This window comes from Pantoea sp. M_10, assembly GCF_008631515.1.
In the GTDB taxonomy this organism is placed as follows: Bacteria; Pseudomonadota; Gammaproteobacteria; order Enterobacterales; family Enterobacteriaceae; genus Pantoea; species Pantoea anthophila.
This window is the reverse complement of sequence record NZ_VWUL01000003.1, coordinates 1-115,343: the sequence shown is the minus strand read 5'-3', so window position 1 is coordinate 115,343 and position 115,343 is coordinate 1. Positions and strand designations below refer to the sequence as shown.

The window sequence follows — 115,343 nt, the reverse complement described above, 5'->3', positions numbered from 1 at the left end:
TCATGGTCGGGGTCGCCCAGTCCACGTAATGACCTAAACCGTCATACTCATTGAGCGTCAGCCAGACCTGATACGCCTCGGCCAGCAGCGGATTGTCCGCCGGCATGGTGGCCGCTTTGTTGGTGCTGGCAGGCAGGAAACCGACCTTCAGCCAGCGGTTCGCCATGGCATCAGAGACCATATAGTTGATGAACTTCGCCGCCCCCTCCTGCTGATCTTTGCCTTTGGCGGTGCTGGTGATGGAGAACGCCAGATCGGTCCCCCCCACCATCAGCGGCTGCTTCACACCTTCACCGGCAGGCATCGCCGCGAAGTGAATATCTTTGTTGTCTTTGAACTGGCCGAGGTACCAGGTGCCGCTGACCAGAAACGCCGCCTGGCCGTTCTGGAACAGCGTGGCGGCATCGTCATGGCCAATGCCCTGAAAGCCGGGGAAGAAGTAGCCTTTATCGGTCCAGCTCTTCATCATGGTGGCGGCGTTGACCAGCTTGCTGTCCCTGAAGGTGCCGCCCACATCGTAAATCAGGTTATCCAGCGTCTTGCGGTCACGGCTCTCGATCTGGGCCTGCCACAGGGTGCTGAGCAGCTGCTGGCCCATGTTGCCATCCAGCAGCCCCAGCATCATCGGCGCGGTGCCCTGCGCTTTGAGCTTCGCCATGGCGCTTTCCAGCTCTGCCAGCGTTTTCGGCACCGGAATGCCCGCTTTATCCAGCAGCGCTTTGTTGTAATAGAGTCCGACCATCTCCCCCAGGCTGGCGATGCCGTAGAGTTTGCCGCTGCCAAATTCACCGCTGTCTGACCAGCGGTTACGTTTCAGAATCGAGTCCGGAAAACGGGTCGTCCAGCCATAACTGGCTGCGTAGCTGTCGAGCGGCAGCAGCAGCTTATCTTTAACCAGCGAGCCCATATCCCCGCCGCCCTGGTTGACTTGCGCAATCTGCGGGCCGTCACCGGCGGTCAGCGCCAGCTTAAGCGGGATGCGGGTATCTTCAAAGGAGTGCACCGAGCGGTTAATAACAATGCCGGGATTCTGCTGAGAGAACTCTTTGATCCCCTCATCCACCGCGGCGGTCTGCTGCGGATAGTTGTAGATATCCCACTCATTGAGGGTCACGGCGGCGTGGGCGGCCTGCGAGACGCTGCCTGCCAGCAGGCCCGCTGCCAGCAGCCGACCCACATTGCGAATTCGGAACGAACGAACGGAGGAAACAGACATTATGCTCACCTTCTTCAGACCAGAATCGGCATCCCTGCATCTCACCGCCTGACATCCTGCAGGCTGAAGCCGCACACAAACGCACTGATTCATACTTACTTTAATAAAAAAATAAAGTCAAACAACCTGCCGCGGGAATTGCAACGCTGTGAGCGCGCGCAAATAAACAGCAATCCGGCGTGAATATCAGCACATCACGCTGGTCTGACGCCTGTTAACCGCGGCGGCAGCGTGCCCCGCGCGCTTTTCACAGCAGGAGATCGCCAGGCTATAATGACAAAATAACACCCTGATAAACCATACGAAAATCCTATCACGCTCACACTTTTCTCTTTTTACCGGCGCAGAATCTGCCGCCAGCCGCCGCCCTGCGGGCGTGCTGGCGATCACAGTTGTGCATCATGACGCCGTGAAAGATTGCTTAACCGTCAGCGTTAGTGCGATAAGGGAATTATTCTATCTTGAAAACTAAGTCCACTTTCATTAACGTAACTTTATCCTGTGGATCTGTTTACTCCCTGACCGTTTCACTCACTCATGAGACTTCACCATGGCGAATCAAGGTGTCATTCGTCCGGCCACGCCGGCGGACTTCCCGGCGCTCTACCGTATCTGCCTGGAAACAGCGGATGCCGGTGGCGATGCCCGCGCGCTCTACTCCGATCCCGACTATCCCGGCCAGCGTTTTGCCGTGCCCTACGCGCGGTTTGCGCCTGACTTCGCCTTTGTGCTGGAGCGTGACGGTGAGGTGCAGGGTTACGTTGTGGCCGTGCCTGACACCCGCGCGTTTGAGGCTCAGCTCGACGCCGAATGGTGGCCGCAGCTGCAGGAGAAATATCGCGACCGCAGCGCCAGCGCCCCGCTCGACAGTAAAGTGCTCGACGCCATCCGCCAGCCCGACCAGGCCGCGGAGACGCTGGTGACCCGCTGGCCCGCGCATCTGCATATCAACCTGCTGCCTGCCGCCCAGAAAGGGGGCTGGGGTCGCCGGATGATTGAGCATGAGCTGGCGGCGCTGCGGGCCGCCGGGGTCAGCGGTGTCCATCTTGGCGTCAGCCTGCAGAACGAGCAGGTGTGCGCCTTCTATACGCGTATGGGGTTCACCCCTATCCTGCGCAGTAATGCCATCTACATGGGCCAGTTACTCTGAGTGAGGTAGCCGATGACCAGCCTGCGCTTGCAGAATGTGAAGAAGTCCTATGAGCACGTCAATGTCATTCATGGCATCGATCTGACGATCAACAGCGGCGAATTTGTGGTGTTTGTCGGCCCTTCCGGCTGCGGCAAATCGACGCTGTTACGGATGATCGCCGGGCTGGAGGAGATCAGCAGCGGTCAGCTGCTGATTGAGGGGCAAGATATGACGCAGCAGCCCGCCACCGAGCGCGGCATCGCGATGGTATTTCAGTCCTATGCGCTCTACCCCAACATGACGGTGCGCGGCAATCTGGCCTATCCGCTGGAGGTCATGAAAAAGTCCAAAGCGGAGATCAACCAGGCTATTGCGCGGACGGCAGCTCGGCTGCACCTGACGGAACTGCTCGACCGCCTGCCGCGTGCGCTTTCTGGCGGACAGCGGCAGCGCGTGGCGATTGGCCGCGCCATCATTCGTCATCCGCGTATTTTCCTGTTCGATGAACCGCTCTCCAACCTGGATGCCGAACTGCGTCTGCAGATGCGGATCGAGATCGCCCGCCTGCACGCCTCACTCGGTAACACCATGATTTATGTCACCCACGATCAGCTGGAGGCGATGACCCTGGCTGACCGCATCGTGGTGCTGCGTCAGGGCCGGATTGAGCAGGTCGGCGCGCCGCTGACGCTCTATCACGACCCGGATAATCTGTTTGTCGCCGGGTTTATCGGATCGCCGAAGATGAACTTTCTGCGCGCCGAAATCAGCGCGACAGGTGAAGGTGAAGTGCAGCTGCGGGTGCCGGAGCTGAAGATTGAGGGGCTGGTCATGCCCCTTGCGACTGCCTGCCGCGAGGGCCAGACCGTCACGCTGGGCATCCGTCCCGAGCATTTCCAGCCTGCCGCGCAGACGCCGGACGCCCTGCGTTTTCACGGCGAGCTGGCCTATGGCGAGATGCTGGGTCACACCAACTATCTCTACCTGGATATCGGACGTGAACAGATGCTGGTGGTGGAAGAGCGCGAGGCCACCCCGCGCGATCTCGGTGCGCAGGTAGAACTGGGCATCTCTGCCGCGCACTGCCTGCTGTTTGATGAGCAGGGTCTGCGCCTGCGTTAGGAGAAGCGCGGAAACAAAAACGGGCGCTTAGCGCCCGTTTTTATTCGAGTGTTAACTCAGGTGACCGGCTCTTCGTTGGCCTGGGCTGCCAGCAGATCGAGCAAGCGGTTAACGGCAAATCCCGCCGCGCCCAGCGCCCACATCCGGTTCGATTCCGTCAGAAACTGCAGCGGCGTCATCTGTGGTGTCAGTTTCAGCCGGTAGGCCTGAAAACTCTGGGTGATGTGATCGAGCAGAATGCGTGACGCCATGTGCGGCTCCATCGCCAGATAGACCACATCCGGATCGTAGGCCACCGACAGGTTCGCCAGCGAAATGCCCAGTTCACGTCCCGCCTCTTCCAGCGCCGCCAGCACCTCTGGCGTGGGCCGCTGATCCAGCGCCTGCAGCGTCACGCCCTCCGCATCCTGCTCCGCCACCCGCTGCAGAATGGCGCGCGAGGAGGCGACATCTTCCAGCAGGCGCAGCGAACCGTCGCCCACCAGCCCGTTACCAATCTCGCCCGCCTTGCCGTGACGACCGCGATAGAGCTGACGATTAAGGATGATCCCCGCGCCAATCCCTTTGCCGTAGGTGGCGATCACCGCCGACTGCGCATTGCCGAGCTGACCAAACACCAGCGCGGCCATGGCCATGGCGTTGGCGTCGTTTTCGATAAAGACCGGCAGCGAGAAGCGCTCTTCAAGCAGGCGCGCAATCGGAACGTTATCCCAGCCCAGCACCTTGGAGCGGATGCAATAGCCGTTTTCAGCATCGACCAGCCCCGACAGCGCCAGACCAATGGCCCCCACCCGCTTCTCCTCCACGCCGCGCAGAAATTTCGCCAGCGCATCGCCAAGCTGGCGCGGCGTCAGCGTGCCTTTTGGCATCTGCTGTTCACCCAGCAGATTGCCGCTGAGATCGGTCATGACGATCAGGTTGCGTTCCGCATTGAGCTGAATCCCAATCACGCTGGCGCGGTCGGGGTTGAGCCCCAGCAGGGTTTTTGGCCGCCCCATCGACACGCGACGCAGCCCCAGCTCCTGCACAATCTCCTGTGTCAGCAGGCGGTTAGTTGCCTGTGAGACGGTCGACATGCTCAGTCCGCTGCGAACTTTCAGATCTGACTGGCTGATTGGCGCATTTTCGACAATCAACCGCAGAATGCGCGCGGTTACGTTGGGAGCGGTCATAGATTCCTCGGGTTATCGGGCTGAGGCAGCTCAGCCCGCTTGAGATCGGTAATCGGCAGGCGTCAGCTGCTGCGCCAGGGTCAGCGCCCCGCTCAGGGCATCGCCCTGCGGCATCACCAGCCGGGCCTGAATATCTTCATCCAGCCAGCGCTGAATCGGTGCGGCCACGCCGCCCATCAGCGCCACCGGCCCGCTGCTCAGGGCGATCAGGCGTCGCACCATCAGGCCGATATCGGCGGCGGTCTGTTGCAGCAGCTCCTGAGCGTGGCTGTCACCCGCGTCGGCGGCTGCAAAAATCTGTGGCACCATGCGGGCCCAGTCAGCAGGCACCGCCGTGCGCGTCCAGAGCAGCATGGTTTCCGGGCTGTCGCCGAACTGCGCCATCAGCTGGCGGGTCAGGGAGCCGTGCGGAATGATCGACTCATGCGCCAGCAGCGCCAGACGCAGCGCGCGACGGCCCAGCTCCGCCCCCGACCCCTGATCGGAGAGGGCAAAGCCCCAGCCGCCAAGCAGCGTAAAGCGTTCGCCATCCCAGGCGGCGCCCTGACTGCCGGTGCCGATGATAAAGACCGCCCCAGGCTCGCCACCGTGCGCGCCCGCGCAGGCGATCTCCACATCGCTGACCACCTGCAACGCCGCGCAGGCGGGCTGCCAGCTTGCGAGGCGCGCCTGCACTGAGGCGACGTTAGCGCCGGCCAGCCCCGCCACCAGCGCGGTCTGTGCCAGCGCCTCTGCGGTGAGTCCCGCCTGGATAAATACCTGTTCAGTCAGTTGCCCGACACAGGTCAGGGCCGCATCATAATCTGACCAGACATTGGCGGGTCCACCGGTGCTTTCTGCCAGCAGGCGGCCCTGCCGATCGGTTAAGCGCGCGCGACACTGCGTTCCGCCGCCATCGATGCCAAGAAGATAGTGTGGTTGCACGCGCTTCCTTCCCTGATTAAGGGTTATAGCCATAATGAGCGAACGATAGGATAAAAAAACTTAAATCGCAATAACAAATAAATATGGTAAAAACATCATGACTATTTTTCCTTAATTTACATAAATATAACAAAAACCCATCCCGCAAAACGTGCAGCGCGATGTTGACATTACTTTTTCTGCCGTAATAAGTTGATGGTCAGATTATCAGCAGCCGCGCCCGACCGCTGGCGGGCTTTGCATCATCCGATCTCAGGAGCAGGGGTTTACCATGAAAGTAGGCATTATCGGTCTCGGCTTTCGTCTGTCCCACGTCATGAAAGAGTTCAGCAAGGCTGACGACAGCTTTTCCGTCGTGGGCTATTACGATCCGGCCCCCGCCGGATTGCCGAATCTGCACAACTTTGGTATTGCGCCCGGCCAGGCTTTTGCGTCTGTGGACGCCCTGCTGGCTCACGGCGGAATGGATGTGGTGCTGGTGGGTTCACCCAACTTTCTGCATCTGGAGCATGTGGGTCAGGCGCTGGCGGCAGGCTATACCGTCTTTACCGAAAAGCCGGTGGTAATTAATGAAGAGCAGACCATGGCGATGGCAAAGCTGGTGCGTCAGTATGGCGAGGCGCGCATTCTGGTCGGGCTGGTGCTGCGCTATTCACCGCTTTATCACGATCTGCTGGCTGCGCGCGATGCGGGCCAGCTGGGCGAAATCACCTCGATTGAGGCAACCGAACACATCAAGCCTTATCACGGTGCTTTCTTCCAGCGCGACTGGCGACGTCTGGAGAAGTATGCCGGTCCCTATATTCTGGAGAAGTGCTGCCACGACATCGATCTCTATCAGGGCCTGCTGCAGCGGCGTCCGACTCACGTCGCCAGCTTTGGTGGCCGGAAATCCTTTACCCCGGCTCACGCCCCGCAGGGGGCGATCACCCCTGAGTCGGAGCTCTATCACGTCAAACCCAGCGGCTGGTCCAGCACAGATGCGGTCTTCGACAGCGATGCCGACATTGTCGACTACCAGACCGCGCTGATTGAGTATGAGGGGGGAGCCACCCTCGCCTTCCACGCCAACCTGAACGTGCCGGATGAGTTCCGCCGTTTCTGCGTCATGGGCACTGACGGCATGGCGGAAGGCGACTTTGTGCGTAACTACTTCCGGGTGCACAACGCCCGCAGCGGTGAGAAAGAGGTCGATACCGCCTACAGCGGCAACGCTTATGATGGCCATTACGGCGCGGATGCGCTGATGGCTGAAGAGATCGTCAAACATATTAAACAGGGAACACCGCTGAAAGTCTCAGTGGTGGACGCGCTGGAAGCGGGCCTTACCGCCATCAAAATCGATGAGGCACGCAAAACCCGCAGCGTAGTGGACATGCGTGAAAGCTGGCTGACATTTGACGCCAACCTGGGAAAATCCGGGGCCTGACGGCCCCAGCCTCAGGGGCGGCCTCCCCCGCCGTCCCCGGCTTGTTACTGGCACTCTGACTGGTACTCTGCTGAACTGGCCTTCGGGCCAGTTACTTCTCAGGTGTTACGTTCGCTCAGTAAAACTGCCTCAGCGCTGACTCAATAGCCGCACCAATATTTCTTCTCTCTCAGCAGCCTGCCAGGGAGGGCGTTTTTGCGTCTTTGCGGAGGACATATGCTCCCTGAAGCCTGCGCTCAATTTATCAGCGATAACCTTCCTGACATCACAAGCGCATATAGCTGCCCTGGGTCAGACCGCATCCCCCTCATTCTCCAGCTTCTGCCGCCGCCGCAGATGCGGAAACAACTTCATCCACAGGGCCACCACCACCAGCGTACCGATCCCGCCAATCGCCGCCGCCGGGGCTGCGCCCATCCATGCTGCCAGCATCCCCGACTCAAACTCACCCAGCTGATTCGACGTATTGATGAAAATGGCGTTCACTGCATTCACCCGCCCGCGCATCGCATCCGGCGTATCCAGCTGCACCAGCGCACCGCGAATCACCATACTGACCATATCGAAACCGCCCAGCGCACACAGCGCGAGCAGCGACAACCACAGCTGCGTCGAGAGCGCGAACACCAGCGTGGCAACACCAAAGCCCGCCACCGAACCAAACATAATCATCCCGACATGCTTATCCAGCTTATGCCGGCTCAGCCAGATGCCGACCAGCAGCGCCCCCACAGAGGGCGCGCCCCGCAGCATCCCCAATCCCCACGGCCCGGTATGCAGAATATCTTTGGCAAAAATGGGCAGCAGCGCGGTCGCGCCACCCAGCAGGACGGCAAAGAGATCGAGCGAAATCACGCCCAGCACATCTTTGCGTTCGCGGATAAAGTGAATCCCGGCAAACAGATTCTTCATGTTCATCGGCAGGCGCGGCTGCAACGGGCGCTCATAGCGCAGCAGACTCACCAGCGTCAGCGAAATCAGATAGAACAGCGCAGACACGCCATACACCACATGCGGTCCCGCGACATAAAGCAGCCCGCCCAGCGTCGGTCCGACGATAACCGCCGCCTCGCCGCCCACCGAGTTCATCGCCATCGCCCGCGCCAGAATCGCGGGCGGCACCAGCGACGGCAGCATTGAGGACATCGAAGGCCACTCCAGCGCTTTCGCCACCGCAATCATAAATACCAGACCCCAGAGCGTAACCCGATCGGCGGTAGAGAATAAGGTAAGCACCACTAATGCCAGCAGCGCAGCAAATTCCACCAGCTGACCGAACAGCACGATACGCCGCCGGTCATACTGATCCGCCAGATGCCCTGCAGGCAGCGCCAGCAACACCGACGGCAGAAACTGCATTAAGCCGATCATCCCTAACGCCATCGCGCTGTCGGTCAGCGCATAGATCTGCCAGCTGATCGCCACCGAAAACATCTGAAAACCAAACGATGAACAGGTTCGTGCCAGCCAGAAGGCGACGAATGCCCGATGTCGCCACAGCGGCTCTTCCGCTGCAGATGCCATAAATCCCATGTCTTATCCCAAATTTGATGAGCCGTCCCGCGTCGTTGCGCGGTGTTATTTGTGCGGTCGATGAGGAACGTCAGATAACAGAGCGGATGAAGTATAATCGCGATGGTTTCCCCTCTGCTGCTCCCGGCGATAAATCGCCTTCCTGTCCATGCCGGGCCTGAAAAATCTCTCCTGATTATTACCAGCCTATTGGTCCCGACTATTGAATATATTCTACGTCATCATCAGACGCCAAAGGAATTATTGCTTCTGTGTCGAAGCGTTTATTTACGCTCCGCGACAATAAAAGGATGATTTGGATTAAGCAGATGATCTATATTTATTCACGCGTTTGGAAAATGCGACCGTTTATATGATTGATTATCAATAAATCCTTTTTTATTGCACGCCAAAGAGATAATGAAAAACAGTTTATATAACCCTTATGTTACTGAACCTATCCATCACGTTACGCGTAATGTCACGGGCATTTGCTATAGCGTGCCATATCTTCAGCAAAATCAGGACAGCCGCAATATACTTAATACAAACAACATTATTTCATTACACAACCAAATCGCTACTGAAGCAGCATTAATGATTGTCCCGGTAGAAGACTTTCGGCTGCAGGGAATGATTGCAGTTCCGGATGCTTATTCTCATTTACAGGATGGGCGAATCAGAATTGGTATTAATTATACCAGTTTAGCCGCACACCACGCCTCACTGCTTGAATTAACAGAGAAATTTGATTTCTGGCTTTATGATTTTGCTCCGCCCGGTGCAGACTGGCGACTGCTGGAATCCTTTCCTTTTTCCGGGATTGTTTTAACCGAAGCGTTCTTTAATGACAATTATGAAAAGTTTACCTTTCCTTTTTTCATGGCGACATTCCGTGAGAAAGGGGCCGAGGTGATCGTGCGAAGTCATACGCCGCCTTTAAGCGCTGAACAGTTTGCTGAGATAAATATTAGCGGCTGGCAACAGCAACGCTCGGACGGCGACCTGATTAGCTGCTGAACCACAAATCCTGCCCTCCGGCGTTAAGGGCACACGGCGGTGCGCTTAACGTCCATTAATCCCCCATAAAATGTCGCATTACTTCATTTGTTAAGCGCTTTGAGCTAAAAAAATCAAACCTTGATCTAATTTTGCTATAACATTTAACACAAAGGGAGCGTCTGTCTTAGCGGAAGAGATTCTCAAGAACACCCTTAATCATTTGTACTTGATAACTGGAAACAGCCTATCTGGTTGTTTTCGTATGTTTTATGGCAACAAAACGAGGTCGATATCATGGGGAAAAACTCCTCATCGTTTAGCGTAATTCGTTTCCTGACGATACTGTTCGCAGTACTGACGGGCGCGTTTATGCTGATTGGCGGTGGCTGGTTAGCCGCTATTGGTGGTTCCTGGTATTACGTTTTCGGCGGTGTGGTTATGCTCATCACCGCTTATCTGCTTTCCCGCCGTAAAAGCACCGCGCTGGTTCTCTATGCGCTGCTGCTGATCGGCACCCTGATCTGGGGCGTGTGGGAAGTCGGGACGGACTTCTGGGCGCTGGCGCCACGCACCGATGTGCTGGTGATTTTTGGTGTCTGGCTGATCCTGCCGTTTGTCTATCGCAGCGTTAACGCCGGTAGCAAAGCAGCACTGGGTACCATGGCTGTGGCGCTGATTGCCAGTGCGGCCGTGCTGGCCTACGCGGTATTCAACGATCCGCAGGTCATTAACGGTTCTGTGCCGGAAACCGCTGACAATGCGCAGCAGGCTGCACCGCTGAGCAACATCCCGGATGCTGACTGGCCCGCTTATGCGCGCGATCAGCAGGGAACCCGTTTCTCGCCGCTGAAGCAGATTAACCACGAGAACGTGAAAGAGTTGCAGGTTGCCTGGCAGTTCCAGACCGGCGACATGAAAACCCCTAACGATCCGGGCGAAATCACCGACGAAGTGACCCCGATTAAAATCCGCGACACCCTTTACCTCTGTTCGCCACACCAGATCCTGTTTGCGCTGGATGCGGCTACAGGTAAACAGAAGTGGAAGTTTGATCCGGCCATGAAGGTGAATCCGACCTTCCAGCACGTGACCTGCCGCGGCGTCTCCTACCACGAAGTGCCGGCAGCCGCTGATGCAGCAAACAGCCAGCCTGCGCTCTGCTCACGTCGTATCTATTTACCGGTTAACGATGGTCGTCTGTTTGCACTGGACGCCGAAACCGGCGAACGCTGCCCGACATTTGGCGTTAACGGCGAGCTGGATCTGCAGCACAAACAGCCTGTCACCACGCCGGGTCAGTATGAGCCGACCTCACCGCCGATCATTACCAACACCACCATCATCATGGCGGGTGCAGTCACCGATAACTACTCAACCCGCGAGCCTTCCGGCGTGATTCGTGGCTTTGATGTGAATACCGGTAAACTGCTGTGGGTCTTTGATCCGGGTGCAAAAGATCCGAATGCCATCCCGGCTGATGAACACACCTTTACCCTGAATTCACCGAACTCATGGGCACCGGCCGTTTACGATCCAAAACTGGATACCGTTTACCTGCCAATGGGCGTGAGCACACCGGACATCTGGGGCGGTAACCGCACACCAGAGCAGGAGCGTTACGCGAGCAGCGTGCTGGCGCTGAACGCCACCACCGGTAAGCTGGTCTGGTCTTATCAGACGGTGCATCACGACCTGTGGGATATGGATCTGCCGTCGCAGCCGACCCTGGCTGACATTACCGATAAAGATGGCAACACCGTCCCGGTGATCTACGCGCCGGCTAAAACCGGTAACATCTTCGTTCTGGATCGCCGCACCGGCAAGCCAGTGGTTCCGGCGTCAGAAACGCCAGTGCCACAGGGTGCCGCGAAAGGCGACCACGTTGCCGCCACGCAGCCCTACTCTGAGCTGACCTTCCGTCCGAAACAGAACCTCACGGACAAGGATATGTGGGGCGCGACGATGTTTGACCAGCTGGTGTGTCGCGTTATCTTCAAGCGTCTGCGCTATGAAGGTCCGTTCACGCCGCCATCTGAGCAGGGTACGCTGGTGTTCCCGGGCAACCTGGGTATGTTCGAATGGGGCGGTATCGCGGTCGATCCACATCGTCAGATTGCGATTGCTAACCCGATGGCGCTGCCGTTTGTCTCGAAACTGGTTCCGCGAGGTCCGGGTAACCCGATTGAGCCGCCGAAAGGCGCAGAGGGTGGTTCAGGGACTGAAACCGGTATTCAGCCGCAGTATGGCGTGCCGTTTGGCGTCGAACTGAATCCGTTCCTCTCTCCGTTTGGTCTGCCATGCAAACAGCCAGCCTGGGGTTACATCTCCGCGGTGGATCTGAAGACCAACGACGTCGTGTGGAAACAGCGTATCGGTACCGTTCGCGACAGCTCACCGGTTCCGCTGCCGTTCAAAATGGGTATGCCGATGCTGGGTGGTCCAATCACCACCGCAGGTAAGGTATTCTTCATTGGTGCGACCGCCGATAACTACCTGCGCGCGTTCAGCACCGACACCGGCGAGCTGCTGTGGCAGGCACGTCTGCCAGCAGGCGGCCAGGCGACCCCGATGACCTATGAAGTGAATGGCAAGCAGTACGTTGTCATCGCAGCAGGCGGTCACGGTTCGTTTGGTACCAAGCTGGGCGACTATGTGATTGCCTACGCACTGCCAGACCAGAAGTAATTCCAGCTTCGGTCAGTAACAAAAGGCGGACTCCGGTCCGCCTTTTTTGATCGCGTTACTTTTTCATTTCGCGCCAGTTGAGCCATGCGCAGAAGAGCATCACCGCGCAGGTCGCCAGAAATACCGGCCGCATCCCGAACGTCCCGCCGACCACTCCACCGAACAGCGGACCGCTGACCTGACCCACATATTGTGCCGAAGTGGAATAACCGAGCATCCGTCCGACCTGCGAGCCCGGTACGCTATGACGGATAATCGCCGTGATGCATGGCATCAGGCCGCCCAGCGCCATCCCCATCAGAAAGCGCAGCAGCACCAGCTGCCAGGCCGCCGTGATAAACGCCTGCGGGATCAGCAGCACGCCGCTCAGCAGTAATCCCCCTGTCAGAACCCGCCAGTGTCCGACGCGATCGGCCAGGCGACCGAGCCGCGGTGCCGCCAGTACCGTGCCCAGCGCGGCGGCGGACATCACGATCCCGGCCATCAGGGTGATCTGATGTTCACCCTGAACAAACTCGCCGACGTAGAGCGTAATAATCGGTTCAATCGACATGCTGGCAAAAATCAGCAACATGCCGGAAAGCCACATCAGCCGCACCAGGCGGTGATTGACCGGCGGCTCTGCCGGCATCGGTGAAGGACGATCGCAGGCGGTGATGCTGGCTCGCGGCTGCTCTCTGAGTAAAAAGGTGGTGGCGAGGAAGGCAAGAAAAATTACCGCGCCGGTCAGCCAGAAGGTCTGCCGGATGCCAATCAGCGGCGGCAGCAGGCCACCCAGCAGCGGCCCGACCACGTTGCCGGCCATAATGCCGGAGGAGAGGACGCCCAGCGCCCAGCCTGTCTGCGCTTTGGGCGTCTGCGCCGCCACCAGAATGGTCGACCCCGACGCGTAGCCACCCAGCAGCCCCGCCAGCAGACGCAGCGCCACCAGCTGCCACGGCGCCGTCGCCATGCCAATCAGCGACATCGCAATCGCCATGCCGAGGCTGGCCCGAATCAGCATCAGCTTGCGACCGTAACGATCAGCCAGCCGGCCCCACAGCGGTGCCGTCAGCGCGGCACTGAAAAAGGTCGCCCCATACGCCAGGCCGGACCAGCGCGCAATGGCGGCGGGCTGCTCAACGCCAAGCTGCTTAACATAGAGCGGCAGAAAGGGCAGCAGCAGCGTCATCGCCACGATAGTGGTAAAAGATCCGACGACGCAGACCGCTAAATTACGTTTCCAGTGGTGAAACGCTGCCGTTTCGGGTGAGTGTTGCATAGCCATATCCCTTGAGTGAGCAGGGATACAGGCTAACCAGGGCGGCGGATTAACAACAGCGACGCCGCGATAGTTACTCTGTGGCGATGATTGTTGTCAGCAGGCAACAATCAGCCTGTGCTCAGCGCCGCAACCAGCGCATCGCTCAGCAGCGTGACGGGCGACGCCGTTTCCGGGGTGTCGTGCAGCAGCAGATAGCTTTGCAGACGATCCATCTGCCACTCCGGCAACAGCTGCTGAATATCACCCCGCCCGACCGCCTCCTGTGCCATGTAGGCGGGCAGATAGGCGATACCGCTGCCGGCCAGGGCCGCATTCAGCAGCGCCATGCTGTTATTGGCGCGAAAGCGACTGCGTACATCCAGCGCCAGTCGCTGCTTATCGCGGCGGAACGGCAGCGCAGCGGTGTGGGCCGGGCCATGAAACAGCAGAAGGTCGTGACGTGGCAGCATCCCGGGGTGAGTGATAGCCGGACGCTGTGCCAGATAAGCAGGCGCGGCATAGAGCCCCCAGTCGATATCACTCAGCAGCCGGAAGTTGCCCTGACGCGGTGCCCGGGATCGGATCACAATCGCCAGATCATCCTGATCGTCCAGCTGATCCTGGCTGCGATCGGTGAGATCGAGATCAACGTTGATATGCAGATGGCGGCGCAGAAAGCGATTAACGACAGGCACTACGCACTGACAGCCGAACGTGACGGGCGCCTGCAGCCTGACATGACCGGCGGCCTGCTGATGCAACTGCTGAACGAACGCCTCGGCGCGCTGCGCTTCCGCCAGCATACGGACACAATAGGGGTAGTACGCCTGCCCCAGCTCGGTCAGCGCCAGCCGCCGGGTGGTGCGCTGCAGCAGCCGGATACCGAGCCTGAGTTCCAGCCGGGCGATCTCCCGGCTGACATGCGATTTGGACCAGCCCAGTGCGCGAGCGGCCTCGCTGAAACTCTGTAACTCCACCACCCGTGCGAATACCAGCATGGCGGTTAAATTCGCGCCATTTTCCATGTTTCCCGACTCCGACAGTAAGGGGATGCAGGCAACAAACTAGCACGTTCAGACGGGGGGACTGTGGCGAGGAGGCAAAAAAAACAGGGCGATAACAGCCGAAGCGAGGGTAATGCGCGGAGTGACCTTTCCGTCTGCCTGCCGTGACGGAAAGGCCTTGTCAGGCATCAGCTGGCCATCGCCAGCGGGAACAGCAGTCGATCTGGCTCGACGCGACGCTGGCGGCGCAACTGGCCCGGCGTCACCATAAAGTAATTTTTAAAGGTCCGGGTGTAGGCCTGCTGGGTATCAAAACCGTAGTTCATTGCCACCTGCAGAATCGCTTCGTTGCTGCTCAGTAGCGTGAGCGCCGACTCCGTCAGGCGACGCTGACGGATATATTCTGCCAGGGAAAAGCCGGTGTGCTGGCGAAACAGGCGTTGCAGATGCCAGCGCGAATAGCCTGAGCGGCGCGCCACCTCATCCAGATGCAGATCGTGTCCTAAGTTGTTCTCTATCCAGTCCAGCAGACTCCGAATAAACTCGCGCTGATTCATGGTTCCTCCTGTTCAAGCTGATGTGCAGTGGAACCACTCTACCCGCTAAAATTTATCCCTTAATTAGCAGAAAATTAGCGCAGAATTAGCAAGGGGTGAAACGGAGGTGAGAGGGTGTGGCCAGCGGGGGCTTTGAGTAAAAATCTGTCGTGAGATTACTGTTAGAAAAGAGAGGCATTTAAAACTCATTTAGTCAGCAGCTTTTATTACATTCCTGTTTTATTAATTTTTTATATCAAAACAGGAGCCGAAGCCCCTGCACATCTAATCTCTACACTTAAGTTTTTTTACAGCAGCCAGATGCACTGAAAAACCTTGAGCACAAAAAAATAGTCAGTTTAACAAACGTAGTCAGTGTAGCGATTGTAACGACCATTTTTGATGCATTTTCTGGCATAGCATACCAGCCTTCATACGAAACGCCTGCGCCACTCAAAAACATTGCGCCCACTAATATGCTAACCAATATAGATAGATAGCGTACTATTTTTTGCATAAAACCCTCAGCCATCATTTATCATGAAGACTAATTTCACCAGGTGCATTGACCACCAATACTGTTACCAGCATTGTAGTTTCCAGAATTATTAAAACACGAACCAATACCACCACCAATCGCACTTGCCACAGCTGAGCCCGGACCACCTACTGAACCACTAATCATCCCACCGAGGATGCCATTGAGACAGCCCACCATTTCAGGATGTGCAGCCACAACCTGAATTACGCCATTACTTGGACCAAACAGATTACCGGATTGACTGGACTTATTACCATGCTGACTGGCATAAGCTGATGCCCCAGCATAGGCAGGGTCGTATGCACCGCTTGCACCAGTAACCAAAAGCAAATGACTATTTTCTAAGATCTTCATTTAACAAACTCCTTCTGTTTTTTATTAATGGCAAACCCTGTTGCCAGAAATTTATATCAATTAAATATTCCATGTGCAAAGAGTTATTACCCTTATTAAAATTTATAAAATAAATTTCCTTATCAAAGAGATGGGTGAAAAAAGATGTCATTTCTTGTTATTTCTCCCCAGTTCATCCTGATAAAATATTAATATTTATCTCTTTATGTGACATAAGGCACAATTAATTTTCAGAGTTAATTTCTATTGCATAATTTTAACATCTATCTACTCAGGAATAACCTTACTAACATAGAGCCCGTATCTGATAAAAATCATTTCTATCCTGAATTAGTCATACAACAGTTAAATAGCATTATTCACGTCTGAAAAGGGTAGTATTGACCTAATGATAAAAGCGTCAAAATTTTCGTCCTCAGGCCAGTGGTTTTACTCTCGTTTACTATGAAAAATGTGGATAGAGTTCTGATGAAGCACTGCAGATGCAGCCAGCGCGGCGACAGCGGGAAGTGTGAAGGCGGATAATTCTGGCCTAACAATTGATGAGTAAACTCTCTCCCATCTTTGCAGAGGAGATCAGCCATGCGCGTGTTACTGGTTGAAGATGATGAAATGATCGGCGCAAACCTGCAGCAGGCACTGGAGGGCGCGGGCTGGTCGGTGGACTGGGTGCGCGATGGCGTCTTTGCCCACAATGCCTGGAGCGAAGGCGGCTACAGCTGCGTGCTGCTCGATCTCGGCTTACCCCGCGATGACGGGTTACAGGTGCTGCGCCGGGCGCGCGGGCGCGGCGACTCCACGCCCGTGCTGATTCTGACTGCCCGCGACACGGTGGCGCAGCGCATTCAGGGGCTCGACAGCGGCGCTGACGACTACCTGCTTAAACCGTTCGACCTCCAGGAAGTGATGGCCCGGATGCGCGCCATTACCCGACGCCGCCACGGCGCGGCAGATTCGGTGCTGGGCAGCGGGGATGTTCAGCTGGATATGATGACCCGCGAAGTGCTCTATAAGGGTCAGCGCGAGCAGCTGACCGCGCGCGAGTATGCCCTGCTCTACGCCCTGCTGGAGCGGCCCGGTGCCATTCTGTCGCGCGAGCAGCTGGAAAACCGCATCTATGGCTGGGGCGATGAAGTCAGCAGCAACGCGGTGGATGTCCTGATTCACGGCATGCGCCGCAAGCTGGATAACGACGTGATCCGCAACGTGCGTGGTCTGGGCTGGCGGGTTCCGGCCATATGAAACCCTTCACCTTTATGCGCTCGCTGCGTAATAAACTGCTCTCTACGCTGCTGATTATTCATCTGCTGATGATTGGCGGTGTCACCTGGTATTTCTTCAGCTGCTACGGCGATATGGTCGGCACGATGAAGGACGATCAGCTGGCAAAAATCGCGGACGCCTGGTCCACCAATAAGCAGATGCCCGCCCTGATGCCGATGCTGATTGCGCCGGATAAAGCGAAAAGCGCGTTTGTGGTTCAGTTGTGGGACGATCGCGGACAGCTGCGTGCCAGCTCCTGGCCGGAGCTGGCGGCCCCGTTACAGAACCAGCGGGGTTACCGCGACGTGCATGTCGGCCAGTGCCGCGACTGTGAATGGCGGATCTACACCCGGCCCGGTTTGCCCGGCAGCGCGATCAAAACCATTCAGGTCATGCACAACCTCAGCTACATGAAGTCCACGATGGTCAAGCGGGCGCTGGCGGCGATTATCCCGATGATCCTGATGATGCCGCTGTCGCTGCTGGTGATCTGGCTGGTGGTACGCAAGATCACCCGCGATCTGCAGGTGGCTTCGCGTCAGATCGCGGCGCAGGAGACCCATCATCCGCACAACGTCTCACCGGAGGGGCTGCCGGATGAGATCCTGCCGCTGGTGGCTGCCTATAATTCGTTGCTGAGTAAACTGCGCGAGGCCTGGTCCTCTCAGCGTCAGTTCCTGGAGGACGCCGCTCATGAGCTGCGCACCCCGGTAACGGCGGTGACCTTACAGCTGGAGAATCTCCGTCAGCATATCCAGCCGGGCGAAGCGAGCCGGCAGTTCAGTCAGCTGGAAGCGGGCGTCACGCGCACCCGTCATCTGGTCACACAGCTACTCAATGTGTCGCGCCAGGATGACCAGAGTGTGATCGCCAGCGTCGAGCATATTGACCTGGAAGATCTGCTGAAGGAGAGCATTGAGCAGCTGATGGTGGTGGCAGACAAGCGCGGCATCGATATCGGTTTTAACGGCTCTGCTCAATATCGTCTGCAGGCCAGTCGTTCTGAGCTGCGCAGCCTGTTTGACAACCTGATTGGTAACGCCATGTTGCACACGCCGGAAGGGAGTCTGGTTGATGTGCTGCTGCATCGGGTCGCGGGCAAAACGGTGGTCGATATTGTCGATAACGGGCCAGGCATGCCGGAATCCTTTATCGAGCGCGCATTTGATCGTTTTACCCGCTCGCCTGACGTGAAAGCCCAGGGCAGCGGGCTGGGATTATCCATCGTGCGTAACGTCGCTCAGAAACATCAGATTCACGTCGCCCTTTCCAACTGTCTGACCCCACAGGGTGCGATCTGTGGTTTACAGGTTCGCGTCACTTTTCCCTGATCCCGCCTTTTTGATCACGAACCAGACAACGTAAACGGTTGCCTGGTTCCGTTCGATCATGGTCTTAATTGTGAAGTGCATCACATTTTAGCTGAATTGTAATGCAACACTTTTTGACAAACGTGAGCAAAATCTATTTTCTATCGATCTGTTACAGGCACGCTACGCGGGCTGAACAACCGGCTGTTTTTTGCTGACATCCTCATTCCCTCCAGGGACCGATTTCTCTCTGACTGCGTCTGCTGTGCGGCGGTCAAAAGCATGTGGCTGATGATAATGAAATATAAAACGTTGATAGCAGGTGCCGTGCTGGCATGTTCACTGAGTGGTGCTGCGCAGGCCGCAGAAAGCGATCCGCAGTATCTCTCTGACTGGTGGCATCAGAGCGTTAACGTGGTAGGCAGCTACCACACCCGTTTCGGACCGCAGTTCAACAACGACGTCTATCTGGAATATGAAGCGTTTGCGAAAAAAGAGTGGTTCGACTTTTACGGCTATCTCGACGTACCTAATTTCTTCGGCGTCGGCAACAGCAACGCCAACGGCGTATTCGACCACGGTTCCCCGATGTTCATGGAAATTGAGCCGCGCTTCTCGATCGACAAGCTGACCGGCACCAGCCTGGCGTTTGGTCCGTTCAAAGAGTGGTATTTTGCTAACAACTACATCTACGATATGGGCCGCAACAGCGACAGCCGCCAGAACACCTGGTATATGGGTCTCGGCACCGATATCGATACGCACAGCGATGTCGGCCTGTCGCTGAACGTCTATGCCAAATATCAGTGGGAAAACTACGGTGCGGCGAACGAGAACAGCTGGGATGGCTATCGCTTCAAAGTGAAATACTTCGTCCCGATCACGACGCTGTGGGGCGGTAATCTGGGCTATGTCGGCTTCACTAACTTCGACTGGGGTTCCGATCTGCGCGATAAAGGCGGCGCATCACGCACCAGCAACTCCATCGCCTCCAGCCACATTCTGTCACTGGGCTACGATCACTGGCACTTCTCTGCGGTGGCGCGTTATTTCCACAACGGCGGACAGTGGGCAGATGGTCAGGAAGTTAACTTCGGCAACGGGCCGTTTGAGCTGAAATCGACCGGCTGGGGTTACTACCTGGTGGCGGGTTACAACTTCTGATGTAAAGCGGCGGCGCTTTATCGCGTCGCCGCCTTGTGTTTCTGCTGGTAAGACGTCACGTCCTGTGACGTCCGTCAGCCGCTTAATCCTGCGACTTCTCCACATTGATGCGCCACGGAATGTTGAACTTATCGATAAACATGGCGAAGCCGTTCGACCAGAAAGTCTCCTGCCACTCCGTTGTCACCTTGCCGCCTGCCGACAGTTTTTCAAACCACGCTTTACCCTCTTCGACATCGGTGGTGGAAAGGCTGACCGCATAACCGGCATGTTCCGACGCCGGTGGCTGATCGGTGTTACCGTCGCTGAGCATCAGCTCGCCGTCGCCAATACGCAGTTGCGCATGCATGATCTTCTCGGGTGGCTGCGGCGCTGCGGACTGATCGCCAACCTGCTCTCCCTGATCCGGCATATCACCAAACTTCATTTTCGCGAGCAACTCGCCCCCGGTCGCCTGCAGGTAAAAGTCGATAGCCTCTTCACAACGGCCATAGAGAAACAGATAAGGACTGACTTGCATCTTCACCTCTATATTGTCGGTTGGATTTTTACAGTACCCTAAGAGTGTAGACGATCGACTTTACTCGCTGATTTTACTAACAATAACGGCGAAACAGCTGCGCCATATAGCTGCTCATGGGCGTCAGCGCGGTCTCCTTACGCTGAATCAGATAAAAAATCGCTTTCGGCAGGGGTTCGTCAAGCGTCAGCGCCACCAGCGACCGTCCCAGAACCGGATCGTCAATCACATCGGCTGACAGAATGCTGATGAAATCGCTTTGCGCCACCAGGCTGGTGCAGGCCATAAAGGTTTCGCAGGTCACCACGATTTTGGGTGCCATGCCGCGCTCGCCAAAGAGATCGTGCAACAGGCGGTAATAGCTGCCTTTCGGCGTCGGCATGGTCCAGTCCGCCTGCTGCAACGCCGCCAGTGAACGGGCTTTTTCCAGCGGATGGCCTTTGCGAACCACCACCTTATATTCCCGCTCCATCACGCGCTCATACATCAGCTCCTGATCGAGATGACTCTGGTCATAAGTATTGATGGTGAAATCGAGCGTTCCCTGACGCAGCTCATGCACCATCGACACCAGCTGGCCTTCGACGATGCGCACCTTGACCAGCGGATATTCCCGATGAAACTGGTTGATCACCTGCGGCATAACGGTACGCGCCACGCTGCTGCCGATGCCGATATTCACCTGCCCCCCGCCCCGCCCCAGCCGCTGCTGGATATCCTCTTCGGCGACCCGCAGCTCCGCCAGCACCAGGCTGGCATGACGGAAAAAGTTATCACCGATATCGGTTAACACCACGCCCTGCTGGCGGCGGATAAACAGCTTTGCCCCCAGCTCACGCTCCAGTTCCTGAATCGCTTTGGTCAGCGCCGGTTGCGACAGCCCCGAAACACGGCTTGCCGCACGGATACTGCCCTGCCGCGCCACGTCAACAAACGCACGCAGTTGATGAAGCTTGAGATTAGCGGACATAACTTCTGTGATAACCGTTGTTTATCAGTCACAAGATATTCGCATCTTATGCCCGGCAATTCCATTGTGTAGATTCGAAGCAGTGCATAAAAAACCAACAACGAGGACAGAGCCGATGAAAACCCTTTCCGACCACGTCAGTGCAAGGCTGCCGCAGCTTCAGCAGTGGCGTCGTGACTTCCATCACTACGCCGAATCGGGCTGGCTGGAGTTTCGCACCGCCACGCTGGTCGCTGAAGAGCTGCATCAGCTCGGTTATCAGCTAAAGCTGGGGCGTGAGGTGATCGACGCAGAGGCGCGGATGGGCCTGCCCGACGCCGCCGTGCTGAAACAGCAGGAGGCGCGAGCGTTACAACAGGGCGCGCTGCCGCAGTGGATCAGCCACTTTTCCGGCGGATTCTGCGGCATCGTGGCGACGCTGGAAACAGGCCGTCCCGGCCCGGTGATGGGCTTCCGCGTGGACATGGACGCACTGGATCTCAATGAGAGCCAGGCCAGCGATCATCTGCCGCAGCGGGAAGGGTTCGCCTCCTGCAATGCGGGCATGATGCACGCCTGCGGTCATGATGGCCATACCACCATCGGGCTGGGGCTTGCCTCGGTGCTGATGGCGATGAAAGAGCGGCTCAGCGGCACCATCAAACTGATTTTTCAGCCTGCTGAAGAGGGTGTACGCGGCGCGAAAGCGATGGTAGCGGCGGGCGTGGTCGATGATGTGGATCGCTTCACGGCGATTCACATTGGCACCGGCGTGCCGGCGGGCGAAGTGGTGTGCGGCAGCGACAGCTTTCTCGCCACCACCAAGCTGGATGTTCACTTCACCGGCGTCGGTGCCCATGCGGGTGGCCGCCCGGAAGAGGGACGCAATGCCCTGCTGGCGGCGGCTCAGGCGACGCTGGCCCTGCATGGCCTGGCCCAGCACAGCGGCGGCGTGGCGCGGGTGAATGTCGGCGTGCTGCAGGCCGGAACCGGCCGCAACGTGGTCGCCGACTGCGCCCTGCTGAAGGTCGAAACCCGCGGCATCACCAATCAGGTTAACGACGATATTTATCAGCAGGCGCTGCGGGTAATTGCCGGTGCGGCGGCGATGTATGGTGTTGAGCAGCAGGTGACGCTGATGGGTGCGGCGCGCAGCTGCACCCCGACGCAGCCGTGGGTCGATTTCATCCACCAGCAGGCAGACGCGCTCGGTATCTTTGATTCCGTGGTCGATCGCAAAGCGCAGGCGGCAGGGTCAGAAGATGCGACCTATATGATGGAGCGGGTCAGGCAGCGTGGCGGCCAGGCCTCATACGTCATTTTCGGCTGTGACCTGGCGGCGGGCCACCATAATGCCCGATTCGACTTTGATGAGCGGGTCATGCCGGACGCCATCACGCTGCTGGCGACGCTGGCGCTCAATCAGGCGCAGTATGGTGAAACACGATGATGGAAGCCTTTATTGCCGACTATATCGACCGCCATCAGCACCGTTTCAGCACGCTCAGCGACGCCATCTGGGATACGCCGGAAACCCGCTTTGCCGAAACCCGCTCCTCGGCCCTGCTGGCCGACGCGCTGGCCGAAACCGGGTTCATCGTGGAGCGCGGCGTGGGCGGCATTGACACCGCCTTTATCGCCAGCGCCGGCAGCGGCAAACCGGTGATTGCCATCCTCGGGGAGTTTGATGCGCTGGCCGGTCTCAGCCAGCAGGCCGGATGCGCCCGGCCAGAACCGCTGGAGGTGAACGGCAACGGACACGGCTGCGGCCACAACCTGCTCGGCACCGCCGGCGTGGCGGCGGCCTGTGCGGTTAAAGCCTGGATGGAGCAGCATCACGCTGGCGGAACCGTGCGTTTTTATGGCTGCCCTGGCGAAGAAGGGGGATCGGGCAAGACCTTTATGGTGCGTGAGGGCCTGTTTGACGATGTGGATGCCGCCGTGACCTGGCATCCGGAAGGTTTCAGCGGCATGTTCAATCTGCGCACGCTCGCCAATATTCAGGCCGCGTTCAGCTTCAAAGGGATCGCGGCTCATGCCGCTAATTCTCCCCATCTGGGCCGCAGCGCACTGGATGCCGTCACGCTGATGAATACCGGGGCCAACTTTCTGCGCGAGCACATCGAACAGGAGGCACGTCTGCACTACGCCATCACCAACAGCGGCGGTGTCTCGCCAAATGTGGTGCAGGCCGATGCGGAGGTGCTCTACCTGATCCGCGCGCCATCGCTGCCACAGGCGCAGGCGATCTATCAGCGGGTGATCAATATTGCCCGGGGTGCCGCCCTGATGACGGACACGACCCTGACCGTGCGTTTTGACAAAGCCTGCTCTGACTATGTGCCTAATCGCGCGCTGGAAGCGGTCATGGAGCGCTATTTGCATCACTTTGGTTTGCCCGACTACAGCGACGAAGAGCGCGCGTTCGCGGCTGAACTGCGTGCCACTCTGACCGATGATGATCTGCGTAATGCCCGCCTGAACGCCGCCCGTATCGGTGGCGAAGCCGGTCACGCCTGGGCGGAGCAGCTGGGGGAGAGGCTGTTTATGGATCAGGTCGCGCCCTATGCCGTCACCCGCGACCTGCTCTATGGCTCCACCGATGTCGGCGATGTCAGCTGGGTCACGCCGACGGCACAGTGTTTTGCGCCCTGCTTTACCTTCGGCACGCCGCTGCACACCTGGCAACTGGTGGCGCAGGGCCGCACCACGATCGCGCATAAGGGCATGTTGCTGGCGGGCAAAGTGATGGCGGCGACGGTGACCACGCTCCTGCAGGATGAGCAGGCGCTGGCGGAATGCCAGGCCGAATTTCAGAAGGCACGCGCCGGGCAGCCCTATCACTGCCCGATCCCTGCGGGGATCACACCCACAAAACTGGCCGGATGAGCCAGCGGCCGCGTCGCTGACGCGGACCAGAATAAAAAGAGTGCAAACACTTCCCTGATTCTGCGGGGCCGGAACTGAACTCACCGCCTGTTGCCTGTCGCGACCGGCGTCAGCCCGCGCCGCCATCGATAAGGGGGTCACAAGACGACAAGAAGAGAACCCATACCATGGAAGCAACCTCCGAGAACCGTAGTCCTGGCCGGCTCTTCAGCTGGATCGAGCGCGCAGGCAATAAAGTGCCTAACCCGTTTTTACTGTTTGTCTATCTGATTGTGGTACTGATGGTCGCAACCGCCATTATCAGTGCGCTGGATCTGGCGGTGAAGAACCCCGGTAATGGCGAAATCGTCCGGGTCAACAACCTGCTGAGCGTCGCGGGTCTGCAGTGGATCCTGCCCAACATCATCAAAAACTTCAGCAGCTTTACCCCGCTGGGGTCGATTCTGGCGCTGGTCATTGGTGCCGGGCTGGCGGAAAAGGTCGGCCTGCTGCAGTCGCTGATGGTTAAGATGGCGTCACGCGTCAGCCGCCGTTACGCCAGCTACATGGTGCTGTTTATCGCCTTTTTCAGCCATATCTCCTCGGACGCGGCGCTGGTGGTGATGCCGCCGCTGGGTGCGCTGATCTTTCTGGCGGTGGGCCGTCATCCTGTCGCGGGCCTGCTGGCCGCCATCGCCGGTGTCGCCTCGGGTTTTACCGCTAACCTGCTGATCGTCACCACCGATGTGCTGCTTTCAGGTATCAGCACCGAAGCCGCTAAAGCGGTCAGCGATACGGTGCATGTCAGCGTCATCGATAACTGGTTCTTTATGGCCACCTCGGTGATTGTGCTGACGATTGTGGGTGCATTGCTGACCGACAAATTTGTTGAGCCGCGCCTGCCGCAGTGGCAGGGCAACGGCGAAAAGCTGGCGGGGCTGACGCCGCTGGAGAACCGCGGCCTGCGGGCCGCCGGGATCGCCGCGCTGCTGTTTATCGCCGTGATGGCGTTACTGGTCGTGCCGGAACATGCGCCGCTGCGCAATCCCGTCAGCGGTGCCATTATCCCCTCGCCATTTATTCAGGGCATTGTGCCGATCATCATTCTGTTCTTCTTTGTGGTGGCGATTGCCTATGGTGTCGCCACCCGGCAGATCCGCCGTCCGGATGATATCCCGCAGTTGCTGGTCGATCCGATGAAAGGCATGGCGGGTTTTATCGTGATGGTCTTTCCGCTGTCGCAGTTCGTGGCGTTCTTTAACTGGAGCAACATGGGCAAATTCATGGCGATAGGACTGACCGACGTGCTGGAGAGCGCAGGCGTCAGCGGCGCGCCCGCATTTCTCGGCCTGATGTTTCTGTCGGCGTTTCTCTGCATGTTTATCGCCAGCGGCTCAGCCATCTGGTCGATTCTGGCGCCGGTGTTCGTGCCGATGTTTATGCTACTCGGCTTCCATCCCGCCTTTGCCCAGATGATTTTCCGCATCGCTGACTCGGCGGTGCTGCCGCTGGCACCGATGTCGCCCTTTCTGCCGCTGTTCCTCGCCTTTTTGCAGCGATACCAGAAGGATGCACAGCTCGGCACCTACTATGTGCTGATCTTCCCCTATCCGCTGGTGTTCTTTATCAGCTGGATCGCCCTGCTGGTCGCCTGGTACTGGCTGGGACTGCCGATTGGGCCAGGCGTCTGGCCGCAACTGCCTTAAGGCGATGTGCCAGCGATACAGCCAAAACGCTGGCACGTTTTCTGCGGCACTGCAGTTATGTCAGTGCGCAGCCAGTTCCTGAAAGAAGGCGGGATTCTTCTGGATAGTCGCCAGCACTTTAGCTGCCAGTCCGGTCGGATTGCGGCGTCCGCTTTCCCAGCTCTTTATCGTATCAAGGCTGGTTCCCAGTGCCGCCGCCATTTCACTCTGGGAGACGTTAAGCTGCGCCCGGATAGCCTTCACATCAGCCAGCGCGTAATGGGTAACACGGGCGGGTTCTCTGACACCGTTTTTTATCTCCACCGCCTCTTCCAGCGATGCTTTCAGCTCATCAAAAAAACTCATGTCATATCTCCTCTTTCAGTCTTTGTGTCAGCTTTTTCAGCACGGCTTTTTCCGCATCTGTGAGGTTCTCTTTGAGATTCTTTGGATAAGCCATGATCAGGTAAATCACCTCAGCGGTAGCCAGAAAGTAAATTACCCTTGCGCTGCTGCTTTTACCCTGATTGCCCGTCGCCATCCTGATTTTTCGCAGTCCGCCGGTTTTCTGAATAAGATCGCCTTTCTCCGGTGACTCGATAAGCTCCCTCTGAAGCTCCCGAAGCTCTTCATCCGTGGCGATTTGCTTTATCTGTCGGGTAAACATCGGGGTTTCGATAAACTCAATTGCCTGACTCATCGCTCACTCCTGTCTCTTCCATGAGGAGTACATAGTACACCCAGCCTGCTTCATGAAAAAGCCCATGGATGGCAAAACCTGCAACGTATGTTGCTAAATCGTCAGCAACGCCCCTCTCGGCAACGGCAGATGAATTGATTATTCTGCTATTTCTTCGCCTGCTAACGGTTGACGTTCTGAATAACCGCCTGCAGGTGTTTCCCATACTGCCTGAGGTTGACGCTGATATGACCACTCACTCCACCCGCCTGCCGCCGACGCACGCGTCATCGGCGACCCGCAACAGCGTAGCCGGGCGCATTGATGCGCTGCCCGCGTCCGCTGGCTTATGGCGCTTTATCACCCTGCTGGCACTGGGCGGCTTTTTTGAACTTTACGACCTGTTTGAAACCGGCTATATCAGCACCGGCCTGCTGGCGGCAGGCGTCTTTCACACCGGTGAGGCGGGCGTGCTCGGCTTCTCCGATCAGGCTGCGTTTGCGTCAGCCACCTTTCTCGGCCTCTTTTTCGGCGCCAGCCTGCTGGCCCCCTACGCTGACCGATTTGGCCGCCGCCTGACCTTTATGTGTGCGCTGCTCTGGTATGGGCTCTTTTCCCTGCTGATGGCCTTTCAGCAGAGCGCGGAGATGATCATTCTGTTCCGCTTTCTGGTGGGAATAGGGCTGGGCGTCGAGCTGGTGACCATTGATACCTATCTGTCGGAATGGGTGCCGAGCCACCTGCGCAGCCGCGCCTTTGCTTATGCCTTTTTCGTGCAGTTTTTATCGGTGCCTGCCGTCGCGCTGATGTCGTGGTGGCTGGTGCCGCAGACCGTGTTCGGTCTGGAAGGCTGGCGCTGGGTCGTGATCGCAGGCGCACTCTGTTCACTGGTGATCTGGCTGGTGCGCAGAAATCTGCCGGAATCGGCACGCTGGCTGGCGCAGCAGGGGCGCTATCAGGCGGCGCATGAGGTGTTATCGGCGATGGAGCAGCGCTGCGGCATTCCGGCCGGGCCCGCTATCCTGCCCGATGACGCGGCTGCACAGCTGCCCAAACGCGGGCGCTTTCGTGAGATCTGGGCTCCCGCTTATCGCCAGCGCACCCTGATGCTGGTGGTGATGAACTTTTTCCAGGCGATCGGCTTTTTTGGCTTTGGTAACTGGCTGCCTGCGCTGCTGTCAGGCCGCGGTGCCACGGTGACACACAGCCTGCTCTATGCCTTCTTTATCACGCTGGCCTATCCGCTGGGATCGCTGATCTGCAGCCGCTATGCCGATAAGCTGGAGAATAAGTGGCAGATTGTTCTGTCATCGCTGATGACGGTGGTATTCGGCACGCTGTTCGCCTTTCAGACGCAGCCGGTGCTGCTGATCCTCTGCGGCTTCCTGATTACCTGGTCCAACGCCTGGCTGACTTTCAGCTTCCACGCCTATCAGACCGAGATTTTCCCGACCCACATCCGGGCGCGGGCAGTCGGCTTCTGCTACTCCTTCAGCCGCCTCTCTACGGTATTCAGCAGTATTTTAATCGGGGTGATCCTGCAATACGCCGGCACACCGGGCGTGATTACGTTCATCGTGCTGAGCATGCTGATGGTGATGCTGTCGGTAGGGATTTACGGGCCGAAAACCCGCGGAATCGATCTGGAGAATATTTAAAAGAAAAGGCCGCCATCCTGATGATGACGGCCTTTTTTACGGGTTATTTGCCTTCCAGCACCCGGATGTCTGCACTGCCCAGACGATCCTTCTCATCTTTACGCAGCGACGCGACCTGTTTCGCGGTCACCGGTTCTGACGCCTTATTGCCCCAGCTGTTACGCACGAAGTTCACCACATCGGCAACCTGCTGGTCGTTCAGCCGCCAGCCAAATGCCGGCATGGTAATGGTCGATGGCGCACCGTTCACGCCAGGCAGTTGCCCGCCCACCAGCACGATGTGAATCAGCGAGGTCGGATCGTCCGCCAGTACCACCGGGTTGCCGCGCAGCGCCGGATAAAAACGCTTATAGCCGCTGCCATCAGTTTTATGGCATGCCGCACAGCTGTCGACATAGGCCGCCGCACCGGTCTGGCTGTCATCGCCGCGCCAGAGCGCTTTGGCGGTGACATCATCCACGCTGAAGGCCGCCTGATGCGGATCTTTCGCGCCCAGGGACTTCAGATAGCGCGCAATCGCGGTGATATCGGCTTCGCTCAGGTGCTGCAGGCTGTGTTCCACCACGTCGGTCATCCCACCGAACGCGGCAGTCTGATCGTTACGGCCATAACGCAGGAACTGACGCAGGTCATCTTCGCTCCAGCGCCCCAGCCCATCGCGGTTATCGCCACGCAGGTTGCTGGCCGTCCAGCCGTCAATCGGCGCGCTGCTGCCTGCCAGATAGTCGTTGCCTTCGGCGTTGGTCAGCACCTTCTCCTGCATGGTGAAACTGCGCGGCGTGTGACAGGCACCGCAGTGGCCCAGCCCCTCAACCAGATAGCGACCGCGCGCCAGCACCGGATCTTCCTGAGCGGCAGGCTGGAACGCTTTCACATCGGGCGCAAAAATCCCACGCCAGATCGCCAGCGGCCAGCGCATCGACAGCGGCCACGGAATGTCGCTGTCGCGATTTGGCTGCTTCACCGCCGTCACGCCATGCATGAAATAGGCGTAAAGCGCCTTCATATCCTCATCGCTGACGACCGCGTAAGAGGGATAAGGCATGGCGGGATAGAGGGTATCGCCATTTTTCGCCACACCATGACGCACCGCTTTCTGGAAGTCGTCGTAGCTGTACTCACCAATACCGGTCGTGCGATCGGGAGTGATGTTGGTGGAGTAGATGGTGCCAATCGGGGTGGCCATCGGCAGACCACCGGCAAAGGTCGCGCCGCCTTTGCTGGTGTGACAGGCCACACAGTCACCGGCGCGCGCCAGATACTCTCCCCGCTTAACCAGATTGTCCTGGCTCTCATCCGCCAGCGCGGCAAAGGTCAGGGTGCCCAGAATCAGGGCCAGAATGCCATTTTTCATCGCCATGTTCCTTATGCCTGCACCAGTGGACCGGGGTTCTTCAGGTAGTTTTCGCGAATCGCTTTAGCTGACCAGTAGGTCAGCGCCGCCACCATGCCGGTCGGGTTATAGCCCAGTCCCTGCGGGAAGGCAGAGGCACCTGGTACAAACACATTCGGCACGTCCCAGCTTTGCAGATAGCGGTTAACCGCACTGGTTTTCGGATCGTCGCCCATGATCGCACCGCCACTGATGTGGGTGGTCTGATAAACCCTGGAGTCAAAATGGGTGCCCGGCTTTTTCGCGCCGCCCAGAATCATCTTCGGATTCATCGCCTCCGCGATATTGCGCATTTTTCCGACCATAAACTGCGCCATTTTGATGTCGTTCTCCTGCCAGTCAAAGGTCATGCGCAGCAGTGGCTGCCCATAAACATCTTTGTAGTTGGGATCGAGATCGAGATAGTTAGCGCGGTAGGACTGATGCGCGCCGTGCGCATCCATCGACAGGTGATGGGTGTAAGTATCCGCCACCGCCGCTTTCCATTTACTGCCCCAGTCTGGCGTACCGGCAGGCACTGGCATGCCGGAGATCGGCTTGGTTCCCGCCTGGTTGACCCAGAATGGCGATCCGCCCACAAAGCCCAGCGGTCCGTGGTCGAAGTTATCGGCGTTGAAATCATCAACCGCAACGCCCGCGCCACCTGCGCCGATAAACGGGTTAGTGGTGGTGTTTTTATCAAACAGCGCCTTCAGGGTAGAGAGGTTCTGATAGGCGAAGTTACGGCCGACGGTGCCTTCGTTGGTAATCGGGTTGTAAGGCTTGCCGATGCCTGACAGCAGCATCAGATGCACATTGTGGAACTGGAAGGCGGAGAGGATCACCAGGTCAGCGGGCTGCACCTGTTCGCGCCCCTGCCCGTCCACATAGGTCACGCCGGTTGCGCGCGTTTTGTCATCGCTGAGATTGACCCGCAGGACATACGAGTTGTTACGCAGTTCAAACTTTGGCTCCTGGCGCAGTGCTGGCAGGATGTTCACGTTAGGTGACGCTTTGGAATACATGTAGCAGGCGTAGCCGCTGCAGTATCCGCAGAAGTTACACGGCCCCATCTGCGCGCCATAGGTGTTGGTATAGGGCCCGGAGGTGTTGGCGGAAGGCAGATCGTAAGGATGATAGCCGACCGACTCCGCCGCCTGCGCAAACAGCTGCGCCGAGTAGGTACGCTTCTGTGCGGGCAGCGGGAAGTTATCTGAACGATCGGGCGCAAACGGGTTACCGCCTTTATCTTTGCCGACCACCTTGCCCTTGATACTCCAGGCGCTGCCTGAGGTGCCAAAGACTTTTTCCGCCTTGTCGAAGAACGGCTCCAGCTCATCGTAGCTGACGCCAAAATCCTGAATCGTCATGCCTTCCGGGATGAAATTCTTGCCGTAACGCTCTTCGTAATGGCTGCGCATCCGCAGTTCAATCGGATCCACGCGGAAGTGGACGCCTGACCAGTGCAGGCCCGCGCCGCCGGTGCCGGTGCCGGGCAGGAATGCCGCCAGCTGACGATAAGGCACCGCCGTCTGCGAAGCATCATGACGGATGGTCACGGTGCTTTTAGAGAGATCCTGGAACAGCTTTTTGCGGATGTTATAGGTCAGCTCATCAATGGACTGCGGATAAGAGCCGTCCGGATAGGTGTCGCGATGCGGCCCACGCTCCAGCGCCAGCACATTCAGGCCCGCTTCGGTCAGCTCTTTCGCCATGATGGCACCGGCCCAGCCGAAGCCAACAATCACCGCATCCACTTTTTTCATTTCGTTTGCCATGCTTAACTTCTCTCCCCGCGAATCGATACTGACGGGAACGGATAACGTTCACCGCGCTCTACCCAGTCCATAAAGTCGGCGCGTGCGCCAGGGAAGTTGATCAGCTTCCAGCCGACCATTCCCTGATTTCCGCCGTGGACAGGATCGCTGAAGAAGCCTTCGCGTGTGTTCTGCAGCAGAAAGGCAAAGAAGGTTTTAGCGGGCAACTGGCTGAATTCGGCGCTGCCACTCTCCATCGCCTGCAATAGCGCATCCTGCTGCTCCGCGCTGAGCTGAGCGAACACCTTACCGTGCTGCTGTTTGCTGTAGTGGTCGGCATCGGCCAGACCGAGACGGTAGATCTGCTGCGGCACCAGCGGCAGCTGATAGCCCAGCTCTTTCGGCAGATCGGGATTAAACGGCCCCTGCATATACCAGTTCGATCCGGTGGCATAGGGTGTATTCATCTGGCGGTCAATGAACTCCGGCACGCCCGCTTCCACTGCGCCAGGCCCGCGTTCATCGCTGGGGATCAGGCGCGCCACGGCGGCGGTGATAAAGGCATACTCTTCGGCGGTAAACCAGGAGGGCTGATAATCACGCGCCTTCTGCGGTGCAGCCGGCGTTTCCGCCGCCTGTGCGGTCAGCGGCAGGGAGAGAGCACCCATCGCTGTGGACCCTACCGCCATTGCAGGCGCCAGGGTGATTGTCTTCAGCAAAAAATCCCTGCGTGAATGACCCTTTTTTTGTTCTGACATGACATTGCCTCATTCCCGCGCTGGATGGCGGTATGAAAAAAATAGGTGGTTGCGTTGTAGTGGTTTTTATCAGCAGATACCGGCCCTGATGCCGGTTTGTTACCGGTAACAAGCCGCCATATTGTAACACTGCTATTCACAAAGATTTAGTTCCGCGAAACAAAACCGCACAATTTCATTAACATTCATCCCTGCCCTGTCATGAGCAGAAACAACAGACTACAGACAGCAAGCAACCAAAACGTTATAAAAGACCATACACAACAGCGGAGTGCCTATGTTTAAGTCTTTTTTTCCGCGGCCAGCGCTGTTTTTCAGCTCAGCGGCCGTCTGGAGTTTAGTCGCTATTTTTGCCTGGTTTGGTTTTGCTGAGCAGTTGCCCGGCATGTGGCCCATGTTCGAAACCGCTATCAAAGCGCCCCTGCCGACGACCGCAGCGCGTTTTATCGCGGCGAGTCAGATCTGGTTCTATCTCTACTACTGGATAATGGTCGCCATTTTTGCCGTGGCGTGGCGGGTGATCGACTCGCATCCGTGGCAACGCTGGTCAGTCTGGGGATCGGCACTGATCATCTTTGTCACCTGGTTTGGTGTCCAGGTCGGGGTCGCCATCAACGCCTGGTATGGCCCGTTTTACGATCTGATCCAGAAAGCGCTGACAAAAGCGGGATCGGTGCAGATTGCTGAGTTTTACCACCAGGTTGTGGCTTTTCTCGGCATCGCATTAATCGCGGTGGTGATTGGCGTACTTAATTCGTTCTTTATCAGCCACTGGGTTTTCCGCTGGCGTACCGCCATGAATAACTACTACATGCACAACTGGCAGCGGCTGCGTCATGTTGAAGGTGCCGCACAGCGTGTGCAGGAAGACACCATGCGCTTTGCGACCACGCTTGAAAACTGGGGCGTCAGTTTTATTCAGGCGATCATGACGCTGGTGGCATTTTTGCCGGTACTGGTGGCGCTCTCCCATCACGTTAAAGATATCCCGTTCCTCGGTAATATCCCTTACGCGCTGGTGATTGCCGCGGTGCTCTGGTCGGTGTTTGGTACAGGTTTGCTGGCGCTGGTCGGGATTAAACTGCCTGGGCTGGAGTTCCGCAACCAGCGGGTCGAAGCCGCCTACCGTAAAGAGCTGGTCTACGGCGAAGATAATGCCGATCGCGCCGGGCCACAAACGGTGCAGGAGCTGTTCAGTCGGGTGCGGGTTAACTACTTCCGTCTCTACTTTCACTATCTCTACTTCAACATCACCCGCATTCTCTATCTGCAGGTCGATAACGTGTTTGGTCTGTTCCTGCTGTTTCCTTCGATTGTGGCGGGCACCATCACGCTGGGCTTACTCAACCAGATCACCAACGTGTTTGATCAGGTGCGCGGCTCGTTCCAGTATCTGATCGCCTCCTGGTCGACGCTGATTGAACTGATGTCCATCTACAAACGTCTGCGCAGCTTCGAGCAGATTCTGGATGATGTGCCGCACGACGAGATGATGCGCGAAGCGTCAGAGGATGTGTAGCGCACAGGCGCTTTATTGAGGCGAAAAAGCCACTCTGACAAGTGGCTTTTTTTATTCAAAGGTCAAAAGCAATTCTTTTTCCTGTCGGCAGTCTGACATCAATACTTATCTCGCCTCCCAGAGCTGTAACGTAACGCTTCAGCGTAGAAAGGCGTGGATCGTTGTCAGCCTGCTCCATTCTGGCAATGGTTGGCTGCTTCACCCCCATGGCTCGCGCCATCTCTGTCTGGGATAGGTTAAGTTCTTCCCGCAACATGTTCAGGGCAATAACCTGCCGCATTTCGTCCACTTTTTCGGCAATACGCTCACGACTTTCCGGGCTTTGCTTTGCCATCAGCTCTTTTAAATTAGCCATTTTCCCCTCTTTTCAGGTGTTTTCGGAATTCAGCATCTGCCAGTTTGATCATCTCTTTATAGAATCTTTTTTCTTTAACCCCGGTTTTATCGCCAGCACATAACACAATGCCACGGCGAGCAGGATCAAACGCGAAGAAGGCCCGAATCGGATTGCCCTGATGCTGCACTCTTAATTCTTTCATATTTGGAAAGTCAGAGTCGTCTACCGTATCAGCATACGGCCTTCCTAATTGAGGACCATACTCGGAAAGGATAATCATCGCGGCGAGCATATCCTCCTTCAGCGCCTCAGTCTGGGTCTCAAACCACTCGTCAAAGAGATGGGTTGTATCGATATCCCACATCGCAACATCCTTATAGCGAATAAGCTATAAACCATACTATAGCTTATTCGCTATAAGGGCAAGTGTTGCCCTATAACCGCGACATGTCCTGGCCAAAAGCGTGCTTTTCAATACAAAAAGCCACCCGTGAGAGTGGCTTTTCCAGTGACACAGCGCGGCGGTAAAACTCTTTACCTCCCCGCAAAGAGAGCGTTCCTTACAGAGTAATGCGCATCACGCTATCAGGATTCGCTGGCGGCGCCTTGCGCGAGCCTGGCTGCTTCACGCTGACATAAAGCACGTTGCCATCCGCTGAGAGCGCCAGACTGTTCGGCAGGGCCGGCGTTTTTACAGTACGTTTAACCTGATAGGTGCGGGCGTCGATGATGCTGACCTCGCCCGCTTTGCGATGGGTAACATAAAGTTCATCGCGATCCGGATTGAACAGCACCGCCAGCGATTCCGGAACGGCAATCCGCTGTATGACCTGCTGACTACGCAGATCAACCACCAGCACCTGAGCCTGCTTTGAATCACTCAGGAAGGCACGCTGACCGCGCGTATCCAGCGCAATGTTCAGGAAGAAGTGCGCTTTATCGCCATCAATCTTCTGTTTTTTCTCAACGGCATTGGTGCGGGCGTTAATGGTCACCAGCTCGCCATCCGCATTGGTGACGTACACCTTCTGCGCGGCTGAATCCACTGCCAGGCCTGTGCCCATTTTGCCGGTGTTCGGGATCGTGCTGATCAGTTTCAGCGAACTGCCATCCACGACCCAGACCACGCTCTGCGGCCCCAGCCCGGTGATATAGACGCGGTCAGTTTTCACATCCAAGGCCACCTGACGCGGCTGCAACGGACGCACGGTTTCGCTGCGCTTGCGGCCATCCAGCACGCGCGTGTTGAGGACGTTGCCACTGCTGGCATCAATCGCGGTCACTGAACCGTCAAGAGTATTTCCGATATAAAGCACGTTGGTTTGCGGGTTGAGCGCCGCGCCAAACGATTTCAGCGGCGTGGCGATCGACTTCTGCACCGCCAGCGTCGCGGGATCGAGACGAAACACGGTGCCGCCCTCGCCGCTGCTGTTTTGTGCTGTCGCCACGAACAGCGCCTTCTCCTTCGGGCTGACGGCCAGTTCATAGACGCCTTTGCCCACCGCCTGATTCAGATCTTCTGCCTGCACGGCCAGCCATCCTGACGCAGAAAACAGGGCCGTAGCCAGTAACAGCGGACGCAGCGTCCGGCGCGTATTGGTATTCGCTTTCATAACTTCTCCAGAGTGAATTCACCGCAGACGCAGTGAAATGAAAGCCCGACATTGCAACCAGAAACAGCTGACCAGCAGCCTGAGAGAATCTTGTTTTTGAGAATAATAATTATTTCGGAATGAAAGGGACAGGATTATTCGCGCAGAAACGCCGCCAGGACGCCCGGAGGCGTCCTGTCAGCATGGGAGGGCAGAGAGATTATTTCAGCAGTTCAGCGGTCATGTGCACGCCGTTGTTGGTGTAAGCTTCAGTGATTTTATATGAAGCACCAGCTTCCTGAGCCTGCGCAGCAATTTTCGCTTCAGCACCGTCCAGTGTAGAGTCGATGGCGGTCACAGATTGCGCGAAGCTGGCGAATGGCAGAACAGAAAGCGCGATAACAGCTGCAAAAGTTTTGATAGATTTCATGGTCAATTCCTCGGTTGATTTTTATCAGGTAAGGCGTGCTGCCTTGTTGATAGAAATAATAGTCCGGAAGTTGATCAGGAAAAAGCGGAGGGTTTTGCTTATCTTTTTCAGAAAAACTGAACATAAAAAGCACGCATCGTACAGTTATCGCTCAAAAGGTTAATAACCCGATCATGAAAGAAAAGGCAGCATAATCCGCTGCCTGAAAAAGATTAACCGTGGTGCCGGACCCGGCTGAAGATGGTCAGTGCAGCCAGCAGCATCAGTACCCCGCTGGCAACAAATACGCCGCCAGCGCCGCGCAGATCGAACATCCAGCCGCCCGCCGCCGCGCCGACAGTTATCGCCAGCTGAATCGTGGCGACCAGCAGACCACCGCCCGATTCTGCATCATCCGGCACCGCGCGCGAAATCCAGGTTGACCAGCCGGTTGGCATCGAACCAAACGCCATGCCCCAGATCGCCACGCCCGCTCCCACTATCCAGCTGACCCCGCCAAAAGTCACCAGCAGCAGCGCGGTCAGGCTCATCAGCAGCGCCATCCCGCTCAGCGTCAGCGACACGCTGCGGGTCACCAGAAAACCGGCCAGCGAGGTGCCAAAGAAGTTCGCCACACCAAAGGCCAGCAGCGCCAGCGACAGCTGATTAAGGTTGAACTGCGCTACACCTTCCAGGAAAGGGCGAAGATAGGTGAAGAAGGCGAAGTGGCCGGTGAACATCATGATCACGGCCAGCATGCCCCAGCGCATCACGCCGATCCGCAGCAGGGTCAGTACGCCGCCGCTGCGGGCTTTGTTCTCTGCCGGCATGGCGGGCAGGGTAAAGAACTGCCACAGCAGCGCCACCGCGCCCAGCCCGGCGGTCAGCATAAAGATGTTGCGCCAGCCCACCAGGCCACCGAGGTAGCTGCCAAGCGGCGTGGCGATAATCGTCGCCAGCGAGATCCCGCTGAAGACGATGGAGAGCGCCCGCGGCACCTGATCGACGGGCACCAGACGCATGGTGATGGCGGTTGAGAGCGTCCAGAAGCCACCTATCGCCATCCCCAGCAACACGCGCGCCAGCAATATCACCGTCAGATCGCCGGCAAACGCCACCATCAGCGCCGAGGCGATCAACAGCAGTGAGAACACCAGCATCACGATGCGGCGGTCGATACGCCGCGTGACGCTGCCGGTCACCAGGCTGGTAAACAGCGCCACCAGGGCGGTAATGGTGACGGTCTGTCCCGCCTGCCCTTCTGAAACGCCGAGGCTGTGCGCCATGGGCGTCAGCAGACTCACGGGTAAAAATTCGGCGGTAATCAGGCTGAACACCCCAAACGCCATAGCAAAAACCGCGCCCCACGCGGGGTGGGTCGGCGAGGAAACCTCATCAGCCACTTCGGTTGTCAGACTCATGCTGCTTCTCCGGAAGATAAAAAAGTGTGAGAGAGCATAGAGTGAGGCGTCAGGACGATCTATGATGCTTACACCTTCATTTTTGATAATTCGTCTGGAATCGCATGAGCCACTATGGAGACCTGACCAGCGAGCTGTTGATGGGGATGCGCCTTTATGGCGTCAACTATCAGCGTATCGCCGTAAGCGCACCGTTCGGGCTGCGCTTCGATCACGCACCGGGCCGGGCGCAGTTTCACTTTGTCGGCCGCGGCTCACTGCTGGTGCGCAGCGCCTCCGGTGAGGTGTTTCCGCTTCACAGCGGCGATGCGCTGCTGGTGCCGCACGGTAAACCGCACAGCCTGATCTCCGGCGAGGAGGTGGCCTGTCTGTGTGTGAAAAATATGACGAGCAAGCCGATCTGCGACAGCGTCTGCGCCATCGCCGCTCCGGAGGATGCCGGTGAGGATGAGCACAGCGTGCTGCTGTTCAGCGCCTGTATGGCATTTGAACTGGGCGGCATGCAGCCGCTGATCAATACTATGCCGGATGTGATGCTGGTGAGTACCCTGCTGTCGCAGTATCCGGAGATTCAGCCGATCCTGGCGGCGATGGAACGGGAGTCGCGCACCCGGCAGGCGGGATTTGCCGGTATTCTGTCGCGTCTGGCCGACGTGGTTGCCGCGCTGATTGTGCGCGGCTGGGTGGAGAACGGCTGCGGTCAGCAGAGCGGGCTGGTGCAGGCGATGCGCGATCCGCGGCTGAGTCAGGCGATTGCCGCCATGCACCGGGAGCCGGGCGAAAACTGGACGGTCGCGCGGCTGGCCAGCGTGGCGGGCTGTTCGCGTTCGGTGTTTGCCGGCCGTTTTCTCAACGCCACCGGCATGACGCCGTTACGTTATCTGACCGAGCTGCGGATGCGGCTGGCAGTGCAGCGGATTGTGAACAATGGCGAAGCGGTGGAAGCCGTGGCTTACCATCTCGGCTACGGCTCGATTGCAGCGTTCAGCCGCGCCTTTAAACGCATTGTCGGTCAGTCGCCAGGCGCGCTGCGAGCCGGACGCGAAGGCACGCAGGCGCTGACCGCCTCATCTGCCGCTTAGCGGAATACGCTGATCGCCTCCACCAGACGGTTTGCCTGATGGGTCATGCGGCCCGACGCCTCGGCGCTTTCCGATACGCGCGCGGCGTTCTGATGGGTAATGTCATCAAGATCTTCCACCGCTGAACTCACCTCACTGAGTGCGGTGGCCTGCTCGGCGGTGGCGGCACTGATCTGGGCAATCAGTGCCGTGACATTCCGCACCTGCGACACGATATCCTGCATGGTCCGGCCTGCCGCGCTGGCGTGTTCATTGCCCGATTTGACCCGGCCAGCGCTGGTTTCGACCAGCATTTTAATCTCACTGGCCGCTTTGGCGCTGCGCTGCGCCAGACTGCGCACCTCGCCCGCCACCACCGCAAAGCCTTTGCCCTGTTCACCGGCCCGTGCCGCTTCCACGGCCGCGTTCAGCGCCAGGATGTTGGTCTGGAAGGCAATACCGTCGATCACGCTGGTAATATTGGCGATTCGCTTCGAGCTGTCGGCGATTTCACCCATCATCTCCATCATCTCGCTCATCACCTCGCCGCCTTTGCTCGCCGCACTGCTGGTGTCGGCAGAGAGGGTATTCACCTCATGCGCGGTTTCCGTATTGCTCTTCACCGTCGCGGTCATTTCGTTCATGGTGGCCGCCGTCTGCTGCACGTTGGCAGCCGCCTGCTCGGTACGGCGACTCAGTTCGTTATTGCTGCGGGCGATAGCGTCGCTGGCGCTTAAGACGTTGATCGCCTGGCCGCTGACATCATCCACCAGCCAGCGGAACATCAGGCCGAGCTGGCCAATGGCACGCAGCGTCACGCCCACCTCATCCACGCGATCCATCTGCTCAACCTGATGACTGGCTCCGGTCGCCACGCGCAGGGCCTGCTGACACATCCGTTCGATCGGGCGGGAGATCTGCTGCTCCAGCCAGAGGCTGCTGAGTGTCAGCAGAGCGGCCATACCGGCAGCAAAACCGGCCAGGGCCGCCGGTGTCATACCCAGCGCCCAGGTACCCGCCACCGACAGGGGCAGCAGTGCCAGCAGGGTGCTGCGGATCCGCCAGCGCAGTGGCAGCGTCTTCAGCAATGAGGCGGGTCGTCCCCAGCCGCTGCGCACCAGCAGACCTTTGTGAAAACGTCGCCCTCTGGCGCGGCCTTCACGAAAATCCTGATAGAGCGCTTCGCTCTGACGCACCTCTTCCGGGGTGGGTTTAGTGCGCACTGACATATAACCCTGCACTTTGCCGTCACGCACCACCGGAATGGCATTGGCCCGCACCCAGTAGTGATCGCCATTTTTACGTCGGTTCTTGACCAGCGCGGTCCAGGGCTCGCCCTGCTTCAGCGTCGCCCACATGTCAGCAAAGGCTTCCGGCGGCATGTCGGGATGGCGCACCATATTGTGCGGCTGGCCGTTGATCTCGTCGGCGGTGAATCCGCTCGCTTCGATGAAGGCGTCGTTGGCGTAGGTGATGTGGCTGTTGAGATCGGTGGTGGACATCAGTGTCGCATGATCGTCGAACAGATATTCACGCTGAGAGACAGGCTGGTTGTTACGCATCAAAAATCCTTGAAGACCCACCTTCTGCCCGCAACAGCTTAACTGTCAGCGGGAAAACGGTGGGCTGAGAGATAACGATTACCTTTTTTTATGTTTTCGGCATGCTTCTGTACTCTCTTTAGCGTTTCTGTTAAATTTCTGCCGCGAAAAAAGCCACTTTGCAGCGGCTTTCACATTTTTGGGTGATTATTCATCCGTTAGCCGGATTTCAGAATTCCGGCAGCCCGTCAGCTGAGGTCAACATTTCGGGTGCCGAACCACCAGGTCAGCAGAAACCCGCCGGTCCAGGCGACCATCAGCCCGGCCAGATAGACCGCCATCCCGGCGAAGATCCCCTGTCCGGACGTCATCAGCGGCAGCGTGACCAGACCGGATGGCCCGAATACCGTATTCATCCCCACCGGTAATCCCAGCCACGCCACCAGTCCGATAAAGAAACCGCCCAGCGCTCCGCCCCCACAGGCGGTGATGAAGGGCTTAAGGCGCGGCAGGGTGACGCCGTAGATCAGAGGTTCACCGACACCCAGCAGGCCCGGCACAATGGCACCTTTGATCTGTGCCCGCAGCAGCGCCCCTTTCTCCGCTTTGCACCACAGCGCCAGTGCTGCACCGACCTGCCCTGCCCCCGCCATTGCCAGAATCGGAAACAGGGAGTTAAAGCCCTGGCTTTCCATCAGCGCAAAGTAGACCGGAATAAAGCCTTGATGGATGCCGAACATCACCGCAATCAGGAACAGCCCGGCCAGCAGAGCACAGCCAAAGGGATTATTGTTGAGATGGATGAACAGCCAGGACATCCCTCTGAACAGTTCACCGCCCAGCGGCATGATGAGCAGATAGGTGATGGCGCCGGTGATCACCAGCGTAAACAGCGAAGTGAGGATCATATCGAGATTATCGGGAATGATGCGGCGCAGCTGTTTCTCAATCCATGCCCCGATAATCGTCGCCATCAGCACCCCGATAATGTTGCCGCGCGGATCAATGCTGAGGCCAAAGAAGCTCTCCATCCCGCTGTAGTAACCCGTGGTGGCAGTGGGCACATAGCCAAGCACAAACAGCGAGGCGATGATGGCACCGTTGACGCCGCTGCCGCCAAAGGCTTTCTGCGCGTTGTAGCCAATCAGGATGCTGAGAAAGGTGAACAGCCCTTTGCCGAACACTTTCATGTACGCCACGGTGTGCAGCAGCCAGGGCGCATGGTCGCCGGGCGCATTAAGGTGGAGGCTCTGCTCAATCAGCGTGGCAAAACCGAGCAGCAGGCCCGCGCCGATAAAGCCCGGAATCAGCGGGGTAAAAATGGTGGCAAAACGCGACAGAAACTGGTGAACGCCGTGGGTCTGTTTCGCCCTGAGCTGCTGCTTCTGCTCCGCCGCCCGCTGTGCCAGATCCGCCGTCTGCTGGCGCGGAGGTGGCGAGATATCTTCCTGTGACAGCAGGCGCTGCATCCCTTCCGCGGCGGTCTGCGCTTTCCCCGGACCGAGGACAATCTGAAGCTGCGCCTCGCTGTCGATGACGCCCAGCACGCCCGGCAGGCTTTTCAGGCGTGGCAGATCGGCCTGCCCGGCCTGATTGAGCGTCAGCCGCAGCCGCGTCATGCAGTGGCCGCAGGCAGCGATATTGTGCGCCCCGCCGACCGCCTGCAGGATATCGCGCAGCAGTGCTACGGTGATGCTGGCCATCAGCGTGCTCCCGCTGCCTGCAGAGCCTGACGGATAAAGCCCTGATGCTGGCTGAGCAGCGCTTTTGCCTCATCGGCGTCCAGTCCGGCCAGCACCATCAGGATGGCCGTTTTGCAGTGTCCGCCGCAGGCGGTGAGCGCGGCGCGGGCCGTGGCGTCATCGCAATCCGTGGCCTGCATGACGATGTTGACCTGGCGCTGAACCAGCTTCTGATTCGTGGCTTCCACATCCACCATGAGATTGCCGTAGACCTTTCCGCTGCGGATCATCGCGCCGGTGGTAAGCATGTTGAGCACCAGTTTCTGCGCCGTGCCCGCTTTCATGCGGGAAGAGCCGGTGACAATCTCCGGGCCGACCACCGGGGTGAGCGCAATCGCGGCAACCTGTGCCATGGCGCTGTCCGGATTACAGGTGAGCGCCACGGTGGTCGCGCCAAGTTCGTTCGCGTAAGCCAGCGCACCCAGCACGTAGGGTGTGCGACCGCTGGCGGCGATACCGACCAGGATATCGTGGCGGCTGAAGTGGATATCTTTCAGATCCTGCGCGCCCTGCTCCCGGTTATCTTCGGCGTTTTCAACCGCCTGCAGGATGGCGGTATGGCCACCGGCGATCAGGCCGATAACCTGTTCGCGGGGGGTGCCAAAGGTGGGCGGGCATTCGCTGGCGTCCAGAATACCGAGCCGTCCGGAGGTGCCTGCGCCGCAGTAGATCAGTCGTCCACCGGCCCGGAAGGCGGCGCAGATGGCGTCAACGGCGGCAGCGATCTGCGGCAGGATAGCCTCAACTGCCAGCGCGACCTTTTTATCTTCGTCATTAATAACGCGCAGCATCGCTTCGGTGGAGAGTTCGTCAATGTTCTGGCTGGCCGGGTTGCGGCCTTCGGTAATCATCTGGCTGAGGTCGAGTTTCATGGCGGGCTCCGCAAAAGGAATAAATTATTCAAACTGGAAAACATTATAAAGAATGATTAATTCGCTGGGGGAGATCTTTTTTCACTGGATGTGAGTGGCGTCGTTGTCAAACCGGAGCCGGTCAGAAAAGGTTCACCTGATCGTAAAGACGCATTCGTTATCCATGACGCTCGGCCCACGCCGTCCCTGGCGTGGGACGCTTTACTCGTCAGGTGAACATTTTCTTCCCTCAGGCTGTTTTACTGCTGTTTGAAAAGAAGTTTTAGCCGGACATCTGCCCTATCGACCCGGTATGAACTAAGCCACACAAAAAAAGGGCCCAACTTTCGTTGAGCCCTTTCTGCGTGAACGACGATGATCAGCCTGCGGTCTGCGTCCGCAGCTGCAGCTCGTACGCCTTCGCCTGTTCTGCATCGAACTGATTTTCCCAGCGGGAAATCACCAGCACCGCCAGCGCGTTACCGACCACGTTCAGCGCGGTACGCGCCATGTCCATGATGCGGTCAACACCAGCGATAAACGCCAGGCCTTCCAGCGGAATACCGACGCTGCCCAGGGTGGCCAGCAGCACCACGAACGACACGCCCGGCACGCCGGCGATCCCTTTCGAGGTCACCATCAGCGTCAGCACCAGCACAATCTCGTCGGTCAGTGACAGGTCAATGCCATAGAGCTGCGCGATAAAGATTGCCGCGATGCTCTGATAAAGCGTTGAACCATCGAGATTAAATGAATAGCCGGTCGGCACCACAAAGCTGGTGATCGCTTTCGGCGCGCCGTAGGCCTCCATCTTCTCCATGATGCGTGGCAGAACGGTTTCCGAACTGGAGGTGGAGTAAGAGAGGATCAGCTCATCTTTCAGGATACGCATCAGGGTGGTGATCCGCAGCTTGCAGAGACGCGCCACGCCGCCCAATACCACGAAGGCGAAGAAGAGAATCGCCACGTAAACCAGCAGCACCAGCTTAGCCAGCGGCCAGAGCGAGGCAAAGCCGAAGTTAGCAATCGTCACCGCAATCAGCGCAAACACCCCTACCGGCGCATAGCGCATGATCATGTTCGTGACTTTAAACATCGTTTCAGAGATGCCACGGAACAGGTTCACCAGCGGATCGCGCTGTTCTGACGGCAGAGACGAGAGGCCTAAGCCAAACAGCACCGAGAAAAAGATAATCGGCAGCATGTCGCCCTTCACCATTGAGGCGAAGATGTTCTGCGGGATCAGCGACAGAATGGTGGCGACCAGGCTGTGCGGACCGCCCTGCACCTCTGCCGTTGTCGCTTCATATTTAGAGATGTCCACCGTTGCCAGCGTTGACATATCGATGCCGGTGCCGGGTTGAAATACGTTGGCCAGCGTAATACCGACCACAATGGCAAGGGTGGTGATCACTTCAAAGTAGAGAATCGTTTTGACGCCGATGCGTCCCAGCTTCTTTGCATCACCGACACCGGCAATGCCGACCACCAGGGATGAAATCACAATCGGTACCACAATCATCTTGATGAGATGAATGAAGATATCGCCTGCCGGACTGAGAATGTTGGTGACTAACCATTCACGATTGTCTGGCTGATTATGCAACACAGCGCCCACAATGATACCAAGCACAAGGGCTGTCAGAATCTGCCAGGCCAGGCTGATTTTAAAACCTTTCATAACGTGTCATTTCCTCAGTCAAAACCCGTTTTTTCTCTGCTGCGAAGGTGCAGAAGACGATACACACAGGGAGTGAGCAAAAAGCCCGGTAAATTAGAGGGTGTCTTGAAACAGCGCCTCGTATGAAAATCTGACGATTCCCATACCCATTTTCAGACGCGGTCTGAGTTGATACCTGCAGAACAGGGGCGAGATAAGTACCATTTTCACTGTGGTAAATGCAACCCCTGGCGGATCCGATTAAAAGTTCACCACCTGAGTAGCATAAAGTGCTGCTGACGCTGAAAAACCCTAACCTGCTGTTATGAAAAGTATTACTTCGATGAATTTACGCATAGCTATGCAGGTGCGGTTAAAAAGGCTCCCGGCGCGTTTGCTCGCTTTTTATTCAGGGTCAGTGTCAAAAGGTCATGCCTGTCGCCCTTATCCCCGTCGGCTTATCCAGCAGAAATATCGGGATAGCCTCCCGCTCAGGCGGCGAAGAAATATCCCGTGATCTGTGGCGCAAAAAAGAAACAAAGGCTCAGGGCAGGCTTCAATTAACTATTGATTGACATATCATTAACATCTTCAAGGAGATCCGCCATGAGCCAAAACCACAAACATCCTGTTCCAGAGAACATTGCAGCGAATGCCCTGATCACAGCAGAACAGTATCAGGCGATGTATCAGCACTCTGTCGACGACCCGGACAGTTTCTGGGGCGAACAGGGCAAAATCCTTGACTGGATTAAGCCCTACAGCACCGTGAAAAACTGCTCGTTTGCACCGGGTAACATCAGCATTCGCTGGTACGAAGATGGCACGCTGAACCTGGCGGCAAACTGCCTTGACCGTCATCTCGCCACGCGCGGCGACCACCCGGCCATTATCTGGGAAGGCGACGACGCCAGCGAGAGCAAAACCCTGACCTTCCGCCAGCTGCATGCTGAAGTCTGTCGCTTCGCCAACGTGCTGGAGCTGCTGGAGGTGAAAAAAGGCGATGTGGTGGCGATCTATATGCCGATGGTGCCGGAAGCGGCTGTGGCGATGCTGGCCTGTGCGCGTATCGGGGCCGTTCACTCGGTGATCTTTGGCGGCTTCTCACCGGAGGCGGTGGCGGGCCGTATCGTCGACTCCAGTGCCTCGCTGGTGATCACCGCGGATGAAGGGATCCGCGCCGGCCGCAGCATCCCGCTGAAGAAAAATGTCGATGACGCATTAAAAAATCCTGCCGTCACCAGCGTGAAGAACGTGGTGGTCTTCCGGCGCACCGGTAGAGAGGTGGGCTGGGTGGAAGGCCGCGATCGGTGGTGGCATGACCTGATGCAGAACGCCAGCACCAATCACTCCCCAGCCGAAGTGGGTGCAGAAGATCCGCTGTTTATCCTCTATACCTCCGGCTCCACCGGTAAACCCAAAGGGGTACTGCACACCACGGGCGGCTATCTGGTCTATGCGGCGACCACCTTTAAGTTTGTCTTTGATTACCATCAGGATGATATCTACTGGTGCACCGCCGATGTCGGCTGGGTCACCGGTCACAGCTATCTGGTCTATGGCCCGCTGGCCTGTGGCGCAACCACGCTGATGTTTGAAGGGGTGCCGAACTGGCCCACACCGAGCCGCATGGCGGAAGTGGTCGATAAACATAAAGTGACCCTGCTCTACACCGCGCCCACGGCTATCCGTGCGCTGATGGCGGAAGGCGATAAGGCGATAGCGAACACTGACCGTAGCACGCTGCGCATCATGGGTTCGGTTGGCGAGCCGATCAACCCGGAAGCCTGGGAGTGGTACTATCAGAAAATCGGCAACAGCCGCTGCCCGATTGTGGACACCTGGTGGCAGACCGAAACCGGCGGCTTCATGATCACCCCGCTGCCGGGTGCAACCGAGCTGAAAGCCGGTTCCGCCACCCGGCCGTTCTTCGGGGTGCAGCCCGCACTGGTAGACAACGAAGGTCAGCCTCAGGAAGGTGCCTGTGAAGGTAACCTGGTGATCACGGAATCCTGGCCCGGACAGGCGCGAACGCTCTTTGGCGATCACGACCGTTTCGAGCAGACCTATTTTTCCACCTTTAAAAATGCCTACTTCAGTGGTGACGGTGCCCGTCGCGATGAGGATGGCTACTACTGGATCACCGGCCGCGTTGATGACGTACTCAATGTCTCCGGTCACCGGCTCGGCACCGCCGAAATTGAGTCCGCGCTGGTGTCGCACCCGAAAATTGCCGAAGCCGCGGTGGTGGGCATTCCGCACAGCATCAAAGGCCAGGCGATTTATGCCTATATCACGCTGAATCACGGCGAGGAGCCGTCACCGGAGCTTTACACCGAAGTCCGCCAGTGGGTACGCAAAGAGATCGGCCCGATAGCCACGCCGGATGTGCTGCACTGGACGGACTCTCTGCCGAAAACCCGCTCCGGCAAAATCATGCGCCGTATTCTGCGCAAAATTGCCACCGGCGACACCAGCAATCTGGGTGACACCTCCACGCTCGCCGATCCTGGCGTCGTAGAAAAACTGCTTGAGGAGAAACAGTCCATCAACATGCCTTAAGCGCACGCTGTCCGGCGGGAAGATCGCTTCCCGCCACCCCCGCCCCACGCAGTCTGTTTCGGTAGTCACAAATATTATAACCAGCTGAATCCGCGTCCTGACGCGAGGTTCTCCCCTGCAAGACCTCTGGAGAAAATGTGATGAATGACGCCCTTTCGAGTCAGGATGCAATCAATCAACAGATTGAACGTAATCCCCGTTTTCATGAGCTAGTCCGTAAACGCCAGGCGTTCGCGACGCTGCTGTCGCTGATTATGCTGGTACTCTATGTCGGTTTTATTCTGCTGATTGCGTTCGCGCCCGGCTGGCTCGGTACGCCGCTGCACGCTGGCACCAACGTGACCCGCGGTATCCCGATTGGTGTCGGACTGATTGTGGTCTCCTTTCTGCTGACCGGCGTCTATGTCTGGCGCGCCAACGGGGAGTTTGACCGTTTAACCAAAGCGATCCTCAGCGAGGTGAAATCATGACCCGACTCACCTTATGGCTGCTGGCCCTGATGCTGCCCTTCTCCGCGCTGGCCGCCGATGCGATAACCGGTGCCGTGCAGCGTCAGGCAACCAACTATCAGGCGATCATCATGTTTATGATTTTCGTCGGGGCCACGCTGGGGATTACTTACTGGGCCTCCAGACGAACCCGTTCACGCAATGATTACTACACCGCGGGCGGCAACATCACCGGCTTCCAGAACGGTCTGGCGATGGCGGGAGACTTTATGTCCGCGGCGTCGTTCCTGGGGATATCGGCGCTGGTTTACACCTCCGGTTATGACGGGCTGATCTACTCGCTCGGCTTTTTGGTCGGCTGGCCGATGATTCTGTTTTTGATCGCCGAACGGCTGCGCAACCTGGGTCGCTATACCTTTGCGGATGTCGCCTCCTATCGTCTTAAGCAGATGCCGATCCGCATCCTCTCCGCCTGCGGTTCGCTGGTGGTGGTGGCGCTCTACCTGATTGCGCAGATGGTGGGGGCCGGGAAGCTGATCCAGCTGCTGTTTGGTCTTAACTACCATGTGGCGGTGATTCTGGTCGGCATTCTGATGGTGATGTATGTGCTGTTTGGCGGCATGCTCGCCACCACCTGGGTGCAGATCATCAAAGCGGTGCTGCTGCTGTTTGGCGCCACCTTTATGGCGGTGATGGTCATGAAGGCGACCGGTTTCAGCTTTAATACGCTCTTCACCGAAGCGATGGCGGTCCATCCTAAGGGCGCCGCGATTATGCAGCCTGGCGGACTGGTCAAAGATCCCATTTCGGCGCTGTCACTGGGCTTAGGGCTGATGTTTGGTACGGCTGGCCTGCCACACATTCTGATGCGCTTCTTCACCGTGGCCGATGCCAAAGAGGCGCGGAAAAGCGTCTTCTGGGCTACCGGCTTCATGGGTTACTTCTACTTCCTGACCTTTATTATCGGCTTTGGAGCCATTCTGCTGGTCGGCGCGAATCCGGCGTTTAAAGATGCGGCGGGTGCGCTGATAGGCGGTAATAACATGGCGGCGGTGCACCTGGCGAATGCGGTGGGCGGCAGCACCTTCCTCGGCTTTATCTCTGCGGTCGCTTTTGCCACGATTCTGGCGGTGGTGGCGGGCTTAACCCTGGCAGGCGCGTCGGCGGTGTCGCACGATCTCTATGCCAGCGTTTACCGTAAAGGTCAGGCCAGCGAAAAGGATGAACTGCGGGTCTCTAAAATCACCGTGCTGGCGCTGGGCGTGGTGGCGATTGCGCTGGGTATTCTGTTTGAGAAGCAGAATATCGCCTTTATGGTCGGGCTGGCCTTCTCCATTGCGGCCAGCTGTAATTTCCCGATCATCCTGCTGTCGATGTACTGGTCAAAACTCACTACGCGCGGCGCGATGGTGGGCGGCTGGCTCGGTCTGCTGACCGCGGTGATCCTGATGATCCTCGGCCCGACGGTGTGGGTGCAGGTGCTGGGCAACGCCACACCGATCTTCCCGTATGAGTATCCGGCGCTGTTCTCGATGATCGTGGCCTTTGTAGGCATCTGGATCTTCTCGATTACCGACCATTCGCCGCAGGGTGCAGAGGAGCGTTCGCGCTTCCGGGCGCAGTTCATTCGCTCGCAGACCGGCACCGGTATTGAACAGGGTAAAGCGCACTGATCGCCCTCTGAAACGGGCAGAAACAGGCCATAAAAAAAGGGCGGCTCAATCAGCCGCCCTTTTCTTTCATGTCGCGCATCAGAAACGCAGTGAAGCCCCGACATAAGGACCATCGACCAGCACGTTATCTTTGCGTCCATCTTTGTTGTTCAGCTCGATGTACTGATAACCCACGCGCAGGTTAAGCAGTGAGATCGGCGTGAAGCTCAGGCCGCCCGCCGCTTCCTGGTAGCTGTCCAGCTGATCGGTGAAGGACTCCGGCGCATAGTAATATTCGCCATAAAGGCCCCACATGCTGTTCAGGCTGTAGTGTGCGGCACCACCCAGCGCCACCGCAAATCCATCTTTTCCATCTTCAGGATGGGTGAAGATCGCTTTTGCGGTCGGCGCCAGACGCAGCGGCCCGAAATCGACGTTGTAACCCAGACCGGCACCGTAGGTGCTGCCGTCATGATCGCTACGCAGCCAGTTACCCTTCAGAAACAGCCCCGGCGTGGTGGTGCCCAGACCCAGATTCAGGTTGGTGTTGTGTTCACTGACATCAACACTGCCTTCGATTGCCTGAGCGGCACCGCTCAGTAAAACCAGCCCGAGGGCGCTCCCGGTAACAAGTTGCTTAAACATGATTCCACTCCATGAAAGGACAATTAATTCGGCCGCAAGGTTAACAGCCTGAAAAACGGAGACAACATTATCCGGAAAACTTTACGTAAAAATACGTGTCGCGGTCAGGAGAGTCGCCTGCGCAGAGCAGTGTAGACTATATCGTCCACATCAGGTGTCCAATCAGCGGAGCCAGAACCACGGTCACCACGCCAGAAAGCATCATCACCAGGCTGGCGACAACGCCCTCCTGCTGCCCAAGCTCATAAGCACGTGCCGTTCCGGCGCCGTGCGATGCTGCGCCCAGTCCCGCGCCTTTCGCTACGCCCTGCTTAATGGCAATGCGCAGAAACAGGACGTCACCCACCGCCATGCCAAAAACGCCGGTGATCACCACAAACAGCGCCACCAGATCGGGCTGTCCGCCAATCGGCCCCGCGGCGGCCAGCGCAAAGGGGGTGGTGATGGAGCGAACGGCAAGGCTGCGCTGAATCGACTCCGGTAACGTCAGCAGCCGCGCCAGCCAGACGGAACTGCAGACGGCCACCAGCGTGGCGGTCACGACGCCCGCGCTCAGCGACAGCCAGTGACGCTTAATAATCGCCACGTTCTCATACACCGGCACGGCGAAGGCCAGCGTGGCGGGCCCCAGCAGCCACAGCAGCCAGTGGTTTTCAGCGATGTAATCCTGCCAGCTGATGTGCGTCAGCAGCAGCAGCGCCACCAGCACCAGCGGCGTCATGACCAGGGGCATCAGCAGCAGCGTCCGCCAGCGCCGGTAGAGCCGTTTATTCAGCGCATAGACCAGCAGGGTCACCGCCACACAGAGCAGGCTGAGCAGAATATCACGCATGGGGGCCCTGCTTACGCGCGGCGCGCGCGACTTCATACTGATAAAGCCGATCCACGACCCAGGCGGTAGAAGCCAGCACCAGCACGGTACTGACGCCGATCACCACGCAGATGCGCCAGCCGTCGACCCGCAGCAGATCGCCATAGTTGACCACCGCAACCACGGCCGGAATGAAGAACAGCAGCATCTCGGCCAGCAGCCAGCGTGAGCCCGCTTTCACCCAGTTGAGCGGCACGACGCGCGTCACGATTAATGCCAGCAGCAGCAGCATGCCGACGATGTTGGCAGGTAACGGCAGATGCAGCCACGTCACCAGCCGGTCGCAGGCGATAAACAGACCGATATAGAACCCCAGCTGCAGCGGCAGACCCAGCCATTGCGCTGCGCGGTGACTGCGTGGTGTGAGTGCTAACGCCATACCCTTCTCTCCCGATTAAATTCACCGCACCAGTATAAATCGGCGACAGAAGGTGAAAAAAATGAATTAAAATTATCGCAATCATGCCTGAAAGGAATAGTTATGGACGTCCGCGCCCTGCGTTACTTTACTGAAGTGGTTCGTCAGCAGAGCTTTACCCGAGCGGCACAGAAGCTGTTTGTGACGCAGCCGACCATCAGCAAAATGCTGCGCCAGCTGGAGGAGGAGCTGGGCTGTACGCTGCTTCTGCGTGATGGCCGTCGCCTGCATCTTACCGACAGCGGACAGGCGGTCTATCAGCGCGGGCTGGCGATCCTGCAGGAGTTTCATCAGCTGGAAGCGGAGATCGGTGACATCAACGAGCTGAAAACCGGTGAGCTGCGGCTCGGCATTCCACCGATGGTCGGGATGCAGATAGCCGGATCGATCTCTGCGTTTCGCCGCCGCTATCCGGGTGTGGCGCTGAAAATTTCGGAGTTTGGCGGGCTGACCGTCCAGCAGGCGGTACTGGCGGGCACTCTGGACATCGCCCTGACCGCCCTGCCGGTTGACGCCGGGCTGCCGCTGAACACCCTGCCCCTGATGCACCATCCGCTCTGCGTGCTGCTGCCCCGGCATCCGGCGTGGCTTGGCCGCCAGCAGATTGGACTGGCTGAACTGGCGCAGCATCCGCTGCTGATTTTCAACGAGGAGTTTTCGCTGAACCGTCAGCTGATGCAGGCGTTTCAGCGGCTCAGTCTGACGCCGACGATAGCGGTGCGCAGCGGCCAGTGGGACTTTCTGGCGGCGATGGTGCAGGCGGAAATGGGGCTGGCGATTCTGCCGGAGCCGATCTGTCAGCGGCTGGATAAGCACTCTTTATTGTGGCTGCCGCTGGAGTCGGAGCTGAAATGGAGTCTGGGTCTGATCTGGCGGGAAGGCAGTTATCTGTCGCGCAGTGCGCAGGCGTGGATAGCGTGCTGTCGCGAGCACTGGCCGGATCAGCCGCCGCGTCTGTCGGTGTAGCAGGCGGGCGCGCCGCGTTATCGCAGACGCGCCCGTTGCGGATTACTCCTCTTTTTCGATCAGCAGCGCTTCCAGCAGGTCCAGGTCGTGCAGTAATTTCTGCATCGTCTCATTGGAGATCTGCTGAGTGGCGCGCAGATGATAGACCTCGGCGCGTTCGGCGCGCAGCCCGGTCAGGCGGAAGCGACGCTCCAGGTTTTCAGCGAACAGCGCATGCTCGAGGTCGTTCTTGCCTTCGGCGCGACGACGTAAGTTGCCGATCACCCGCAGGCTCACCTCTTTCAGCAGCTCCGGATCGATATTCTCTTCCGACTCCTTCTCCAGCCGCTCTTCCATTTTGTGCAGGCTCTCAATCGCGGCTCCGGCCATGACCGCACGGGCGTTCTGCAGTTCGCGGCGATGCGCACCCTTGTCGATGGTATCGATGCCGCGCAGCAGAATCGGCAGGATCACCACGCCCACCAGCAGCGAGAACAGAATCACCCCGGTCGCAATAAACACCAGCTCATAGCGCGCCGGGAAGGGTTCACCATTGCTCAGGAACAGGGGAATTGAGAGCACACCCGCCAGGGTAATCGCACCGCGGACACCGGCAAAAGAGGCGATCAGCAGTTCGCGCAGCGAGTAGTTGGAGAACTCCAGCGGCTTCTTCTTCAGCAGGCGTTTGCTGAAGCGCTGCATAATCCACAGCCAGCCGAAACGCACCAGCATCAGCGCCAGATAGACCAGCGCGATATCAGCGAACAGCATCCAGAGTTCGACGTTGGGATCGGCCTGCGCCTGGTCAACCGAGGTCTGCAGAATGTCCGGTAACTGCAGGCCAAGCATCAGGAAGACCATGCCGTTAAAGACAAACTCCAGCATCTGCCAGACGCTGTTGGCGCGCAGACGCATCGCCAGCGGAGCCTGACGGATAATGCCGGAGCGGGTGATGGTCATACCGGCCGCCACGGCCGCCAGGATGCCTGACACACCCAGATGTTCGGCAATCAGGTAAGAGGCGAACGGCAGCAGCAGCAGCAGAACGGTCTGGGTCGCCGGGTCGTCACCGCTCCAGCGGCTGAGCAGGCGCAGCGATTTCCCGTAGAGCCAGCAGACCGCTACACCCGCCACCAGACCACCGACGGCGACTTTCAGGAATTCGATGCTCGCGCCGCCCCAGGTAAACACCATGGTGCCCATGGCGACAGCCACGGCAAACTTCAGCGACACCAGGCCCGATGCGTCGTTCATCAGTGCTTCACCCTGCACGATCGACATAATCTTTTTAGGGATGCGGCCTTCGCCGACGATGCCGGAGAGCGCCACGGCGTCGGTGGGCGACAGCACCGCCGCCAGCGCAAAAGCGGGGATCAGCGGGATACCTGGCACCATCCAGTAGATGAGATAGCCGATACCAATTACGGTAATCAGCACCAGCGCCAGCGCTAAGCCGATAATTTCACGACCGTGATGCAGGAACTCACTGATCGGCGTCTTCCAGCCATCCGCGAACAGCAGCGGCGGGATGAACAGGACCAGAAACAGCTCCGGGTCAAAGTCGACATGCAGACCAAACGTCGGCCAGGCCAGCAGCGCACCTGCGGCGATCTGGACAAGGGGTAACGGGATCTGAAAAGGGAGAATGCGGGCCGCGACGCCGGAGAGCGACACGACCAGCGTCATGATGAGAATAGTAAAAAAGATTTCCATGCTTTCCTTAGGCGTCGTTTCTTTCAGTCATTGGTTAAGCGATAAAGTGTAAAACAAACGGCGATGAAGGGTGTCAGCTACGCGTGCGACGAGGAGGAAAAAAGTGAAAAATTCCGGACGCGTTGTTACACGTCCGGTTCAGCAGTCAGATCGCCCAGCCTCCGGCATAAAACGCCACCAGCGCAACGGCAATCACGACGGTGCCGACGTTGAGCCTGCGCCATTCGCCCGCGAAGAGACGGCCCACTACCAGGCTGGCAAACCCAATCATGATGCCGGTCACGATGTTGCAGGTGAGCACGATGATCACCGCCGTTAACAGACCCGACATCGCATCGACAAAATCAGCGAAGTCGATTTTTGCCACGTTGCTCAGCATCAGCAGACCCACATACATCAGGGCAGGTGCCGTGGCGTATGCCGGTACCAGGTAAGCCAGCGGCGACATAAACAGAATGGCCAGGAACAGCAGGCCGACCACAATGGCGGTCAGACCCGTTTTGCCGCCCGCCGCCGTTCCCGCCGCTGACTCGATATAGACTGCCGCCGGCGACGCGCCGACCAGACCGGCGAACAGGCTGCTGACAGAGTCCGAGGTCAGGGCACGGCCGCCATTGATGATCTGCCCCTGCTTATCCAGCAGATTGGCTTGCCCCGCCACGGCGCGAATGGTGCCGGTGGCATCAAAGACCGCCGTCATGACCAGTGCCAGCACGCTCGGCAGCACCACCGGCTGCAGGGCACCCATGATATCGAGGCTGAACAGCAGCGACTGTCCCTGCGCATCTCGCAGGTCAGGCAGCGCAAACAGCCCGTGATACGTCACCGCCGGGTCAAAGATCAGTCCCAGCAGTGAAATAGCGATAATCGTCAGCAGGATGCCGCCCGGCACCCGGCGCTTCTCCAGCCCGATAATCGCCGCCAGACCCAGCAGCGTCATCATCACCGGAAAGGTGGTGAAGTGGCCCAGGGCGACCGGCAGGCCGGGAGCCGGATTTTTAACGACCAGGCCCACGCCATCCGCCGCAATCAGCAGCAGAAACAGACCAATTCCGACGCCGGTGCCGTGCGCCACCCCCATAGGCAGGTTGCGCAGGATCCACGCACGGATACCGGTGACGGAGATCAGCGTGAAGAGCAGGCCCATCAGGAATACCGCGCCCAGCGCGACCGGCACGCTGATGTGCTGACCCAGCACCAGGCTGAATGCGGTAAAGGCGGTTAACGAGATCGCGCAGCCAATCGCCATCGGCAGATTGGCCCATAAGCCCATCAGGATAGAACCAAAGCTGGCGACCAGACAGGTGGCGACAAAGACGGCCGTCGGGGAGAAACCGGCTTTGCCCAGCATCACCGGCACGACGATTACGGAGTAAACCATCGCCAGAAAGGTGGTGAGTCCGGCCAGAATTTCCTGACGCACGCTGCTGCCTCGCGCCGAGATCGAGAACCAGGCGTCCAGTTTTCCACTGGCCGGGCGTGATTCAGTTGACATAATTGAGCCTCAAAAATTTTTGTTGTGTGGATCGCTCTGCGGCCATCGCTGTCCCTGGAATAAGCGGGTAGACGGTAACTCTGACCGGGCGGACCCGGCAGGCAAACGTTTACCTTGCCGCAGAGTATGGGTCGCTAAAGGCGGCCGGATAAAAAGGCAGGCGATTATCCGGCGTTTGGCGGCACAGTTTCAACTGTCAGAGGGAGATTGTTCAGCATAAAGATCCGCGGTTCAGGGCGGAAAAGCGTGCAACCGGAGCCAGTGCAACGCGCTGACGCATTGAAGTTAAAGCGGTTTCTGACGGACGGGGCACCAGCATAGCCGTGAAGAGAGACGGCTCGCCGGGCGAAAAAGAGGATCAGCCTGGCAGCGAAAGCTCGCCGCCCTGAGCGATCGCGCGCTGCCAGGCGGCGCGCTGCTGTACGGTCTCTAACCATTTCCGGGTGGCGGGCATCTGATCCAGCCCGGCGCGCTGCGCCAGTGCCAGTGCCAGCAGCGGAAAGCTCATCTGGACATCGGCTATGGAGAAGCGCTCACCGGCAAACCAGGGGTTAGCCGCCAGATGCTGTTCAATCATCTTCATGTGCGGCTTTAGCTGTTTATCCAGAAACGCCTTCTGCACCCCTTTCCCGAATGCCGCCCCGACCGGACGCAGCAGCCACGGCACCGGGGCTTTACCCATCTGCCCGAAGATCAGCTTCATCACCAGCAGCGGCATCAGCGATCCCTCGGCGTAGTGCAGCCAGTAGCGGCACTGCAGACGTGACGACTCATCACTGATTTTCAGCCGGAAGGTGTGATCGTAGTTCTCTTCCAGGTATTCCAGGATGGCTCCCGACTCGGCCACAACCCGGTTGCCGTCGGTAATCACCGGCGATTTCCCCAGCGGATGCACCTTTTTCAGCGCCTCCGGGGCCAGCATCGTCGGTTCGCGTTGATAGCGTTTAATCTGGTACGGCACTTCCAGCTCTTCCAGCAGCCACAATACGCGTTGCGAGCGCGATTGCTCAAGATGGTGAACGGTGATCATCATGATTCCCTGTGTTTTGACCTCTCCTCAGTATAGACGTCACTCCACATCCGGATGTTTATCATCCTGTTCCGGGTCCAGCAGCACCGCACCCGACCCCTGCTCGCCCAGCCGGTCGCCGGGATTACGCAGCGGGCAGTCGCGCATCGACAGGCAGCCGCAGCCGATACATCCATCCAGATCGTTGCGCAGGCGGGTCAGAGTTTCGATGCGCTTATCCAGCTCTTCGCGCCAGTGCCGGGTCAGCGCATCCCATTCCGGTGTCGACATCCGTTTGTCAGCCGGGATGTGATCGAGACTGTCGCTGACCGTCGCCAGCGGAATACCGATGCGCTGAGCAATCTTGATAATCGCCACGCGTCGCAGCACGTCACGACTGTATCGCCGCTGATTGCCGCTGTTACGGGTGCTGAAAATCAGCCCTTTGCTTTCATAAAAGTGCAGTGCCGACACCGCCACACCACTACGGCGCGCCACCTCACCCGGTGTTAACACCGGTTTGGGATAGTTGCGTTCTTTTTTCATCAGGCCCTTTACCTCAAGTTAACTTGAGGAATTATACTCCTTCTCTATCAAAACGACGAAACTCCCTATATCACTTATTAAGCACCAGAAGGATGAGGCCATGATGCAAGAAGAGATCATTCATTCCCTGACGCACTGGATTGACCAGAACCTCGACAAGAGTCTGTCGATCGATGAAGTTGCCGCTAAATCGGGTTATTCAAAATGGCACCTGCAGCGTATGTTCCGTACCGTGACGAAACAGACGCTGGGTGGCTATATTCGTGAGCGTCGCCTGACCCTGGCAGCAGAAGCGCTGTCGCAGACACAGCGCCCGGTTTTTGATATCGCAATGCAATATGGCTACGACTCGCAGCAGACCTTCTCCCGCGTGTTTCGCCGTCAGTTTTCGCAGACGCCAACTGCCTACCGGCATACCATGCGACGTCAGGCGATTCAGCGCCCTCGCCTGCTGAGCTTTGGCTGCAACGACGGCATTGGCAGCTATACCCAGCGCACCACCGGTGAGTGCTGTCCGGTTCGCTGACCGGCAGATGCGCCTCCAACAGGCGCATCTGACTGAATTTCCCGCACTTCCTCCCCTGCCGTTCATTTTTCCCCCGCTCCAGCTGCCATACCAGAGTCAAATTTTGTTCAAAATTTAAAATCGGGTGATATAATGTGACCCAAGTCACACTTTGAACCTGGTTTGACGGCGAAAAAGCCCCTCCTGACACGCTTTTCTGCCGCCGGTGATGTCCGCGAATTGTCAGGAATCCTTACTGATATTGAGGTCCACCGATGGCCACGTTAACCGCCAGTTTTCTTGTTATGCGCTGGGAGTTGCTGAGCGCAGTTCTGATGTTTTTTGCCAGTACCCTGAAAACCCGACTGCGTCAGGATAGCCGTCATGTGATGGCATTTATGTGTGGCGGGATTGGTTTAGGTGTGACCTGCTGGTTTGTGACGGGACTGATGGGCATTACCCTGAGCATGGAAAACGTGCATAACTTCCTGGAAATCTCAAAGCATGCGTTTATCGATGTGATGAGCCAGGCACCTGCTGACTGGCCGATGCCCTGATCGATCGCGATAATCCCCAATCGACAGGCATAAAAAACCCCGCTGCGCGGGGTTTTTTATATTGCTGTGTGTTTAAATTTTCTTCAACATGGCAGGGATGTTCACATCCTGCACTGTAACGCCCGGGCTCTGCGTTCCGCGGCGGTCCTGAATCCACATATCTCCCATCATCTGATTTAAACCGCGATCCAGTCCGGTGACCAGTCCTGCACCCGGGGTGAAGGTCAGCTCGCCAAAGTAGATCCGCTCGTCATGGATATACCAGTCCACGCGCACATAGTCGAAATCACTGGCCAGCTTCTTGCTCAGTTCGAGCGCATGTTCCAGTGACGGCATGATCGGTGAGACATCCAGCCCGGTGTCACGAATCTTGTGATACGCCTCCTGGAGGTTGTTCACGTAGAAATTCATCGACAGCAGCGGCTGGCAGCGGTTGTAGATCACCTGCAGCACATATTCAAACCGGCCATCACGCTTGTTGAACATATGGAACTTGTAATCGATCGGCGCGCTTTTGCCATCACCAATGTACTTCTCCACCAGAATACGTGGCTTGATGTAGCGATAGTGAATCTCACGCGCTTCGTTGGCGAAGTCGGTCTTCAGCCAGCGATAGCAGTCATGAATGATCTGCTGCTTGCGCAGGGCATCCGGCTCTTCCAGCAGAATCTCTACCATGTTGGAGGCGTGGTTCGGTTTGATCACCGTCCCCTTCCAGCAGGGTAAGCTGTTCAGCGTGGTCGGGTCAGTGGTTTCGTGTACCAGCGGGATCAGGTACTCATCACCGATTTTCTCAGCAATGAATTCGCGCACCGAGTACTTATCTGACAGGCGACCGTAGTTCTGGTAATCGCCGAAGATAAACTTACGGTACAGCACCTTCTCGTTGAACACTTTTGGCTGACGCAGATTGGGCAGTTTTCTGAACTTGTGGAAGTAGTAGATACGATCCTGATAAGCCCAGGGCATCTTCTTGATAAAATACTGCACACTTCTTCTGAGTTCTTCTTTCAACTTGAGCATATCTGACCTCATTTGTAGGTTTTGTAGTTGAGTGAGGAAACCTGAATCTTTTGAATGACGCCGTTTTTAAAGAAGTAATTCATTACGGTCAGGGACAAAAGTTCTGAAAGGAAAACGCTCCACGCGGCCCCCATGATGCCGTGACCCTGGATCAACCACCAGGAGAGCGGCAAACTGATGACCATCAGACAGACGATTTTCCTCAGCAGGTAATTGAATCCTCCCTCTTTAACCATGTAGCGATAGGCTACGGTCCCCATTGCCGAAAAGCTGGTGGCTATCGACAGCAACGTAATGAGACTTCCTGACTGTGTGTATTCCGGCCCGTACAACGCGATGATGATCCGCTCGCCGAAGAGCGAGATGATCAGCAGCATCAGCAGTGAAACCGCAATAACATAGCCATTGAGCCGGGCGGCAAGCTTAATGGCGACCTCGCCGCGCTCCCTGAAAATTTCAGTGAAGCAGGAGGTGATGAGCGCCACCGGGATAAAAATCCAGGAGGCGGAAATGGTATTCGCCGCCGCAAACAGGCCGAGGTCGCGCGCCGGCGCGGTGCCTGCCAGAAACATCTGCGCCGCTTTCACCTGCACAGAGATAAAGATGCTGGAGATGGCCAGTGGCAGACCGGCATACATCAGATAACGCACATAGGTGGTACGCTTTTCGCGCGGCGGCATCTGGTCCTGATGATCCTGATAGAAGTTGTGACGCTTAATCAGGTAAGGCACCAGGGTCACCGACACAATGGAGAGCGTCAGCCAGAGCGGATTGAGGCGCAGCCAGGCGATGGTAAAGCTGATGCCGAAACTCAGCAGCATGCCTGTCGCATTGGCAACGGTATTCAGGCGCGAGGCCAGCCGCGCATTGTTGTAGACGCTGAACGTGTCCTGGGTGACAAAAACGGACGCCACAAATGAGGCCAGTGCAAATGCCAGAAAATTTTCCTGCATGTTGTACCAGACCCAGATTAAGACTGGCACCGAAGTGACCAGTAACAGCACCATCCGCAGCGTCCGGGCGATGCTCATCAGACGCAGGCCTTTTGAGGCATTTTTGCTGACACGCTTAAACAGAATGGTTTCGGTGCCAAAGATGGCAACGGTTTGCACCATTGCAAATAGTGAGGTTGAAAACGCCATCTGGCCAAACACCGTTGGGCCAAAGGATTTTGCCACGTAAGACGTCACAAAAATGACGCCAAATACGGAGATGATCTTTTCAGACATCATCCAGGCGGCATTAGACATTACGCTCAATTTCATCGACTCTTCCTTAGTATTACTCAACTACAACCGCTTCGGTACAACATCCCTGTAACGAATTAATAAGCGCGCAGTAGGCCTGGCGAAAATGTAAGACTTCAGACCAGGCTGGTCCGAAAATTGAGAAGTTGATCATAATCCGGAGAGTGAATTCAGGATAATTCTTATTATATCTGGCGCGAATCACTTCAAATGGAAACGATTTCAGGCTGAAAATAATCCAACCTTAAACGGCCATAACCTCCCTATTATTCGGGTCGGTCAGGCTAAATATCCGGTTTACGTTTAATTTTTCCGTATTCGGGATGCGATGAATTTATAACAAAAATCCGCCTCCAGGAAGGCGCGGCCTGCGGATAAGAATAAAATAAGATTTATCCCATGATGATATTTATTCTAAATATCTTAATTTAGGCTTCGCTATTCCATTGGCGCACTTTAATACTGCATTAATAGAATCTTACAGTGCCAGAAATTATTAAAGTCATTCTCATCCATTAATCGATAAGAAAGGTAAGAGCATTTATGAGAAAGTCACGATACAGCGAAGATCAAATCACAAATGCCATTAAAGCTTCTGAATCGGGCGTGAAAGTCAGAGAGATCTGTGAAGAGTTAGGCATCTCTGAAGCCACGTTCTACAGCTGGAAGAAGAAGTTTTCTGGGTTGTCTTCGGAAGAAGGCAGAAAAATCAAGGAGCTGGAAGAAAAACTGCAGAATGCGACGCGTGAGCTGCAGACCCTCAACTCGGATAAAGAGATGCTGCAGAGCGTGCTTAAGCACTTCTTTACCACGAATGAAAAGCGTCAGGCTGTAGACTTCCTGCAGACCACGTTTGACATCGGCACCCGCCGCAGCTGCCGCTTACTGGATATCAGCCGCAGCGTTTACCATTATCCGTCAGGCACGGAGAACCGATAACCCCCATGCTACCGCGCTTACCAGACTTAACGCTGAGATTTGTTCTTACCAGAAGAGATGAAGATCATTTAACAGGACAATTGCGGCACCCCTTTCCGCTCCATTTATAACTAATGAATGGCTTCACGGCTAAGCTTCTTTTTTTGCGGTAAAATTGATTCACAACAGCAAAAGTCTCGCATTCTACGCCGATTCTTCCCCTCCCAATCTCGTTTTAGCGGGATTGGGCCTCCTCTTTTTTTGTTAAGTGCTGCTAAACCCCACTACCAAAGCGTCTGGATACCATTAAGACGCTTTAAACTTAGAACGAAAAATAATCACGCTTCTTTTAAGTTAATCCTGGCCCTAACCCACACTTTTTGCGGTTTCGCTTTAATTCCTTTACGTGCCTTTCCCGCAATAGTTTCTCCAGGATTAATCCGGCATAAATAGTTTATTGCTCCTTATCACTAACGTTATGTAGCTATCTTTTCACTCTCTTCATTGCGCATCATTGATGCCACAGATTAATCTTTAATTAAAAACGCAGCGGCGGAATTTTCTTACTCATTGAATGTGGAATGAAGTTAATAGTGGTTTTTAGCGGGCATAACTCAGGGTCACAATCCAATAAAATGCGGCGGAGAAAAGCGTAACGTCCATAATGCTGCGCTTTTTTTCCTGATTTATGGGCGCTATCTGTGCAGGAAATTGCACTCCGAAGATAAACGATCCGCCTTCAGCGGGTGAAAAGTGCCATTTTTTTGCTGACCGGGGGGGGATGGCAGGGGTTAACACGACGAGATTTTCCCCCTTCACATCGCATGAAATCGATTTCGCGGCAAAAATCTGTCGGACAGAGTGCAAATCGGGATAGGGTTTTGTCTTAAAAAGCCGGGCAAAGCGGGCTTCGCACGGCCAGTTTATTCCAGAGATCGGTGTGGGTTATCCGCTGAGGGCAACCACCCGCGGCTGTGGTTTGATACGCATTGCCCACAGCACGCCAGCCATCAGACAGGCAATGCCGATAACGGTGAGCAGAGGTGGCCAGCGTTGATGCCAGAGAAAAGTCCATAACAGACCGAACAGGATCTCAAAAACAATCAGCGGCCCCATCAGTACCGTGGGCAGACGCTGGCTGGCTGCGTTCCAGCACAGGCTGCCGAGCCAGGAGCAGAGCAGGCCAATCGCCAGCATCAGAGAGATAAAGAGTGACGGATGTGGCCCGAACGGCAGCGGGAAGTCAGGCTGTTGCCAGGCGATCTGAGCGCTGACCAGCGCATACAGGGTCAGCGCCATCGGCAGCGTCACCAGCCCCTGCGCCGTCGCCCAGGTCGAGGGTCGCAGTGCGGGATGAGTGCGCAGCCAGCGGGCATTGCGCAGCGGATACCAAGTCCAGCAGACCACCGCCAGCAGTGCCAGCACGATGCCGGTCAGGTAACGACTAAGATCCAGCGTTGCGCCCTGGCTCCGCAACTCCGCTGCATTGACGCAGAGCAACCCGGCCGCCATCATCACCAGCGCCGGAAAGAGCCGCCGCCAGGGCAGACGTCCTTCAAGATGGCCGTAACAGAGATTGGCGGTAACGGCGATCACCACCGGCAGTGTGCCGATAATCATGGTGGAGACCGGCGCGCCGGTGCGCTGAATAGCATTGGCCAGAAACGCATAATAGAAGAGGTTACCCACCAGCGAGAGTTTCACTGCCTCGCGCCAGTCAGCCCGCCCCAGCAGGCGCAGTCGGCGGCGATCGTGCCAGGCCAGCGGCAGCGCAATCAGCCCGAACGCCACATAACGTCCCGCCGACTGCAGTGCACCAGGGTAGTCAGGCACCAGCAGCGGCCCGACAAAGATCAGCCCCCACATCAGCCCCGCGGTAATGGCAAACATAACACCAGCAAACATGACTTTTTCCCGTATAACTTTTTTTCATAGTGTGGCGGGAGTAAAGGAGGAAGGCTTGTAGCAGATTGCGGTTGTGTCAGGGCTGGCGCACCTGTTTCTGATAGCGGCCAGGCGTAATGCCATAGCGGTTAGCAAAGGCGCGGGTCAGATGAGCCTGATCGGTCAACCCGACGGCCGCTGCGACACTGGCAGCGGCTTCGCCCTGTGCCAGTCGCTGTTTGGCGTCATAGAGGCGGAAAGCCATCAGCATCTGATGCGGCGTGACGTGATAGTGCTGGCGGAAAGCGCGTAAAAAGTGCCACGGCGACAGCGAGGCCAGCGCCGCCAGCTCCTCCAGCCGCACCGGTTCCGCCAGATTTGCCCGCAGAAAATCACGCACCTGATCAAAGCGATGCCGTCCCTCGGGCCTGCCCGGTGACGACATCCGCGCCAGCGGGCGAATCTGCAACAGCAGTTCGGAAAGCAGACTCTGGCGCGCCAGTCCGGACTCCGCCTGCCAGAGTGCGGCCAGCGTGCGGGAGAGCGGCTGCGCGATGCGCGGATCGGTCAGCAGCGCCTCGTTAAACCACCAGCCGCGATCGCCGGTCAGTTCATCCATCAGTTGCGGCTGAATGTAGATCATCTGATAGCGCCAGCCCTCGTCACAGGCTGACTCACCGGTATGCAGCTCATCCGGATTCATGGTCACCAGCGAGTTCACCGGCGCGGTATATTCGGTGCCGCGATAGCGAAAACGCTGCGCACCCGCCTCAATCGTGCCAATGCCAAAGGCTTCATGGGTATGGGGTTCAAAAGCGTAGCGGGAGATGTGAGCCTGATAGAGTTCCACACCGGGCAACGCGGCCGGTTGCTGAAACTGTGCGCGGTCTTTTTCACAGGGAAAAACAGCCGGAACACCTTCCACTTCTCTCTCCTTATTTATCCGATGTCGGATTAGCATGCCTGCGACCGGGGGGAAAATGCAAAAGATTGCTATCCGCCGCGCCGCAGGTAACACTGTTTTTTTCTCATTCTGAGGGAGTCAGCATGGCACAGCGAGTCGTCATCGTCATTGATATGCAGAACGGCGTGTTCAGTACACCACGTTTCGATAAAGCAGGCCGGGTTGACCGGATCAACCGGCTGACCGGGCGTGCCGATATCACCCTCTTTATTCAGCATCGTGAAGGCACGATGTGCGAGGGCGACCCCAGCTTTGATCTGCTGCCGGAACTGGTTCAGCCTGCAGGCGCGCATTACGTGACGAAAACGGCCTGCGACAGCTTCTGGCAGACAGAGCTGGCCGCGCTGTTAAAGCGTCTGGAGGTGGAGGCGTTTGTGGTGTGCGGCTGTGCGACCGACTACTGTCTGGATACCACGATTAAAACAGGGGCCAGTGCGGGCTATGCGATAACCGTGGTGGCGGATGCGAACACCACCGCCGATCGCCGCTGGGTCGGGGCCGAAGCGCTGATTAATCAGCACAACGAGGTGTGGGCCTCGCTGCTGATCCCTGGCAACGTGCCGCGCGTGCTGAGCACGGATGCCGTGCTGGCGGAATGGTCATAGCCCCGGCCGGCCGGGGCCGCGCATAAAAAAAGCCCGCATAGCGGGCTTTTTAAACGCGTCAGGCCAGATGAATCAGAACGGAATATCGTCGTCAAAATCCATTGGCGGTTCGTTGTTGTTGCTGGCCGGCGCACTCTGCGGCTGCTGCGGACGGGACTGCGCGCCGCCGCTGAACTGATTGTTGTTGCCCTGCGGCTGCTGCGGCTGGCCCCAGCCATTGTTGTTGCCACCACCCTGCGCGCCTGCACCGGCATTACCGCCCTGCTGACGGCCGCCCAGCATCTGCATGGTGCCGCCGACGTTAACAACGACTTCGGTGGTGTAACGTTCCTGGCCACCCTGATCCTGCCATTTACGGGTGCGCAGCTGACCTTCGATGTAAACCTGTGAGCCTTTACGCAGATATTCACCCGCGACTTCAGCCAGTTTGCCAAACAGCACCACACGGTGCCACTCGGTGATCTCTTTGTTTTCACCGGTCTGCTTATCACGCCAGCTCTCCGACGTAGCCAGCGTAATGTTGGCAACAGCGCCACCATTTGGCATATAACGTACTTCCGGATCCTGACCCAGATTCCCGACAAGAATCACTTTGTTAACGCCACGACTGGCCATGTTGCTGTCTCCCGATGAGTTAATGCATTCAGTCTAATCCATCAATTCTAACACGTCCTGCTCACTGTTTCCCACTTTCGAGCCGCGTTCCGGTTTTAATCCTTCGCACGTCCGGACCACAGAGTACTGGATATTTATTCAGTCTATTTTTTGTGCCATAATGACACGTTTATTCTGGCCGTGTCGGCAAGGCGCGGTGAGTGCTGCTAATCCGGGAAAGGTGAATGGATAAGATCGAAGTTCGTGGTGCCCGCACCCATAATTTGAAAAACATTAACCTGACCATCCCACGCGACAAACTCATTGTGGTGACCGGCCTGTCAGGCTCCGGTAAATCCTCACTGGCGTTTGATACGCTGTATGCGGAAGGTCAGCGCCGCTATGTGGAGTCGCTCTCTGCGTATGCGCGCCAGTTTCTTTCGTTAATGGAGAAGCCGGACGTCGATCATATCGAAGGTCTGTCGCCCGCCATCTCTATTGAACAGAAATCCACCTCGCATAACCCGCGCTCGACGGTGGGAACCATCACCGAGATCCACGACTACCTGCGTCTGCTGTTTGCCCGCGTGGGCGAACCGCGCTGCCCGGACCACAACGTACCGCTGGCGGCGCAGACCGTGAGCCAGATGGTCGATCAGGTTCTGGCTCAGCCGGAAGGCCGCCGTCTGATGCTGCTGGCACCGGTGGTGAAAGACCGCAAGGGTGAGCACACCAAAACGCTGGAAAATCTGGCGACGCAGGGCTACATCCGCGCGCGTATCGACGGCGAAGTGTGCGACCTGTCAGATCCGCCGAAACTGGAACTGCAGAAAAAACACACCATCGAAGTGGTGATTGACCGCTTTAAAGTGCGTGACGATCTGGCGACGCGTCTGGCCGAGTCCTTTGAGACAACCCTGGAGCTCTCAGGCGGCACGGCGATCGTGGCGGACATGGATGACAGCGAGGCCGAAGAGCTGCTCTTCTCCGCGAACTTCGCCTGCCCGATTTGTGGTTACAGCATGAGTGAGCTGGAGCCGCGCCTGTTCTCCTTTAACAACCCGGCAGGCGCCTGTCCGACCTGCGACGGCCTGGGCGTACAGCAATATTTCGATCCGGATCGCGTGGTGCAGAACCCTGAGCTCTCTCTGGCCGGTGGCGCAATCCGTGGCTGGGATCGCCGCAATTTTTACTATTTCCAGATGCTGCGTTCGCTGGCGGATCACCTCAGTTTTGATATTGAAGCGCCGTTCGGCAGCCTGCCCGACAACGTGCAGAAAGTGATCCTGTACGGCTCTGGCAAAGAGAGCATCGAATTTAAGTACATCAACGACCGAGGCGACACCTCGGTTCGCCGTCATCCGTTTGAAGGCGTGCTCAACAACATGGAGCGCCGCTACAAAGAGACCGAATCCTCAGCGGTGCGCGAAGAGCTGGCGAAGTTCATCAGCAACCGCGCCTGTGCGAGCTGTGAAGGCACCCGTCTGCGTCGCGAAGCGCGCCATGTCTTTGTCGAAGATACCACGCTGCCGACCATCTCTGAGATGAGCATCGGTCACGCGATGTCCTTCTTTGAAAATCTGAAGCTCAGCGGCCAGCGTGCGCAGATCGCCGAAAAGGTGCTGAAAGAGATTAGCGATCGCCTGAGCTTCCTGGTGAACGTCGGCCTGAACTACCTGTCGATGTCACGTTCCGCTGAAACCCTTTCCGGTGGTGAAGCGCAGCGTATCCGTCTGGCGAGCCAGATCGGTGCCGGTCTGGTGGGCGTCATGTATGTGCTGGACGAGCCGTCAATCGGCCTGCATCAGCGCGACAACGAGCGTCTGCTCGGTACCCTGATTCACCTGCGCGATCTCGGTAACACCGTGATTGTGGTTGAACACGATGAAGATGCGATTCGTGCCGCCGACCACGTAATCGACATTGGTCCGGGTGCAGGCGTGCATGGCGGCCAGGTGGTAGCAGAAGGCACCGTGGATGAGATCATGGCGCAGGAAGCGTCCCTGACGGGCCAGTTCCTGAGCGGCAAGCGTGAAATCGCCGTGCCGGAGGCGCGGGTGAAGGGCGATCCGTCGAAGGTGCTGAAGATTACCGGCGCGCGCGGCAATAACCTCAAGGATGTCACGCTGACGCTGCCGGTGGGTCTGTTCACCTGCATTACCGGTGTCTCCGGCTCCGGTAAATCGACCCTGATTAACGATACGCTGTTCCCGATTGCGCAGCGGGCGCTGAACGGTGCCACCATCGCAGAGCCAGCCCCTTACCGCGACGTGGCGGGACTGGAGCACTTCGACAAAGTCATCGACATCGACCAGAGTCCGATTGGCCGCACGCCGCGCTCCAACCCGGCGACCTATACCGGCATCTTCACCCCGGTGCGTGAACTCTTTGCTGGCGTGCCGGAAGCGCGATCGCGCGGTTACACGCCGGGGCGTTTCAGCTTTAACGTGCGCGGCGGACGCTGTGAAGCCTGTCAGGGCGATGGCGTGCTGAAAGTCGAAATGCACTTCCTGCCGGACATCTATGTGCCGTGCGATCAGTGCAAAGGCAAACGCTATAACCGTGAAACGCTGGAAGTGAAGTACAAAGGCAAGAGCATTCACGAAGTGCTGGAGATGACCATCGAAGAGGCGCGTGAGTTCTTTGATGCGGTGCCGGCGCTGGCGCGTAAGTTGCAGACGCTGATGGATGTGGGTCTCTCCTACATTCGTCTCGGCCAGTCCGCCACCACCCTCTCCGGTGGTGAAGCTCAGCGCGTGAAGCTGGCGCGTGAACTGTCGAAGCGTGGTACCGGTCAGACGCTCTACATTCTTGATGAGCCGACCACCGGCCTGCACTTTGCCGATATTCAGCAGCTGCTGGAAGTCCTGCATCAGCTGCGCGACCAGGGCAACACCATCGTGGTGATTGAGCACAACCTCGACGTGGTGAAAACCGCTGACTGGATTGTCGACCTTGGCCCGGAAGGCGGCAGCGGCGGCGGCGAAATCCTGATTGCCGGCACGCCGGAGACCGTGGCGGAGTGTGAAAAATCGCATACCGCGCGCTTCCTGAAGCCCCTGTTACAGAAGTAATGATGCCAGGCCCGCCCCGTGCGGGCCTGCTTATTTCTGCTGCCGGTTCAGCCAGAAAAATGCAGAATCAGGCAAGATTCAGACATGTATAGGCATATACGCCTTTCCCCACGCTGACTATCCTTAAGCGGTTCCTCTTTGGCACGCCCCTGGCGTCGCCCTGTTTTTTGCAGCACCACTGCGCTGCTGCACTTCATCAGAAAACACTCACGACACATCGAAACTGGAGACACCATGAATATTACGCATGCGTATGCTGCTCAGGATGCAAAATCCAAACTGGCACCGTTCGATTATAAGCCGCGTGAGCTGCGCGCCCATGACGTTCAGCTTGAGGTGCTGTTCTGTGGCGTCTGCCACTCAGACCTGCATCAGGCCCGCAATGAGTGGAAAAACACGATTTTCCCTGTGGTTCCGGGGCATGAAATTGTGGGTCGCGTCACCGCGGTGGGCCCACAGACCCAGAAATACAAAGTCGGCGATCTGGTTGGCGTAGGCTGCATGGTGGATTCGTGCCGCAGCTGCCCGAGCTGTCAGCAGGGGCTGGAGCAATATTGTGAAAACGGTTTTGTCGGCACCTACAACGGTGAAGACCGCGAGACCGGTGCGATTACCTACGGCGGCTACTCAACGGCGATGGTTGTGGATGAGAGCTTTGTGCTGCGCATTCCGGAAAACCTGGATCTGGCGGGCGTCGCGCCGCTGCTGTGTGCCGGTATCACGACCTACTCGCCGCTGCGCCACTGGAATGTCGGCCCCGGCAAAAAAGTCGGTATCGTAGGCCTGGGTGGCCTGGGGCACATGGGCGTGAAAATTGCTCACGCGATGGGGGCGCATGTGGTGCTGTTCACCACCTCGCCGTCCAAAATCGAGGATGGCAAACGCCTGGGCGCCGATGAGGTGGTGATCTCCAAAGATCCTGAGCAGATGGCGCAGCACGCCAACAGCTTCGACTTTATCCTGAACACCGTTGCCGCTCAGCACGACCTTAACCCCTTCATCACCCTGCTGAAGCTGGATGGCAATATGACGCTGGTCGGCGCACCTGAGCACGATCACCCGGCTCCGCAGGTGTTTAACCTGATCTTCAAACGTCGCAGCATCGCCGGTTCACTGATCGGCGGTATCGCAGAAACGCAGGAGATGCTCGATTTCTGTGGCGAGCACGGCATCACCTCGGACATCGAACTGATCGCGATGGATCAGATCAACGAAGCCTATGAGCGCATGCTGAAAAGCGATGTGAAATATCGCTTTGTTATCGACATCAACACCCTGCGCGAGCAGTCGGCTGCCTGATCGGGTCGCCTGCACCCTCCTGCTCAGGCAGGAGGGTGTTAAAGCGCGGCCTGGCGCGCGGCGTCAACCTGCTGGAAGGAGGCATCGACCAGATAGTAGATCTGCGAATCCTTCAGCGACCCATCCAGGAACAGCGTGCTCCAGTGTGATTTATTCAGATGCTCGCTGGGAATAATGTCGCTATGCTCTTCGCGCAGCAGCTCTGCCAGTGCAGGCGTCGATTTCAGCGAAACCGCAGGCCGCCCTTTTACCTCATGTACCATCGCAAACAGCACGCCGTTGCTTTTGATCTGCGTGGCCTTCCAGTCACTGTGGACGCTCTGCTCTGCGCCCGGCTTGCTCATGCAGTAGGTCAGTAAGTCTGAGTGATTCATCACGATTCCCCTTGTAAAGTGGCGACAATCCGCCTGGCACCGCCCTCAATGCGATGCTCGCCCAGCCAGATACCCTGCCAGGTCCCCAGAACCAGGCGTCCCCGCTGAACCGGCAGCAAGAGCGACACGCCCAGGGTCGAGGATTTAATGTGCGCCGGCATGTCATCACGTCCTTCGTAGTCGTGCTGATAAGGCGCATTCTCCGGCACGTGCCGCAGGAAATGCTGCTCCATATCGCTGCGCACCGTCGGATCGCAATTTTCATTTAAGGTTAATGACGCTGACGTATGCTGCAACAGCAGATGCAGCAGACCGGTTTTGATATCACGCAATCCGGAGAGCGAGTCGGTGATCTCATCGGTGATGAGATGAAAGCCGCGCGGCTTCGCGCTCAGCGTAATAGTCTGTTGATGCCACATAGCTTATTCCTGAAACGGTTACCCCGTTTAAGTGTGCAGCATGTCGCCGAAAGGTAAACCCTGAGCCATAAAAAAACCGCCAGCGCGAGGCGGGCGGTTTGTTCACAGCAGGCGTGCCGTTACATCACCGCGGCAAAGGCTTCCGCCACCTGATGCACATTTTTGCTGTTCAGACCGGCCACACACATGCGGCCACTGCCCACCAGGTAGATGCCGAACTCATTGCGCAGGCGGTCAACCTGCTGCACGCTCAGGCCGGTGTAGCTGAACATGCCGCGCTGCTTCAGCAGGTAGTCGAAATTTTTGCCCGGCAGTGCCGTGCTCAGCACCCCGACCAGTGACTCACGCATCGCGAGAATGCGCAGACGCATCGTCTCCACTTCATCCAGCCAGCTCGCTTTCAGCGCGTCGTCGTTGAGGACGCGGGCCACGACCTGCGCACCGAAATTCGGCGGGCTGGAGTAGTTGCGGCGAACGGTCGCTTTCAGCTGGCCCAGCACGCGCGCTGACTCTTCGGCGCTGTCACAGACGACAGAGAGCCCGCCTACGCGCTCGCCATAGAGCGAGAAGATTTTAGAGAAAGAGTTGCTGACCAGTGCCGGCAGGCCGGCTGCCGCGACGGCGCGCAGCGCATAGGCATCCTGCTGCATGCCTTCACCAAAGCCCTGATAGGCGATATCCAGGAAAGGAATCAGCTGCTGTGCTTTCAGCACCTCAATGGTCTCATCCCATTGCGCATTGGTCAGGTCAGCGCCGGTCGGGTTATGGCAGCAGGGGTGCAGTAACACGATGCTCTGCGCTGGCAGCGTTTTCAGGGTATGGATAAAGGCATCAAAACGCACTCCGTGAGTTTCGGCGTCATACCAGGGGTAGCTCTTCACCTCAAAACCTGCGCCATTAAAAATCGCGATATGGTTTTCCCAGGTGGGATCGCTGACCCAGACGGCCGACTGCGGGAAGTAACGCTTAAGGAAGTCTGCCCCGACTTTCAGCGCACCCGATCCCCCCAGCGTCTGAATCGAGGCGATACGACCCGCCTGCAGCACCGGATGGTCGGCACCAAACAGCAGCGGCGCGATCGCGTTGCGGTAGCTGTTCAGGCCTTCCATGGGCAGATAGAGCGATGCCTGCTTTGGCTCGGCATTGAGCTGCTCTTCAGCAGCCGCTACGGCCTTCAGCTGCGGGATAATGTTCTGCTCGTCGTAGTAAAGCCCGATGCTCAGGTTAACTTTGTGTTCGCGCGGATCTTGTTTAAAGGCTTCCATCAACGACAGAATCGGATCGCCCGCATAGGCATCAACGTTTTGAAACACGGTGTAGGTCTCCATGATTGGTCCAGAGGTAAAGAGGGCTAAACCCGATAGCGTCCCGGACGGTGGTTCACTGCAATAATCAGATTGAGGATCACGGCTCCTGCAATGGAGGCCAGCAGGATGGGGCCACTGACCACAAACAGGGACGCCAGCACGACGCAGGTGTCGACCGCCATCTGCAGTTTACCCGCGCGGATCCCAACGCGATCCTGTAGCCACAGCGCCAGAATATTGATGCCGCCCAGGCTCGCCTTATGACGAAACAACACTATAAACCCGATCCCCATGATGACGTTACCGAACAGTGTCGCATAGAACGGATTGAGATCGGAAAAGTGAACGAACAGCGGGTGCAGCTGAGTAAACAGCGACACCAGCCCGACGGCACCGAAGGTTTTCAGGGTAAATTCCCAGCCCATGCGTTTTACCGCCAGCCAGTAAAAAGGCAGGTTGATCAGGAAAAATGCGCTGCCAAAGGAGAGCGGAGAGAGGTAGCTCAGCAGAAAGGCGATACCGGCAGTGCCGCCCGTCAGGGCACCCGCCTGTTTCAGCATAATAACGCCGAACGAAACCATCAGGGTGCCCAGCACCATCGCCAGCGCATCTTCGATACGCGAATGCGGGACGCGGGAGGGTTCTGCGATGTTATCCATGGGGGTTGTCTCAGTGCAAATGATGCGGTTGCAATGCAAAAAACGCACCATTGCCGCAGCCTCATTCGGCTGCTGGCCGGAGGATGGTGATATCCCGTTGATATCTAAGGCGCTTTATAACAGGGTTTTGTGCATAACTTCCGGTCAAACCGTCACTCCATGCGCAAAAACCCGTTACGATGCGTATTCTTTGCGTTTATAGTCGCCAGTCTGCACCAAAAACGCACAGCACGCACCTTTTTAGCGCGTTTTGCTCGCAGGCAGCATCATCAGGCCATTCTCTTTCATGCGCCCCAGCACCACGGAGGTTTTGACGTGAGACACGCTCTGATGGCCCGCCACTAACTGGCTGATAAGCGCACTGAGGGAGTTAAGATCGGCCACCGCCACTTTAAGCAGATAGTCAGCGTCACCGGTGGTTTTGTAGGCGTCGACAATCGCCTCTTCCTGCTCCACCATGCGGTGAAAGCTCTCCACATATTCGGTGGTGTGGTTGATTAAGCGTACCTCTATCAGCCCCACCATCCCCAGGCCGATGGCATCGGGCGAGAGCCGGGCGTGATAGCCCAGAATCAGATTGGCCTGTTCCAGATTGATGCGGCGGCGGGAACATTGCGAGGCGGAGAGGCCAACCAGGTCGCTGAGTTCCTGGTTAGTAAGACGGCCGTTAGCTTGTAATAAAGTCAGGATTTTCAGGTCGTAATCGTCTACGTGAGTCATTCCGTTTCCACAGCGTGAGAGGCGTCGCTTTGTTACAGATAACCCGATAACCGGAGAGGTTGTCCAACACTATTTTCTGATGATGGGAGCTGTCATGCACAGATCGTGCATGACAGCACAAAGCGCAGATTATTCGTCGTCGTATTGCGGGCCGGCGTAGTTGTCGAAGCGTGACCACTGACCATTAAACGTCAGCCGCACCGTACCGATTGGACCGTTACGCTGTTTACCCAGGATGATCTCGGCGATCCCTTTGAGATCGCTGTTCTCGTGGTAGACCTCGTCACGATAGATGAACATGATCAAATCCGCATCCTGCTCGATCGATCCCGATTCACGCAGATCCGAGTTAACCGGACGCTTATCGGCACGCTGCTCCAGTGAGCGGTTAAGCTGCGACAGCGCGACCACCGGCACATTAAGCTCTTTGGCAAGCGCCTTGAGCGAGCGGGAGATCTCCGCAATCTCCAGCGTTCGGTTGTCCGACAGCGATGGCACGCGCATCAGCTGCAGGTAGTCGATCATGATCAGGCTCAATCCGCCGTTTTCACGGTAGATACGCCGGGCACGCGAACGCACTTCAGTGGGAGTCAGGCCGGAAGAGTCATCGATATACATGTTCTTCTTCTCCAGCAGGATACCCATGGTGCCGGAGATACGGGCCCAGTCCTCATCATCAAGCTGGCCGGTTCGGATGCGGGTCTGGTCGACGCGGGAAAGCGAGGCCAGCATACGCATCATGATTTGCTCGCTGGGCATCTCCAGACTGAAAATCAGCACTGGCTTATCCTGCAGCATCGCGGCGTTTTCGCACAGGTTCATCGCAAAAGTGGTTTTACCCATCGAAGGACGGGCGGCGACGATGATCAGGTCTGAACCCTGCAGGCCAGCGGTCTTTTTATTCAGATCCTGATAGCCGGTGTCGACGCCGGTGACGCCATCGTGCGGGGTCTGATAGAGCGACTCAATACGGGAGACGGTCGATTCAAGAATCTGCTCGATGTTCTTCGGCCCGGCATCTTTATCTGCGCGCGCTTCGGCAATCTTGAAGACGTTCGATTCCGCAAAGTCGAGCAGCTCTTCGCTGTTCCGCCCCTGCGGATCATAACCGGCATCGGCGATCTCGTTGGCAACGGAGATCATCTCGCGTACGACCGCACGTTCGCGCACGATATCGGCATAGGCGCCGATGTTTGCTGCACTTGGGGTGTTTTTCGCCAGCTCAGCCAGGTAGGCGAACCCCCCCGCCATCTCCAGTTCGCCACGGGTTTCCAGTGACTCGGAGAGCGTAATCAGGTCAATGGGCTTGCTGTTTTCCAGCAACCGCTGCATCTCTGAAAAAATCAGCCGGTGCGAGCGGTTGAAAAAATCATTCGCGACGACGCGCTCAGAGACGTTATCCCAGCGCTCGTTATCCAGCATTAACCCACCGAGCACCGACTGCTCCGCTTCCAGCGAATGCGGGGGCATTTTCACGCCAGCCAGCTGGCGATCCTGCGTTTCGTTCGATTTGTTGGTGGGTTTATTTCCTGCCATAGTGAATGCATTACCGATCTTCTGTGGGGACGCGCAAGTATACCTTAGTTGGGGTGCGTGCCTCACCCTCATGATGAAACAATCACAGGAGTCAGAATGGCAAAGCGTATTCAGTTCAGCGCGCACGGCGGACCGGAAGTGTTAACGTGGACGGATTTTGACCCGGCTGACCCGGCTGAACATGAAGTGCAGGTGGAACACCGCGCGATCGGGATTAATTACATCGACACCTATGTGCGCAGCGGCCTCTATCCTGTGGCGGCGTTTCCTTCGGGGCTGGGTACGGAAGCCGCAGGCGTGGTGTCGCGGGTGGGCCGTGGCGTCACCCTGTTTAAACCCGGCGATCGCGTGGTCTACTGCCTGGCGTCAATGGGGGCCTACAGCGAAGTCCATAACGTGGCCGAAGATCGCCTGATGCATCTCCCGGAGGCGATCAGCTTTGAACAGGGTGCCGCCAGCTATCTGAAAGGGCTGACCACGCAGTATCTGCTGCGGCAGACCTATAAAATCAGCGCCGGCGAGACCTTCCTGTTTCATGCCGCAGCAGGCGGCGTCGGTTTAATCGCCTGTCAGTGGGCAAAAGCCCTGGGCGCACACCTGATTGGCACGGTCGGCTCTGCGGAAAAAGCAACCATCGCCAGAAACGCCGGGGCCTGGGCGACCATCAACTATCGCGAAGAGGATATTGCCGCGCGCGTCAGCGAGCTGACCGACGGGAAAAAAGTGGGTGTGGTGTATGACTCTGTCGGCAAAGATACCTGGGAAGCGTCGCTGGATTCCCTGCGCCGTCACGGGCTGATGGTCAGTTTCGGTAACGCGTCCGGGCCGGTAACCGGCATCGACCTCGGCATTCTGAATAAGAAAGGCTCGCTGTTTGTTACCCGCCCTTCGCTGTTTGGCTACATCACCAACCGCCAGGAGCTGGAAACGGCCAGCGCCGAACTCTTCTCGCTGCTGGCAAGCGGCGCAATCAGGGTGGAGGTACCGGAGCAGCAGAAGTTTGCGCTGAAAGAGGCCAGCAAAGCACATCAGATCCTGGAGAGCCGTGCCACGCAGGGTTCCTGCCTGCTGATCCCCTGACCGGACAAACAAAAAGGGCTTCCCGCAGGAAGCCCCTCTCTTTTTTATTTTTTGTTCGCGCTGGTGTAGGGACAGCGGCGATGAATTCCTGTCGCGTCGATGGCACATCGCGTTGACAAGAATCATCCTGCCAGAAAACATAAGTAAAAAATATGTTTAATTGCAGATTGCGGCTTTGCAATCTCTCACTCTGTGATCACTCCCGCAATTATCGCCAGCTTTTCCGGTCTAACCTGTTGATCTTACGTCTTAGCTTACGTCGTGCCCGCGCCTCGCTGTCGCCAAAGAAGGCGCGATGCAGCCAGACCGCGATCACGGCCAGCACCAGCCACGGTAACACTTTGATAACAAGTGCAAACAGCCCGCCGACAAACATCACCAGGGTGGCGACCACCAGTGCTGCCAGCACGCCCAGCAGCGACACGCCGGTCAGCAACAGCATCAGGAAAAACCCCAGTACAAATAAAATTTCCACGTCAGGACTCCTTTATCCACTTTCATACCAAGACAGTTACAAAAAGCGTGCCAACAGGTAACCTATTGAATAGTCGTGGTTTACGGGAAGGGGGTGTGAGATAACCTGGTGAAAAAGACCAGATGATGGCGTAAAAAAAACCAGCCTGAAGGCTGGTTTTCTGTGACGTCAGCGGATCAGGCTTTCTGTGGAATCTTATCCGCCACCAGCGCCAGCGCCGCTTCCAGAACGCGCACATCCGCCCCCGGCTTATGCGCATTTTCACTCAGATGGCGTCGCCACTGGCGTGCGCCCGGAATGCCCTGGAAGAGTCCCAGCATATGGCGCGTGACGTGGCCCAGATAGGTGCCCTTCGCCAGTTCCGCTTCAATATAGGGATACATGGCGCGTACCACCTCAACCGGGTTAGCCGCCGGATGCTGACGTCCGAACAGCTGCTGGTCGACCTGCGCCAGAATGCCGGGGTTCTGATAGGCTTCACGGCCCATCATCACGCCGTCAAGGTGCTCCAGATGCGCCTGTGCCTCTTCCAGCGTTTTCACGCCGCCATTAAGCGCAATCGTCAGATGCGGGAAATCGCGCTTCAGCTGGTAGACGCGGGGATAATCCAGCGGGGGGATTTCGCGGTTCTCTTTGGGGCTGAGGCCGGAGAGCCAGGCTTTGCGCGCATGGATGATAAATGTTTCGCACTCGCCGCGGCCCGCCACCGTGCCGATAAAGTCGGTCAGGAAGGCATAGCTGTCCAGCTCATCAATCCCGATACGGGTTTTCACCGTGACCGGAATCGACACCACGTCGCGCATCGCTTTCACGGCATCTGCGACCAGAGTGGCTTCGGCCATCAGGCAGGCACCGAAACGGCCATTCTGCACCCGATCAGAGGGACAGCCGACGTTCAGGTTGATCTCATCGTAGCCGCGCTGCTCCGCCAGCTTCGCGCACTGCGCCAGCGCCGCCGGATCGCTTCCGCCCAGCTGCAACGCAACCGGGTGTTCAGCGTCACTGTAAGCCAGATAATCCCCTTTGCCATGGATGATCGCGCCGGTCGTCACCATTTCGGTGTAGAGCAGGGTGTCGCCGGTCAGCTGACGATGAAAATAGCGACAGTGCCGATCGGTCCAGTCGAGCATAGGGGCGATGGAGAAGCGTTGCGAAGAAAAAGTAGCCATGTAGCGCAGACAATCCGGTAATTAAGGGTGATGGAATTCTGTGCAAGGATAACACAAGGGCGGGCGATAGTGCATCGCCCGCCCCCGGAGAGCCGGGATAATCCGCTTAGAAGTTAAAGCCCAGTTGCATCATCGCGCCCCAGGTATTGTTAGCACCGACGGAGCCAGCCAGATCCAGATGGACAGCTTTGTTAAACGGCGACAGACCAAAACCTGCCGTGGCCACATTTTCGTCGTTAGACCGCATATCCGCCCGATAACCCGCGCGCAGCTGCAGCCAGTCAAGTACGCGGTACTCCGCACCCACTGCCGCATACTGGCTGTTATCCTGGGTCTTGAAACGTTTCGTTTCCGTGAGATCCACATCGCCGGTCACGGTAAACGGACCTTTATCCCAGGACAGGCCGGTGGTGACCAGCGGGCGAATCTGGTAGGTGTCGCGGAACCCGTTAACCTCCCGGGTCTGCAGATCGCGTGAAACCAGGTTCTGTCCGGTCACACCCAGCGTCCAGTTTTCAGCAAAGGTGGTCGCCAGACCGGCATCAACGTTAAAGCCGGTGTCGGTGCTGCGATACTGACTGTTGTTGATGTCATTTTTGTCGTAGTTATAGATGCTGGCAGTGTAGTTATAGAGCCAAGTTTTCTGCACTTTTGGCGTCACGCCCACCGACACCGGCTGACCGGCGACAGTGAACTCATGCGCCACCGCCACACCATAATCGGTAACCAGCGCCGCTAAGCCGTTCGCACTGGAGCGAAGGTTATTCTGATCGCCCGGAACGGGCAGAATCGTACCGTTAGCAACCCCGCGCAGGTAGTTGATATCACCCTGTACCACGTTAGCCCGGACGTGTGCCGTTCCGTAGGCTTTGGCGATAAAGGCGAAAGGCAGCGTTTCATTGGGGATTGTCACGGCGACGGCCGCACCCGCACTGCCGTCCGCTTTGTTACCGCGCAAATCGCTGAGCTTGTCAGCGACATCGCCGGAGGCAGCACGCAGTTCAGGATAACCACGCAGATAATCGGCAAACGTCAGGTTACCAATCACACCGCGGTAGCGATCCACGGTGTCGGTAATATCATCGACTTTATCGATCAGCTTATCTTTGTCCGTTACCTGAATGCCTGCTGAAGGAATAATAATGCTGACATTATCGTCAGATTTAGCACGCGTCATTAATGCCGGGTTCGCCAGCACTGCAGAGCCATAAACAGAAGATGCCACGCCGGTGCCGCCCATGGCGTCATTACGTGCATCATACCAGGTCCCTGCCGCCATGGCGGAAGAAGAAAGGAAAAGCGCGGTCGCTGCAGCGGAACAGATCAGCGCTGAGCGTTGAGCGGATTTTTTCACCATTTGCCTGCCATCACCTGAGAAAGTGTCGTTGATACATTCAACAACTGAATAGTTTGTCAGCCCTATTGTGAACCCTGGCTAACGCGTTATTGCTGTGAATTCAAAGGAAACAGTGTCTTAATTCAAAGGATTGGACGTTTTACGACCAGAATTAGCGTGTAATTATTAAAAACGGACCGGCTAATTTCAAATAATGTCAGACTTTTATTAAGTCTTTCTGAACATTACTTCTTAACTCAGTGAGATGCAAAGCAAAAGGACAAAAAATTCTGCTCCGGTTGATTTACAGGTGGATCGGTTTTTTCGTCAGATTTGAGATAGAGAGGAGCGAAAATGCCACAGGCGCTGTTTTTTCAGGCTAATTGTGCTGTTTTAAAAGACAGAAACGCGCTTCAGCACCCCGACAGGTTATGTGATAAAATAACATCACTTATTCAGCGGAGAATTTTCATGACTACCATGACGTCGCAGCAAATTTTGATTCAGGCCGAAAAAATGTGCCTGCAACGTGGTGTGCGTCTGACTTCGCAGCGCGCTGAAGTGTTGCGTCTGATGGCGGAACAGCCGGGCTCAATCAGTGCCTACGATCTGCTGGATCAGCTCCGGATCAGCGAACCTCAGGCCAAACCTCCCACGGTTTATCGTGCGCTCGACTTCCTGCTGGAGCAGGGTTTTGTGCATCGGGTGGAGTCCAACAACAGCTATGTGATGTGTCACCATTTTGAGGCGCCGGCTCATACGTCGGTCATGCTGGTCTGTGACCGTTGCGCCGCCGTCACCGAGAAGCAGGCGCAGGGCGTGGAAAAGATTATCGCCACGCTGGCGGGTGAAGCGCAGTTTGCCCTGCGTCACAGCGTGATCGAAGCCCATGGCTTATGCGAAAACTGCGCGGAAGCAGACGCCTGCACGCAGCACGAAAACTGCGGACATGACCATCAGGATGAGGGTAAAAAGCGCGGACGACGGGGATAAGCGGCGGAACGATCACTATCGGACTAAAGACGTTCTGCCTGCTCAGGCCGCAAACCAGCTGTGCTGCCGCCAGTGCCTGCGCCAGATGAGCCACAGTGAGAGGCCGCGCAGTGCGAGGAAAACCGTTACCGCCAGCCATAAACCGTGATTGCCCAGCACCGGCACGCTCAGCAGCGTCAGAAAATAGCCTGCGGCTGCCACCACCATGCTGTTACGCATCTCACGTCCGCGCGTTGCGCCGATAAACATCCCATCCAGCAGATAACACCAGACGCCGATCAGCGGCATGATCACCTGCCAGACCAGATAGCGGTCGGCCGCCTGCTGCACTGTCTGCAGAGAGGTCAGCAGCATCACGATTTGCGGGCCGGTAAAGGCATAAACCAGCGAGAAGAAGAGCGCCACCGCCGCCGCCTGTCGGCAGGCAGAGTGCCAGACGCGCAGCAGTTTGCTGCCATCTTTTGCGCCATGCGCTTCGCCTGCAAACGCTTCGACGGCATAGGCAAAACCATCGAGCGCGTAGGCGGTAAAGGTAATGAACATCAGTAATACGGCATTCACCGCGACCACCTCCGGCCCCAGCCTGGCGCCCAGCACGGTCAGCGAGGCGAAACAGAGCTGCAGCATAAGAGAGCGCAGCATAATGTCCCGGTTGAGGCGCAGCAGCCGGGCGCTGTCACCGCGCCAGCTCTGTTTCAGCAGGCTGAACGGAATGCCGCGCAGCTTCAGAACCCGCCAGACCATCATGCCGCCGACGCCCAGCGTAATATATTCCGCCAGCGCCGTGGCGGTGGCTGCCCCCGCAACGCCCCAGTGCAGCCCCATGACCAGCCAGAGGTCGAGCACGATATTCACCAGGTTCCCCACCACCAGCAGGATCACCGGCGCACGCGCATACTGCACGCCCAGCAGCCAGCCCAGAATCACCAGGTTCGCCAGCGTGGCAGGCGCACTGAGCCAGCGGATCTGAATAAACAGTCCGGCCTGCGCCAGTACCAGAGGATCGCCGCCAACCAGATGGGTGGCCAGCTGAATAATGGGGTAACGCAGCGCGACAAACAGCAGACCCGCCAGCAACGCCATGATCAGCGGCTGGATCAGGGCGCGTGCCAGCGCCGCTTTGTCGCCTGCCCCGAAGGCCTGTGCCGTCAGGCCCGTGGTGCTCATGCGAAGGAAAAGCAGCAGCATAAAGAGGAAGCTGGTGACGGTCGTCCCGACCGCGACCCCGCCAAGATAGACGGGGCTGTCGAGATGACCGATCACTGCCGTATCGACCACGCCCAGTAAGGGAACGGTGATATTTGACACGATCATGGGCAGCGCGAGCCGCCAGAGATTTTTATCGGTTGCCGTGATAAAGCGCATTCGCCATTCCGTGCTCAGTGTCGCTGCGCAGAGGCGGCAGCGACAAAATCAGGGCAGACAGAATAGCACCAGAAAAGGCGAATGCACGCAGGCGTCAGAATCAGAGCCATTCGCCGTTGCGTACGACACCCACCGCCAGACCTTCCACGGTCAGTGACTGGGCACGCGTATCGACAACAATCGGGTCGAAATCGCTGTTTTCAGGCAGCAGATGCACGATAGCACCCTGCTTTTTCCAGCGTTTCACCGTCACTTCATCGTCAATGCGGGCCACCACGACCTGGCCATTGCGCACATCCTGCGTTTTATGCACCGCGAGCAGGTCGCCGTCCATAATCCCGATATCTTTCATCGACATTCCGCTGACGCGCAGCAGGAAATCCGCCGAAGGTTTGAACAGGCCCGGATCGACTTTGTAATGCGTCTCGATATGTTCCTGCGCCATGATGGGCTCACCGGCAGCAACCCGGCCAATCAGCGGTATGCCTTCTGAGGCTTCTTCTTCCATTAACAGACGGATGCCGCGCGATGCGCCGGAGACAATCTCAATGACGCCTTTGCGCGCCAGCGCTTTCAGATGCTCTTCTGCCGCGTTTGGCGAACGGAAACCCAGCTGCGCGGCAATCTCGGCACGCGTAGGCGGCATGCCTGTTGAAGTAATATGGTCGCGAATCAGGTCATAGACCTGCTGCTGCCTGCTGGTTAATGCTTTCATCCCGCCCCCTGGTTGTTTATACAGTCGCTGTGAGTATATACAGGTATTGGCGAAATGAAAACCGATTGTCAGGGAAAACGCGGCCTGAGCCGCGTTATGGAAGGTTTATCGCAAATGTGTCCAGAGCAGCGCGATCCAGACAAACAGGGCCAGTAAGATAGCCAGCAGTACCGCTGCCGAACCCATATCTTTTGCCCGGCCCGCGAGCGGATGATGCTCCTGACCGATGCGATCGACCACCGCTTCAATGGCGCTATTGAGGATTTCGACGATGACCACCAACACCACCGACCCAATCATAAGGATGCGCGAGATCACATCAACGTCCAGCCAGCACGCGATAATGATCGCCGCCAGCGCAGCCAGGGCTTCCTGACGAAACGCCGCTTCATGTTGCCACGCGGCACGCAGCCCCTGCCAGGAGTAACCTGCGGCTTTTACTATTCTGATAAGTCCGGTGGCATTATTTGCCATGTGTGGGAACCCTTTTATCGGATTGACGTCAATGTCTGGGCTGCGTGCATTTGGCACCACCACAGATCTTCGCTGCACTTTCTGGTATGCTTGCGGCGCTTTGCTAACAAGAGGCTTCATGTTGTCTATGTCAGGTTGGCGTAAACTTTATTATAAATTGCTTAATTTACCACTCTCGTTTCTGGTAAAGAGTAAGGCCATTCCGGCCGATCCCGTGTCTGAACATGGTCTGGATCCGACCCGACCTATTATGTATGTTTTGCCTTACGATTCGAAGGCTGACTTACTGACTTTGCGCGCGCAGTGTCTGCGGCATCATCTGCCCGATCCGCTCTCTCCACTGGAGATTGATGGTTCCCTGCTGCCTCGCCACGTCTTTATCCACGATGGCCCGCGCGTCTTCCCCTATTTTGTACCCAGCGTGGAATCGGTGAAAATTTTCCACGATTACCTGGACCTGCATCGCAATAATCCCACGCTGGATATTCAGATGCTGCCCGTCACCGTGATGTTTGGTCGCGCACCGGGACGTGAAGTTCAGGGCGAAGCCACACCACATCTGCGGGTGCTGAACGGCGTGCAGAAGTTCTTTGCGGTCATCTGGCATGGGCGCGACAGCTTTGTCCGCTTCTCGCCGACCGTGTCGCTGCGGCGTATGGCCACGGAACATGGGACAGATAAGTCGATCGCGCAGAAGCTGGCCCGCGTCGCGCGTATCCATTTTGCCCGTCAGCGGCTCGCTGCGATTGGCCCGCGTTTACCGGCCCGTCAGGATCTGTTTAATCGCCTGCTGCAATCCAAAGCGATTGAAAAAGCCGTAGAAGATGAAGCGCGCAGCAAAAAAATCTCCCATGAGAAAGCGCAGCAGAATGCCGTCGAGATGATGGAAGAGATTGCGGCGAACTTCTCCTATGAAGCGATTCGCGTCACTGACCGGGTGATGGGCTGGCTCTGGAGCCGTCTCTATCAGGGCATCAACGTCAATGGCGGCGAAAAAGTGCGCCAGCTGGCGCAGGATGGTCATGAGATTGTCTACGTGCCCTGCCACCGCAGCCACATGGATTATCTGCTGCTCTCCTACGTGCTCTATCATCAGGGCTTGGTGCCGCCGCACATCGCAGCAGGCATCAACCTCAACTTCTGGCCAGCCGGTCCGATCTTCCGTCGTCTGGGTGCCTTCTTTATCCGTCGCACCTTTAAAGGCAACAAGCTGTACGCCACGGTGTTCCGCGAATACCTCGGTGAGCTGTTCACCCGGGGTTACTCGGTTGAGTACTTTGTCGAAGGTGGCCGTTCACGCACGGGCCGTCTGCTGGACCCGAAAACCGGCACGTTAGCCATGACGCTGCAGGCGATGCTGCGCGGCGGCAATCGTCCCATCACGCTGGTGCCGATCTACATCGGATATGAGCATGTGATGGAAGTGGGTACTTACGCCAAAGAGCTGCGCGGCGCGGCAAAAGAGAAAGAGGGCTTCATGCAGATGGTGCGTGGCCTGCGTAAGCTGCGCAATCTCGGTCAGGGTTACGTTAACTTTGGCGAACCGCTGCCGCTGGTTAACTATCTCAACAAGCGCGTGCCGGAATGGCGTGACTCGATCGATCCGATTGAGCCACAGCGTCCCGGCTGGCTGACCCCGACCGTGAACGATATTGCGGCTCGCGTGATGGTGCGGATCAATGAAGCCGGCGCGGCTAACGCCATGAACCTCTGTGTTACGGCCCTGCTTGCCTCACGTCAGCGCTCACTTACCCGCGAACAGTTGATTGAACAGCTGGAGTGCTATACCCAGCTGCTGCGCAATGTGCCTTACTCGCCGAATGCGACCCTGCCCGATCTCTCTGCGGAAGCGCTGCTGGATCACGCCCTGGGCATGAACAAGTTTGAGAGTGAAAAGGACAGCATTGGCGACATCATCATTCTGCCGCGTGAGCAGGCGGTGCTGATGACCTATTACCGCAACAACATTCATCACATGCTGGTGATGCCGTCGCTGATTGCCGCCATTGTTCAGCAACACCAGACGCTGAGCGAAGCGGAACTGCTGCGTCAGGTCAGCCTGATCTATCCGATGCTGAAGAGCGAACTCTTCCTGCGCTGGGAGACGGATGAGCTGCCGCAACTGCTGACTGAACTGAGTCAGGAGCTGGCGCGTCAGGGTCTGATTACACTTGAGGCCGGAGAACTGCGCTTTACCGCGGCGCGCTATCGCACGCTGCAACTGCTGGCCGCCGGTGTGCGTGAAACGCTGCAGCGTTATGCCATTACCTTCTCGATTCTCAGCGCCAAGCCGACGATTAACCGCGGCACGCTGGAGAAAGAGAGCCGGACGCTGGCACAACGTCTCTCCGTGCTGCACGGTATCAACGCTCCGGAGTTCTTCGACAAAGCGGTCTTTACCTCACTGGTTCTGACGCTGCGTGATGAAGGCTATATCAGTGACAGCGGAGATGCGGATGTGGCGCAGACCCAGGCCACCTGGCACATCCTGGCTGACCTGGTGACCAGCGATGTCCGGATGACCATTGAAACGGCTGTCGCGCACGACTGATACCCGTGTAAAGCAAAAAAGGCGACCTTAGGGTCGCCTTTTTTACAGGTCTGGTCCGATTCGCTGTGAGAGGGTGCCAGCTCAGGGAACACGGTCAGATCGGAAAGACGCAAAAGCCGTCATCCATGACCCGCTCGGCCCGCGCCGTCCTGGCGCGGGACGCTTTCCTCTTCTGACCGTGTTCCCTGCGTGCTGAAATTATTCATTGCTGCCGGATTCACCCGGCATCAGGCCTGGTGACCTCCCGAATCGCCTTACTGCATCTGAAACTCTCAGTCAGAACAGCTGAGTGAACGGCGGCGTATTCATTAAAATGCCGAGGAAAAGCACCATCCCGACATAGTTGTTATTGAGGAAAGCCTGGAAACAGGGCTTACGTTCGCGCCCGGCTATCAGCTTCTGCTGATAAACAAACAGGGCGGCAGCCAGCAGCAGCGTCCAGTAGAAGGCGCTGTTCAGGTGCAGCATCGTCCCCACCCACGCCATCAGCAGCAGGGTTGCCAGTTGCAGCAGACCAATAATCAGCTTGTCGAAGCGACCAAATAAAATGGCGGTCGACTTCACCCCAATCTTCAGGTCATCGTCCCTGTCCACCATCGCATACTGCGTATCGTAAGCAACCGTCCAGCAGATGTTGGCAATGAACACCAGCCAGCAGACCAGAGGTAAGGACTCACTAACCGCACACCAGGCCATAGGGATCGCCCAGCCAAATGCGGCCCCCAGTACGACCTGCGGCAGATGGGTATAGCGCTTCATAAAGGGATAGACCCAGGCCAGCGCCAGCCCCACCACGGAAAGCATGATGGTCATCAGGTTCATGGTCAGCACCAGCGCAAAAGCCACCAGCCCCAGAATCACAAACAGCAGCTTCGCTTCTCTGGCACTCACCGCGCCGCTGGCCAGCGGCCGATGTCGGGTGCGCTCAACGTGACCATCCACTTTACGATCGGCATAGTCATTGATGACACAACCCGCCGCCCGCATCACAAAGACCCCAGCCACAAACACCACCAGCACCGGTAAAGGCGGCATCGCCATGTCAGCCAGCCAGAGTGCCCAGAGCGTGGGCCACATCAGCAGCAGCGTACCGATCGGTTTATCGATGCGCATCAGGCGGCTGTAGTCCCGCCATTTATTCATACTTAAGCTCTTTTCCACCACAAAATCCTCAGACCAGATCGCGATAGAGCGGCGATGCCGGTAAAAACAGTTCAGTCAGCAGCAGCGGCTTGCCGGAGAGGCGCAGACGCGACCGCCGTCCCCACAATGCATCAATCTGTCCGGGTTCAATAAAATCGCGGGTCAGCGTCGAAGAGGAGAAAAGATAGCGACCCAGAGGACGGGTACCCAGCTGCTGCAGCATCGCCTCAGGCCCGTTGAGGGTGCTTTCCGGCACCAGGGTGCGGCCCGCCAGCCAGGGCTGATCGTCGCCGAACAGCAGCACTTCACGCAGCCAGAAGCGTTCATCATCCGGCAACAGGGCGCGTTCCTCGCCCAACTCGCTGGCGTCGATAAAGCCTTCGCGCAATGGCTGAACCGTCACCCGCTGACAATGCTGTTCAAAACGGCGCGTCATTGAATCCTCTTCCATCAGCCAGTCGAGCAACGGCGGCGCAAGGGCTGCCTGCGATGGAGAAAGCCAGTTGAGCGCACCTAATAAGCTGAGCGCGTCTTGAGACATAGCACCACTCCCGGTAATTTTGAGGTCGGTAGTTTAGCGCAGAGACGCGATGCGAACACCTGCCGTCGCACCAGACGGCAGGTGAATTATTCGCGTTTCAGCCGGTTGCTGTTTGCCAGCCACAGCGTAATGACCAGCATCAGTATCGCCGCCGAGTAGCAGAGCGTATCGAAGGGATTTTTGTGATCGACAATAATCAGGCGGATGATCGCCGTGATGCCGATGTAGACAAAATAGCGCAGCGGAAAGTGATAGCCGGACTGAAAGTACTTCACAATCAGGGCAATAAATTCGAAGTAGAGGAAATAGATCACGATTCCCTCAATCAGCAGATAGGAAGAGGCCTGCTCGCCGGTATTAAACAGCACGTTTGCCAGATGGATCGTCTCTTTGCCTAAAAAGACGATCAGGATGATCGCCAGACTCAGCAGGCCCACATTCAGCACCCATTGCAGTGCTGTTGCAAGGTGGCGGGCCAAAGGATTTTTGTCACTCATGTTGCGCCTTAAAATGGAGTTATCAGCGCGCATCATCATGCGCGAGTGTGATGTAAATCACAATAACTCCTCAGGCTTCGACATCCACACAGAGTGCATCATAGCGCCAGTATTCACAGTCGCAGTCGATCACCGCTTTTTGCTGATTGCGGTTGATGCGGGTGATCAGCAGGCCGGGGCTGCCGGTCGCCACATTCAGCGCCGGTGCGGCAACGTCCGGCAGCGGGCCGGGCAGAATGGTAAAGCGCGCGCCACCGTAACGAATACCGTAGCGCTGGTCATAGAGGTCGGTCAGGGAGCGCGTCAGATCTTCCTCCAGCAGGCCAGGGAAAAAGTGCGGATTCAGGTAGTGTTCCACATAGAGTACCGCGCGCCCATCAATGCGCCGCAGACGGCGGATGCAGTAGACCACCGAGCCGGGGGCCAGACCCAGTGCTGTCGCCACGGCGTCCTGCGCGGCTACCTCGCCAGCCGCAATAACCTCCGTCGTCGCCCGCCGCCCCTGCTCCGTCGCCATCGCATGAAAGTGGCTGTGGTGCAGCGGGTTGTAGACCAGCCGCGGCGGCGCGATAAACCAGCCCCGACGCAGCTCGCGGTAGATCATCCCCTGCGCTTCCAGCTTGCCCAGCGCTTCACGCAGCGTGATCCGCGTGGTGCTGAAAGCCTCGCTCAGGGCGCGTTCCGCCGGCAACCGCCCGCTCTGAAACTCGCCATCCCGGATACGGCTCAGCAGTGCACTGGCGATCGCCTCCGCCGTTTTGAGTGCGATTGACTCCACAACAGTAGCCTCATTCTGGTGCGACTCCGCACTATAACTGTTCAGGTTAACGCGCCTGTGACGGGCGGATGACCCGGGTCTGCTGCCTTTCTTCCCCCGTATCGCGCGATTCTGTCATAAATCGTTCATATACAGGGGCTACATTGGCTCGGTTCTTGCTGGACTAGACCAGTCAGGCCCCTCAACTTACACCCGGAGCAACTGAGATGAAAGCGTTTATCGCCTCTGTAGTAGCCAGTGCTGTAGTGCTCACCCTGCCCGTCGCGCAGGCCGCCGATAACGACCTCGCCGCGCTGGAAAAAGCGGCGCGCAGTGAAGGCCAGGTCAACAGCGTCGGGATGCCGGACAGCTGGGCCAACTGGAAGGAGACCTGGAGCGATCTCAACAGCAAATATGGCCTTAAGCACAGCGACACCGATATGTCATCGGCGCAGGAGCTGGCGAAATTTGATGCGGAGAAAGATAACGCCAGCGCTGACATCGGCGACGTCGGCGCGGCCTTTGGCCCCATCGCCGTGGCGAAAGGGCTGACGCAGCCATATAAACCGACCCACTGGGATCAGATCCCGGCCTGGGCCAAAGATAAAGAGGGTCACTGGGCGCTGGCCTATACCGGCACCATCGCTTTCCTGATCGACAAGCAGCAGGTTAAGGATATCCCCCACAGCTGGGCCGATCTGAAAAAAGGTAAGTATGTGGTTACTATCGGTGATGTCGGCGTGGCAGCTCAGGCAGCCAACGGTGTGCTGGCGGCAAACTACGCATTAGGCGGCGACGAGAAGAACCTGAAACCGGCGCTGGCATTCTTTGCTGACCTGGCAAAACAGGGGCGTCTTGGCGTGACCGATCCGGTGATCGCCAACATCGAAAAAGGGGAAGTGCAGATGGCGGTGGTGTGGGACTTTAACGCCCTTAACTACCGTGACCAGATTGATAAAAGCCGCTACGAAGTGGTGATCCCCTCTGACGGTTCTGTGACTTCCGGTTACACCACCCTCATCAACAAATATGCGAAACATCCTGCCGCGGCAAAACTGACGCGCGAATATATCTTCTCAGACCAGGGTCAGATCAACCTGGCGAAGGGCTATGCCCGTCCGATTCGTGCCGAGCATCTGACGCTGCCTGCGGATGTTCAGGCTCGCCTGCTGCCGCAGTCAGAGTACAAAAATGCCCGTCCGGTTAAAGATCAGGCCGCCTGGGATAAATCGTCAAAAATGCTGCCGCGCCTGTGGCAGGAAAACGTCATCATCAACATGCAGCAGTAATCTGCGGCGGGGAGAGGAAATGAAGACTATCCTGGTGGTGCTGGATGGGCTGAGCAATCAGGTCGCACAACATGCAATGGGTTATCTGCATGCCGAATGTTCGCAGGGCAACGGTTTTTACTATCGTCTGACCTGTGAACTGCCTTCGCTGTCGCGGCCGCTTTATGAGTGCATTCTGACCGGCGTCCCGCCGGTCAGAAGCGGCATTATTCACAATGGCGTCAGCCGGTTAAGTCGCGAGCGCAGCATCTTTCACTTTGCCCGTGCGGCAGGCCTGACCACCGCGGCGGCAGCCTACCACTGGGTAAGTGAACTTTATAACCGCACCCCGTTTGTTCCGGCGCGCGATCGTCATACGGACGCACCGGAACTGCCGATTCAGTATGGTCATTTTTACTCTGACGACAGCTATCCCGATTCGCATCTGTTTGAAGACGCAGAGAGCCTGCGGCTGCGTCACGATCCCGACTTTCTGCTGATCCACCCGATGAACATCGACGACGCCGGTCATAAATCGGGGCTCTCCTCACCACAGTACCGCAACCGGGCGCGCATCGCCGACGGCCTGCTATCGCAGTGGATGCCGCTGTGGCTGGCCGAGGGCTATCAGGTGATGGTGACCGCCGATCACGGTATGAATGACGATCGCTCCCATGGCGGCATTCTGCCTGAGGAGACCACGGTGCCGCTGTTTGTCTTTGGCCGGGCCTTCTCGCTGCAGCCTGACCTGGCACCGCAGCAGACCGATCTGTGCGGCACCCTGTGCGAACTGCTTGAGGTGCCGCATGACAAACCGGTCTGCCGCGGGCTGCTGGCGGAGCCACCGAGATGAGGAGAAAAGGGTTTGCCCTGCTGCTGCTGCTGCCGTTTGCCCTGTTCTGGGTCGCCTTTCAGCTGGCACCGCTGCTGTGGATCGCCATCAACAGCTTCTGGAGTGAGATGAACAGTCAGTGGGGCTGGGATAACTATCACGACATCCTGACCTCGCCCTTTTATCAGCAGGCGTTTCGTTTTTCGCTCGATATTTCGCTCTGGTCAAGCGTCTATGGATTAGTGATTGCGCTGGTTACCGGCTATTCCCTGCACCAGCTCGGCGGCGGGCGACTGCAGCGTTTCCTGCTCTCCTTTACCAACATGACCAGCAATTTTGCCGGTGTACCGCTCGCCTTCGCCTTTGTGATCCTGCTGGGGCTGAACGGCTGTCTGACGCTGCTGCTGCGTCACTACGGGCTGATTGAGAGCTTCCGGCTCTTTTCGCGCAACGGCATGGTGCTGGTCTACACCTGGTTCCAGATCCCGCTGGGCGTGCTGCTGCTCTACCCGGCGTTCGACGGTCTGAAGAAAGAGTGGCAGGAGTCAGCGGCTCTGCTGGGGGCCAGCCGCTGGCACTATGGGTGGCACATCGCCCTGCCGATTCTGTTTCCGGCGCTGCTTGGCACCTTTGTTATCCTGCTGGCGAACGCGCTGGGGGCTTACGCCACCATTTATGCCCTGACTACCGGAAACTTTAACGTGGTGCCGGTGCGCATCGCCGCGCTGGTTTCCGGGGATATCTCGCTGGACCCCAACACCGGCAGCGCGCTGGCGATGCTGCTGGTAGCGATTATGGCGCTGATCACCCTGGTGCAGCAGTATCTGGTGCGCCGCAGCTATCTTAACGCGAAACAGCCCTGAAGGAGCCGTCATGTCACCTGCTGAGCGCCTGTATCACCGGATAATGGTGGGGTTACTTTTTCTCCTGCTGGCCCTGCCGCTGGCGGCCACGCTGCTCTATGCGATCGCCTCTGACTGGAGTAATACCATTCTGCCGCAGGGCTATAGCCTGAAGTGGTTCATCCAGCTCTGGAGTGACCCGCGTTTTCTGACGGCGCTGGGCCATTCCCTGCTGATTTGCTTTGGTGCGCTGCTCTTTTCGCTGCTGCTGGTGCTGCCTGCCATGTTTGTAATCGCTTACTACTATCCACGGCTGGATGCGGTGATGAACATTCTGATCCTGATGCCCTTCGCCGTGCCGCCAGTGGTCTCGTCAGTGGGTTTGCTGCAGCTCTACTCTTCCTCCCCGCTGATGCTGACCGGCACACCCTGGATACTGATTGGCTGTTATTTCACCATCGCGCTGCCCTTTATCTATCGGGCGCTGGCGAACAATATGCAGGCCATCAACCTGAAAGAGCTGATCGACGCCGCGCAGTTGCTGGGTGCCAGCACCTGGCAGGCGGCACTCTGGGTGGTGCTGCCCAACCTGCGCAAAGGGATGCTGATTGCGGTCCTGCTCTCCTTCTCTTTTCTGATTGGCGAATTTGTCTTTGCCAACCTGCTGGTCGGCAACCGCTATGAAACCCTGCAGGTCTATCTTTACAACATGCGCAACGGCAGCGGTCACTTCACCAGCGCGCTGGTGATCTCCTATTTCTTTGTGGTGCTGCTGGTCACCTGGCTGGCTAACGCCCTGAATCCCGAACGAGGCTGAGTATGAGTTATCTTGAGGTCAGATCGCTGAATAAACGCTATGGGCCCACCCCCATTTTCGAGGAGATCGATTTCAGCGCGGCAGAAGGTGAGTTTGTTACCCTGCTCGGCCCCAGCGGCTGCGGTAAATCGACGCTGCTGCGCTGCCTGGCCGGTTTAACCGGCGTCGACAGCGGCGAAATCCGACTGGCCGGTCACGATATTGTGCCGCTGGCGCCGCAGAAGCGCGCTATCGGTATGGTGTTCCAGAGCTACGCACTCTTTCCCAACATGACGGTAGAGAAAAACGTCGCGTTTGGCCTGAAGATGCAGAAGCTGCCCGACGCAGAGATCCGCCAGCGGGTGCCGGAGGTGCTGGAGCTGGTGGAACTCAGCGACTATGCGCGCCGTTATCCGCATCAGCTGTCGGGCGGACAGTGTCAGCGCGTGGCACTGGCGCGCTCGCTGGTGACGCGTCCGCGTCTGCTGCTGCTGGATGAGCCACTGTCGGCGCTGGATGCGCGAATCCGTCGCCATCTGCGCGATCAAATCCGCCGCATCCAGCGCGAGCTGAACCTCACAACCCTTTTCGTCACTCACGATCAGGAGGAGGCGCTGACGCTCTCCGATCGTATTGTGCTGATGAACCGGGGTAAAATCGTGCAGAACGGCGATGCAGAAGCGCTCTACACCCAGCCGGCTGACCTCTTCGCCGCCGGGTTTATCGGTAACTACAACCTGCTCAGCGCTGAGCAGGCGACGCGGCTGACCGGCCAGCCTTTTCACAGCCAGGTGGCGATTCGTCCGGAATCGATGCAGTTCACGGCGCAGGGCCAGGGCATTCCTGCGGTTATCCTCAGCCACAGCCTGCTGGGCAACGTCATCCGCTACCGTATCCGGGCGCAGGATGTGGAACTTTCGGTGGATGTGCTTAACCGATCGGCGGCGGATTTGCATCCCGCTGGCAGTCAGATTGGTCTACAATTAGCGATGTCGACTTTGCGCCAGGTGGCTTAAAACACAGGAAAAAATCAGGCAAAGCACGGCAATCCCTTTTCACAGATTGCTCTCTCCGTCAGGCTGGCAGTCTGTGCTTTAAGCCTGACTCTGGAGGAGCAACCCCTCGTGTTAACGCTGCTTAATTTACTCTCCGCTGTGGCCCTGCTGGTCTGGGGCACGCATATCGTCCGCACCGGCATCATGCGGGTTTACGGCGCCGATCTGCGCCGCGTCCTCAGCCGCAGCATAGAAAAGAAACCGATGGCCTTTCTGGCGGGCATTGGTGTGACCACGCTGGTGCAGAGCAGCAATGCCACCACCCTGCTGGTCACCTCCTTTGTGGCGCAGAATCTGGTCAGCCTGACCCCCGCGCTAGTGGTGATCCTGGGGGCGGATGTCGGCACCGCGATCATGGCGCGTATCCTGACGTTTGATCTCTCCTGGCTCTCGCCGCTGTTTATCTTTTTTGGCGTGGTCTTCTTTCTCAGCCGTAAGCAGACCCGAGCCGGACAGCTAGGCCGGGCCAGTATCGGACTGGGTCTGATCCTGCTGGCACTGCAGCTGATTGTTGAAGCCGCCCGCCCGATTACCCAGGCCGCCGGGGTCCAGGTGCTCTTCTCCAGCCTGACCGGCGATGTGATGCTCGATGCCCTGCTGGGCGCGGTCTTCGCCATTATCAGTTACTCCAGCCTGGCTGCGGTGCTGATCACCGCCACGCTGACCGCCACCGGGGTGATCTCTTTTAAGGTGGCGCTCTGTCTGGTGATTGGTGCCAACCTGGGCAGCGGCCTGCTGGCCCTGATCAACGCCAGCGGCTCCAATGCGGCGGGCAAGCGTGTGGCGCTCGGCAGCCTGCTGTTTAAGCTGATCGGCTGCGTGGTGATCCTGCCCTTTGTCGATATCGTGGCGACATGGCTGGATAAGCTGCCGGTGAACGATGAGGAGCTGGTGATCTTCTTCCACGTCTTCTACAACCTGGTTCGCTGCGTGGCGATGGTGCCCTTTGCTGACCTGATGGCGCGCCTCTGCCGTCGTCTCATCGCCGACGATGTTGATACCACTCTGCAGCTGAAACCGAAGCATCTGGACCGCAGCGCGCTGGATACCCCGGCGCTCGCCCTGGTGAATGCCGCCCGCGAGGCGCTGCGCATGGGCGACGTGCTGGAGCAGATGCTGGAGGCGTTTAATAAGGTGATGCATGGGGAATCGCGCGAGGAGCGCACGGTGCGGCGGCTGGATGATGATGTCGATGTGCTCTACACCGCCATCAAACTCTATCTGGCGCGGATGCCGAAAGAGGATCTGCCGGAAGAGGATTCGCGACGCTGGGGGGAAATCATTGAGATGTCGCTCAATCTGGAGCAGGCCGGCGACATCATTGAACGGATGAGCGGCGATGTGGCGGATAAGTCGCTGGCGGCGGGCCGCGCCTTCTCAGCCGAGGGACTGAAAGAGCTGGAAGGCCTGCAGGAGCTGCTGATTAGCAACCTCAGAATGAGTCTGTCGGTGTTTCTGTCGCACGATGTCACCAGTGCCAAACGGCTGCGCCGCGCGAAACATCGTTTCCGTCTGATGATTCGCCGCTACTCGCACGCGCACGTTGACCGCCTGCATCAGCAGAACGTGCAGAGTATTGAGACCAGTTCGCTGCACCTCGGTTTGCTCGGTGACATGAAGCGTCTCAACTCACTGTTCTGCAGCGTCGCCTATACCGTGCTGGAGCAGCCCGACGATGAGCGTGATTATGAATAAGCGCGCAGAGGAGGGAAACCTCTGCGCGCCATCGGTGTTACGGCTTCTTGATCGGCTTTCCGGACCAGTAGCCCGCCAGCAGTGAACCTGACAGGTTGTGCCACACCGAGAACAGCGCGCCCGGCAGGGCCGCCAGCGGCGAGAAGTAGAGCTTGCCCAGCGTCGCCGCCAGACCGGAATTCTGCATCCCGACCTCCAGCGCCAGCGTGCGGCAGGTTGACTCATCAAAGCCAAACAGCTTGCCTCCCCAGTAACCGCCCAGCAGACCAATGGCGTTATGCAGGATCACAGCGGCGATCACCATCAGGCCCACCGATCCGATAAAGCTCTGACTGCCCGCCACGACTGCGCTGATGATCAGCAGAATACAGATCATTGAAAACGCAGGCAGCCAGGGCTCGACCCGGCGAACCACGCTGTTCATGCTGTGATGAATGATCAGCCCGAGGCTGATCGGGATCACCACGATTTTCACGATGCTCAGCAGCATTCCCACCACATCCACCTGAATATGGGTGTCCACATAAAAGCGGGTCAGCAGCGGCGTGGCGAATACGCCCACCAGCGCCGAGACGGAGGAGATCGTGACCGACAGCGCCACATCCCCCTTCGCCAGATAGATCATCACGTTGCTGGCAGTGCCGCTGGCGACGCTGCCGACCAGAATCATCCCCGCAGCGAGATCGGGCGGCATATGGAACAGTTTTGCCAGCGCCCAGGCAGCTAACGGCATCACCAGATAGTGCAGAAAGGTACCGGCAATTACGGGTGCGGGGCGGGTCAGCACCCGTTTAAAATCGTCAATATTGAGCGTCACGCCCATGCCAAACATGATCAGCATCAGCAGATACGTGACCCACGGCCCGATGCCAAGAAACGTTCCGGGCGAGTAATACGCGGCGACAGATAACAGCACGGCCCAGAGCGGGAACAGGCGGGTTAAAGTGGCGAGCATGGCCAGACTTCCTTATAAGAGTGTTGTGTTTTATGCAGAGTTGCCCCTGAAGCACGCCATACAGGAACGACTGCTGACGCGGGCGGGATCATAACATTTCGTTATCACGACGTAAGGCGAAGATGCGGCGAGGCGGGAAAATGCGGATCGACTGCTGCCGATCCGCTGCAAATCGACGAAATTACGCTGCTTTATCCTCTAAACTGCGGAAGATCACACCACCCACCACACCACCGATAACCGGCATCAGCCAGAACATCCACAGTTGTGAGAGTGCCCAGTCCCCCTGGAACAGGGCCACTGCCGTGCTGCGAGCCGGGTTAACCGAGGTGTTGGTCACCGGAATCGTCACCAGATGAATCAGGGTTAACGCCAGGCCAATCGCAATTGGCGCAAAGCCTTTCGGCGCGCGTTCGCTGGTCGCCCCCATGATGACGATCAGGAAGATGGCGGTCATCACGACTTCGCTGATCATGCCCGCCTGCAGGCTGAAGCCACCCGGCGAATGCGTGCCGTAGCCGTTCGCCGCGAAGCCGCTGGCGGCGGCACTGAACTCGCTTCTGCCGCTGGCGATCAGCCAGAGCACCGCACCCGCCGCAATGCCACCCGCCAGCTGCGCGAGGATGTAAGGGATAGCCTGCGCCGCGGGAAAACGTCCGCCTGCCACCAGGCCCAGGGTGACCGCCGGGTTAAAATGACCGCCTGAAATGTGTCCGACCGCATAGGCCATGACCAGCACGCTCAACCCGAACGCCAGCGCCACGCCCAGAAAGCCAATGCCCAGCTGCGGAAACGCGGCAGACAGCACGGCACTCCCGCAACCGCCCGCCACCAGCACAAAGGTGCCCAGCGCTTCTGCGATTAACCTTTTCATGATATTTCCTGTGATTGGGTGAATGGATTTTGCGGCGGGATTATAAAACTGCGCAGGCTGATCGCAACGCAAGTACATGAAATGGCGGGATAAAAGGGTTGCCATTTGGCAACAGGAAATAATAACCCTTTGTAAAGAGGGGATTTATCCGGGATGAGGTAACGCGGGGAAAACCGGCCAGTGTGATCCGGCCGGACGCTTTCTCAGGCCGCGCTGAAGCGGCCTGAGAAAACAGAGAGGCTTACTCGAACAGATTGCGGTGCAGCGTACGCACCACGCTTTCTGCATCGTTGCCCGGCACCAGGAAGCAGAGGTTGTAGCTGCTGGCACCGTAGCAAATCATGCGCAGGTTGAACGGGTCGAGCACACCAAACACCTCTTTGCCAACGCCGCAGGCTTTAGAGAGCTGGTTGCCGATAATCGCCACCAGCGCCAGATCTTCTTCTACTTCTACCCGGCAGAGCGACGAGAGTTCCGTCAGCAGCGCCTGGGTCAGCAGGCTGGCACTGGTAGAGGTGGAGCCGGTGGTGTCGAGCGTCAGCGCCACGCTCACTTCCGAGGTGGTGATCAGATCGACCGAGACGTTGTGGCGCGCCAGAATGTTGAACAGTTCGGCGAGGAAACCAAACGTATGCAGCATGTTGAGGCTGTGCAGCGTTAACAGCGTCTGCTTGCGGCGCAACGCCAGCGCCCGGAACAGCGGCGGGTTGCGGGTTTCGTTGCAGACGCGGGTTCCTCCCGCGGCCGGATCCTTGCTGGAGCCGACAAAGACCGGGATACCGCGGCGTACGGCGGGCAGCAGCGTGGCCGGATGCAGGACTTTCGCGCCAAACGTCGCCATTTCAGCGGCTTCTTCAAAGGTGATTTCATCAATACGCTTCGCGGTCGGCACCACGCGCGGATCGGTGGTGTAGATACCCGGCACATCGGTCCAGATATCCACGCGCGCCGCGTGAAGGGCTTCGCCGAGCAGCGCTGCGGTGTAATCACTGCCGCCACGGCCTAACGTGGTGGTGCGTCCTTCACTTTCACTGCCGATGAAGCCCTGGGTCACAACCAGCGCCTGCGCGATGCGCGGCTGCAGCTGCTCCGTCGCCTGCGTTGCCAGCACGTCGACGTCCGGTACAGCCCGGCCAAAGCGATCGTCGGTGCGCAGCACTCTGCGAACGTCAAACCACTCCGCATTGACCTGGCGTTCACGCAGAATTTCAACAAACAGCAGGGAGGACATCAGCTCGCCGTGACTGACCAGTTCATCGGTCAGGGCACTTGAGGTGGCCAGCGAAGCGGCTTCGGAGAGCATACTGATATTGTCGATCATCCGATCGATTTCATCGCGGATCACATCCGGACGCTGCAGACGATCCACAATGGCATACTGGATACGGCGGATATCATCGAGCAGAACGGCACGCTGGGCAGCGGGCTGGCCTTCAGCCAGCGAAACCAGCAGATTGGTGATGCCCGCCGAGGCGGAAAGCACCACCAGACGGGTGCTCGCATCCTGCAGCACCACATCAGCGCTGCGATTCATCGCTTCAAAATCAGCGACGCTGGTGCCGCCAAATTTTGCCACAATCAGTGTTTGAGACATGTAGTAGAACCTCGTGTCAGGTTATCTTGTTCCCGCCATTGAGAAAGGGGTCGGGAAACATTCTTTCAGCCAGGCACAAGGAAAGAGCAGAAACGGGCAGACCAGATCGGGTAGACGAGTCACCCAGAAGCGCCCCACCTTGCGAAACGTCGACTGCACGTTTCTGGTGACAACCCAGAGGATTCAGCCCCTGTAGCCGACAGGCAACACACCGCGTGCTGACCCACCTCGGCGTCGCTCCCCATCATGTGTTTTCGCCGGATACGGTTCCTCCAACACACTGCCTGGGCGACGCGCCTCTTCTGGCTTGCGCACAGGTGCGCAAGTAGGCGCATACATTTAGCCTTTTCTGGCCCTGCTGTCAATGTCAGCATGGCTGGCGCGCCGCATCAGAAAACAAATCTGCCTGCGCCACAGCGTCTAGAGTGCTGGGTGGGTTCAGTCCGACGCGCCCTTTTTTCTGCGAAGCTTAATGGGTTCAGCCGTTGCATTCATTCCTGATTCGGCACAACGTTTTGTACGGCCTTTCGCGTCACACTCGGTCGGACGTTGTCACTGCCCTCTCCGGCTGTTCGCGCCAGTGAATGCTGGCGACAGGATGGGGGCTTTCCGCTCCCCAGCCCGGAGCGCGCTGACAAAATTTTTCCTTTCAGTTACAACTGTGGTCATACTGAAACGCTAAACGGGGTCGATGTGACCCGATGGGATGACGGTTCTTTTTATCAACAAGAGTGTTGCCATGAAAAATATCAATCCGACACAAACCGCAGCCTGGAAAGCGCTGCAACAGCATTTTGAGCAGATGAAATCGGTGGAAATTGCCGATCTGTTTGCTGAGGATGCCGATCGTTTTGCCAAATTCTCTGCCACCTTTGATGATCAGATGCTGGTGGATTTCTCCAAAAACCGCATCATCCAGGAAACCCTCGATAAGTTACAGGCGCTGGCCAGAGAGACCGATCTCAGCGGTGCCATTAAGTCTATGTTCTCGGGTGAGAAGATTAACCGGACCGAAGATCGTGCGGTGCTGCACGTCGCGCTGCGTAACCGCAGCAACACCCCGATTCTGGTGGATGGCAAAGATGTGATGCCGGAAGTGAACGCGGTGCTGGATAAGATGAAAGGCTTCTCCGAACGTATCATCAGCGGCGAGTGGAAAGGCTATACCGGTAAAGCGATTACGGACGTGGTAAACATCGGTATCGGCGGCTCCGACCTTGGCCCGTTCATGGTGACTGAGGCGCTGCGCCCGTATAAAAACCACCTGAACATGCACTTTGTTTCTAACGTTGACGGCACCCACATCGCCGAAACGCTGAAAGATCTCAGCCCGGAAACCACCCTGTTCCTGGTCGCATCGAAGACCTTTACCACGCAGGAAACCATGACCAACGCCCACAGTGCGCGTGACTGGTTCCTGAAAACGGCTGGCGATCAGCAGCACGTGGCGAAACACTTTGCGGCGCTCTCCACCAACGCCAAAGCGGTGGGCGAGTTTGGCATCGACACCAACAACATGTTTGAATTCTGGGACTGGGTCGGCGGTCGCTATTCGCTCTGGTCTGCCATCGGCCTGTCGATCATTCTCTCTATCGGTTTCGATAACTTCGAGCAGCTGCTGAGCGGCGCACACGCCATGGATCAGCACTTTGCCTCGACGCCTGCTGAACAGAACCTGCCGGTGCTGCTGGCGCTGATTGGTATCTGGTACAACAACTTCTTTGGTGCCGAAACCGAAGCGATCCTGCCTTATGACCAGTACATGCACCGCTTTGCGGCCTATTTCCAGCAGGGAAATATGGAGTCAAACGGCAAGTATGTGGATCGCGACGGTCACCCGGTGGACTACCAGACCGGTCCTATTATCTGGGGCGAACCGGGCACCAACGGTCAGCATGCGTTCTATCAGCTGATCCATCAGGGAACCAAGCTGGTGCCGTGCGACTTTATTGCACCCGCCATCAGCCATAACGCCCTCGCCGACCACCATCCGAAGCTGCTTTCCAACTTCTTTGCGCAGACCGAAGCGCTGGCCTTTGGTAAGTCACGCGACGTCGTGGAGAAAGAGTTTACGGATGCCGGTAAATCCGCAGAGTCCGTGGCCCATATCGTGCCGTTCAAAGTCTTTGAAGGTAACCGCCCGACCAACTCTATCCTGCTGCGTGAGATTACCCCATTCAGCCTGGGTGCGCTGATTGCCCTGTATGAACATAAAATCTTCACTCAGGGTGCCATCCTGAATATCTTCACCTTCGATCAGTGGGGTGTGGAATTAGGGAAGCAACTGGCGAACCGCATTCTGCCGGAACTGGAAAATGATGAACAGATTACCAGTCATGACAGTTCCACTAATGCCTTAATTAATCGCTACAAGTCCTGGCGTTAATCGGCTTTAAATTAATCAGGCGGCACATTTGCCGCCTTTTTTGTCTCTGTTTACGCCCTGTCTGGCGCTTTATGGATATACAGACCGTCACTGGCGCGGGAAAATTCCGAAAGTCACCTAAGACAATTCTGAACATTGCCGGAGCATACCCGCCAACACCCAGTATAAAATGGACCTGAAAAGTGTCGTTACCCTGGGTTAACCCTTGATTCATAATCCTATTTAATTTTAGCAATCCTGAGTAAATTCTGATTATTCTTATTCCGTACCAGATATTAATAAAAGAGAACATTACGCTTTGCAATTCTTTAACCCGCAGCGAAATATCTGGCATCAGGCCGAAATATTCCGATATAAAAGGCGGTTATCTCCAATCTGACTGATTAAATCACGCCATCACCTCCTTCGCCGCCCTGGTTTTTATAGCGCTGAACTCTGATATTTTGTTGCCCTATAATGAACGCGCCCGCAATGGGACTGCCTGTCGCTCTGGTCATAGCTTGTCTGTATAGCCAGGGTCGTCAGGCGGAGATCCTTCATTCACTCAATGCAGGAAACGTTGTTATGAAAAAAACTATGGTTGCCGGTGCAGCCCTGATCCTCGTTGCCGCCTCATCCAGCGCCTTTGCCGCGCCGGAAGAAGCGGGTTCCGCAGCTGGCGCGCAGGCGGGAGCAATCTCGTCCGGCACGTCGACCGCTGTCGGTATCGGTGCGCTGGGCGCGCTGGTCGGGATCGGGATCGCCGCTTCTGGCGGTGGTGACGGTGCAAATACCGGTACAACAACCACAACCACGACGAGCACAACTCGTTGATGGAAACCCGAAACGCGTCTGATTGCTGACCGGTGACTCACGGGCAACGCTGACGTTTTAGCGACGCCACGCAGTCCGCCGTTTTGCCGCCAGACGTAACGGGCAGAGCACCTTTAAACATAACCACACGTCTGTGTGGTTATTTTTACTTTGGCATGACTTATCAGGGACACACAGTGCGCCAACTTCCTCTGCTGCTCGCTTGCCTGCTGCTGCAGGCCTGTACACAAACGCAAAAAGGTCTTGAACAGACCCTGCTGCTCGCGGTTAACGGTCCTGACGACGTCACCGTAACCGATCAACAGGTCAACAATCTGCCCTACGCCAGTCTCTATGCCCGGCTGAATGAGGGACCGCGTATTTTCGTGGTGCTGGGCTATAACGAGAATGGTCAGCAGAAATGGGTGACTCAGGATCAGGCGATGCTGGTCACACAGCATGGGCGCCTGGTAAAAACCCTGGGCTTACCGGATAACCTGCTGAGCGTCAGCAATCTGCAGCAGGACCCGCTGGCTGCCGCCCTTCACCTCAGCAATGGCGCAGGCTGGACCCGCATCGTGCAGTGGACCGAACAGGGCAAGGTTCGCGGCGCGACCGTGCGTTCTACCTTTGCGCGCGGCACCGATGAAGTCCTGACCCTCGCGGGCAACCGCATTCCCTGCCGCGTCTGGCATGAGCAGGTGAGCATCGACAGCAGTAACCGCACGTGGGAAAACACCTTCTGGATCGATAACAGCAGCGGCGATGTGGTGCAGGCCCATCAGATGCTGGCGGCAGATGCCTTCCCTGTAGACACCACTATTCTGAAGCCGGCGAAATCATGAAAAAAATAACATTTTTGCTGGCCGGGCTGAGCCTGCTCAGCAGCGCAGGCGCGCAGGCGACGGCGCAGGTGATTGTCCACGCACCGCATAATGGCGGTCAGGCTGAACTGAGCCAGATTGCCGATCTCGCCCAACTGGTGACGCTTCCTCCGCTGCAGGCGAACACGGACTGGCGTCGTACTTTTATTGCCGAGCGCGGTGCCAGCGCCGTGGCACAGCAGCACTATCAGCAGACGCTGGGCGAGCTGCGCGCGTGGCGTGCCGACAGCAGTGGCGACCGGGCGGCGGCCATTGATGAGGTGATCCGCCAGCTGAGTGCGATCAGGGTAACAGGCCGCCAGTTTACCTCGCTCGACCCGGACTGGATCCGTCTGCATCCGGCAGATAACCGTCGTCTGGAAGGCAGCTATGACCTCTGGCTGCAAACCCCGTCCGATTCCGTGCTGCTGCTCGGCGCGCTGAGTGGGGCAGGCAAAGTGAGCTGGCAACCGGGAAAATCCGTACGTGACTATCTTGCGGGGCATTCGTTACTTTCCGGGGCAGAACGCAATTTTGTTACGGTGATTGCTCCGTCGGGTGCCACGCAGCAGGTGCCGGTAGCGTACTGGAATCATCGCCATGTGGAAGTGGAGCCAGGCAGCATTATCTGGCTCGGCTTTTCATCGTGGAGCCTGCCAGGTGCCTATGAAGATCTCAACGATCGCCTCCTCTCCGTACTGACTCACCGGATACCAGACTGATGAAAAAACGTTATCTCTTCAGCCTGCTGGCTGTTTCCGTGGCGGCAGCCTGTCAGGCGCAGGCTGACACCTGGCCTGCGCCGGTGGGACCTTCACAATCTGATTTTGGCGGCGTGGGCCTGATGCAGGTGCCGACCGCGCGCATGGCCAGAGAGGGGGAGTTCAGCCTCAATGCCCGCGACAACGATCAGTATCGCTATTACTCCGCATCGCTGCAGCTCTTCCCGTGGCTGGAGACGACCGTGCGTTACACCGACGTGCGTACCCGCCAGTACAGTGCGGTCTCTGAATTCAGCGGCACGCAGAGCTATAAAGATAAAGCCTTCGACCTGAAACTGCGTCTGTGGCAGGAAGGATTCTGGCTGCCGGAAGTGGCGGTCGGCACCCGCGATCTCGGCGGCACGGGCCTGTTCGACAGCGAATATCTGGTGGCGACCAAGGCCTGGGGGCCGTTCGACTTTACGTTCGGTCTCGGCTGGGGCTATCTCGGCAACAGCGGCACGGTGAAGAACCCCTTCTGTTCCTACAGCGACAGCTACTGTCAGCGTCCACGGGTCGGTGAAGCGGGTTCCATCAACGGCTCGCAGATGTTCCACGGTCCGACGGCGCTGTTTGGCGGTATTGAGTATCAGACCCCCTGGCAGCCGCTGCGCCTTAAAATGGAGTATGAGGGCAACGACTATCAGAATGACTTTGCTGGCCGTCTGGAGCAGCGCAGCAAGCTGAACGTCGGGGCGATTTACCGTGTGACCGACTGGGCGGATATCAACGCCAGCTACGAACGCGGCAACACCTTTATGTTTGGTGTTACCCTGCGCACGAACTTTAACGATCTGCGCCAGGCGCACATCGACAGCGAGAAGCCCGCCTACAATCCGCAGCCGCAGCCGCGTCTGCTGGAGCCGACCGTGGTGGGGAATCAGCTTACCGACCTGAAATATAACGCCGGTCTCGATGGCCCGCGTATTCAGACACAGGGGCATACGCTCTATGTCTCCGGTGAGCAGACCAAATATCGCGATACCCGCGAAGGCGTCGATCGTGCTAACCGCATCATCATGAATCATCTGCCGGACGGCATCGACACCATCAATGTCACCGAGTCGCGCTTTAATATGCCGCAGGTCACCACGGAAACGCAGGTCGCCAGCCTGCGTAACGATCTGCAAGGCTATCCGCTGGGCCATGAGCAGCCGCTGCAGCAGACGCGCAAAGATCCAGTCGATCCGGGCACTACTGAGCAGGGGATGTTTATCCGCAAAGATCGCCTGAACTACAGCCTGTCACCGGTGCTGAATCAGTCGGTGGGCGGCCCGGAGAGTTTCTACATGTATCAGGTCGGCGTGATGGGTAACGTCGATTACTGGCTGACCGACCACCTGCTGGTGGGGGGCAGTCTGTTTGGCAACCTCGCCAACAACTACGATAAGTTCAACTATAACGGCGCACCGGCCGACTCATCGCTGCCGCGCGTGCGTACCCACATCCGCGACTACGTCGAGAATAACGTCTACGTTAACGATCTGCAGGCCAACTATATGGGCCACCTCGGTAACGGCTTCTATGGTCAGGTCTACGGCGGTTATCTGGAGACGATGTATGGCGGCGTGGGCGGCGAGGTGCTCTATCGTCCGGTCGATGCGAACTGGGCGGTGGGCGTCGATGCCAACTACGTCCGGCAGCGTGACTGGGACAACATGATGCAGTTCAACCGCTATAAAGCCTCAACCGGCAACCTGACCGGCTACTGGCGTCCGTGGTTTATGCAGGATGTGCTGGTGAAAGCCAGCGTCGGTCAGTATCTGGCGAAAGATAAAGGCGTGACGGTTGATGTGTCCAAGCGCTTTGACAGCGGTGTGATGGTGGGAGTGTATGCCACGAAAACCAACGTCTCCTCGGAAGAGTATGGCGAGGGTGACTTCACCAAAGGCTTCTATATCTCCGTGCCGATGGATCTGTTCACCGTGACGCCAACACGCGGTCGCGCGCAGGTTAACTGGGTGCCGCTGACGCGTGATGGCGGTCAGATGCTGGGTCGTAAATACCAGCTGTATGATCTGACGTCCGATCGCGACGCGCGCTTTAACTAAGCAGAGGCGGCCTCAGGGCCGTTTCATGCGGTTAACTGGAAGCAGGCTCAGGGAGCATACGCCCTACGTAAAGACGCAAAGATGCCATCCATGGCAGCTCAACGCGGGCCATCCGTGGCCCGCGATGCTTTACTCCAGGCGTATGCTCCCATCGCTTTGACGTCGGCACGCGTTTCAGGAAATCACCTGTATGCATGGACTGGCTGACAAGCCCGGTCAGGGAGACTCTCAGCAATGAAGAAGCCTGATGCACAGGAAATAGGGACAGAAGAGGAAAGCGTCCCGCGCCAGGGACGGCGCGGGCCGAGCGGCCAGGGACTGGCTTTAGCGCCTTTCCGATCTGTCCGTGTTTCCTGTGCTGGCTCGATATAACAGCTTATCCCTCTTCAGGCGGCCTCCCGGCCGCTTTTTTACTCCTCGTCATAGCCAAGATGCGGTGCCAGCCAGCGTTCCACTTCGCTGACCGACATGCCTTTGCGTGCCGCATAATCCTCCACCTGGTCACGCTGGATCTGCGCCACGGCGAAATATCGACTGTCAGGATGGCTGAAGTACCAGCCAGCGACGGCGGCGCCCGGCCACATGGCATAGGATTCGGTGAGCGTCATGCCGATCTGTTCCTCCACCCCCAGCAGCGTCCAGATGGCCGCTTTTTCGGTGTGATCCGGGCAGGCCGGATAGCCTGGCGCCGGTCGTATCCCCTGATAACGCTCGCGAATCAGCTCGTCATTGCTGAGATTTTCATTGGGGGCGAAGCCCCAGATCACCTTACGCACCCGCTCATGCAGATATTCGGCAAACGCCTCCGCCAGACGGTCCGCCAGCGCCTTCACCATAATCTTGTTGTAGTCGTCATGCTGCAGGTCATATGCCGCCGCCAGCGCATCCTCTTCCAGCCCACCGGTCACCGCGAAAGCGCCAAGATAATCCGCTTTTCCCGTTGATTTGGGTGCCACGAAATCGGCCAGGCAGTAGTTTGCAAAGTCGGCTTTCTCTGTCTGCTGACGTAAGTGATGACTCACACACAAAACTTCATCGCGCCGCTCATCGCTATAGAGATGGATATCATCACCGACCCGGTTAGCCGGGAAAATACCGATCACGCCCCGCGGTGTCAGCAGCGACTGCTCACTTAATCTGTCGAGCATCGCACTGGCATCGGCAAACAGACGCTGTGCCTCTTCACCCACCACCTCATCTTCCAGAATGCGGGGATATTTGCCCGCCAGCGACCAGGTCATAAAGAACGGCGTCCAGTCGATATAGTGGCGCAGCGTGTCGATACTGGCCTCTACCTGGCTGACGCCGGGGCGATGCGGCACCGGTGGCGTGTAGTTTTCCCACGCGATCAGGCTGGCGTTATCGCGCGCAGCCTGCAGCGACACCGGCGGCGTGCGCGGTTTTTTGCGTGCGTGCTGGATGCGCACGGTTTCATACTCCCGTCGGGTCCGGGCAATAAAATCGGCTTTCAGCGTGTCAGAGAGCAGCGATGACACCACGCCGACGGTGCGTGAAGCGTTCTGCACGTAAACCGTCGGACCGCTGTAGTGCTGCTCGATTTTGACGGCGGTATGCGCCTTTGAGGTAGTCGCGCCGCCTATCAGCAGCGGCAGCGTAAAGCCCTGACGCTCCATCTCCTTCGCCATGTTAACCATCTCATCCAGCGACGGCGTGATCAGGCCCGACAAGCCGATGATATCCGCATCGACTTCCCGCGCGGTTTTCAGGATCTTCTCCCCTGGCACCATCACGCCCAGGTCGATAATTTCGTAGTTATTGCACTGCAGCACCACGCCAACAATATTCTTGCCGATGTCATGCACATCCCCTTTCACCGTGGCCAGCACGATTTTGCCGTTGCTGCGCCCGGCCTCTTTACTGGCCTCGATAAAGGGTTCCAGATACACCACCGCCTGTTTCATGACGCGTGCCGATTTCACCACCTGCGGCAAAAACATTTTGCCTTCGCCGAACAGGTCGCCGACCACATTCATGCCCGCCATCAGCGGCCCTTCAATAACCTCTATCGGGCGGGACACCTGCTGGCGCGCCTCTTCGGTATCCTGCTCAATAAACTCCGTTATTCCTTTAACCAGCGAATATTCCAGCCGCTTAGCTACCGCCCAGCCGCGCCACTCCGCCAGCTGTTTCTCCTGCGCGCCGTCACTTTTGCCGCCACGGTACGTTTCCGCCAGCGCCAGCAGCCGCTCGGTGCCCTCTTCGCGCCGGTTGAGGATCACATCTTCGACGGCATCACGCAGTTCAGCGGGCAGATCGTCATAGATAGCCAGCTGGCCAGCGTTGACAATCCCCATCCCCATGCCGTTGCGGATAGCGTGATAGAGGAACACGGCGTGGATCGCTTCGCGAACCGGTTCGTTGCCGCGAAAAGAAAATGAGACGTTGGAGACGCCGCCCGAGATCATCGCATGGGGCAGTTCACGCCGGATATCTTCGCACGCCCCGATAAAGTCCATCGCGTAGTTGTTGTGCTCCTCTATGCCGGTCGCCACGGCAAAGATATTGGGGTCAAAGATGATATCTTCCGGCGGGAAACCGACTTCCTGTGTGAGGATCTGATAAGCCCGGCGGCAGATCGCGATCTTACGGGCGCGGGTATCCGCCTGCCCCACTTCATCAAAGGCCATCACCACCATGGCAGCGCCGTAGCGCCGCACCTGACGGGCATGATGGATAAAGGCCGCCTCGCCCTCCTTCATCGAAATCGAGTTAACGATTCCTTTGCCCTGAATGCACTGTAACCCTTTTTCAATCACCGCCCATTTCGAAGAGTCGATCATCACCGGCACGCGGGCGATATCGGGTTCGCCCGCAATCAGATTCAGAAAACGCACCATCGCCGCTTCGGCGTCGAGCATCCCTTCGTCCATATTGATGTCGATAATCTGCGCGCCGCTCTGCACCTGCTGCAACGCGACGTCCAGCGCCTCGTGATATTTCTCTTCTTTAATCAGTCTTTTAAATTTTGCCGAGCCGGTGACGTTGGTGCGCTCCCCGACGTTGACAAACAGTGATTCGGCGCTGATGTTAAGCGGCTCCAGACCGGAGAGACGACAGGCCACCGGAATAGCCGGTGGCTTCCGCGGTGCGACGCCTTCAACAGCGGCGGCCATGGCGGCAATATGCTGCGGCGTCGTGCCACAGCAGCCGCCAATAATATTCAGGAAGCCGGCACGGGCCCATTCCCCCATCTGCCGGGCCATCACTTCCGCATCGAGATCATATTCGCCAAACGCATTGGGCAGACCCGCGTTGGGGTGCGCGCTGACGTAGCCCTCAGCGATGCGCGACAGCTCCGCCACATACTGACGCAGCTCATCCGGGCCGAGCGCACAGTTCAGACCAAAAGAGAGGGGTTCTGCATGACGCAGAGCGTTATAAAAGGCTTCGGTGGTCTGGCCGGAGAGCGTCCGCCCGGAGGCATCGGTAATCGTCCCGGAGATCATCAGCGGCAGCGTCACGCCCAGCGCCTCCATCTCGCTCTGCACCGCATAGACCGCGGCTTTCGCATTCAGCGTGTCGAACACCGTTTCAATCATTATGAGGTCAACACCGCCCTCCACCAGCGCGCGGGTCGACTCCCGGTATGCGTCCACCAGCTGACTGAAGGTGACGTTGCGGAAGGCGGGATCGTTTACATCGGGCGAGATAGAGCAGGTGCGGTTAGTCGGGCCCAGCACGCCCGCCACAAAGCGCGGACGATCCGGCGTTTTCGCCGTCCACGCATCGGCGCAGGATCGTGCCAGCCGGGCCGCTTCACGGTTAATTTCTGCCGAGAGGTTTTCCATGCGGTAATCTGCCATCGCAATCGACGTGGCATTGAAGGTGTTGGTTTCGAGGATGTCAGCGCCTGCGGCCAGATAGGCGTCGTGGATCTCGCGGATCACCGCCGGCTGACTCAGCACCAGCAGATCGTTGTTGCCTTTGAGATCGCAGGACCACTCGGCGAAGCGGCTGCCGCGAAAATCCGCCTCTTCCAGCCGGTAGCGCTGGATCAGGGTGCCCATGGCACCGTCCAGCACCATGATGCGTTGTGCGAGCTGCTGATATAACGCGTCGATTTTCGTGCTCACCGTTGCCCCACTCACGTCAGTCTGCTGGCGAAAAAGCCTGTTTTTCATTCTGGCACAAGCTTAACTGGCGACAAAGTCACCTTATCCGGGACGGATAACGATCGCGGGCAGAGAGGTCTGACCAGAAAAGCAGCGTTTGCAAACGTCACGATTAAAACGAAAATGATTTCCACAATGCAAAAGAGGAGTTTCCCATGGCAACGCCGGTTCCCGCTAAGCGCGGCAAAAAACCCCGTAGCACACCTGTCGCCGCACCTGCGGGCGGTCAGGTCCAGTCGCTGACGCGCGGACTGACCCTGCTGGAGCTGATTGCCGATTCACACGGCAGCGTGGCGCTGACCGAACTGGCCCAGCAGGCGGGCCTGCCAAACTCCACCACCCATCGCCTGCTCAGCACCATGCAGCAGCAGGGTTTTGTCCGTCAGGTGGGCGACCTGGGTCTGTGGACTATCGGCGCACACGCCTTTGTGGTCGGCAGCAGTTTTCTGCAAAGCCGTAACCTGCTGGCGCTGGTGCACCCGGTGCTGCGCAGGCTGATGGAACAGTCCGGCGAGACGGTCAATCTGGCGGTACTGGATCTCAGCGATCATCAGGCCGTGATCATCGATCAGGTGCAGTGTACGCAGCTGATGCGGATGTCCGCGCCGATTGGCGGCAAGCTGCCGATGCACGCCTCCGGTGCCGGCAAAGCGTTCCTGGCACATCTGGGCGATGAGCAGGTCACGGCGCTGTTGCATCAGAAGGGCTTGCACTACTACACCGCGAAGACGCTGATGTCGCCGCAGAGCCTGAAGGAGAATCTGGCACAGGTGCGCAAAGCGGGCTTTTCCTTTGACGATGAAGAGCATGCGCTGGGTCTGCGCTGTGTCGCCGCCCCCATCTATGACGAGCATGGCGACGCCTTTGCGGCGCTCTCCATCTCCGGCCCGATTGCCCGCATGACAGATGACCGCATTACTGAACTCGGCGCGCTGGTCATCCGCGAGGCGCGACAGGTTACGCTGGCGTACAGCGGTCGTTAACGGTTTCTGCCGCGTAGCAGACGCTGAAACGCTGTGTCTGCCGCCAGGCAATCACCTCTTCCACATGGCCCTGAGCGATGCGCTGCTGCTGAGCGCGCCACCAGCCGGGGTCAAAAAGCTCCGGATGCAGTTGCAGCAGCAAGGCGCCGGTCGCGGCTTCGCTGCATAACGCATAGCGGAAAGTCTCCGGAAACACATCGTCCGGTCCGACGCTGTACCAGGGCTCTGCGCTGAGTTCATCTTCCTCGTAACGCGCGCGCGGCACCTCCCGGAAGTTCAGTTCGAGCATCGGGCGGATCTCATCGTAGTCATAAAAAATGACCCGGCCATGGCGGGTGATGCCGAAGTTTTTAAACAGCATATCGCCGGGAAAGATATTGGCGGCCGCCAGCTGCCGGATGGCGTTGCCATACTCCTCAATTGCATGATGCCGCTCTGCCGCGCTGGCCTGCGCCAGATAGAGATTAAGCGGCTGCATCCGTCGCTCCAGCCACAGATGACGAATAATCAGACGGTCGCCCTGGATCTCCACTTTTTCTGCCGCACAGGCGTTCAGCTCAGCCAGCAGCGCCGGTGAGAAGCGCGCCAGCGGCAGCGCAAACTGCTCAAACTCCTGCGTATCGGCCATACGTCCCACGCGATCATGCTCTTTGACCTGCTGATAACAGGCGCGCACCTGCGCTTCCGTCACCTCTTTCTGTGGCGCGAAGCGATCCTTAATCACCTTAAACACCCGATCAAACCCCGGCAGCGTGAAAACCAGCATCACCATGCCGCGCACGCCAGGCGCGATCTCAAAGGCCGCATCACTCTCTGCCAGCGCCTGAAGATATTCACGGTAGCTTTCCGTTTTGCCATGTTTCTGGCAGCCAATTGCCCTGTACCGTTCCGCCAGGGTTTTGCCTGGCAGAATCGGTTGCAGCCAGGCGACCAGCGCAGCAGGCACCGGGGCATAGACCATGAAACAGGCGCGGGCGAACCCAAAGACAATGCTGGCGTCATTCACATCGGTGAGACAGGTGTCTATCCAGAGTTCGCCGGCGTCAGTGCGCTGAATTGGCAGCAGACAGGGAGCGATGCCGTCCGGCAGATGCAGGCGCGCCACCAGCCACGCGGTTTTGTTGCGATAAAAAAGCTCACTGCTGACCTCAAGCCAGCCCTGATCCAGATCGGCAAAGTGCGACGTCAGGTGACGGACAATCCAGCCGACATCCCGGGCGCGATGCTGCCACGGCAGGGTCAGTGGTAAATCGGCCAGAGCCTGATCCACCACGGCCCGCCAGCCTCTGTCCGGCAGATAACGTCGCGACAGGGGCCGCAAAGGGGTGACCGGCGTAGCCTGGGATTGAGAGCTGAAGATAAACAGGCGCTCCGGCTGCAGATCGGCATGGCCATGTAACCGGCAGTAGACGGAGTTAAAAAAGCTTTCGGCAATCTCATGCCGCGGGTAGCCGGGAAGCAGGCTCTGATAGTGTTCCTTGATCCGCAGCCAGAATGCCTGATCCCAGTCTGCCGCGCCGTTCAGCACCCGCAGCTGGTCAGCAACCAGAGAGACATGATGGTCGTAGAGGTGGATGCGAGCCTTCATGGCGTGCTGCACCGCCTGCCACTCCGCCTGTTCAAACCGCTGCTGCGCCCCGGCGGTGATATCCAGAAAGCGGCCATACTGCGCATCTGAACCCTGCAGAATCGTGAGGGCGATTAAAGATTCACGTGGCGGCATAATCAGCTCCGGCAAAGGCCCGCCCGCAGCATGCGGGCGGGAGATCCGTCAGGAAAGCGCGTCAGAACTGATGCTCTTCGGTCGAACCGGTCAGCGCCGTGACCGACGATTTACCGCCCTGAATGGTGGTGGTGACCTGATCGAAATAGCCGGTGCCAACCTCCTGCTGATGCGACGAGAAGCTGTAACCGCGATCGCGCGCCGCAAACTCAGGTTGCTGAACCTTTTCAACATAGTGTCGCATCCCTTCGCCCTGAGCATAGGCATGAGCCAGATCGAACATGTTGAACCACATACTGTGAATGCCTGCCAGCGTGATGAACTGAAAGCGATAACCCATGTCGCTGAGCGACTGCTGAAACGTCGCGATGGTGCTGTCGTCGAGATTCTTCTTCCAGTTGAACGACGGCGAACAGTTATAGGCCAGCAGCTTACCGGGAAAGCGCGCATGAATGGCGTCGGCAAAGCGTTGCGCCATCGCCAGGTCCGGCGTCGAGGTTTCACACCACAGGATGTCAGCATAGGGTGCATAGGCCAGACCGCGACTGATCGCCTGTTCTATCCCCGCATGGGTGCGAAAGAACCCTTCTGCCGTCCGGTCGCCCCGGATAAAGGGACGGTCGTATTCATCGCAGTCTGAAGTGATCAGGTCAGCGGCATCGGCATCGGTGCGGGCCAGCAGCAGGGTGGGCACCCCCATCACATCGGCGGCCAGCCGGGCCGCCACCAGTTTCTGAATCGCCTCCTGAGTCGGCACCAGCACCTTACCGCCCATATGGCCGCATTTTTTCACCGCAGCCAGCTGATCCTCGAAGTGAACCGCCGCGGCACCCGCCTGAATCATCGCCTTCATCAGTTCGAATGCGTTCAGCACGCCGCCAAAACCCGCTTCCGCATCGGCAACAATCGGCAGAAAGAAATCGGTGTACCGGCTGTCACCCGCTTCGATACCCGCGGACCACTGAATCTGATCGGCACGCTGAAAGGTCTGATTGATGCGCGTCACGACCTCCGGCACTGAGTTGACCGGATAGAGCGACTGATCGGGATACATCTGCCCGGCAACGTTGGCATCTGCCGCCACCTGCCAGCCAGAGAGATAGATCGCTTCAATGCCCGCTTTCGCCTGCTGGAGGGCCTGACCGCCGCTCAGCGCGCCCAGACTGTTGATGTAGCCCTTCTTTGCCTTGCCGTTCAGCAGTGCCCAGAGTTTCTCTGCACCGCGCTCCGCCAGCGTACAGGCGGGTTGTAATGAGCCGCGCAGATTAACCACCTCTGCTGCGCTGTACGGGCGGGTAATCCCCTGCCAGCGTGCGGTCTGCCAATCCTGTTCAAGTTGCTCGATTTGTTGAGTGCGTGTCATGGCAATAGCTCCTCTGTTCAGGGGATCAGGCGGTAGCCTGGCAGGGTAAGAAAGGAAACCAGTTCGCGTTCGGTGGTGATCTGCGCCATCAGCTGCGCCGCGTCGTGGTAGCGACCGCCGCTGAAACGGGATTCACCCAGCGTGTTTTGCAGCAGATGCAGCTCTTCGTTCAGCCAGCGCAGAAACAGTTCAGCGGTGACCGGCTGGCCGCTGTCCAGGATTTGCTGATGGCGAATCCACTGCCAGATAGAGGTGCGCGCAATCTCCGCCGTAGCGGCATCCTCCATCAGTCCATCAATCGGCACACAGCCGTTACCGCTAATCCAGGCCTCAAGGTATTGCAGCGCGACGCGGATGTTGGCACGCATACCCGCCTCGGTGCGTTGCCCTTCACAGGGCGCAAGTAACTGCTCTGCCGTGATCGGGGCGTCCGCTTCACGCATGACATGCAGCTGATTAGGCCGGTTGCCGAGAGTGGCATTGAAGACGGCCATCGCACTCTCTGCCAGGCCAGGATGCGCTATCCAGGTGCCGTCGTGCCCATTGCCCGCCTCACGCTGCTTATCTTCCGTTACGCGTTGCAATACCCAGGCATTGCGCACCGGATCTTTATGGGGAATGAGGGCCGACATCCCCCCCATCGCAAATGCCCCCCGGCGATGACAGGTTTTAATCAGCAGTCGCGAATAGGCATCCAGGAATGGCTGCGACATGGTCACCGACTGGCGATCCGGCAATATCCGATCCGGATGCTGTTGCAGGGTTTTGATATAGCTGAAGATGTAATCCCAGCGACCGCAGTTCAGGCCGACGATGTGATCGCGCAGATTCCACAGGATCTCATCCATCTGGAAGACCGCAGGCAGGGTCTCGATCAGCACCGTCGCTTTGATCGTTCCGCGCGGCAGATCGAACTGATCCTCGCTGAAACGAAAGATCTCACGCCACCAGGCGACCTCCTGCCAGTTTTCGGTTTTCGGCAGATAGAAGTAAGGGCCGCTGCCTTTCGCCAGTAAAGCGCGAACGTTGTGGAAAAAGTAGAGAGCGAAATCGAACAGGCCGCCCGGAATCGCCTTACCCTGCCAGCTGACATGTTTTTCTGACAGATGCAGACCGCGCACCCGGCACATCAGCACCGCCGGGTGGGCGTTCAACTGATAGATTTTGCCCTTGTCGCTGGTGTAACTCAGCGTCCCCTGCACCGCCTCGCGCAGCGTCAGCTGACCGTCAATTAGTTTTGACCACGCCGGGGAAAGCGAATCTTCAAAGTCAGCCATAAAGACGTTCACGTCAGCATTCAGCGCGTTGATCACCATTTTCCGATCGGGCGGCCCGGTGATCTCCACCCGGCGATCCGCTAAATCGGCCGGAATGGATCGAATATGCCATTCACTTTCTCTTATGGAAGCGGTTTCCATATCGAAGTCTGGCAGCGTGCCATGGTCATAGCGTTGTTGTCGCCGCTGACGGTCGAGTAACAGTGCTTCGCGTTGCGGCGCAAAGCGTGTCACCAGAGCCTCTAAAAACGAGATGGCTTCAGAGGTAAACAGGCTCTCTGCTCCCTGGTTCAGGGGCTGGCTGAAGGTCAGGGTATGGCTGATCACGGAATCTGTCATGCTGGCGCTCTCCTGTATTCAAAAGATCGAATGCAGCGGATCCACTCGCTGTTTGTTTTGTGAGCTACAGATCCAGAGCATAAGCATTTATTTTCTTAAATCAAAAACTATTTCCATTTTTATATTTAAACGGCGATATCCCTCTGTTTCAGAACGGATTAAAGTTTTATTTTTTAAAGGAATGCTTTTCATCTGGCTTTTTACAGGCGAAAAAAAACCGTGCTGCCATCGGCTAACACGGTTCAGTTGAAGATTAAGCGGGACTATTCCAGCGTCGGATTCATGTGACGCAGATCGAACGGCGTGATCTGATAGACGTAGTAGTTGAGCCAGTTCGAAAACAGCAGATTGCCGTGGCTGCGCCAGGTGGCCCGCGGTGGCAGCGCCGGATTATTTTGCGGGAAATAGTTATAAGGAATCTCCGGTTTCACGCCCGCTTCATAATCGCGATGGTACTCACCGGCCAGGGTCAGGGCATCATACTCCGGGTGACCGGTAACAAAGACCAGTCGCTTGTCCCTGCTCGCCATCAGATACGCACCGGTTTGTTCCGATTCAGCAAACAGCTCAAGATCGGTGTAATCCGTGATCAGCTGGGTAGGAAAATCAGCATAGCGTGAGTGCGGAGCCAGGAAGTTATCATCAAAACCCCGGGTCAGTAACGCGTGCGGATGCAGTATCTGATGCTCATAGACGCCAGACAGTTTGTTCTGTCGGGTTTGTTTCGGAATACCATAGAGAATATTCAGCGCAGCCTGCACTGCCCAGCAGACAAACAGGGTCGAGGTAACATGCTCATTTGCCCAGTGCAGCACGCGCTGAATCTGTGGCCAGTAAGCGACATCGTTAAAATCAACCAGTCCGAGCGGCGCACCTGTCACGATTAAGCCATCGTAGTTGTCGTGCTGAATATCTTCGAAATTGCAGTAGAAGTTGTTGAGGTGCTCGCTGGGGGTGTTGCGTGACTCACGGCTGTCGATACGCAGCAGCTGAATATCGATCTGTAAGGGTGAGTTGGACAGCAGACGCAGAAACTGATTTTCCGTTTCGATCTTCTTCGGCATCAGATTCAGTACCAGCACTTTAAGCGGACGGATCTCCTGAACACTGGCGCGCGATGATGTCATGACAAAGACATTTTCATCACGCAAAAAATTTACTGCCGGTAATTCGTCGGGAACCCTGATTGGCATAACCTGCTCACCTCATACAACCGTATAAACGTTTAGACATCTGGATGCCCAACATTAGCCTGATTGGGGTGAGTTGTCGAGGTTTCATGCAGAAAATGAAAATGTTTCAGCTTAAACTGGCAAACAGCAGACGTAAAAAAGCCCCGCACGTCGGTGCGGGGCTTCTTCACTTATATAATGCCTGGCAGTTCCCTACTCTCGCATGGGGAGGCCCCACACTACCATCGGCGCTACGGCGTTTCACTTCTGAGTTCGGCATGGGGTCAGGTGGGACCACCGCGCTAAAGCCGCCAGGCAAATCTTGGTGCACGAAACGAAAAAATCTTCGCTTCTGCTTATTCTTTATCCGTCACAAACTGAAAATCGTGTCTCTCAAAAACGCCTCTGGCGTTGTAAGGTTAAGCCTCACGGGTCATTAGTACCGGTTAGCTCAACGCATCGCTGCGCTTACACATCCGGCCTATCAACGTCGTCGTCTTCAACGTCCCTTCAGG

At 57.6% G+C, this 115,343-nt stretch carries 99 protein-coding genes, 2 rRNA genes and 1 riboswitch (1 of these 102 running past the window's edge); of the genes, 39 read left to right on the top strand and 62 right to left on the bottom strand.

What is annotated here, in order from left to right; genetic code table 11:
* Window positions 1-1,216 carry the 5' portion of an extracellular solute-binding protein gene (locus F3I47_RS10340; protein ID WP_046101049.1) on the bottom strand. 116 nt of this gene lie to the left of the window's left edge, so the window shows 1,216 of its 1,332 coding nt (coding positions 1-1,216); it begins with the start codon at window positions 1,214-1,216; the stop codon falls past the left edge of the window.
* A 550-nt stretch (window positions 1,217-1,766) separates the two neighbouring features.
* Between F3I47_RS10340 and F3I47_RS10335 the strand changes: the two genes are divergently transcribed.
* Complete coding sequence (locus F3I47_RS10335) at window positions 1,767-2,366, top strand: GNAT family N-acetyltransferase (RefSeq protein ID WP_046101048.1); 600 nt, start codon at window positions 1,767-1,769, stop codon at window positions 2,364-2,366.
* 12 nt (window positions 2,367-2,378) lie between these two features.
* Window positions 2,379-3,470: an ABC transporter ATP-binding protein gene (locus F3I47_RS10330; protein WP_150028743.1), complete on the top strand. Its 1,092-nt coding sequence runs from the start codon at window positions 2,379-2,381 to the stop codon at window positions 3,468-3,470.
* Between the two features lie 56 nt (window positions 3,471-3,526).
* On the opposite strand, the gene F3I47_RS10325 is transcribed toward F3I47_RS10330, so the two are convergent.
* A complete protein-coding gene (locus tag F3I47_RS10325) occupies window positions 3,527-4,642 on the bottom strand; it encodes an ROK family transcriptional regulator (RefSeq protein WP_150028744.1) in 1,116 nt (371 codons plus the stop codon).
* Between the two features lie 30 nt (window positions 4,643-4,672).
* Entirely contained in the window at window positions 4,673-5,566 is an 894-nt protein-coding gene (locus tag F3I47_RS10320) for a BadF/BadG/BcrA/BcrD ATPase family protein (protein WP_150028745.1), read from the bottom strand.
* Window positions 5,567-5,837: 271 nt separating this feature from the next.
* On the opposite strand from F3I47_RS10320, the gene F3I47_RS10315 reads away from it, so the two are divergent.
* Complete coding sequence (locus tag F3I47_RS10315) at window positions 5,838-6,995, top strand: Gfo/Idh/MocA family protein (protein ID WP_150028746.1); 1,158 nt, start codon at window positions 5,838-5,840, stop codon at window positions 6,993-6,995.
* Window positions 6,996-7,286: 291 nt separating this feature from the next.
* On the opposite strand, the gene F3I47_RS10310 is transcribed toward F3I47_RS10315, so the two are convergent.
* A complete protein-coding gene (locus tag F3I47_RS10310) occupies window positions 7,287-8,528 on the bottom strand; it encodes an MFS transporter (protein WP_033736437.1) in 1,242 nt (413 codons plus the stop codon).
* Window positions 8,529-8,927: 399 nt separating this feature from the next.
* On the opposite strand from F3I47_RS10310, the gene F3I47_RS10305 reads away from it, so the two are divergent.
* On the top strand, window positions 8,928-9,527 hold the full coding sequence (locus F3I47_RS10305; protein WP_033736438.1) for a hypothetical protein: 600 nt from the start codon (window positions 8,928-8,930) through the stop codon (window positions 9,525-9,527).
* Between the two features lie 276 nt (window positions 9,528-9,803).
* A complete protein-coding gene (locus tag F3I47_RS10300; RefSeq protein ID WP_150028747.1) occupies window positions 9,804-12,194 on the top strand; it encodes a glucose/quinate/shikimate family membrane-bound PQQ-dependent dehydrogenase in 2,391 nt (796 codons plus the stop codon).
* A 55-nt stretch (window positions 12,195-12,249) separates the two neighbouring features.
* On the opposite strand, the gene F3I47_RS10295 is transcribed toward F3I47_RS10300, so the two are convergent.
* The 4 genes from F3I47_RS10295 to F3I47_RS10280 all read right to left on the bottom strand — a co-directional run bounded on the left by F3I47_RS10295 (window position 12,250) and on the right by F3I47_RS10280 (window position 15,872).
* Window positions 12,250-13,455, bottom strand: a complete 1,206-nt coding sequence (locus tag F3I47_RS10295) for an MFS transporter (RefSeq protein ID WP_150028748.1) — start codon at window positions 13,453-13,455, stop codon at window positions 12,250-12,252.
* 110 nt (window positions 13,456-13,565) lie between these two features.
* Complete coding sequence (locus F3I47_RS10290) at window positions 13,566-14,462, bottom strand: LysR family transcriptional regulator (protein WP_150028749.1); 897 nt, start codon at window positions 14,460-14,462, stop codon at window positions 13,566-13,568.
* 167 nt (window positions 14,463-14,629) lie between these two features.
* Entirely contained in the window at window positions 14,630-14,998 is a 369-nt protein-coding gene (locus F3I47_RS10285; RefSeq protein WP_009092546.1) for a helix-turn-helix domain-containing protein, read from the bottom strand.
* Between the two features lie 532 nt (window positions 14,999-15,530).
* Complete coding sequence (locus tag F3I47_RS10280) at window positions 15,531-15,872, bottom strand: hypothetical protein (RefSeq protein ID WP_140922760.1); 342 nt, start codon at window positions 15,870-15,872, stop codon at window positions 15,531-15,533.
* A 582-nt stretch (window positions 15,873-16,454) separates the two neighbouring features.
* Here F3I47_RS10280 and F3I47_RS10275 point away from each other — a divergent pair.
* The 3 genes from F3I47_RS10275 (at window position 16,455) to F3I47_RS10265 (ending at window position 19,609) form a co-directional block, all read left to right on the top strand.
* On the top strand, window positions 16,455-17,114 hold the full coding sequence (locus F3I47_RS10275) for a response regulator (protein WP_009092548.1): 660 nt from the start codon (window positions 16,455-16,457) through the stop codon (window positions 17,112-17,114).
* Window positions 17,111-18,466 carry a HAMP domain-containing sensor histidine kinase gene (locus F3I47_RS10270; protein WP_150028750.1) on the top strand — a complete coding sequence of 452 codons (1,356 nt, stop codon included), beginning with the start codon at window positions 17,111-17,113 and terminating at the stop codon, window positions 18,464-18,466. The genes F3I47_RS10275 and F3I47_RS10270 overlap by 4 nt, the downstream gene beginning before the upstream one ends.
* A gap of 276 nt (window positions 18,467-18,742) precedes the next feature.
* Window positions 18,743-19,609: a nucleoside-specific channel-forming protein Tsx gene (locus tag F3I47_RS10265; protein ID WP_150028751.1), complete on the top strand. Its 867-nt coding sequence runs from the start codon at window positions 18,743-18,745 to the stop codon at window positions 19,607-19,609.
* 82 nt (window positions 19,610-19,691) lie between these two features.
* Here F3I47_RS10265 and yjdN read toward each other — a convergent pair whose 3' ends face one another.
* Both yjdN and F3I47_RS10255 read right to left on the bottom strand, forming a co-directional pair.
* Entirely contained in the window at window positions 19,692-20,129 is a 438-nt protein-coding gene (gene yjdN, locus F3I47_RS10260) for a VOC family metalloprotein YjdN (protein WP_009092553.1), read from the bottom strand.
* Between the two features lie 76 nt (window positions 20,130-20,205).
* Complete coding sequence (locus F3I47_RS10255) at window positions 20,206-21,099, bottom strand: LysR family transcriptional regulator (protein ID WP_150028752.1); 894 nt, start codon at window positions 21,097-21,099, stop codon at window positions 20,206-20,208.
* 115 nt (window positions 21,100-21,214) lie between these two features.
* Between F3I47_RS10255 and F3I47_RS10250 the strand changes: the two genes are divergently transcribed.
* The 3 genes from F3I47_RS10250 (at window position 21,215) to abgT (ending at window position 25,652) form a co-directional block, all read left to right on the top strand.
* On the top strand, window positions 21,215-22,528 hold the full coding sequence (locus tag F3I47_RS10250; protein WP_009092557.1) for an amidohydrolase: 1,314 nt from the start codon (window positions 21,215-21,217) through the stop codon (window positions 22,526-22,528).
* Window positions 22,525-23,967, top strand: a complete 1,443-nt coding sequence (locus tag F3I47_RS10245) for a M20 family metallopeptidase (protein ID WP_140922766.1) — start codon at window positions 22,525-22,527, stop codon at window positions 23,965-23,967. The genes F3I47_RS10250 and F3I47_RS10245 overlap by 4 nt, the downstream gene beginning before the upstream one ends.
* A gap of 167 nt (window positions 23,968-24,134) precedes the next feature.
* Window positions 24,135-25,652, top strand: coding sequence for a p-aminobenzoyl-glutamate transporter (gene abgT, locus F3I47_RS10240; protein ID WP_140028724.1), 1,518 nt, complete (start codon window positions 24,135-24,137; stop codon window positions 25,650-25,652).
* Window positions 25,653-25,712: 60 nt separating this feature from the next.
* Here abgT and nadS read toward each other — a convergent pair whose 3' ends face one another.
* Window positions 25,713-25,997 (bottom strand): NadS family protein, encoded by a 285-nt coding sequence (gene nadS, locus F3I47_RS10235; protein WP_009092561.1) that lies wholly within the window; start codon window positions 25,995-25,997, stop codon window positions 25,713-25,715.
* A 1-nt stretch (window position 25,998) separates the two neighbouring features.
* On the bottom strand, window positions 25,999-26,331 hold the full coding sequence (locus tag F3I47_RS10230) for a type II toxin-antitoxin system RelE/ParE family toxin (RefSeq protein WP_009092563.1): 333 nt from the start codon (window positions 26,329-26,331) through the stop codon (window positions 25,999-26,001).
* A 227-nt stretch (window positions 26,332-26,558) separates the two neighbouring features.
* On the opposite strand from F3I47_RS10230, the gene F3I47_RS10225 reads away from it, so the two are divergent.
* A complete protein-coding gene (locus F3I47_RS10225) occupies window positions 26,559-27,968 on the top strand; it encodes an MFS transporter (RefSeq protein WP_140922768.1) in 1,410 nt (469 codons plus the stop codon).
* Between the two features lie 43 nt (window positions 27,969-28,011).
* Here F3I47_RS10225 and F3I47_RS10220 read toward each other — a convergent pair whose 3' ends face one another.
* The 3 genes from F3I47_RS10220 to F3I47_RS10210 are packed head-to-tail and all read right to left on the bottom strand — an operon-like array spanning window position 28,012 to window position 31,855.
* Window positions 28,012-29,322, bottom strand: a complete 1,311-nt coding sequence (locus F3I47_RS10220) for a cytochrome c (protein ID WP_150028753.1) — start codon at window positions 29,320-29,322, stop codon at window positions 28,012-28,014.
* Between the two features lie 11 nt (window positions 29,323-29,333).
* Entirely contained in the window at window positions 29,334-31,118 is a 1,785-nt protein-coding gene (locus tag F3I47_RS10215; protein WP_009092566.1) for a GMC family oxidoreductase, read from the bottom strand.
* A 2-nt stretch (window positions 31,119-31,120) separates the two neighbouring features.
* On the bottom strand, window positions 31,121-31,855 hold the full coding sequence (locus F3I47_RS10210) for a gluconate 2-dehydrogenase subunit 3 family protein (protein WP_009092567.1): 735 nt from the start codon (window positions 31,853-31,855) through the stop codon (window positions 31,121-31,123).
* A 277-nt stretch (window positions 31,856-32,132) separates the two neighbouring features.
* Between F3I47_RS10210 and sbmA the strand changes: the two genes are divergently transcribed.
* Window positions 32,133-33,374: a peptide antibiotic transporter SbmA gene (gene sbmA / locus F3I47_RS10205; RefSeq protein ID WP_009092568.1), complete on the top strand. Its 1,242-nt coding sequence runs from the start codon at window positions 32,133-32,135 to the stop codon at window positions 33,372-33,374.
* Between the two features lie 55 nt (window positions 33,375-33,429).
* Here sbmA and F3I47_RS10200 read toward each other — a convergent pair whose 3' ends face one another.
* The 5 genes from F3I47_RS10200 to F3I47_RS10180 form a co-directional block, all read right to left on the bottom strand.
* A complete protein-coding gene (locus F3I47_RS10200) occupies window positions 33,430-33,729 on the bottom strand; it encodes a helix-turn-helix domain-containing protein (RefSeq protein WP_009092569.1) in 300 nt (99 codons plus the stop codon).
* Window positions 33,722-34,075, bottom strand: coding sequence for a type II toxin-antitoxin system RelE/ParE family toxin (locus F3I47_RS10195; RefSeq protein ID WP_046101034.1), 354 nt, complete (start codon window positions 34,073-34,075; stop codon window positions 33,722-33,724). The genes F3I47_RS10200 and F3I47_RS10195 overlap by 8 nt, the downstream gene beginning before the upstream one ends.
* A 196-nt stretch (window positions 34,076-34,271) precedes the next feature.
* Window positions 34,272-35,324 (bottom strand): YncE family protein, encoded by a 1,053-nt coding sequence (locus tag F3I47_RS10190; protein WP_150028754.1) that lies wholly within the window; start codon window positions 35,322-35,324, stop codon window positions 34,272-34,274.
* A gap of 199 nt (window positions 35,325-35,523) precedes the next feature.
* Window positions 35,524-35,733, bottom strand: a complete 210-nt coding sequence (locus F3I47_RS10185; RefSeq protein WP_009092571.1) for a DUF1471 domain-containing protein — start codon at window positions 35,731-35,733, stop codon at window positions 35,524-35,526.
* A 212-nt stretch (window positions 35,734-35,945) separates the two neighbouring features.
* Window positions 35,946-37,133, bottom strand: coding sequence for an MFS transporter (locus tag F3I47_RS10180; protein ID WP_058957008.1), 1,188 nt, complete (start codon window positions 37,131-37,133; stop codon window positions 35,946-35,948).
* A gap of 104 nt (window positions 37,134-37,237) precedes the next feature.
* Between F3I47_RS10180 and F3I47_RS10175 the strand changes: the two genes are divergently transcribed.
* Entirely contained in the window at window positions 37,238-38,215 is a 978-nt protein-coding gene (locus F3I47_RS10175) for an AraC family transcriptional regulator (RefSeq protein WP_009092573.1), read from the top strand.
* Here the strand turns inward: F3I47_RS10175 and F3I47_RS10170 are convergent.
* The 4 genes from F3I47_RS10170 to gltP all read right to left on the bottom strand — a co-directional run bounded on the left by F3I47_RS10170 (window position 38,212) and on the right by gltP (window position 44,009).
* A complete protein-coding gene (locus tag F3I47_RS10170; RefSeq protein WP_150028755.1) occupies window positions 38,212-39,756 on the bottom strand; it encodes a PAS domain-containing methyl-accepting chemotaxis protein in 1,545 nt (514 codons plus the stop codon). The two genes, F3I47_RS10175 and F3I47_RS10170, sit on opposite strands and share 4 nt — an antisense overlap.
* Before the next feature lie 227 nt (window positions 39,757-39,983).
* Window positions 39,984-41,438 carry a PTS N-acetylmuramic acid transporter subunit IIBC gene (murP, locus tag F3I47_RS10165; RefSeq protein WP_150028756.1) on the bottom strand — a complete coding sequence of 485 codons (1,455 nt, stop codon included), beginning with the start codon at window positions 41,436-41,438 and terminating at the stop codon, window positions 39,984-39,986.
* A complete protein-coding gene (gene murQ / locus F3I47_RS10160; protein WP_140922774.1) occupies window positions 41,438-42,349 on the bottom strand; it encodes an N-acetylmuramic acid 6-phosphate etherase in 912 nt (303 codons plus the stop codon). The genes murP and murQ overlap by 1 nt, the downstream gene beginning before the upstream one ends.
* A 358-nt stretch (window positions 42,350-42,707) precedes the next feature.
* The gene (gltP, locus tag F3I47_RS10155; RefSeq protein WP_009092578.1) at window positions 42,708-44,009 is read right to left on the bottom strand and encodes a glutamate/aspartate:proton symporter GltP; all 1,302 of its coding nucleotides are present in this window, start codon (window positions 44,007-44,009) and stop codon (window positions 42,708-42,710) included.
* Window positions 44,010-44,594: 585 nt separating this feature from the next.
* On the opposite strand from gltP, the gene acs reads away from it, so the two are divergent.
* The 3 genes from acs to F3I47_RS10140 all read left to right on the top strand — a co-directional run bounded on the left by acs (window position 44,595) and on the right by F3I47_RS10140 (window position 48,672).
* Complete coding sequence (gene acs, locus F3I47_RS10150) at window positions 44,595-46,550, top strand: acetate--CoA ligase (protein WP_150028757.1); 1,956 nt, start codon at window positions 44,595-44,597, stop codon at window positions 46,548-46,550.
* Window positions 46,551-46,690: 140 nt separating this feature from the next.
* Window positions 46,691-47,020 carry a DUF485 domain-containing protein gene (locus F3I47_RS10145; protein WP_009092580.1) on the top strand — a complete coding sequence of 110 codons (330 nt, stop codon included), beginning with the start codon at window positions 46,691-46,693 and terminating at the stop codon, window positions 47,018-47,020.
* Window positions 47,017-48,672, top strand: coding sequence for a cation acetate symporter (locus F3I47_RS10140; RefSeq protein WP_009092581.1), 1,656 nt, complete (start codon window positions 47,017-47,019; stop codon window positions 48,670-48,672). Before F3I47_RS10145 ends, F3I47_RS10140 begins: the two co-directional genes overlap by 4 nt.
* Before the next feature lie 78 nt (window positions 48,673-48,750).
* On the opposite strand, the gene F3I47_RS10135 is transcribed toward F3I47_RS10140, so the two are convergent.
* The 3 genes from F3I47_RS10135 to F3I47_RS10125 form a co-directional block, all read right to left on the bottom strand.
* Window positions 48,751-49,296 (bottom strand): YfaZ family outer membrane protein, encoded by a 546-nt coding sequence (locus F3I47_RS10135; protein WP_150028758.1) that lies wholly within the window; start codon window positions 49,294-49,296, stop codon window positions 48,751-48,753.
* 136 nt (window positions 49,297-49,432) lie between these two features.
* Window positions 49,433-50,128, bottom strand: a complete 696-nt coding sequence (locus F3I47_RS10130; RefSeq protein WP_150028759.1) for an LrgB family protein — start codon at window positions 50,126-50,128, stop codon at window positions 49,433-49,435.
* Window positions 50,121-50,546: a CidA/LrgA family protein gene (locus tag F3I47_RS10125; RefSeq protein WP_150028760.1), complete on the bottom strand. Its 426-nt coding sequence runs from the start codon at window positions 50,544-50,546 to the stop codon at window positions 50,121-50,123. Before F3I47_RS10125 ends, F3I47_RS10130 begins: the two co-directional genes overlap by 8 nt.
* A gap of 102 nt (window positions 50,547-50,648) precedes the next feature.
* Between F3I47_RS10125 and F3I47_RS10120 the strand changes: the two genes are divergently transcribed.
* Window positions 50,649-51,551, top strand: a complete 903-nt coding sequence (locus tag F3I47_RS10120) for a LysR family transcriptional regulator (RefSeq protein WP_009092585.1) — start codon at window positions 50,649-50,651, stop codon at window positions 51,549-51,551.
* Between the two features lie 42 nt (window positions 51,552-51,593).
* Here F3I47_RS10120 and F3I47_RS10115 read toward each other — a convergent pair whose 3' ends face one another.
* The 4 genes from F3I47_RS10115 to soxR form a co-directional block, all read right to left on the bottom strand.
* On the bottom strand, window positions 51,594-53,243 hold the full coding sequence (locus F3I47_RS10115; protein WP_009092586.1) for a Na+/H+ antiporter: 1,650 nt from the start codon (window positions 53,241-53,243) through the stop codon (window positions 51,594-51,596).
* Between the two features lie 145 nt (window positions 53,244-53,388).
* The gene (locus F3I47_RS10110) at window positions 53,389-54,738 is read right to left on the bottom strand and encodes an NCS2 family permease (RefSeq protein WP_009092587.1); all 1,350 of its coding nucleotides are present in this window, start codon (window positions 54,736-54,738) and stop codon (window positions 53,389-53,391) included.
* 358 nt (window positions 54,739-55,096) lie between these two features.
* On the bottom strand, window positions 55,097-55,768 hold the full coding sequence (locus F3I47_RS10105) for a glutathione S-transferase family protein (RefSeq protein WP_150028783.1): 672 nt from the start codon (window positions 55,766-55,768) through the stop codon (window positions 55,097-55,099).
* 39 nt (window positions 55,769-55,807) lie between these two features.
* On the bottom strand, window positions 55,808-56,293 hold the full coding sequence (gene soxR / locus F3I47_RS10100) for a redox-sensitive transcriptional activator SoxR (RefSeq protein ID WP_009092590.1): 486 nt from the start codon (window positions 56,291-56,293) through the stop codon (window positions 55,808-55,810).
* Between the two features lie 100 nt (window positions 56,294-56,393).
* Between soxR and soxS the strand changes: the two genes are divergently transcribed.
* Complete coding sequence (gene soxS, locus F3I47_RS10095) at window positions 56,394-56,819, top strand: superoxide response transcriptional regulator SoxS (RefSeq protein ID WP_009092591.1); 426 nt, start codon at window positions 56,394-56,396, stop codon at window positions 56,817-56,819.
* A 254-nt stretch (window positions 56,820-57,073) separates the two neighbouring features.
* Window positions 57,074-57,355, top strand: coding sequence for a YjcB family protein (locus F3I47_RS10090; protein WP_009092592.1), 282 nt, complete (start codon window positions 57,074-57,076; stop codon window positions 57,353-57,355).
* 72 nt (window positions 57,356-57,427) lie between these two features.
* Here F3I47_RS10090 and F3I47_RS10085 read toward each other — a convergent pair whose 3' ends face one another.
* Both F3I47_RS10085 and F3I47_RS10080 read right to left on the bottom strand, forming a co-directional pair.
* Window positions 57,428-58,378 carry an ATP-grasp fold amidoligase family protein gene (locus F3I47_RS10085; RefSeq protein ID WP_033736441.1) on the bottom strand — a complete coding sequence of 317 codons (951 nt, stop codon included), beginning with the start codon at window positions 58,376-58,378 and terminating at the stop codon, window positions 57,428-57,430.
* A gap of 8 nt (window positions 58,379-58,386) precedes the next feature.
* The gene (locus F3I47_RS10080) at window positions 58,387-59,643 is read right to left on the bottom strand and encodes an oligosaccharide flippase family protein (protein WP_150028761.1); all 1,257 of its coding nucleotides are present in this window, start codon (window positions 59,641-59,643) and stop codon (window positions 58,387-58,389) included.
* Between the two features lie 525 nt (window positions 59,644-60,168).
* On the opposite strand from F3I47_RS10080, the gene F3I47_RS10075 reads away from it, so the two are divergent.
* Entirely contained in the window at window positions 60,169-60,564 is a 396-nt protein-coding gene (locus F3I47_RS10075; RefSeq protein ID WP_009092595.1) for a transposase, read from the top strand.
* 924 nt (window positions 60,565-61,488) lie between these two features.
* Here F3I47_RS10075 and F3I47_RS10070 read toward each other — a convergent pair.
* Both F3I47_RS10070 and F3I47_RS10065 read right to left on the bottom strand, forming a co-directional pair.
* A complete protein-coding gene (locus F3I47_RS10070) occupies window positions 61,489-62,448 on the bottom strand; it encodes a DMT family transporter (protein WP_150028762.1) in 960 nt (319 codons plus the stop codon).
* 76 nt (window positions 62,449-62,524) lie between these two features.
* Window positions 62,525-63,352, bottom strand: coding sequence for an AraC family transcriptional regulator (locus F3I47_RS10065; RefSeq protein ID WP_111208869.1), 828 nt, complete (start codon window positions 63,350-63,352; stop codon window positions 62,525-62,527).
* A 122-nt stretch (window positions 63,353-63,474) separates the two neighbouring features.
* Here F3I47_RS10065 and F3I47_RS10060 point away from each other — a divergent pair, with 122 nt between their 5' ends.
* Window positions 63,475-63,996 carry an isochorismatase family protein gene (locus tag F3I47_RS10060; protein ID WP_150028763.1) on the top strand — a complete coding sequence of 174 codons (522 nt, stop codon included), beginning with the start codon at window positions 63,475-63,477 and terminating at the stop codon, window positions 63,994-63,996.
* A gap of 72 nt (window positions 63,997-64,068) precedes the next feature.
* Here the strand turns inward: F3I47_RS10060 and ssb1 are convergent, their stop codons facing one another.
* Entirely contained in the window at window positions 64,069-64,611 is a 543-nt protein-coding gene (gene ssb1 / locus F3I47_RS10055) for a single-stranded DNA-binding protein SSB1 (RefSeq protein ID WP_009092599.1), read from the bottom strand.
* Between the two features lie 224 nt (window positions 64,612-64,835).
* Between ssb1 and uvrA the strand changes: the two genes are divergently transcribed.
* Window positions 64,836-67,664, top strand: a complete 2,829-nt coding sequence (uvrA, locus tag F3I47_RS10050) for an excinuclease ABC subunit UvrA (RefSeq protein WP_046101018.1) — start codon at window positions 64,836-64,838, stop codon at window positions 67,662-67,664.
* Between the two features lie 234 nt (window positions 67,665-67,898).
* A complete protein-coding gene (locus F3I47_RS10045) occupies window positions 67,899-68,963 on the top strand; it encodes an NAD(P)-dependent alcohol dehydrogenase (RefSeq protein ID WP_009092601.1) in 1,065 nt (354 codons plus the stop codon).
* A gap of 38 nt (window positions 68,964-69,001) precedes the next feature.
* On the opposite strand, the gene F3I47_RS10040 is transcribed toward F3I47_RS10045, so the two are convergent.
* The 6 genes from F3I47_RS10040 to dnaB form a co-directional block, all read right to left on the bottom strand.
* Window positions 69,002-69,337, bottom strand: coding sequence for an MmcQ/YjbR family DNA-binding protein (locus tag F3I47_RS10040; RefSeq protein WP_009092602.1), 336 nt, complete (start codon window positions 69,335-69,337; stop codon window positions 69,002-69,004).
* On the bottom strand, window positions 69,337-69,756 hold the full coding sequence (locus tag F3I47_RS10035) for a secondary thiamine-phosphate synthase enzyme YjbQ (RefSeq protein WP_009092603.1): 420 nt from the start codon (window positions 69,754-69,756) through the stop codon (window positions 69,337-69,339). Before F3I47_RS10035 ends, F3I47_RS10040 begins: the two co-directional genes overlap by 1 nt.
* Before the next feature lie 119 nt (window positions 69,757-69,875).
* Window positions 69,876-71,069, bottom strand: coding sequence for an amino acid aminotransferase (locus tag F3I47_RS10030; protein WP_009092604.1), 1,194 nt, complete (start codon window positions 71,067-71,069; stop codon window positions 69,876-69,878).
* 38 nt (window positions 71,070-71,107) lie between these two features.
* A complete protein-coding gene (locus tag F3I47_RS10025; RefSeq protein ID WP_150028764.1) occupies window positions 71,108-71,722 on the bottom strand; it encodes a YitT family protein in 615 nt (204 codons plus the stop codon).
* 240 nt (window positions 71,723-71,962) lie between these two features.
* Window positions 71,963-72,442: an Lrp/AsnC family transcriptional regulator gene (locus F3I47_RS10020; RefSeq protein WP_111208872.1), complete on the bottom strand. Its 480-nt coding sequence runs from the start codon at window positions 72,440-72,442 to the stop codon at window positions 71,963-71,965.
* Window positions 72,443-72,571: 129 nt separating this feature from the next.
* On the bottom strand, window positions 72,572-73,978 hold the full coding sequence (gene dnaB, locus F3I47_RS10015) for a replicative DNA helicase (RefSeq protein ID WP_009092607.1): 1,407 nt from the start codon (window positions 73,976-73,978) through the stop codon (window positions 72,572-72,574).
* A gap of 96 nt (window positions 73,979-74,074) precedes the next feature.
* On the opposite strand from dnaB, the gene F3I47_RS10010 reads away from it, so the two are divergent.
* A complete protein-coding gene (locus tag F3I47_RS10010) occupies window positions 74,075-75,058 on the top strand; it encodes a quinone oxidoreductase (RefSeq protein WP_150041137.1) in 984 nt (327 codons plus the stop codon).
* Between the two features lie 208 nt (window positions 75,059-75,266).
* Here F3I47_RS10010 and pspG read toward each other — a convergent pair whose 3' ends face one another.
* From pspG to traF, 3 genes are all read right to left on the bottom strand, one after another.
* Window positions 75,267-75,533 carry an envelope stress response protein PspG gene (gene pspG, locus F3I47_RS10005; RefSeq protein WP_009092609.1) on the bottom strand — a complete coding sequence of 89 codons (267 nt, stop codon included), beginning with the start codon at window positions 75,531-75,533 and terminating at the stop codon, window positions 75,267-75,269.
* Between the two features lie 176 nt (window positions 75,534-75,709).
* On the bottom strand, window positions 75,710-76,702 hold the full coding sequence (gene dusA / locus F3I47_RS10000) for a tRNA dihydrouridine(20/20a) synthase DusA (RefSeq protein WP_150028766.1): 993 nt from the start codon (window positions 76,700-76,702) through the stop codon (window positions 75,710-75,712).
* A 106-nt stretch (window positions 76,703-76,808) separates the two neighbouring features.
* Window positions 76,809-78,059 carry a conjugal transfer protein TraF gene (gene traF / locus F3I47_RS09995; protein ID WP_009092611.1) on the bottom strand — a complete coding sequence of 417 codons (1,251 nt, stop codon included), beginning with the start codon at window positions 78,057-78,059 and terminating at the stop codon, window positions 76,809-76,811.
* Window positions 78,060-78,509: 450 nt separating this feature from the next.
* Between traF and zur the strand changes: the two genes are divergently transcribed.
* Window positions 78,510-79,031, top strand: coding sequence for a zinc uptake transcriptional repressor Zur (gene zur, locus F3I47_RS09990; protein ID WP_009092612.1), 522 nt, complete (start codon window positions 78,510-78,512; stop codon window positions 79,029-79,031).
* Between the two features lie 42 nt (window positions 79,032-79,073).
* On the opposite strand, the gene dinF is transcribed toward zur, so the two are convergent.
* The 3 genes from dinF to F3I47_RS09975 form a co-directional block, all read right to left on the bottom strand.
* Window positions 79,074-80,396 (bottom strand): MATE family efflux transporter DinF, encoded by a 1,323-nt coding sequence (gene dinF / locus F3I47_RS09985; protein WP_150028767.1) that lies wholly within the window; start codon window positions 80,394-80,396, stop codon window positions 79,074-79,076.
* A 100-nt stretch (window positions 80,397-80,496) separates the two neighbouring features.
* Complete coding sequence (lexA, locus tag F3I47_RS09980; protein ID WP_009092614.1) at window positions 80,497-81,111, bottom strand: transcriptional repressor LexA; 615 nt, start codon at window positions 81,109-81,111, stop codon at window positions 80,497-80,499.
* Between the two features lie 105 nt (window positions 81,112-81,216).
* A complete protein-coding gene (locus F3I47_RS09975; RefSeq protein WP_009092615.1) occupies window positions 81,217-81,585 on the bottom strand; it encodes a diacylglycerol kinase in 369 nt (122 codons plus the stop codon).
* Window positions 81,586-81,712: 127 nt separating this feature from the next.
* On the opposite strand from F3I47_RS09975, the gene plsB reads away from it, so the two are divergent.
* Window positions 81,713-84,136 (top strand): glycerol-3-phosphate 1-O-acyltransferase PlsB, encoded by a 2,424-nt coding sequence (gene plsB, locus F3I47_RS09970; RefSeq protein WP_009092616.1) that lies wholly within the window; start codon window positions 81,713-81,715, stop codon window positions 84,134-84,136.
* A gap of 276 nt (window positions 84,137-84,412) precedes the next feature.
* Here the strand turns inward: plsB and ubiA are convergent, their stop codons facing one another.
* The 4 genes from ubiA to F3I47_RS09950 form a co-directional block, all read right to left on the bottom strand.
* Window positions 84,413-85,279 carry a 4-hydroxybenzoate octaprenyltransferase gene (gene ubiA, locus F3I47_RS09965; RefSeq protein WP_370461972.1) on the bottom strand — a complete coding sequence of 289 codons (867 nt, stop codon included), beginning with the start codon at window positions 85,277-85,279 and terminating at the stop codon, window positions 84,413-84,415.
* A gap of 28 nt (window positions 85,280-85,307) precedes the next feature.
* Window positions 85,308-85,820, bottom strand: a complete 513-nt coding sequence (gene ubiC / locus F3I47_RS09960) for a chorismate lyase (protein WP_058956993.1) — start codon at window positions 85,818-85,820, stop codon at window positions 85,308-85,310.
* Between the two features lie 86 nt (window positions 85,821-85,906).
* Window positions 85,907-86,317, bottom strand: coding sequence for a phosphate-starvation-inducible protein PsiE (psiE, locus tag F3I47_RS09955; RefSeq protein ID WP_009092619.1), 411 nt, complete (start codon window positions 86,315-86,317; stop codon window positions 85,907-85,909).
* A gap of 70 nt (window positions 86,318-86,387) precedes the next feature.
* A complete protein-coding gene (locus tag F3I47_RS09950) occupies window positions 86,388-87,095 on the bottom strand; it encodes a UTRA domain-containing protein (RefSeq protein WP_009092620.1) in 708 nt (235 codons plus the stop codon).
* A 206-nt stretch (window positions 87,096-87,301) separates the two neighbouring features.
* Here F3I47_RS09950 and F3I47_RS09945 point away from each other — a divergent pair, with 206 nt between their 5' ends.
* The 6 genes from F3I47_RS09945 to F3I47_RS09920 all read left to right on the top strand — a co-directional run bounded on the left by F3I47_RS09945 (window position 87,302) and on the right by F3I47_RS09920 (window position 93,562).
* Window positions 87,302-88,363 (top strand): ABC transporter substrate-binding protein, encoded by a 1,062-nt coding sequence (locus tag F3I47_RS09945; protein ID WP_009092621.1) that lies wholly within the window; start codon window positions 87,302-87,304, stop codon window positions 88,361-88,363.
* 19 nt (window positions 88,364-88,382) lie between these two features.
* Window positions 88,383-89,195 (top strand): alkaline phosphatase family protein, encoded by an 813-nt coding sequence (locus F3I47_RS09940; protein ID WP_009092622.1) that lies wholly within the window; start codon window positions 88,383-88,385, stop codon window positions 89,193-89,195.
* Window positions 89,192-90,037, top strand: a complete 846-nt coding sequence (locus F3I47_RS09935; RefSeq protein ID WP_009092623.1) for an ABC transporter permease subunit — start codon at window positions 89,192-89,194, stop codon at window positions 90,035-90,037. Before F3I47_RS09940 ends, F3I47_RS09935 begins: the two co-directional genes overlap by 4 nt.
* 10 nt (window positions 90,038-90,047) lie before the next feature.
* Complete coding sequence (locus tag F3I47_RS09930; RefSeq protein WP_140028707.1) at window positions 90,048-90,833, top strand: ABC transporter permease; 786 nt, start codon at window positions 90,048-90,050, stop codon at window positions 90,831-90,833.
* Between the two features lie 2 nt (window positions 90,834-90,835).
* Complete coding sequence (locus F3I47_RS09925; protein WP_046101005.1) at window positions 90,836-91,828, top strand: ABC transporter ATP-binding protein; 993 nt, start codon at window positions 90,836-90,838, stop codon at window positions 91,826-91,828.
* Window positions 91,829-91,936: 108 nt separating this feature from the next.
* Window positions 91,937-93,562 (top strand): Na/Pi cotransporter family protein, encoded by a 1,626-nt coding sequence (locus F3I47_RS09920; protein ID WP_111208883.1) that lies wholly within the window; start codon window positions 91,937-91,939, stop codon window positions 93,560-93,562.
* A gap of 37 nt (window positions 93,563-93,599) precedes the next feature.
* Here F3I47_RS09920 and panS read toward each other — a convergent pair whose 3' ends face one another.
* The 3 genes from panS to lysC all read right to left on the bottom strand — a co-directional run bounded on the left by panS (window position 93,600) and on the right by lysC (window position 96,985).
* On the bottom strand, window positions 93,600-94,517 hold the full coding sequence (gene panS / locus F3I47_RS09915) for a ketopantoate/pantoate/pantothenate transporter PanS (protein ID WP_009092628.1): 918 nt from the start codon (window positions 94,515-94,517) through the stop codon (window positions 93,600-93,602).
* Window positions 94,518-94,698: 181 nt separating this feature from the next.
* Window positions 94,699-95,394, bottom strand: coding sequence for an aquaporin Z (gene aqpZ / locus F3I47_RS09910; protein WP_190311312.1), 696 nt, complete (start codon window positions 95,392-95,394; stop codon window positions 94,699-94,701).
* 238 nt (window positions 95,395-95,632) lie between these two features.
* The gene (gene lysC, locus F3I47_RS09905) at window positions 95,633-96,985 is read right to left on the bottom strand and encodes a lysine-sensitive aspartokinase 3 (protein WP_009092631.1); all 1,353 of its coding nucleotides are present in this window, start codon (window positions 96,983-96,985) and stop codon (window positions 95,633-95,635) included.
* A gap of 119 nt (window positions 96,986-97,104) precedes the next feature.
* Window positions 97,105-97,295, bottom strand: a riboswitch (Lysine riboswitch).
* Between the two features lie 429 nt (window positions 97,296-97,724).
* Between lysC and pgi the strand changes: the two genes are divergently transcribed.
* From pgi to F3I47_RS09880, 5 genes are all read left to right on the top strand, one after another.
* On the top strand, window positions 97,725-99,371 hold the full coding sequence (pgi, locus tag F3I47_RS09900; protein WP_150028770.1) for a glucose-6-phosphate isomerase: 1,647 nt from the start codon (window positions 97,725-97,727) through the stop codon (window positions 99,369-99,371).
* Window positions 99,372-99,935: 564 nt separating this feature from the next.
* Window positions 99,936-100,184: an exopolysaccharide production protein YjbE gene (yjbE, locus tag F3I47_RS09895; RefSeq protein ID WP_009092634.1), complete on the top strand. Its 249-nt coding sequence runs from the start codon at window positions 99,936-99,938 to the stop codon at window positions 100,182-100,184.
* 176 nt (window positions 100,185-100,360) lie between these two features.
* Complete coding sequence (locus F3I47_RS09890; RefSeq protein WP_046101001.1) at window positions 100,361-101,008, top strand: YjbF family lipoprotein; 648 nt, start codon at window positions 100,361-100,363, stop codon at window positions 101,006-101,008.
* On the top strand, window positions 101,005-101,748 hold the full coding sequence (locus F3I47_RS09885; protein ID WP_009092636.1) for a capsule biosynthesis GfcC family protein: 744 nt from the start codon (window positions 101,005-101,007) through the stop codon (window positions 101,746-101,748). The genes F3I47_RS09890 and F3I47_RS09885 overlap by 4 nt, the downstream gene beginning before the upstream one ends.
* Entirely contained in the window at window positions 101,748-103,838 is a 2,091-nt protein-coding gene (locus F3I47_RS09880; RefSeq protein ID WP_046100999.1) for a YjbH domain-containing protein, read from the top strand. The genes F3I47_RS09885 and F3I47_RS09880 overlap by 1 nt, the downstream gene beginning before the upstream one ends.
* 410 nt (window positions 103,839-104,248) lie before the next feature.
* Here F3I47_RS09880 and metH read toward each other — a convergent pair whose 3' ends face one another.
* Entirely contained in the window at window positions 104,249-107,932 is a 3,684-nt protein-coding gene (gene metH / locus F3I47_RS09875) for a methionine synthase (protein WP_150028784.1), read from the bottom strand.
* A gap of 194 nt (window positions 107,933-108,126) precedes the next feature.
* On the opposite strand from metH, the gene iclR reads away from it, so the two are divergent.
* Window positions 108,127-108,954 carry a glyoxylate bypass operon transcriptional repressor IclR gene (iclR, locus tag F3I47_RS09870; protein WP_046100998.1) on the top strand — a complete coding sequence of 276 codons (828 nt, stop codon included), beginning with the start codon at window positions 108,127-108,129 and terminating at the stop codon, window positions 108,952-108,954.
* Here iclR and aceK read toward each other — a convergent pair.
* From aceK to F3I47_RS09840, 6 genes are all read right to left on the bottom strand, one after another.
* Entirely contained in the window at window positions 108,929-110,677 is a 1,749-nt protein-coding gene (gene aceK, locus F3I47_RS09865) for a bifunctional isocitrate dehydrogenase kinase/phosphatase (RefSeq protein ID WP_150028771.1), read from the bottom strand. The genes iclR and aceK overlap by 26 nt on opposite strands.
* Before the next feature lie 61 nt (window positions 110,678-110,738).
* The gene (gene aceA / locus F3I47_RS09860; protein WP_150028772.1) at window positions 110,739-112,040 is read right to left on the bottom strand and encodes an isocitrate lyase; all 1,302 of its coding nucleotides are present in this window, start codon (window positions 112,038-112,040) and stop codon (window positions 110,739-110,741) included.
* Window positions 112,041-112,057: 17 nt separating this feature from the next.
* The gene (aceB, locus tag F3I47_RS09855) at window positions 112,058-113,656 is read right to left on the bottom strand and encodes a malate synthase A (RefSeq protein WP_150028773.1); all 1,599 of its coding nucleotides are present in this window, start codon (window positions 113,654-113,656) and stop codon (window positions 112,058-112,060) included.
* Between the two features lie 263 nt (window positions 113,657-113,919).
* Entirely contained in the window at window positions 113,920-114,849 is a 930-nt protein-coding gene (gene metA, locus F3I47_RS09850; RefSeq protein ID WP_009092644.1) for a homoserine O-succinyltransferase, read from the bottom strand.
* Between the two features lie 179 nt (window positions 114,850-115,028).
* A 5S ribosomal RNA gene (gene rrf / locus F3I47_RS09845) occupies window positions 115,029-115,144 on the bottom strand.
* Window positions 115,145-115,243: 99 nt separating this feature from the next.
* Window positions 115,244-115,343 (bottom strand): 23S ribosomal RNA (locus F3I47_RS09840); the annotation flags it as partial.

Excerpts from the sequence above, each read along its gene's own strand:
- F3I47_RS10250 (WP_009092557.1), top strand. The coding sequence starts at position 21,215 with ATGAAAACCCTTTCCGACCACGTCAGTGCAAGGCTGCCGCAGCTTCAG.
- F3I47_RS10040 (WP_009092602.1), bottom strand. The coding sequence starts at position 69,337 with ATGAATCACTCAGACTTACTGACCTACTGCATGAGCAAGCCGGGCGCA.
- ubiC (WP_058956993.1), bottom strand. The coding sequence starts at position 85,820 with ATGTCTCAAGACGCGCTCAGCTTATTAGGTGCGCTCAACTGGCTTTCT.
- F3I47_RS10185 (WP_009092571.1), bottom strand. The coding sequence starts at position 35,733 with ATGAAATCTATCAAAACTTTTGCAGCTGTTATCGCGCTTTCTGTTCTG.
- F3I47_RS10145 (WP_009092580.1), top strand. The coding sequence starts at position 46,691 with ATGAATGACGCCCTTTCGAGTCAGGATGCAATCAATCAACAGATTGAA.
- soxR (WP_009092590.1), bottom strand. The coding sequence starts at position 56,293 with ATGAAAAAAGAACGCAACTATCCCAAACCGGTGTTAACACCGGGTGAG.
- dinF (WP_150028767.1), bottom strand. The coding sequence starts at position 80,396 with ATGCGCTTTATCACGGCAACCGATAAAAATCTCTGGCGGCTCGCGCTG.
- psiE (WP_009092619.1), bottom strand. The coding sequence starts at position 86,317 with ATGAGTGACAAAAATCCTTTGGCCCGCCACCTTGCAACAGCACTGCAA.
- sbmA (WP_009092568.1), top strand. The coding sequence starts at position 32,133 with ATGTTTAAGTCTTTTTTTCCGCGGCCAGCGCTGTTTTTCAGCTCAGCG.
- lysC (WP_009092631.1), bottom strand. The coding sequence starts at position 96,985 with ATGTCTCAAACACTGATTGTGGCAAAATTTGGCGGCACCAGCGTCGCT.
- F3I47_RS10085 (WP_033736441.1), bottom strand. The coding sequence starts at position 58,378 with ATGCTCAAGTTGAAAGAAGAACTCAGAAGAAGTGTGCAGTATTTTATC.
- F3I47_RS10110 (WP_009092587.1), bottom strand. The coding sequence starts at position 54,738 with ATGTCAACTGAATCACGCCCGGCCAGTGGAAAACTGGACGCCTGGTTC.
- F3I47_RS10075 (WP_009092595.1), top strand. The coding sequence starts at position 60,169 with ATGAGAAAGTCACGATACAGCGAAGATCAAATCACAAATGCCATTAAA.
- F3I47_RS10090 (WP_009092592.1), top strand. The coding sequence starts at position 57,074 with ATGGCCACGTTAACCGCCAGTTTTCTTGTTATGCGCTGGGAGTTGCTG.
- F3I47_RS10300 (WP_150028747.1), top strand. The coding sequence starts at position 9,804 with ATGGGGAAAAACTCCTCATCGTTTAGCGTAATTCGTTTCCTGACGATA.
- F3I47_RS10230 (WP_009092563.1), bottom strand. The coding sequence starts at position 26,331 with ATGAGTCAGGCAATTGAGTTTATCGAAACCCCGATGTTTACCCGACAG.
- acs (WP_150028757.1), top strand. The coding sequence starts at position 44,595 with ATGAGCCAAAACCACAAACATCCTGTTCCAGAGAACATTGCAGCGAAT.
- F3I47_RS10255 (WP_150028752.1), bottom strand. The coding sequence starts at position 21,099 with ATGTCCGCTAATCTCAAGCTTCATCAACTGCGTGCGTTTGTTGACGTG.
- F3I47_RS10025 (WP_150028764.1), bottom strand. The coding sequence starts at position 71,722 with ATGGATAACATCGCAGAACCCTCCCGCGTCCCGCATTCGCGTATCGAA.
- F3I47_RS10295 (WP_150028748.1), bottom strand. The coding sequence starts at position 13,455 with ATGCAACACTCACCCGAAACGGCAGCGTTTCACCACTGGAAACGTAAT.
- aceK (WP_150028771.1), bottom strand. The coding sequence starts at position 110,677 with ATGCCGCCACGTGAATCTTTAATCGCCCTCACGATTCTGCAGGGTTCA.
- F3I47_RS10315 (WP_150028746.1), top strand. The coding sequence starts at position 5,838 with ATGAAAGTAGGCATTATCGGTCTCGGCTTTCGTCTGTCCCACGTCATG.
- soxS (WP_009092591.1), top strand. The coding sequence starts at position 56,394 with ATGATGCAAGAAGAGATCATTCATTCCCTGACGCACTGGATTGACCAG.
- F3I47_RS10210 (WP_009092567.1), bottom strand. The coding sequence starts at position 31,855 with ATGTCAGAACAAAAAAAGGGTCATTCACGCAGGGATTTTTTGCTGAAG.
- zur (WP_009092612.1), top strand. The coding sequence starts at position 78,510 with ATGACTACCATGACGTCGCAGCAAATTTTGATTCAGGCCGAAAAAATG.
- traF (WP_009092611.1), bottom strand. The coding sequence starts at position 78,059 with ATGGTGAAAAAATCCGCTCAACGCTCAGCGCTGATCTGTTCCGCTGCA.
- F3I47_RS10200 (WP_009092569.1), bottom strand. The coding sequence starts at position 33,729 with ATGGCTAATTTAAAAGAGCTGATGGCAAAGCAAAGCCCGGAAAGTCGT.
- F3I47_RS10310 (WP_033736437.1), bottom strand. The coding sequence starts at position 8,528 with ATGGGATTTATGGCATCTGCAGCGGAAGAGCCGCTGTGGCGACATCGG.
- F3I47_RS10270 (WP_150028750.1), top strand. The coding sequence starts at position 17,111 with ATGAAACCCTTCACCTTTATGCGCTCGCTGCGTAATAAACTGCTCTCT.
- F3I47_RS09935 (WP_009092623.1), top strand. The coding sequence starts at position 89,192 with ATGAGGAGAAAAGGGTTTGCCCTGCTGCTGCTGCTGCCGTTTGCCCTG.
- F3I47_RS10130 (WP_150028759.1), bottom strand. The coding sequence starts at position 50,128 with ATGCGTGATATTCTGCTCAGCCTGCTCTGTGTGGCGGTGACCCTGCTG.
- F3I47_RS10120 (WP_009092585.1), top strand. The coding sequence starts at position 50,649 with ATGGACGTCCGCGCCCTGCGTTACTTTACTGAAGTGGTTCGTCAGCAG.
- F3I47_RS10285 (WP_009092546.1), bottom strand. The coding sequence starts at position 14,998 with ATGAATCAGCGCGAGTTTATTCGGAGTCTGCTGGACTGGATAGAGAAC.
- F3I47_RS10045 (WP_009092601.1), top strand. The coding sequence starts at position 67,899 with ATGAATATTACGCATGCGTATGCTGCTCAGGATGCAAAATCCAAACTG.
- F3I47_RS10020 (WP_111208872.1), bottom strand. The coding sequence starts at position 72,442 with ATGACTCACGTAGACGATTACGACCTGAAAATCCTGACTTTATTACAA.
- F3I47_RS09885 (WP_009092636.1), top strand. The coding sequence starts at position 101,005 with ATGAAAAAAATAACATTTTTGCTGGCCGGGCTGAGCCTGCTCAGCAGC.
- gltP (WP_009092578.1), bottom strand. The coding sequence starts at position 44,009 with ATGAAAGGTTTTAAAATCAGCCTGGCCTGGCAGATTCTGACAGCCCTT.
- F3I47_RS10140 (WP_009092581.1), top strand. The coding sequence starts at position 47,017 with ATGACCCGACTCACCTTATGGCTGCTGGCCCTGATGCTGCCCTTCTCC.
- pgi (WP_150028770.1), top strand. The coding sequence starts at position 97,725 with ATGAAAAATATCAATCCGACACAAACCGCAGCCTGGAAAGCGCTGCAA.
- F3I47_RS09975 (WP_009092615.1), bottom strand. The coding sequence starts at position 81,585 with ATGGCAAATAATGCCACCGGACTTATCAGAATAGTAAAAGCCGCAGGT.
- aceB (WP_150028773.1), bottom strand. The coding sequence starts at position 113,656 with ATGACAGATTCCGTGATCAGCCATACCCTGACCTTCAGCCAGCCCCTG.
- ubiA (WP_370461972.1), bottom strand. The coding sequence starts at position 85,279 with ATGAATAAATGGCGGGACTACAGCCGCCTGATGCGCATCGATAAACCG.
- F3I47_RS10280 (WP_140922760.1), bottom strand. The coding sequence starts at position 15,872 with ATGAAGATCTTAGAAAATAGTCATTTGCTTTTGGTTACTGGTGCAAGC.
- F3I47_RS10035 (WP_009092603.1), bottom strand. The coding sequence starts at position 69,756 with ATGTGGCATCAACAGACTATTACGCTGAGCGCGAAGCCGCGCGGCTTT.
- iclR (WP_046100998.1), top strand. The coding sequence starts at position 108,127 with ATGGCAACGCCGGTTCCCGCTAAGCGCGGCAAAAAACCCCGTAGCACA.
- lexA (WP_009092614.1), bottom strand. The coding sequence starts at position 81,111 with ATGAAAGCATTAACCAGCAGGCAGCAGCAGGTCTATGACCTGATTCGC.
- uvrA (WP_046101018.1), top strand. The coding sequence starts at position 64,836 with ATGGATAAGATCGAAGTTCGTGGTGCCCGCACCCATAATTTGAAAAAC.
- dnaB (WP_009092607.1), bottom strand. The coding sequence starts at position 73,978 with ATGGCAGGAAATAAACCCACCAACAAATCGAACGAAACGCAGGATCGC.
- F3I47_RS10275 (WP_009092548.1), top strand. The coding sequence starts at position 16,455 with ATGCGCGTGTTACTGGTTGAAGATGATGAAATGATCGGCGCAAACCTG.
- aceA (WP_150028772.1), bottom strand. The coding sequence starts at position 112,040 with ATGACACGCACTCAACAAATCGAGCAACTTGAACAGGATTGGCAGACC.
- F3I47_RS10080 (WP_150028761.1), bottom strand. The coding sequence starts at position 59,643 with ATGAAATTGAGCGTAATGTCTAATGCCGCCTGGATGATGTCTGAAAAG.
- plsB (WP_009092616.1), top strand. The coding sequence starts at position 81,713 with ATGTCAGGTTGGCGTAAACTTTATTATAAATTGCTTAATTTACCACTC.
- F3I47_RS10220 (WP_150028753.1), bottom strand. The coding sequence starts at position 29,322 with ATGAAAAATGGCATTCTGGCCCTGATTCTGGGCACCCTGACCTTTGCC.
- F3I47_RS10195 (WP_046101034.1), bottom strand. The coding sequence starts at position 34,075 with ATGTGGGATATCGATACAACCCATCTCTTTGACGAGTGGTTTGAGACC.
- F3I47_RS10105 (WP_150028783.1), bottom strand. The coding sequence starts at position 55,768 with ATGATCACCGTTCACCATCTTGAGCAATCGCGCTCGCAACGCGTATTG.
- F3I47_RS09945 (WP_009092621.1), top strand. The coding sequence starts at position 87,302 with ATGAAAGCGTTTATCGCCTCTGTAGTAGCCAGTGCTGTAGTGCTCACC.
- F3I47_RS10180 (WP_058957008.1), bottom strand. The coding sequence starts at position 37,133 with ATGAGTCTGACAACCGAAGTGGCTGATGAGGTTTCCTCGCCGACCCAC.
- abgT (WP_140028724.1), top strand. The coding sequence starts at position 24,135 with ATGGAAGCAACCTCCGAGAACCGTAGTCCTGGCCGGCTCTTCAGCTGG.
- yjbE (WP_009092634.1), top strand. The coding sequence starts at position 99,936 with ATGAAAAAAACTATGGTTGCCGGTGCAGCCCTGATCCTCGTTGCCGCC.
- F3I47_RS10225 (WP_140922768.1), top strand. The coding sequence starts at position 26,559 with ATGACCACTCACTCCACCCGCCTGCCGCCGACGCACGCGTCATCGGCG.
- F3I47_RS10060 (WP_150028763.1), top strand. The coding sequence starts at position 63,475 with ATGGCACAGCGAGTCGTCATCGTCATTGATATGCAGAACGGCGTGTTC.
- F3I47_RS10135 (WP_150028758.1), bottom strand. The coding sequence starts at position 49,296 with ATGTTTAAGCAACTTGTTACCGGGAGCGCCCTCGGGCTGGTTTTACTG.
- F3I47_RS10335 (WP_046101048.1), top strand. The coding sequence starts at position 1,767 with ATGGCGAATCAAGGTGTCATTCGTCCGGCCACGCCGGCGGACTTCCCG.
- F3I47_RS09940 (WP_009092622.1), top strand. The coding sequence starts at position 88,383 with ATGAAGACTATCCTGGTGGTGCTGGATGGGCTGAGCAATCAGGTCGCA.
- F3I47_RS10070 (WP_150028762.1), bottom strand. The coding sequence starts at position 62,448 with ATGTTTGCTGGTGTTATGTTTGCCATTACCGCGGGGCTGATGTGGGGG.
- F3I47_RS09925 (WP_046101005.1), top strand. The coding sequence starts at position 90,836 with ATGAGTTATCTTGAGGTCAGATCGCTGAATAAACGCTATGGGCCCACC.
- murQ (WP_140922774.1), bottom strand. The coding sequence starts at position 42,349 with ATGAAACTCGACCTCAGCCAGATGATTACCGAAGGCCGCAACCCGGCC.
- F3I47_RS10175 (WP_009092573.1), top strand. The coding sequence starts at position 37,238 with ATGAGCCACTATGGAGACCTGACCAGCGAGCTGTTGATGGGGATGCGC.
- F3I47_RS10330 (WP_150028743.1), top strand. The coding sequence starts at position 2,379 with ATGACCAGCCTGCGCTTGCAGAATGTGAAGAAGTCCTATGAGCACGTC.
- F3I47_RS10190 (WP_150028754.1), bottom strand. The coding sequence starts at position 35,324 with ATGAAAGCGAATACCAATACGCGCCGGACGCTGCGTCCGCTGTTACTG.
- F3I47_RS10305 (WP_033736438.1), top strand. The coding sequence starts at position 8,928 with ATGAAAAACAGTTTATATAACCCTTATGTTACTGAACCTATCCATCAC.
- dusA (WP_150028766.1), bottom strand. The coding sequence starts at position 76,702 with ATGGCTACTTTTTCTTCGCAACGCTTCTCCATCGCCCCTATGCTCGAC.
- F3I47_RS10010 (WP_150041137.1), top strand. The coding sequence starts at position 74,075 with ATGGCAAAGCGTATTCAGTTCAGCGCGCACGGCGGACCGGAAGTGTTA.
- murP (WP_150028756.1), bottom strand. The coding sequence starts at position 41,438 with ATGGCCAGCATCACCGTAGCACTGCTGCGCGATATCCTGCAGGCGGTC.
- F3I47_RS09930 (WP_140028707.1), top strand. The coding sequence starts at position 90,048 with ATGTCACCTGCTGAGCGCCTGTATCACCGGATAATGGTGGGGTTACTT.
- F3I47_RS10325 (WP_150028744.1), bottom strand. The coding sequence starts at position 4,642 with ATGACCGCTCCCAACGTAACCGCGCGCATTCTGCGGTTGATTGTCGAA.
- F3I47_RS10265 (WP_150028751.1), top strand. The coding sequence starts at position 18,743 with ATGAAATATAAAACGTTGATAGCAGGTGCCGTGCTGGCATGTTCACTG.
- F3I47_RS10170 (WP_150028755.1), bottom strand. The coding sequence starts at position 39,756 with ATGCGTAACAACCAGCCTGTCTCTCAGCGTGAATATCTGTTCGACGAT.
- metA (WP_009092644.1), bottom strand. The coding sequence starts at position 114,849 with ATGCCAATCAGGGTTCCCGACGAATTACCGGCAGTAAATTTTTTGCGT.
- F3I47_RS10115 (WP_009092586.1), bottom strand. The coding sequence starts at position 53,243 with ATGGAAATCTTTTTTACTATTCTCATCATGACGCTGGTCGTGTCGCTC.
- F3I47_RS10215 (WP_009092566.1), bottom strand. The coding sequence starts at position 31,118 with ATGGCAAACGAAATGAAAAAAGTGGATGCGGTGATTGTTGGCTTCGGC.
- F3I47_RS10125 (WP_150028760.1), bottom strand. The coding sequence starts at position 50,546 with ATGGCGTTAGCACTCACACCACGCAGTCACCGCGCAGCGCAATGGCTG.
- panS (WP_009092628.1), bottom strand. The coding sequence starts at position 94,517 with ATGCTCGCCACTTTAACCCGCCTGTTCCCGCTCTGGGCCGTGCTGTTA.
- ssb1 (WP_009092599.1), bottom strand. The coding sequence starts at position 64,611 with ATGGCCAGTCGTGGCGTTAACAAAGTGATTCTTGTCGGGAATCTGGGT.
- yjdN (WP_009092553.1), bottom strand. The coding sequence starts at position 20,129 with ATGCAAGTCAGTCCTTATCTGTTTCTCTATGGCCGTTGTGAAGAGGCT.
- nadS (WP_009092561.1), bottom strand. The coding sequence starts at position 25,997 with ATGAGTTTTTTTGATGAGCTGAAAGCATCGCTGGAAGAGGCGGTGGAG.
- F3I47_RS09880 (WP_046100999.1), top strand. The coding sequence starts at position 101,748 with ATGAAAAAACGTTATCTCTTCAGCCTGCTGGCTGTTTCCGTGGCGGCA.
- F3I47_RS10245 (WP_140922766.1), top strand. The coding sequence starts at position 22,525 with ATGATGGAAGCCTTTATTGCCGACTATATCGACCGCCATCAGCACCGT.
- F3I47_RS10290 (WP_150028749.1), bottom strand. The coding sequence starts at position 14,462 with ATGGAAAATGGCGCGAATTTAACCGCCATGCTGGTATTCGCACGGGTG.